This is a genomic window from Pseudovibrio sp. JE062 (assembly GCF_000156235.1).
In the GTDB taxonomy this organism is placed as follows: Bacteria; Pseudomonadota; Alphaproteobacteria; order Rhizobiales; family Stappiaceae; genus Pseudovibrio.
The window spans coordinates 195372-309498 of sequence record NZ_DS996807.1 but is presented as its reverse complement, the minus strand read 5'-3'; the positions used below and the strand labels follow the sequence as shown (position 1 = coordinate 309498).

111 protein-coding genes, 4 tRNA genes and 1 riboswitch (2 of these 116 only partly in view) are annotated in these 114127 nt (G+C 52.6%); of the genes, 60 read left to right on the top strand and 55 right to left on the bottom strand.

All coding sequences use genetic code 11. From position 1 onward, the window contains the following. Positions 1-89 carry the end of a Rha family transcriptional regulator gene (locus tag PJE062_RS27070; RefSeq protein WP_083793230.1) on the top strand. Its footprint begins 256 nt before the window's first position, so only the last 89 of its 345 coding nucleotides appear in the window; its start codon lies beyond the left edge, outside the window; its stop codon occupies positions 87-89. Here the strand turns inward: PJE062_RS27070 and PJE062_RS09000 are convergent. From PJE062_RS09000 to PJE062_RS08970, 7 genes are all read right to left on the bottom strand, one after another. After that, positions 49-789, bottom strand: coding sequence for a M48 family metallopeptidase (locus PJE062_RS09000; RefSeq protein ID WP_008548348.1), 741 nt, complete (start codon positions 787-789; stop codon positions 49-51). The genes PJE062_RS27070 and PJE062_RS09000 overlap by 41 nt on opposite strands. Next, positions 776-4072 carry a type I restriction endonuclease subunit R gene (locus PJE062_RS08995; RefSeq protein ID WP_008548708.1) on the bottom strand — a complete coding sequence of 1099 codons (3297 nt, stop codon included), beginning with the start codon at positions 4070-4072 and terminating at the stop codon, positions 776-778. Before PJE062_RS08995 ends, PJE062_RS09000 begins: the two co-directional genes overlap by 14 nt. Positions 4073-4600: 528 nt before the next feature. After that, complete coding sequence (locus tag PJE062_RS26340) at positions 4601-4831, bottom strand: hypothetical protein (RefSeq protein WP_008548624.1); 231 nt, start codon at positions 4829-4831, stop codon at positions 4601-4603. A gap of 130 nt (positions 4832-4961) precedes the next feature. Further along, positions 4962-6164 carry a restriction endonuclease subunit S gene (locus PJE062_RS08985; RefSeq protein WP_008548357.1) on the bottom strand — a complete coding sequence of 401 codons (1203 nt, stop codon included), beginning with the start codon at positions 6162-6164 and terminating at the stop codon, positions 4962-4964. Continuing rightward, the gene (locus tag PJE062_RS08980; protein WP_008548241.1) at positions 6154-7668 is read right to left on the bottom strand and encodes a type I restriction-modification system subunit M; all 1515 of its coding nucleotides are present in this window, start codon (positions 7666-7668) and stop codon (positions 6154-6156) included. The genes PJE062_RS08985 and PJE062_RS08980 overlap by 11 nt, the downstream gene beginning before the upstream one ends. A 292-nt stretch (positions 7669-7960) precedes the next feature. Then, a tRNA-Ser gene (locus PJE062_RS08975) sits at positions 7961-8050 on the bottom strand. Between the two features lie 165 nt (positions 8051-8215). Continuing rightward, complete coding sequence (locus PJE062_RS08970; RefSeq protein ID WP_208982223.1) at positions 8216-10210, bottom strand: methyl-accepting chemotaxis protein; 1995 nt, start codon at positions 10208-10210, stop codon at positions 8216-8218. A gap of 584 nt (positions 10211-10794) precedes the next feature. Here PJE062_RS08970 and rplU point away from each other — a divergent pair. The 12 genes from rplU (at position 10795) to PJE062_RS08910 (ending at position 17858) form a co-directional block, all read left to right on the top strand. Continuing rightward, the gene (rplU, locus tag PJE062_RS08965) at positions 10795-11370 is read left to right on the top strand and encodes a 50S ribosomal protein L21 (RefSeq protein WP_008548464.1); all 576 of its coding nucleotides are present in this window, start codon (positions 10795-10797) and stop codon (positions 11368-11370) included. Positions 11371-11415: 45 nt separating this feature from the next. Beyond that, positions 11416-11685, top strand: a complete 270-nt coding sequence (gene rpmA / locus PJE062_RS08960) for a 50S ribosomal protein L27 (protein WP_008548714.1) — start codon at positions 11416-11418, stop codon at positions 11683-11685. Positions 11686-11847: 162 nt separating this feature from the next. Continuing rightward, entirely contained in the window at positions 11848-12453 is a 606-nt protein-coding gene (locus tag PJE062_RS08955; RefSeq protein ID WP_008548384.1) for a GNAT family N-acetyltransferase, read from the top strand. 229 nt (positions 12454-12682) lie between these two features. Further along, complete coding sequence (locus PJE062_RS08950; RefSeq protein ID WP_083793229.1) at positions 12683-13273, top strand: GNAT family N-acetyltransferase; 591 nt, start codon at positions 12683-12685, stop codon at positions 13271-13273. Beyond that, positions 13270-13836, top strand: a complete 567-nt coding sequence (locus tag PJE062_RS08945; RefSeq protein ID WP_008548497.1) for a GNAT family N-acetyltransferase — start codon at positions 13270-13272, stop codon at positions 13834-13836. The genes PJE062_RS08950 and PJE062_RS08945 overlap by 4 nt, the downstream gene beginning before the upstream one ends. Further along, the gene (locus PJE062_RS08940) at positions 13833-14399 is read left to right on the top strand and encodes a GNAT family N-acetyltransferase (RefSeq protein WP_008548606.1); all 567 of its coding nucleotides are present in this window, start codon (positions 13833-13835) and stop codon (positions 14397-14399) included. Before PJE062_RS08945 ends, PJE062_RS08940 begins: the two co-directional genes overlap by 4 nt. After that, a complete protein-coding gene (locus PJE062_RS08935) occupies positions 14396-14956 on the top strand; it encodes a GNAT family N-acetyltransferase (protein ID WP_008548779.1) in 561 nt (186 codons plus the stop codon). The genes PJE062_RS08940 and PJE062_RS08935 overlap by 4 nt, the downstream gene beginning before the upstream one ends. Position 14957: 1 nt before the next feature. Beyond that, on the top strand, positions 14958-15506 hold the full coding sequence (locus PJE062_RS08930; RefSeq protein ID WP_008548239.1) for a GNAT family N-acetyltransferase: 549 nt from the start codon (positions 14958-14960) through the stop codon (positions 15504-15506). 5 nt (positions 15507-15511) lie between these two features. Next, on the top strand, positions 15512-16099 hold the full coding sequence (locus PJE062_RS08925; protein WP_083793228.1) for a GNAT family N-acetyltransferase: 588 nt from the start codon (positions 15512-15514) through the stop codon (positions 16097-16099). Further along, complete coding sequence (locus tag PJE062_RS08920) at positions 16096-16674, top strand: GNAT family N-acetyltransferase (RefSeq protein WP_008548211.1); 579 nt, start codon at positions 16096-16098, stop codon at positions 16672-16674. The genes PJE062_RS08925 and PJE062_RS08920 overlap by 4 nt, the downstream gene beginning before the upstream one ends. 9 nt (positions 16675-16683) lie before the next feature. Next, positions 16684-17229 (top strand): GNAT family N-acetyltransferase, encoded by a 546-nt coding sequence (locus tag PJE062_RS08915; protein ID WP_008548355.1) that lies wholly within the window; start codon positions 16684-16686, stop codon positions 17227-17229. A gap of 80 nt (positions 17230-17309) precedes the next feature. Then, positions 17310-17858: a GNAT family N-acetyltransferase gene (locus tag PJE062_RS08910; RefSeq protein ID WP_008548318.1), complete on the top strand. Its 549-nt coding sequence runs from the start codon at positions 17310-17312 to the stop codon at positions 17856-17858. A gap of 87 nt (positions 17859-17945) precedes the next feature. Here the strand turns inward: PJE062_RS08910 and PJE062_RS25770 are convergent, their stop codons facing one another. Both PJE062_RS25770 and PJE062_RS08900 read right to left on the bottom strand, forming a co-directional pair. Further along, on the bottom strand, positions 17946-18551 hold the full coding sequence (locus PJE062_RS25770; RefSeq protein ID WP_008548657.1) for an outer membrane protein: 606 nt from the start codon (positions 18549-18551) through the stop codon (positions 17946-17948). A gap of 346 nt (positions 18552-18897) precedes the next feature. Then, a complete protein-coding gene (locus PJE062_RS08900; RefSeq protein WP_008548532.1) occupies positions 18898-19104 on the bottom strand; it encodes a cold-shock protein in 207 nt (68 codons plus the stop codon). An 867-nt stretch (positions 19105-19971) separates the two neighbouring features. Between PJE062_RS08900 and PJE062_RS08895 the strand changes: the two genes are divergently transcribed. The 12 genes from PJE062_RS08895 (at position 19972) to PJE062_RS08840 (ending at position 32704) form a co-directional block, all read left to right on the top strand. Beyond that, positions 19972-20517 carry a GNAT family N-acetyltransferase gene (locus PJE062_RS08895; RefSeq protein WP_008548525.1) on the top strand — a complete coding sequence of 182 codons (546 nt, stop codon included), beginning with the start codon at positions 19972-19974 and terminating at the stop codon, positions 20515-20517. A gap of 245 nt (positions 20518-20762) precedes the next feature. Beyond that, positions 20763-21809 carry a GTPase ObgE gene (gene obgE, locus PJE062_RS08890; protein WP_008548573.1) on the top strand — a complete coding sequence of 349 codons (1047 nt, stop codon included), beginning with the start codon at positions 20763-20765 and terminating at the stop codon, positions 21807-21809. Beyond that, positions 21809-22939 (top strand): glutamate 5-kinase, encoded by a 1131-nt coding sequence (gene proB / locus PJE062_RS08885; RefSeq protein ID WP_008548494.1) that lies wholly within the window; start codon positions 21809-21811, stop codon positions 22937-22939. The genes obgE and proB overlap by 1 nt, the downstream gene beginning before the upstream one ends. 46 nt (positions 22940-22985) lie before the next feature. Then, positions 22986-24287 carry a glutamate-5-semialdehyde dehydrogenase gene (locus PJE062_RS08880; protein WP_371256249.1) on the top strand — a complete coding sequence of 434 codons (1302 nt, stop codon included), beginning with the start codon at positions 22986-22988 and terminating at the stop codon, positions 24285-24287. After that, entirely contained in the window at positions 24284-24949 is a 666-nt protein-coding gene (locus PJE062_RS08875) for a nicotinate-nucleotide adenylyltransferase (RefSeq protein WP_157039105.1), read from the top strand. Before PJE062_RS08880 ends, PJE062_RS08875 begins: the two co-directional genes overlap by 4 nt. Positions 24950-25100: 151 nt before the next feature. Then, a complete protein-coding gene (gene rsfS / locus PJE062_RS08870) occupies positions 25101-25508 on the top strand; it encodes a ribosome silencing factor (protein ID WP_014283579.1) in 408 nt (135 codons plus the stop codon). 155 nt (positions 25509-25663) lie between these two features. Continuing rightward, the gene (rlmH, locus tag PJE062_RS08865; protein ID WP_008548248.1) at positions 25664-26146 is read left to right on the top strand and encodes a 23S rRNA (pseudouridine(1915)-N(3))-methyltransferase RlmH; all 483 of its coding nucleotides are present in this window, start codon (positions 25664-25666) and stop codon (positions 26144-26146) included. Between the two features lie 177 nt (positions 26147-26323). Next, entirely contained in the window at positions 26324-27505 is a 1182-nt protein-coding gene (locus PJE062_RS08860; RefSeq protein ID WP_008548655.1) for a hypothetical protein, read from the top strand. A gap of 388 nt (positions 27506-27893) precedes the next feature. Then, positions 27894-29270 (top strand): murein hydrolase activator EnvC, encoded by a 1377-nt coding sequence (locus PJE062_RS08855; RefSeq protein WP_208608928.1) that lies wholly within the window; start codon positions 27894-27896, stop codon positions 29268-29270. Then, a complete protein-coding gene (locus PJE062_RS08850) occupies positions 29267-30601 on the top strand; it encodes a S41 family peptidase (RefSeq protein ID WP_008548245.1) in 1335 nt (444 codons plus the stop codon). The genes PJE062_RS08855 and PJE062_RS08850 overlap by 4 nt, the downstream gene beginning before the upstream one ends. Before the next feature lie 175 nt (positions 30602-30776). Further along, positions 30777-32000 carry a divergent polysaccharide deacetylase family protein gene (locus PJE062_RS08845; RefSeq protein WP_208608927.1) on the top strand — a complete coding sequence of 408 codons (1224 nt, stop codon included), beginning with the start codon at positions 30777-30779 and terminating at the stop codon, positions 31998-32000. A 203-nt stretch (positions 32001-32203) separates the two neighbouring features. Then, the gene (locus PJE062_RS08840) at positions 32204-32704 is read left to right on the top strand and encodes an RNA pyrophosphohydrolase (RefSeq protein ID WP_008548419.1); all 501 of its coding nucleotides are present in this window, start codon (positions 32204-32206) and stop codon (positions 32702-32704) included. A 33-nt stretch (positions 32705-32737) separates the two neighbouring features. Here the strand turns inward: PJE062_RS08840 and PJE062_RS08835 are convergent, their stop codons facing one another. Next, a complete protein-coding gene (locus tag PJE062_RS08835; protein WP_008548721.1) occupies positions 32738-33055 on the bottom strand; it encodes a DUF1992 domain-containing protein in 318 nt (105 codons plus the stop codon). A 116-nt stretch (positions 33056-33171) separates the two neighbouring features. On the opposite strand from PJE062_RS08835, the gene PJE062_RS08830 reads away from it, so the two are divergent. The 3 genes from PJE062_RS08830 to PJE062_RS08820 all read left to right on the top strand — a co-directional run bounded on the left by PJE062_RS08830 (position 33172) and on the right by PJE062_RS08820 (position 35347). Continuing rightward, entirely contained in the window at positions 33172-33624 is a 453-nt protein-coding gene (locus PJE062_RS08830; protein ID WP_008548303.1) for a MarR family winged helix-turn-helix transcriptional regulator, read from the top strand. 51 nt (positions 33625-33675) lie between these two features. Continuing rightward, the gene (gene hisC, locus PJE062_RS08825) at positions 33676-34731 is read left to right on the top strand and encodes a histidinol-phosphate transaminase (RefSeq protein WP_037036406.1); all 1056 of its coding nucleotides are present in this window, start codon (positions 33676-33678) and stop codon (positions 34729-34731) included. 133 nt (positions 34732-34864) lie between these two features. Continuing rightward, positions 34865-35347: a helix-turn-helix domain-containing protein gene (locus PJE062_RS08820; protein ID WP_008548495.1), complete on the top strand. Its 483-nt coding sequence runs from the start codon at positions 34865-34867 to the stop codon at positions 35345-35347. A 9-nt stretch (positions 35348-35356) separates the two neighbouring features. Here PJE062_RS08820 and PJE062_RS08815 read toward each other — a convergent pair whose 3' ends face one another. Then, the gene (locus tag PJE062_RS08815) at positions 35357-36046 is read right to left on the bottom strand and encodes a TetR/AcrR family transcriptional regulator (protein WP_008548417.1); all 690 of its coding nucleotides are present in this window, start codon (positions 36044-36046) and stop codon (positions 35357-35359) included. A 118-nt stretch (positions 36047-36164) separates the two neighbouring features. On the opposite strand from PJE062_RS08815, the gene PJE062_RS08810 reads away from it, so the two are divergent. Further along, complete coding sequence (locus PJE062_RS08810) at positions 36165-37079, top strand: oxidoreductase (RefSeq protein ID WP_037036405.1); 915 nt, start codon at positions 36165-36167, stop codon at positions 37077-37079. Positions 37080-37091: 12 nt separating this feature from the next. On the opposite strand, the gene queG is transcribed toward PJE062_RS08810, so the two are convergent. Beyond that, the gene (gene queG / locus PJE062_RS08805) at positions 37092-38228 is read right to left on the bottom strand and encodes a tRNA epoxyqueuosine(34) reductase QueG (RefSeq protein WP_037036500.1); all 1137 of its coding nucleotides are present in this window, start codon (positions 38226-38228) and stop codon (positions 37092-37094) included. A gap of 20 nt (positions 38229-38248) precedes the next feature. Beyond that, on the bottom strand, positions 38249-38941 hold the full coding sequence (locus PJE062_RS08800; RefSeq protein WP_037036498.1) for a glutathione S-transferase family protein: 693 nt from the start codon (positions 38939-38941) through the stop codon (positions 38249-38251). A 149-nt stretch (positions 38942-39090) separates the two neighbouring features. Between PJE062_RS08800 and PJE062_RS08795 the strand changes: the two genes are divergently transcribed. Further along, positions 39091-39900 (top strand): undecaprenyl-diphosphate phosphatase, encoded by an 810-nt coding sequence (locus PJE062_RS08795; RefSeq protein WP_008548371.1) that lies wholly within the window; start codon positions 39091-39093, stop codon positions 39898-39900. Between the two features lie 52 nt (positions 39901-39952). Here the strand turns inward: PJE062_RS08795 and PJE062_RS08790 are convergent, their stop codons facing one another. Continuing rightward, entirely contained in the window at positions 39953-41191 is a 1239-nt protein-coding gene (locus tag PJE062_RS08790; protein WP_008548663.1) for a hypothetical protein, read from the bottom strand. A gap of 192 nt (positions 41192-41383) precedes the next feature. Continuing rightward, positions 41384-42370 (bottom strand): complex I NDUFA9 subunit family protein, encoded by a 987-nt coding sequence (locus tag PJE062_RS08785; RefSeq protein ID WP_008548412.1) that lies wholly within the window; start codon positions 42368-42370, stop codon positions 41384-41386. Positions 42371-42603: 233 nt separating this feature from the next. Between PJE062_RS08785 and PJE062_RS08780 the strand changes: the two genes are divergently transcribed. The 8 genes from PJE062_RS08780 to ptsN all read left to right on the top strand — a co-directional run bounded on the left by PJE062_RS08780 (position 42604) and on the right by ptsN (position 48687). After that, positions 42604-42690: transfer RNA gene (locus PJE062_RS08780), tRNA-Leu, on the top strand. 115 nt (positions 42691-42805) lie between these two features. After that, complete coding sequence (locus PJE062_RS08775) at positions 42806-43426, top strand: ribonuclease D (protein WP_008548393.1); 621 nt, start codon at positions 42806-42808, stop codon at positions 43424-43426. 254 nt (positions 43427-43680) lie between these two features. Then, positions 43681-44343, top strand: coding sequence for an LPS export ABC transporter periplasmic protein LptC (gene lptC, locus PJE062_RS08770; RefSeq protein ID WP_128647333.1), 663 nt, complete (start codon positions 43681-43683; stop codon positions 44341-44343). Positions 44344-44399: 56 nt separating this feature from the next. Next, positions 44400-44909, top strand: coding sequence for a lipopolysaccharide transport periplasmic protein LptA (gene lptA / locus PJE062_RS08765; protein ID WP_008548216.1), 510 nt, complete (start codon positions 44400-44402; stop codon positions 44907-44909). A 69-nt stretch (positions 44910-44978) separates the two neighbouring features. Next, a complete protein-coding gene (gene lptB, locus PJE062_RS08760) occupies positions 44979-45722 on the top strand; it encodes an LPS export ABC transporter ATP-binding protein (RefSeq protein ID WP_235861774.1) in 744 nt (247 codons plus the stop codon). Positions 45723-45796: 74 nt separating this feature from the next. After that, entirely contained in the window at positions 45797-47335 is a 1539-nt protein-coding gene (gene rpoN, locus PJE062_RS08755; RefSeq protein ID WP_008548593.1) for an RNA polymerase factor sigma-54, read from the top strand. Positions 47336-47553: 218 nt separating this feature from the next. Continuing rightward, positions 47554-48144 carry a ribosome hibernation-promoting factor, HPF/YfiA family gene (gene hpf / locus PJE062_RS08750; RefSeq protein ID WP_083416869.1) on the top strand — a complete coding sequence of 197 codons (591 nt, stop codon included), beginning with the start codon at positions 47554-47556 and terminating at the stop codon, positions 48142-48144. Positions 48145-48219: 75 nt separating this feature from the next. After that, positions 48220-48687 carry a PTS IIA-like nitrogen regulatory protein PtsN gene (gene ptsN, locus PJE062_RS08745; protein WP_008548629.1) on the top strand — a complete coding sequence of 156 codons (468 nt, stop codon included), beginning with the start codon at positions 48220-48222 and terminating at the stop codon, positions 48685-48687. Positions 48688-48856: 169 nt separating this feature from the next. Here ptsN and PJE062_RS08740 read toward each other — a convergent pair whose 3' ends face one another. Then, positions 48857-49117 carry a DUF1150 domain-containing protein gene (locus tag PJE062_RS08740; RefSeq protein ID WP_008548441.1) on the bottom strand — a complete coding sequence of 87 codons (261 nt, stop codon included), beginning with the start codon at positions 49115-49117 and terminating at the stop codon, positions 48857-48859. A 168-nt stretch (positions 49118-49285) separates the two neighbouring features. Beyond that, entirely contained in the window at positions 49286-49714 is a 429-nt protein-coding gene (locus PJE062_RS08735) for an Hsp20 family protein (protein ID WP_008548831.1), read from the bottom strand. A 335-nt stretch (positions 49715-50049) separates the two neighbouring features. Here PJE062_RS08735 and PJE062_RS08730 point away from each other — a divergent pair, with 335 nt between their 5' ends. Then, positions 50050-50616, top strand: a complete 567-nt coding sequence (locus tag PJE062_RS08730) for an MAPEG family protein (RefSeq protein ID WP_008548339.1) — start codon at positions 50050-50052, stop codon at positions 50614-50616. Positions 50617-50707: 91 nt separating this feature from the next. On the opposite strand, the gene hutX is transcribed toward PJE062_RS08730, so the two are convergent. The 11 genes from hutX to PJE062_RS08675 all read right to left on the bottom strand — a co-directional run bounded on the left by hutX (position 50708) and on the right by PJE062_RS08675 (position 60697). After that, positions 50708-51202, bottom strand: coding sequence for a heme utilization cystosolic carrier protein HutX (hutX, locus tag PJE062_RS08725; protein ID WP_008548800.1), 495 nt, complete (start codon positions 51200-51202; stop codon positions 50708-50710). A gap of 20 nt (positions 51203-51222) precedes the next feature. Next, a complete protein-coding gene (hutW, locus tag PJE062_RS08720) occupies positions 51223-52572 on the bottom strand; it encodes a heme anaerobic degradation radical SAM methyltransferase ChuW/HutW (RefSeq protein WP_008548718.1) in 1350 nt (449 codons plus the stop codon). Between the two features lie 199 nt (positions 52573-52771). After that, entirely contained in the window at positions 52772-53875 is a 1104-nt protein-coding gene (locus tag PJE062_RS08715) for a sn-glycerol-3-phosphate import ATP-binding protein UgpC (RefSeq protein WP_008548509.1), read from the bottom strand. 2 nt (positions 53876-53877) lie between these two features. Continuing rightward, positions 53878-54720, bottom strand: a complete 843-nt coding sequence (gene ugpE / locus PJE062_RS08710; protein ID WP_008548277.1) for a sn-glycerol-3-phosphate ABC transporter permease UgpE — start codon at positions 54718-54720, stop codon at positions 53878-53880. A gap of 10 nt (positions 54721-54730) precedes the next feature. Next, positions 54731-55612, bottom strand: coding sequence for an ABC transporter permease subunit (locus PJE062_RS08705; RefSeq protein ID WP_037036400.1), 882 nt, complete (start codon positions 55610-55612; stop codon positions 54731-54733). Positions 55613-55790: 178 nt separating this feature from the next. After that, complete coding sequence (locus tag PJE062_RS08700) at positions 55791-57098, bottom strand: extracellular solute-binding protein (RefSeq protein ID WP_008548196.1); 1308 nt, start codon at positions 57096-57098, stop codon at positions 55791-55793. A gap of 685 nt (positions 57099-57783) precedes the next feature. Further along, entirely contained in the window at positions 57784-58272 is a 489-nt protein-coding gene (locus PJE062_RS08695) for a fasciclin domain-containing protein (RefSeq protein ID WP_008548399.1), read from the bottom strand. 120 nt (positions 58273-58392) lie between these two features. Further along, positions 58393-59808 carry a deoxyribodipyrimidine photo-lyase gene (locus tag PJE062_RS08690; protein ID WP_008548796.1) on the bottom strand — a complete coding sequence of 472 codons (1416 nt, stop codon included), beginning with the start codon at positions 59806-59808 and terminating at the stop codon, positions 58393-58395. A 165-nt stretch (positions 59809-59973) separates the two neighbouring features. Further along, positions 59974-60049, bottom strand: a tRNA-Ala gene (locus tag PJE062_RS08685). Between the two features lie 65 nt (positions 60050-60114). Further along, positions 60115-60190 (bottom strand) — tRNA-Ala (locus tag PJE062_RS08680). Positions 60191-60319: 129 nt separating this feature from the next. Continuing rightward, entirely contained in the window at positions 60320-60697 is a 378-nt protein-coding gene (locus PJE062_RS08675; RefSeq protein ID WP_014283551.1) for a TIGR02300 family protein, read from the bottom strand. Positions 60698-60902: 205 nt separating this feature from the next. Here PJE062_RS08675 and aroA point away from each other — a divergent pair, with 205 nt between their 5' ends. From aroA to rpsA, 3 genes are all read left to right on the top strand, one after another. After that, a complete protein-coding gene (gene aroA, locus PJE062_RS08670; protein ID WP_037036494.1) occupies positions 60903-62258 on the top strand; it encodes a 3-phosphoshikimate 1-carboxyvinyltransferase in 1356 nt (451 codons plus the stop codon). Next, positions 62255-62890: a (d)CMP kinase gene (gene cmk, locus PJE062_RS08665; RefSeq protein ID WP_008548337.1), complete on the top strand. Its 636-nt coding sequence runs from the start codon at positions 62255-62257 to the stop codon at positions 62888-62890. The genes aroA and cmk overlap by 4 nt, the downstream gene beginning before the upstream one ends. A gap of 195 nt (positions 62891-63085) precedes the next feature. After that, entirely contained in the window at positions 63086-64780 is a 1695-nt protein-coding gene (gene rpsA, locus PJE062_RS08660) for a 30S ribosomal protein S1 (protein ID WP_008548461.1), read from the top strand. Positions 64781-64916: 136 nt separating this feature from the next. On the opposite strand, the gene PJE062_RS08655 is transcribed toward rpsA, so the two are convergent. Together PJE062_RS08655 and PJE062_RS08650 are read right to left on the bottom strand one after the other, a co-directional pair. Beyond that, positions 64917-65282, bottom strand: a complete 366-nt coding sequence (locus PJE062_RS08655; protein ID WP_037036492.1) for a hypothetical protein — start codon at positions 65280-65282, stop codon at positions 64917-64919. A gap of 94 nt (positions 65283-65376) precedes the next feature. Next, positions 65377-66579, bottom strand: a complete 1203-nt coding sequence (locus PJE062_RS08650) for a GNAT family N-acetyltransferase (protein WP_208982222.1) — start codon at positions 66577-66579, stop codon at positions 65377-65379. 342 nt (positions 66580-66921) lie between these two features. Here PJE062_RS08650 and PJE062_RS08645 point away from each other — a divergent pair, with 342 nt between their 5' ends. From PJE062_RS08645 to PJE062_RS08620, 6 genes are all read left to right on the top strand, one after another. Further along, positions 66922-67626, top strand: a complete 705-nt coding sequence (locus tag PJE062_RS08645; RefSeq protein WP_008548813.1) for an SDR family oxidoreductase — start codon at positions 66922-66924, stop codon at positions 67624-67626. Between the two features lie 869 nt (positions 67627-68495). Beyond that, the gene (locus PJE062_RS08640; protein ID WP_008548209.1) at positions 68496-68807 is read left to right on the top strand and encodes a chorismate mutase family protein; all 312 of its coding nucleotides are present in this window, start codon (positions 68496-68498) and stop codon (positions 68805-68807) included. 222 nt (positions 68808-69029) lie between these two features. Then, the gene (sppA, locus tag PJE062_RS08635) at positions 69030-70037 is read left to right on the top strand and encodes a signal peptide peptidase SppA (protein ID WP_037036398.1); all 1008 of its coding nucleotides are present in this window, start codon (positions 69030-69032) and stop codon (positions 70035-70037) included. Beyond that, positions 70030-70329 (top strand): integration host factor subunit beta, encoded by a 300-nt coding sequence (locus tag PJE062_RS08630; protein WP_008548293.1) that lies wholly within the window; start codon positions 70030-70032, stop codon positions 70327-70329. The genes sppA and PJE062_RS08630 overlap by 8 nt, the downstream gene beginning before the upstream one ends. Positions 70330-70344: 15 nt before the next feature. Then, positions 70345-70695, top strand: coding sequence for a lipopolysaccharide assembly protein LapA domain-containing protein (locus PJE062_RS08625; RefSeq protein WP_208608922.1), 351 nt, complete (start codon positions 70345-70347; stop codon positions 70693-70695). A 44-nt stretch (positions 70696-70739) separates the two neighbouring features. Further along, complete coding sequence (locus PJE062_RS08620) at positions 70740-71702, top strand: ornithine cyclodeaminase family protein (RefSeq protein WP_008548785.1); 963 nt, start codon at positions 70740-70742, stop codon at positions 71700-71702. 21 nt (positions 71703-71723) lie between these two features. Here the strand turns inward: PJE062_RS08620 and PJE062_RS08615 are convergent, their stop codons facing one another. Then, on the bottom strand, positions 71724-72362 hold the full coding sequence (locus tag PJE062_RS08615; protein WP_008548234.1) for a trimeric intracellular cation channel family protein: 639 nt from the start codon (positions 72360-72362) through the stop codon (positions 71724-71726). 153 nt (positions 72363-72515) lie between these two features. Further along, entirely contained in the window at positions 72516-73103 is a 588-nt protein-coding gene (locus PJE062_RS08610) for a TetR/AcrR family transcriptional regulator (protein ID WP_008548808.1), read from the bottom strand. 158 nt (positions 73104-73261) lie between these two features. Here PJE062_RS08610 and PJE062_RS08605 point away from each other — a divergent pair, with 158 nt between their 5' ends. Beyond that, positions 73262-74206, top strand: a complete 945-nt coding sequence (locus PJE062_RS08605) for an alpha/beta hydrolase (RefSeq protein WP_008548343.1) — start codon at positions 73262-73264, stop codon at positions 74204-74206. Between the two features lie 94 nt (positions 74207-74300). Here PJE062_RS08605 and grpE read toward each other — a convergent pair whose 3' ends face one another. The 6 genes from grpE to PJE062_RS08575 form a co-directional block, all read right to left on the bottom strand. Further along, positions 74301-74945, bottom strand: a complete 645-nt coding sequence (gene grpE / locus PJE062_RS08600; RefSeq protein ID WP_037036490.1) for a nucleotide exchange factor GrpE — start codon at positions 74943-74945, stop codon at positions 74301-74303. 198 nt (positions 74946-75143) lie between these two features. After that, positions 75144-75464, bottom strand: coding sequence for a thioredoxin (trxA, locus tag PJE062_RS08595; protein ID WP_008548703.1), 321 nt, complete (start codon positions 75462-75464; stop codon positions 75144-75146). A 113-nt stretch (positions 75465-75577) separates the two neighbouring features. Then, positions 75578-79048, bottom strand: coding sequence for a double-strand break repair helicase AddA (addA, locus tag PJE062_RS08590; protein WP_008548572.1), 3471 nt, complete (start codon positions 79046-79048; stop codon positions 75578-75580). Beyond that, on the bottom strand, positions 79048-82170 hold the full coding sequence (addB, locus tag PJE062_RS08585; protein WP_008548197.1) for a double-strand break repair protein AddB: 3123 nt from the start codon (positions 82168-82170) through the stop codon (positions 79048-79050). The genes addA and addB overlap by 1 nt, the downstream gene beginning before the upstream one ends. Before the next feature lie 150 nt (positions 82171-82320). Beyond that, positions 82321-82767, bottom strand: a complete 447-nt coding sequence (locus PJE062_RS08580; protein WP_008548687.1) for a GNAT family N-acetyltransferase — start codon at positions 82765-82767, stop codon at positions 82321-82323. A gap of 74 nt (positions 82768-82841) precedes the next feature. After that, a complete protein-coding gene (locus PJE062_RS08575; RefSeq protein WP_008548722.1) occupies positions 82842-83378 on the bottom strand; it encodes a winged helix-turn-helix transcriptional regulator in 537 nt (178 codons plus the stop codon). A gap of 40 nt (positions 83379-83418) precedes the next feature. On the opposite strand from PJE062_RS08575, the gene PJE062_RS08570 reads away from it, so the two are divergent. After that, on the top strand, positions 83419-83796 hold the full coding sequence (locus tag PJE062_RS08570) for a VOC family protein (RefSeq protein WP_193384385.1): 378 nt from the start codon (positions 83419-83421) through the stop codon (positions 83794-83796). A gap of 213 nt (positions 83797-84009) precedes the next feature. On the opposite strand, the gene PJE062_RS08565 is transcribed toward PJE062_RS08570, so the two are convergent. From PJE062_RS08565 to PJE062_RS08520, 10 genes are all read right to left on the bottom strand, one after another. Then, positions 84010-84744 carry a nucleotidyltransferase family protein gene (locus PJE062_RS08565; protein WP_008548331.1) on the bottom strand — a complete coding sequence of 245 codons (735 nt, stop codon included), beginning with the start codon at positions 84742-84744 and terminating at the stop codon, positions 84010-84012. 31 nt (positions 84745-84775) lie between these two features. Then, positions 84776-86287, bottom strand: a complete 1512-nt coding sequence (locus tag PJE062_RS08560; protein ID WP_008548342.1) for a bifunctional tRNA (adenosine(37)-N6)-threonylcarbamoyltransferase complex ATPase subunit type 1 TsaE/phosphotransferase — start codon at positions 86285-86287, stop codon at positions 84776-84778. 250 nt (positions 86288-86537) lie between these two features. Continuing rightward, a complete protein-coding gene (locus PJE062_RS08555) occupies positions 86538-89054 on the bottom strand; it encodes a PAS domain-containing sensor histidine kinase (protein WP_208982221.1) in 2517 nt (838 codons plus the stop codon). A gap of 317 nt (positions 89055-89371) precedes the next feature. Further along, on the bottom strand, positions 89372-90772 hold the full coding sequence (gene ahcY, locus PJE062_RS08550; RefSeq protein WP_037036486.1) for an adenosylhomocysteinase: 1401 nt from the start codon (positions 90770-90772) through the stop codon (positions 89372-89374). A 177-nt stretch (positions 90773-90949) separates the two neighbouring features. After that, complete coding sequence (locus PJE062_RS08545) at positions 90950-91402, bottom strand: NUDIX hydrolase (RefSeq protein WP_008548228.1); 453 nt, start codon at positions 91400-91402, stop codon at positions 90950-90952. Positions 91403-91427: 25 nt separating this feature from the next. Then, positions 91428-91712: an HPr family phosphocarrier protein gene (locus PJE062_RS08540; RefSeq protein ID WP_014283527.1), complete on the bottom strand. Its 285-nt coding sequence runs from the start codon at positions 91710-91712 to the stop codon at positions 91428-91430. Between the two features lie 6 nt (positions 91713-91718). Further along, entirely contained in the window at positions 91719-92123 is a 405-nt protein-coding gene (locus PJE062_RS08535; RefSeq protein WP_008548522.1) for a PTS sugar transporter subunit IIA, read from the bottom strand. 108 nt (positions 92124-92231) lie between these two features. Continuing rightward, the gene (locus PJE062_RS08530) at positions 92232-92726 is read right to left on the bottom strand and encodes an HPr kinase/phosphorylase (protein WP_008548390.1); all 495 of its coding nucleotides are present in this window, start codon (positions 92724-92726) and stop codon (positions 92232-92234) included. Then, the gene (locus PJE062_RS08525) at positions 92723-94552 is read right to left on the bottom strand and encodes a sensor histidine kinase (protein ID WP_008548424.1); all 1830 of its coding nucleotides are present in this window, start codon (positions 94550-94552) and stop codon (positions 92723-92725) included. Before PJE062_RS08525 ends, PJE062_RS08530 begins: the two co-directional genes overlap by 4 nt. Before the next feature lie 82 nt (positions 94553-94634). Then, a complete protein-coding gene (locus PJE062_RS08520) occupies positions 94635-95333 on the bottom strand; it encodes a response regulator transcription factor (protein ID WP_037036395.1) in 699 nt (232 codons plus the stop codon). 424 nt (positions 95334-95757) lie between these two features. On the opposite strand from PJE062_RS08520, the gene PJE062_RS08515 reads away from it, so the two are divergent. From PJE062_RS08515 to PJE062_RS08500, 4 genes are all read left to right on the top strand, one after another. Then, on the top strand, positions 95758-97368 hold the full coding sequence (locus PJE062_RS08515) for a phosphoenolpyruvate carboxykinase (protein WP_037036393.1): 1611 nt from the start codon (positions 95758-95760) through the stop codon (positions 97366-97368). 196 nt (positions 97369-97564) lie between these two features. Next, positions 97565-98623 (top strand): XdhC family protein, encoded by a 1059-nt coding sequence (locus tag PJE062_RS08510; protein ID WP_008548246.1) that lies wholly within the window; start codon positions 97565-97567, stop codon positions 98621-98623. Position 98624: 1 nt separating this feature from the next. Continuing rightward, positions 98625-100253, top strand: a complete 1629-nt coding sequence (locus PJE062_RS08505; protein ID WP_008548551.1) for an NTP transferase domain-containing protein — start codon at positions 98625-98627, stop codon at positions 100251-100253. Between the two features lie 381 nt (positions 100254-100634). Further along, on the top strand, positions 100635-100850 hold the full coding sequence (locus PJE062_RS08500; protein ID WP_014283520.1) for a hypothetical protein: 216 nt from the start codon (positions 100635-100637) through the stop codon (positions 100848-100850). Positions 100851-100987: 137 nt separating this feature from the next. Here the strand turns inward: PJE062_RS08500 and PJE062_RS08495 are convergent, their stop codons facing one another. The 6 genes from PJE062_RS08495 to PJE062_RS08470 all read right to left on the bottom strand — a co-directional run bounded on the left by PJE062_RS08495 (position 100988) and on the right by PJE062_RS08470 (position 108329). After that, positions 100988-101395: a F0F1 ATP synthase subunit epsilon gene (locus tag PJE062_RS08495; RefSeq protein ID WP_008548358.1), complete on the bottom strand. Its 408-nt coding sequence runs from the start codon at positions 101393-101395 to the stop codon at positions 100988-100990. A gap of 81 nt (positions 101396-101476) precedes the next feature. After that, entirely contained in the window at positions 101477-102901 is a 1425-nt protein-coding gene (gene atpD / locus PJE062_RS08490; protein WP_014283519.1) for a F0F1 ATP synthase subunit beta, read from the bottom strand. A gap of 25 nt (positions 102902-102926) precedes the next feature. Beyond that, positions 102927-103814: a F0F1 ATP synthase subunit gamma gene (locus PJE062_RS08485; RefSeq protein WP_008548310.1), complete on the bottom strand. Its 888-nt coding sequence runs from the start codon at positions 103812-103814 to the stop codon at positions 102927-102929. A gap of 33 nt (positions 103815-103847) precedes the next feature. Beyond that, complete coding sequence (atpA, locus tag PJE062_RS08480) at positions 103848-105377, bottom strand: F0F1 ATP synthase subunit alpha (RefSeq protein WP_008548515.1); 1530 nt, start codon at positions 105375-105377, stop codon at positions 103848-103850. After that, positions 105377-105937 (bottom strand): F0F1 ATP synthase subunit delta, encoded by a 561-nt coding sequence (locus tag PJE062_RS08475; protein WP_008548376.1) that lies wholly within the window; start codon positions 105935-105937, stop codon positions 105377-105379. The genes atpA and PJE062_RS08475 overlap by 1 nt, the downstream gene beginning before the upstream one ends. 214 nt (positions 105938-106151) lie before the next feature. Then, complete coding sequence (locus PJE062_RS08470) at positions 106152-108329, bottom strand: primosomal protein N' (RefSeq protein WP_037036388.1); 2178 nt, start codon at positions 108327-108329, stop codon at positions 106152-106154. A 238-nt stretch (positions 108330-108567) separates the two neighbouring features. Between PJE062_RS08470 and fsa the strand changes: the two genes are divergently transcribed. Both fsa and PJE062_RS08460 read left to right on the top strand, forming a co-directional pair. After that, a complete protein-coding gene (fsa, locus tag PJE062_RS08465; protein WP_008548819.1) occupies positions 108568-109221 on the top strand; it encodes a fructose-6-phosphate aldolase in 654 nt (217 codons plus the stop codon). Between the two features lie 118 nt (positions 109222-109339). Continuing rightward, a complete protein-coding gene (locus tag PJE062_RS08460; RefSeq protein ID WP_208982220.1) occupies positions 109340-109828 on the top strand; it encodes a DUF523 domain-containing protein in 489 nt (162 codons plus the stop codon). A 49-nt stretch (positions 109829-109877) separates the two neighbouring features. Here the strand turns inward: PJE062_RS08460 and PJE062_RS08455 are convergent, their stop codons facing one another. Then, complete coding sequence (locus PJE062_RS08455; protein WP_037036387.1) at positions 109878-110432, bottom strand: transglutaminase domain-containing protein; 555 nt, start codon at positions 110430-110432, stop codon at positions 109878-109880. A gap of 288 nt (positions 110433-110720) precedes the next feature. On the opposite strand from PJE062_RS08455, the gene PJE062_RS08450 reads away from it, so the two are divergent. The 4 genes from PJE062_RS08450 to thiM all read left to right on the top strand — a co-directional run. Further along, the gene (locus PJE062_RS08450; RefSeq protein WP_008548485.1) at positions 110721-111455 is read left to right on the top strand and encodes an endonuclease; all 735 of its coding nucleotides are present in this window, start codon (positions 110721-110723) and stop codon (positions 111453-111455) included. A gap of 90 nt (positions 111456-111545) precedes the next feature. Then, positions 111546-112631 carry a phospholipase D-like domain-containing protein gene (locus PJE062_RS08445; RefSeq protein WP_008548429.1) on the top strand — a complete coding sequence of 362 codons (1086 nt, stop codon included), beginning with the start codon at positions 111546-111548 and terminating at the stop codon, positions 112629-112631. Between the two features lie 81 nt (positions 112632-112712). Further along, positions 112713-113672, top strand: coding sequence for a tyrosine recombinase XerC (locus tag PJE062_RS08440; RefSeq protein ID WP_008548504.1), 960 nt, complete (start codon positions 112713-112715; stop codon positions 113670-113672). A 59-nt stretch (positions 113673-113731) separates the two neighbouring features. Next, positions 113732-113832, top strand: a riboswitch (TPP riboswitch). Positions 113833-113907: 75 nt separating this feature from the next. Continuing rightward, positions 113908-114127: the start of a hydroxyethylthiazole kinase gene (gene thiM / locus PJE062_RS08435; RefSeq protein WP_008548321.1), read on the top strand. It continues 593 nt past the right edge of the window; 220 of the gene's 813 nt are visible here — the first part of the coding sequence; the start codon lies at positions 113908-113910; its stop codon lies off the right edge, out of view.

Sequence of the window (114127 nt, the reverse complement as noted above, 5' to 3'; positions counted from 1 at the left end):
TGCCCCTCAGGCACGCCATTGTGACGCGTTTGTCAGAACATAAACCTATCACTCATTCAGCAGCAGTTCCGCCATATCGTCTAACTTAAGCTTGGTCGCCTTCCAATTTGGATCGTATCGATCCAGCAACGCATAGAATGCAGGACTGTGATTGTGCTCTTTGTGGTGACATAGCTCATGAAGAAGCACATAGTCGATGCAATCCCGAGGAGCTTTCACAAGGAAAGGGTTAAGCTGAACAGTACCATCCACTGAACATCCCCCCCATCGCTTCTCAGTATCCATAAAATAAAATTGCGGACGCTGGGCAATCCAAGGCAGACGTTCCCCAATAACTTCCAGCCTTTTACCAAGGTACGTCTGAGCACGAACCTTGTACCACCCCCGGAGGCGACCTCTGATCACCTGAGGGTCCGTGTTTTCTGACCTCACTTCAATATAGCCACCGCGCAGTTTCACGCTACGGTCCGCTTTCGGCACTTCGAGCACCTTAAGTTTGTATCTGCGCCCAAGATAGAACACAGCCTCACCGCTCACATAGTTGCGCTCCAGAACGTGCTCTTGGCGTCGCAGAGAGTCTTTTACATGTTCGTAGACCCATCGCCCCCGCCGCTTAACAGCAGCTTCTATTGAGGCCTGAGAAGCTTCTGGTGGAGCTTCAACAATCACCTTGCCATCTGGTTCAACATGGATCGCTACTTTCCGCTTCTTCCCCTTCGATGCCTGCACCGAATAGGGAATGCGCTCAGCCCCATATACAAGAACATTCTGGGCATCATCGGAAGTCATCGCGGCTAACGCCTTTCCGGGTTTTGTCGATGATCTTATCTATGAGGGTATTCGCCATTTCCAGTCCGCCATACTGCTTGAAGAAATGGGGCAGCAGCTTTTGCTTTATTTGCTGATAGATCGCTTCCTGTGACAAGGTGTTAGCAGCAACGGCCTCATTCACGACAGTGTCTATGTGCATTGCTTCATTGATGAAGTGATCTTCACCATGATCCTCCAGCCCATGGTCTGCGACAGCAATCCTGAAGATACCGTAGTAGGCACGTTGATGCTTGTTGCTTCTGATAGCCTCAGGAGTGTCCGGTGTAGCACCTTGGTTAACTGTATCCTCCAGATCTTTGAATAGATCATATTGTAGATGCGGGTGCTCAAAGCTTGCTTTCGCTTCTTCGATGGCTTTACGCAGCAGTTCGGAGAAGACAGCCTGAGCATACGGATCATCGTCTAGGTCTTCTTCAATGGTTTTGCGGAGCCTGCTGGAGATCGTATCAGCCTCGTTCTGTGCTCTCTCGTCAGTCCAGTCTTTGGGGTCGTCGCCATCCTCAGGAACTTCACCCATCTTATTGACGTCGAGAATACCTTCAGGGTCATGAACTTTGACACCTGTAACTTCCCGATCCACCAGATCCCGAATTTGCTTTTCGTAGGCTGAATAGTCCACGGTCTCCTGAGCATCCAATCGGGCTTGCGCTCGGATCTCGGTGAAGAACTTCAAATCCTTCTTGTAGTTGTCGACCTTAGCATCTGGAAATGCTGGGTCTTTGAAGAACCAAGAGGTTGAAAGGGCCACCTTTAAGCACATCCCAAAACTGGTGAGTGCTTCATAAAAGTCGTCGCGGATTTTCTGGGACTGGTCATAGGAAACACCAACCTCATCTGCCACCATGCGAGGGACAAGCACTTGACGGAAAGCCTCACGGTCGTGCTTGTTTTTTACATCAGAGAAGATCGCCCAGAGCTTTCTATGCAAATCTGGCAGACGCTTATACTCCACATCAACGCGGCTGTATGTTCCCTCTAAATCCTCAGGGTCATATCCTTGAACAGTCTTGGCTTCCAGCTCCTGATAGTCCTGCAAAGAGGTATCCAGCTCTTTCAGAATGCCACGATAGTCCACCAGATAGCCGAACTGTTTGTCCTCATGCAGACGATTCACACGGGCGATAGCCTGAAGTAGGTTGTGCTCCTTGATGTTCTTGTCGATATAAAGCACCGCGTTTTTAGGCTCATCAAAGCCTGTCAGCAGCTTGTCGACAACGATGAGCACATGCGGAGCGCCTTCTGTCCCGAAGTCCTCAATCACACTATTTTCGTAGGCCTCTGCATCCGCTCCCACGTTTTCCTTCCACCAACGCTGTACTTCCGGCGCGTTGGCGGCATTAGTATCTTCATGGCCTTCTCGCGTGTCTGGAGGCGAGATAACAATGGCTGAGGTGACTTTTCCGATCCTGTCCAGTTCTCGCTTGTAACGGATCGCAGAGAGCTTACTGTCCGTGGCAAGCTGTGCCTTAAGCCCCAGATCCTTGAAGTTATCGGAGAAGTGTTTGGAAAGGTCGCGTGCAATGAGAGCGATGCGGCGCTCAGAACCATAAACCAAGCCCTTGCTGGAGTTCTTGCGCTTGAAGTCAGCCTTCTGGGCGTCTGTCATGCCATCGGTGATATCATCGAACTGGTTATCGACAGCGGCATCATTGATGTCCACCTCAGGGCGCCGTTCTTCATAAAGCAGAGGCGTGACCGTACCATCTTCAACAGCCCGCTGCATGGTATAAGCGTGAAGGATTTTGCCGAACTTGTTGCGGGTCTTGTCTTCTTTGAGCAGCGGAGTGCCTGTGAAAGCAATATAGGCTGCATTGGGTAGCGCCAGACGCATGCGCTCGTGGTTCTCACCGCCCTGACTGCGGTGGCCTTCATCCACTAGCACGATCAGGTCTTCGCTCTCGTTCTTGCATTCCGGCAGTTTGGCGGCGGAGTTGAACTTTTGCAGCAGGGTGAACATGATACGCTCATCGCCCTTACCGATCTTCAGCGCCAGTTCCTTACCAGATCCGGCACGCGCACGGGCACCGTCTTTTTTGGCGGCGACGGCAGACCCGAAAGCCCCACCAGACAGGAAGGTTGCGGAGAGTTGCTTTTCCAGATCCGTCCTGTCGGTGATGACGATAACACGGCAGTTGGCGGTCTCAGGGTTCAGCAGCAGGGCGCGGCACAACAGCACCATGGTGTAGGACTTGCCGGAGCCTGTGGTGTGCCAGATGACGCCGCCCTCTCGCCCTCCCTCAGGCTTCCTATCCCCAACGGTTTCCAGCATGGCTTTAACGCCGAAGACTTGCTGGTATCTGGCAGCGATCTTTCCGGCTTTTTTGTCAAACAGAATGAAGTAGCGCAGGAAGTCCAGTAGTCGCTCTGGCTGAAGCAGCCCCATTAGGAGCCTGTCCTGCTCTGTGACACTCACGTCCTGCGACCACAGCTTGGTGAAGTGGTCTCTTGCTTTTGCGTCTGCATCCTTCAGGAGCGATCTGCAAGCATCTTCAGGCAGCTTCAGGTTCTTAACGCGATGGATTTGCTCATCGCTGATTTTGTCCTCTCGCCACGCACTCCAGAATTTCAGTGGTGTGTTTGTGGTGCCGTAGCGCCCAGCGGTGTCGGCAATGGACAGCAGGAGCTGGGCGTAAGCATAGAGGGACAAAATACCGTCTTGTTGTTGGTTGCGCAGGTGCTGACTGATGCCCTCCTCAACCATCTTATCGTCTTTGGAGCCAACAGGGCGCTTAGCTTCAATCACAGCAACGGGAATGCCATTGAGGAAGCCGACGATATCAGGGCGATAGGTCTGGCTACTCCCTTCTCGCTCTACGCTCATCTCGGTGGCGACTTCAAACGTGTTTGCTGCCACATTCTCCCAGTTTACCAGTGGAACCGTGAGGCTGAGTTTTTTACCCTCACGCACTTCGCTGACCGTGACGCCGTAAAGCAGATGCTTGTAGAGCGTCTCGTTTGCAGCAAGCAGGCCCTCGTTGATGCCGAGGTTCTTCAGTGCTTTAAGAACCTGAGCCTTAGCGCTGGCACTCAGAGCATATCCCTCTGCCGTTCGATAAGCCTCCAGATGCTTTGCAATTGTATCTTCCAGCAGAACAGCACGAAGCAAACCACGACGGCGCGTACACACCTCGGGGCTGATATAGGTCCAGCCCATATTCATCATCAGCGCAAGCGCCGGGATCTTGGAGGACGCATCTTCACGGGTGTCCGGGCGGGAAGAAAGCGGCGGCATCTGGTTCATGTTGGTCCCAAATCAGGCAAATCAATTGCTTGAGTTGTAACATGAAATAAGCACACGCACAGCTTTGATGACCTGCGCGTTTGTATGCAGACACAAAAACTTATCCCCGCCGCGTACAAGCTGCCGCATACTAAGTACATGTTCACGCATTCGGGCAGCTGGCGGACCGACCGTCAGTGCGGCGTGGGCAGGGCGGGGCTACCGGATGAAGTAACGCATCATCTGGCAGGTCCGTGGAGGTTCCCCTTTCGCCAACAGTGTTGAGGGATAGCGGATGTCCGGTCAAACCAAAGGGCGCCAGCACTGAGAACTGAGGCTTTCCAACAGTCTTAGCTCTTCCAAGTGTCTTTTGGACCTTGGCTTTAGCCTCCTGCAAAAACGCCCGGGCAAGGCACCAGCCAATGCCGAAGAAACATTTTTTAACAAGTAGCGCAGGTATTGCCTGTGCCCTTGCCCATCCCGTTCTTCGGGAGATCATAATCACCACACTGCTTGGCAAGCCACGCGGTGCTCTTGTCGCTTGCGCTGCTATTGCAGCATCACCGCATTCACCAGGAGAACCAGAGACGAAGGGGCAAGGTGCTCTGGGTCTCTGATCAAGTCAGGGATGACGGCAGAGAGGGAGATGCGGTGATCGCTAAGCACAGCAAAGAGGGAGGCACGGTTATCGCTAAGTGTAACGTTAAGATGCTGAGGCGATGGGGCAAGGTGTTCACCTGCCACACCGCTGCCATGGCGGGGCAGATTTGCCGTCTCCACCGCCGTCATCCCGGAAAAGCGCAGCGCATATCCGGGACCCAGAGCGAAACACTCCCGGACAAAACGACTGCCCCGCACGCATGAAAAGGACCAGAGACTGCCAACAGGACCCACTCACACAGTCAAAGGCTCAAGCCGCCTCTTCCACCTTCACCCGCTTCTTGCCCGTCAACAACTGCTGCATGAGGGCACGTTTTTCGGTGCGGAGGTGGTTTAGTTTTGCTTTGCAGTTATGCACTTGTTGATCAGAGATCTCTAGAATGGCGCCGATTGCCTTCTGCTCTTCAAAACAGGGCAGTAATACAGGTATGCTCTCACACACTTTTTTATTTAACTTCGGCTGAGCCGAGCCGGAGTTATACTTTCGATAATCAAGACTCTCGAGGAACTCGCACACAAAAGCATGTGAGACTTCAGATTTTGGGCGCAAAACGTGTGCATGATTATTTACCCATGATTTGCCTTCGATCCGAAACACATGAGGAAGATTGCGAGATAGAATATTTTCGCCGTCTTCTCCTAGAAGCAACAATGGCTCATCAAATATGAATGCATCTACCCAATCAATGATTCCGGTTGCACCGTAATAGGGGTTTTGTCCTTGCATCGTCGCGCGATCAGCAGCCTTTATAGGCTTTCGCATCCCATCAAGGAACTCGCACACATCCCCTAGCTTCACGGTCTTCCACTCACTGTCCTCGAAGCCCTTGAGGCGGTGGGTGCCGGCGAGTAGGTGTTGCATGAGGGCGCGTTTTTGGGCTTCAGCGTTCTTAAGTTGCTTCTCGGCAACCTCAATGGCCCGATCCCACGTCCCCAGTATCTCCGCGATCTTCTTTTGCTCTGGGAGGGGGGGGAGGCTGAACTTGTATTGGAACAGTTCGGCAAGAGTAATGGAGACTTGATTGGCATTCCCTCTCACCAGAGTGGAGATGTAATAGATAAATCGCTTGTCTTTGAGGACTGCAAACAAGTGCTCTCTATTAATATCACGTGAAATCGGGTCAAGCCGAACCAGGTTTTGGTTCAACAATGCACCTTTTACGCCTTCAGGGACGCGAACGACCTTACCGACCATTGAGTCAAGGAGATGAGGCCTAGAACCTACGGTAGATAATAAGACATCGCCTGTGTCTAACGCATAGGTCTCAAGATCTTTTGCAACTTCGTGTGGGACACAAACCACTCGTTCATTACCAATGCCGTCCCTAGTGGTATCTGAAATGCGAATGATCCTACGGCCAGCTTGGTCATAGTCCTTTGAGTCAAAGGCATAGCCTTTTCTATGAATTACAATTTCACCAAGCCTTGTCTCCGTCCACCCCTCAGGAACCATAACCCAGCTCCTTCAGGTAGGCGTCCATTTTGGCTTCCAGCTCGGTCATCTCTGCCTTCAGCTGTTCGCGCTCGGCACGCACGGCCATGAGGTCGATCTCTTCTTCTTCCTCAAAGGTGTCCACATAACGCGGGATGTTGAGGTTGAAGTCGTTTTCCTTCACCTCGTCCAGCCCTGCCACATAGGCGTATTTCTCTGCAGTCTGCCGTGCCGTGTAGGTCTTGACGATCTTGGCGATATGGGTCTCGTTGAGCTGGTTCTGGTTGGTGCCCTCCACGTATTCGCGGGAGGCATCAATAAACAGCACAGAGTTATCCCCCTTGCCCTTTTTGAAGATTAGAATAGCTGCTGGAATACCGGTGCCGAAGAACAGTTTTTCCGGCAGGCCAATGACAGCGTCCAGCAGGTTTTCTTCAATCAGAGCCTTGCGGATTTTGCCTTCGCTGGAGCCACGGAACAGCACACCATGGGGCACAACCACCGCCATGCGGCCCGTGTCATCCTTCAATGTCTCCACCATGTGGGAGATAAAGGCATAATCGCCCTTGGTTTTTGGGGGCAAACCTCGGCTGAAGCGACCGAAGGCGTCTTTTTCGGCCTGTTCTATGCCCCATTTATCGAGGCTGAACGGCGGATTGGCGACCACCACGTCAAACTTGCGCAGGGCATCCTCACGAGTGCGGAGCTTGGGGTTGCGGATGGTATCGCCCCATTCAATCTGGTGATTGGTCTCGCCGTGCAGGAACATGTTCATCTTGGCAAGCGCCCAGGTGGAGCCAATGGCCTCCTGACCAAACAGGGCGTAGGTCTTTTTGCCGGTCCTCGCGCTGATCTGGCGTCCGCACTTCATCAGCAGGGAGCCGGAGCCACAGGTGGGATCACAAATCTCATCGCCCTCTTGCGGGGTGACCAGCTCCGCCATCAACTCGGAGACCTCCGCTGGGGTATAAAACTCTCCGGCCTTTTTGCCAGCGGTCGCCGCAAAACGGGAGATCAGGTATTCATAGGCCCCGCCAATAACGTCCAGATTGCCCACACGGCTTGGGCGCAGGTTCATCTCATCCCTGGCAAAGTCCTCCAGCACATGGCGCAGAATGTCATTCTTCTGCTGCTCATCTCCCAGGTTGTTGGAGTTGAACGAGATACCCTGGAACACATCGCGCAGCTTGGCACCGTTGGCCTCTTCAATGGCAGTGAGCGCCACATCAATGCGCTCGCCGTTGCCGGGTTGATGACGCTTGTCATAAAGGGAACCGAAGCTTGCTCCTTCCGGCAGCACAAAGACCTCGTTCTTCATCATCTCCGCAATCAGCTCAGGCTCGTTGCCATATTGCTGTTTGAACCCATCATAATGATCCTGCCAGACATCCGAGATGTACTTGAGGAACAACATGGTCAGGACGTAGTCCTTGTAAATGGATGGATCGACCACACCACGGAAGGTGTCACAAGCACCCCAAGCGGCCTTGTTGATCTGATCTTGCGAAACACGCGCAACTGACATGGAGATTTCCTGAATATGAATGGGCTGGCGGGAGTGTAAGACCGCAGCGCCCTCGCAGAAAGAGCGAATTGCCGTAGAGCACAGAGTTTTCATGAGATGCCAACAAGCACACTTAGGATCAATGAAGAGCCTAAGTTTTCATTCTGGCGATGACGTTCCAGAGGAAGCAGTGCGCCCTTTGAGAGTGCGTCACTTAACTCATACACAGCTTTTGCAGTGGGGGATCAATTGGGGGATCAGCAATCACACCAATCAAAATAACTCATAAAAATCAGATAGTTAATAAACACAATGGCGGAGAGTGAGGGATTCGAACCCTCGGAACACTTGCGTGCTCAACGGTTTTCGAGACCGCCCCGTTCGACCACTCCGGCAACTCTCCCGCTTGATCCTCGTTTGAGGATTGCCGGACCTTATAAAGAAGCTTTCCCTTGGGCAAGCCCTGCGGCCTCTATGCCGCAGATAACTCACAGTTGACCTCGCCCACACAATAAAAAACGCAGTGAGCGAGCCCACTGCGTTGAAATAATTGTAAATTTTAAGAGGCTTAGGCAGCCTGAACATCCTCAAGGAAGGCTTTGATCGAGCGGTTGAACTGATCAGCCTCTTCAGAGATGCTGTCTGCCTGATTGTTGATGTCCTCTGCCGTCTTGGTGGAGTTTTCAATGGTATTGGCAACCTCAATCATTTCAGACTCGCCAATGCGGGATTGATCAGAGGCGTCTGTGACTGAGCGGGCAATTTCACCCACGGTTACAGATTGCTGTTCCACGGCTGCGGCTACGGCAGAAGAGCTGGTGGACAGCTTTTCCATCATGCTGGTTACCTTTTCAATGGAACCAACCGCATCTGTAGAAACCTGCTGAATTGCATGGATCTGTTGAGAGATTTCCTCAGTCGCTGTGGTGGTCTGGTTGGCCAGATGCTTCACCTCAGATGCTACAACTGCGAAGCCTTTGCCCATCTCACCTGCACGAGCCGCTTCAATGGTCGCGTTGAGCGCAAGGAGGTTGGTCTGGTCGGCAATGTCCTTAATGAGGTTGACGACCTGGCCAATGCGAGATGCGGACTCTGCGAGTTCCTGAATTGTCTTGGAGGTGTTGATGACAAGACTGCCAACTTCATCCGCAACGTCTTTGGAATTTACAGCTTCGGAAGCCACTTCCTTAATGGAGAGAGACATTTCCTCACTGGCGGATGCCACCGTTGCAACAGAGGAAGAGGCGTGGCTGACGGCTTCTCCAGCCTTACCAGCTTTGTCGGAGACGCTTTCTACGGTGACGTTCAATGCAAATGAAGCTTCGTGCAGTGACTGGATTGCTGAGTTGAAACCGTCGCCCGCGGCTGTTGCTGCTCGTTCAAACTCACGCACCAGCATGGCCACTTTTTGCTCACGCTCCTGACGACGGTTGTTGTCTTCATCCCGCTCATCGTTGAGCTGATTGCGCTCAATGGCATTGGCACGGAACACTTCGAGGATCTTTGCCATCTTGGCAAACTCATCGCGGCCATTGGTGCCTTCGATATCGATTGAGACATCACCCTTTGCCAGTACGCTCATGGCCTGATGCAGATTAGCCAGCGGACGAGAGATGCGCCACGCGATGTAACCAGCGATCATCAGACCGATGACGCCCATTGCGCCGGCCTGCAACAAAAAGCGCTGCATGCTGGCAGCTGAAGCTTCATGGTGCAGCGCTGTTGCTTCTTGCTCTCCCGCAACACCGAAATCATTGAGCTGCTGCGCTGCAGGGATCATCTCATCCAGCTGTTCCAGCGCGAAGACCATTTCCTCCTGAATGTCCGCATTCAGGGTTTCGATTTCGTCCAGTGTTTCCGTGTAAGTGGCCCAGAGTTCATTGACCTTGGCAGATGTTTCTTCTGGCATCTTCGCGGTTTGGATAACCATGCCAAACTGCTCAATACGGCTCTTGAAAGTGCTCTTTTCAATTTCGTAGCCATCAACGCCAATGGTCCATTCCATGGCCTGAAGGTCTTTCAGTAAGCCTGCAACACGGTGTGTATCTTTGCTGACGTTCAACTGACGGCGTGCCTTGTTGATTTCCAGCTGCATTGTGGAGCTTGCACCCTGGAGGACTGAAATGAGGCCTCCGTCAGAGTTGGTGCCACGCTCCAACGTCGCTTCTACAACGGCGCCGAATGTCTCAGAGAACCCGTAGGCATAGCCTTCCAGATTGTCGTAGAGCTCATCTTCGATGCCCGAAACGTTCAGCTCGCGTGTTTCTTCAACCAATACAACAACGCGCTCGCGGGCCTCTGCAGCAATATCAGCGGCCTCTGCTTTTGGGTGGAGCAAAAACTCTCCCCCAATTGCGCGCATACGATCAACTGCAGCACTGATCGCCTGAGCGTTTTGCATCAGCTGATTGTAGGTCTGCGTGTTTTTCTGAAACTCATCATTTTGACTATTCATTTGGGAGAGGGAAAACAGTGCCCCACCCAGCACAAGTATCGGCAGTAATCCAAGGGCCGTAACTCTCGTTACGACGGAATATATCCAGGCGAACTTTGGAATGCGCATTTTATGCCCCCCGCACGTATGCGGTTTAATTCATTGGATGATAATGATCGCGAGATTGTCACAGTCATTCCATATTGAGCGCCCAATCCTCCCCTAGCACTTGTATGGAACATGCACAAATCGCGTTGCCCTATTGTTGGCTGGCGAAGGTTTATCGATCCTTAAACCAATCGTAGAATGGGCGTTTAAACGCAGCGGAATAGGTATTTGGGCGTAACAATTAGATCGTAGGTATAAATCTGTTTGCGCAACCATAGCGCGAATCACTCCGGCACCGGAGCGTTCTTTGAAAGTTGATCTTATGTAACATAGATCTCACCACTCGTATTTCTAATATTTTTGGCGAGATTCTGCGTTGACATTCCAGAATGCCTGCGTATATTCCAGCAGCTCAATAAATTGCGGGTAATCCCGCTTTTCCGCGCTGTCCGAGGCAAGACATCGAAATCGCCTTCTGGTTTTTCCAGAGTTTGCGGTCGATCTCCCCACAGAGGGACGTTCCCAGAGCAATTAGGGAAACGGTCGAACAAGTTCGCAGATACCTGCGACGCCGAAGGGTGCGCTTAGATAAGAAGGACATGCGCATGTTCGCAGTCATCAAAACAGGCGGTAAACAGTACACTGTTGCTGCTGACGATCTCCTGAAGATCGAAAAAGTTTCTGCTGAAGCTGGTGAAACAGTAACTTTCGACGAAGTTCTCATGGTTGGTTCCGATGCTGAAACCACCATCGGTGCACCAACCGTTGAAGGCGCATCTGTTGTAGCTGAAGTTGTTGAGCAGGGTCGTGATCGTAAGATCATCATCTTCAAAAAGCGTCGTCGTCAGAACTCCCGTCGTCGCAACGGTCACCGTCAGGCATTCACTACCGTGAAGATCACTGACATCCTGACCGGTGGCGCGAAGCCAGCTAAAAAAGCTGCGGCTCCTAAGAAAGCTGCTGCTGCACCAGCTGCTGAAGGTTCCGACGATCTGAAGAAGTTGCAGGGTCTTGGCCCAGCAATCGAGAAAAAGCTGAATGCAGCAGGTGTTTCCACCTTCGCACAGATCGCAGCTTTCTCCGCTGAAGATATCGCCCGCGTTGAAGAAGAAGCTGGTCTGAAAGGCCGTTTTGAACGCGATAACTGGGTTGAACAGGCTAAGGAACTCGCAGCGAAGTAATTCGCGCAGTTGCTATCCTAGAGATTAAACGAGGAGTACTTCGTTATGGCTCATAAAAAAGCTGGCGGTTCATCCCGCAACGGTCGCGATTCAGCTGGTCGCCGCCTTGGCATCAAAAAATACGGTGGCGAAGCTGTCGTACCTGGCAACATCATTGCACGTCAGCGTGGCACTAAGTGGCACCCAGGCGCAGGTGTAGGCATGGGTAAAGACCATACTATCTTTGCGACCGTAGAAGGCAAAGTTGCGTTCGAAGAAAAACGCAACGGCCGAACATTTATTAATGTGATGCCAGTGGCGCTCGCCGCTGAGTAACGCTGACGTGGAAATCCAAATCGTCGGCGTCTCATCAAGACCCCGGCGGATTTAGGAAAATCCGGTCAAGATCAAAAAGATCAAGATTAAGGGGTAGATGGGACACCGTCTTCCCCTTTTTCTTTGCCCTGTGGGACGGGCAGCAAGACCGGAGTAGAAACCATGGTAGTTGAATACGAAGAGATCCCAGAAGAAAGCAGTTGCTTTGCGGCCGGGTCGCCGCAGGACACCGCGCGTCTCGTCATCGACCGAGCGCGCAAGGATGATTTGGCTGACATCCTGTTTTTGGCCAACAACCGTCGGATCGCTGAGAAACTGACGAACATGCCGCATCCATTCACGTACGAAGACGCTAAAGCGCTCGTAAAGCGGTGTGACCTTCAGTTACCGTCTCAAGCGACATTCGCGATCCGCATGAAGAACACTGGCCGCTTTATTGGCGCTATCGGTTTCAATCCGCTTGCCGAAGACTTTGGTGCTGTGCACCTGGGTTATTGGGTAGGCGAGCCATTCTGGAACCAGGGATATGCGACAGAAGCAGTTCAGTCTGTTATCGAATTCGCGTTTGCCAACGGTGTTAAGGAGCTCTCCGCTTCTTGCCGTGTGAGCAACCCTGCCTCGCACCGCGTGCTGACCAAGTGCGGCTTTAAGCAGGATGGAACAACAAAGCTGCATTCTCTCGGCGCTATGGCCGTGGTGGATGCCACACGCTTTACACTGACCCGCACCCAATGGATCGCGAATACGCGATGGGGATCTGCTGGTTAAGTGATGCCAGATCAGCAGGTTGCAGCGAAAGCAACCTGCTTCCGGCAGCGTGATTGTTGTTTGCCTGTAACGGCATACCTTCAACCACACAAACCAGCGATCCTTCTGATCCTGATGCATTCGTCATGTCTGCATTCCAGGTCATCGGGGGCTGTTGCGTTTTACCTTCACTTATCCATTTCAAATAACAACCAGAGAAATATGCGTTTGATTTACAAGGCCTTTTACGATGCTCACCACAACTTTAGATACTCAAAGGCTGCAGCTGCGCCCATTCCAATCTGACGATCTCGCCCGATTTTGGGAGGTCGGTCACTCTGATTATGAAATTGCACGTTGGCTTACCGGGTTAACGTGGCCTCCAATTATGATAGAGGCTGAAGCCTTTATCGAAAAGGCCAGTGCAGCAAATCCAAAAACGGACTCGTTTCCGTTTGCCATCGAGTTTGACGGCCAACTCGTTGGCGGTGTTGAAATTGAAAAGCCCGGTGATCTCAAGGAGTTCCCGGAGCTGCCAACCATTGGGTACTGGCTTTCTCAGAAAGCTCAGGGGCAAGGCTTTATGGTTGAAGCATGTGTTGCCGCGCTCCACTGGGGCTTTTCGCGCGAGGCATGTGATGTGTTTGCTGCTCGTGTGTTTGCGCCGAACTACTCCTCTCAGAAAGTATTGAAAAAGCTAGGCTTTGAGCCAGCTGGTGTTTGCCTTCGCTACTCTAAACCTCTGCAACAAGACGTTGAGAATATCATCATGCACCTGCCGCGGGATCGGTTTGAGGCATTGCATGGTGATGCGCATGTGATGATGGGAGCTGCGCTATGACCACTTTTCCTCGCTTAAGAACAACCAGCCTGACACTGCGGGAGTGGAGAGAGACGGATGCGCCACGTGCGCTGAAACTCTTTCAAAATCATAGCATTACGCACATGCTAACCTCAAAACCACATCCCTTTACCAAGGCGGATGCGGAGGCTTTTCTACAGACAGCAATCCCCGGTGATCTGAACGAGGCTGTGAACTGGGCCGTTGAACTTCAGGGAGAAGTGATCGGCGGCGTTGGTGCCCGGCCTTTGCATGACACACCTGGCATCGGATGGTGGCTGGCTGAGGAGCACTGGCAAAAAGGCATTATGTTTGAGGCTGTTAGCGAAGCCTTGCGCTACCTTCTTCTTGAACGCGAACTCCCCAAGATCGTTGCGGATGCATTCAGCGATAACATCGGTTCGCAAGCGCTGATGCGTAAGCTTGGCTTTGTTCATACCGGGCAAGGAATAGGGAGCAGCGTGGCGCGTCTTGCGGGAGATTATCCTACAGAAGAGTTCGCCATATCCCCGCTGGACTTCATTGCAGCACAACAGCTCAGAGTGCAGGAGGCAGCACAATGACCACTTTCCCTCGTTTGAGAACAGCAAGCCTGACACTTCGGGAATGGAGAGAGACGGATGCGCCTCGCATTCTGGAACTGCTGCAAAATCAGAACATTACACGCATGCTGGCATCGCAGCCCCACCCTTTCACAAAGGCAGATGCTGAGGTGTTTCTGCAGAGGTTTATGCCCGATGATTTAGGCCATGCTGTGAACTGGGCTGTTGAACTTCAAGGTGAAGTGGTTGGTGGAGTGGGTGTTGGCTATCTTCAAAGAACACCAGATCTTGCATTTTGGCTTGCTGAAGAAAAGTGGAAGAAAGGCGTTATGTATGAAGCAGTTAGTGCAGCGCTCAATTATCTTTTACTGGAACGCGAAGTCCCTTCCATTTGCGCAGATGCTTTCAGCGACAATGCTGGCTCACAGGCCCTGCTGAGGAAGCTTGGTTTTGTTCATACAGGGCGAAATGAGGGACGTAGCCGCGCCCGTCTTGCCGGGAATTATCCTACAGAAGAGTTCCGCATATCCCCTAGAGATTTCATCGCAGCACAACAGCTCAGAGTGCAGGAGGCAGCACAATGACCTTCCCTGAACTACAGACCAACCGGTTGATTTTGAGAGCACTTCAGCCAGACGATTTTCCTCGGCTGCGGTTTCTGTTCTCTGACTATGACGTAGCACGGATGACTGCCAGTTTTCCGCATCCGATCACGGATGAGTGGGCACATGAGTTTATCTCTCGTAGCCATTCTTTTGATCTGAAGACGGATGTGGTTTGGGCGATTGACAATGGTACCGGCTTCATTGGGTCCATTGGTGCGCACCGGATTGGAGAATCCGCGTCGTTGGGCTACGCGCTTGGAAAATACTACTGGCGGCGGGGCTACATGAGTGAAGCGGTGCAAGCCGTTGTAAACTATCTGCAAAATGAGCGTAACGTCGAGAACGTTGATGCTTGCGTTTTTTTGGAGAATCCTGCGTCATTTCGCGTTCTTTTGAAAAATGGCTTCGTTCCGACCTCCGTTTGCACGCACTCCTGCGTCTCCAGAGGAACTGATGAGGTGGAGACACAAAACTTCGAACTCAATCTGGGTCAGGCGGTGGAACAACCACAACTTGCTGTGGCGGGGATAAGATAAAGTGGTTTTTCCAGAGCTGAAAACAGACCGTCTCCGATTGCGCATGATCGATGACGGTGATCTCGATCGCCTTGTTCAACTGGCAAACTCCTACGCGATTGCGAGCATGCTTTCGGGCATGCCGCATCCGTTTACGGAGGAAACCGGCAGGTTCTATATCAGTCGTGGCAGGACCAATGATCCTGCCAGTGTGGTGTTGTGGGCGATTGATGATGGAACCGGCTTGGTTGGCTGTATCTGGGCAAAGTTTGAGGATGGCACTGGCTGGACAGGTTACTGGATGGGTGAGCCCTATTGGGGCCGTGGCTACATGAGTGAAGCTCTCCGTACGGTTTTACGTTTTGGGTTTGAACACCGCGCTGTGACACGCTTTGAAGCTGGTGTCTTTGCTGACAATCCTGCCTCTTCTCACTTGCTGGATAAAATGGGCTTCAACAAAGTGGGAGAAGAATCTATCCCCTCCAAAGGACGTGGTGATACGATGGTTCCTCATATCCGGCTTGCCTTGCCCCTCGCCGATTTCGTGGATCTTACAGAAGCAGAAAGCTGATCGTCATGAAGACCCAAAACACCTTCCCAGTTCTCCGCAGCGACCGACTTGTGCTGAGGGAGATGCGGGAAACCGATTTGGAACTACTGACTGAGTATCTGGGTGATTATGATGTGGCGAAGATGCTTTGCAGTCCGCCGCATCCCTTCTCCCTTGAGGATGGGCAGCAGTATCTTTTGCAAGCGCTGAGCGGTGATCTGAATGACGAGATCCATTGGGCGATTGAGCATGAAGGGCAGTTCTGCGGGTATTTTAAAGCAAACTACCTGAACAGCTATCCTGGTATCGGTTATTGGCTCGGAAAGCCACATTGGGGCAAAGGCTTCATGAGCGAGGCAATACGTTTGGTGCTGACTTATCTATTCCAGCACCGAGGCCTTCAAACACTGCAAACCGGGGCGTTTTGCTGCAATCCTGCTTCTTTGCGAGTGCTGCAGAAAGCTGGTTTCACTATCAAAAAGCTGCGCACTAACACTTGCAATGCACGGGGTGATGAAGAGCTGGAGGAAGCATTTCTTATGATTTCATCTGAGCAGTTCAGCGCAGCAATTGATGTCGATTTGCCTTTTGAAGATAAAGGGTTGTTGCAATGAGCCCACGAGACACCACCCTTTCAACCTTCCCAGTGCTCCGCAGCAACCGACTTGTGTTGCGGGAGATGCGGGCAGGAGATCTTGAGAGGCTCTGTGCTTATTTAGGGGACTTTGAGGTCTCTAAAACACTGAGCAGTCAGCCGCATCCGTTTTCGGAAGAGGATGGGCGGGATTACATTGCGCAGGCGCTTGCGAACAACACAGCTGAGAATGTGACGTGGGCCATTGAGCTTGATGGGCAGTTTTGTGGTGGGTTTAAAGCCAAGGAACTGCAAGGGGCTGCGAGTGTTGGATATTGGCTTGGGCGAGAGCATTGGGGCAAAGGCCTGATGAGTGAAGCCTTGCAGGCTGTTCTTGCTTATCTTTTTGAAGAGCGAGAGCTTCATGTGGTGCGCACCGGTGTTTTCAAAGAGAACCCGGCCTCTTTACGCGTGCTGACCAAATACGGCTTCAAAATCACCGGCGAGGCCAAACATGTTTGCCGTGCGCGCGACAATGCAGAGCTGAATGAGATCCAACTTCAGATAACCCGCAATAACTTTCTTCGCCTGACCAGCACAGACGCGAGCACATGAGTATTTAAGATGTTTCCTGAACTTAAAACAGACAGGCTGACACTGCGCCAGTTCAAGCACACAGATCTGGAGCCGCTTTGTACGCACATCAACAATTTTGCAGTCGTGAAAACACTTTCTGAAGTGCTCTATCCTTACTCAAAAGAGGATGGAGAATGGTGGATCAACTTTTGCCGTACCACTCCGCTCTCTGAAAAGATTGCCTGGGTTATTGAGGGGCCTGCGGGCTTTTCCGGTGCGATCACGCTGATGAAACTGCAAGGCGGTAAACCTATTCTGGGGTACTGGCTTGCGGAGCATCTGTGGGGCAAAGGCTATATGAGTGAGGCTGCTAAAGCTGTCACGGCATATGGCTTTGAAACGCTCGGCTTGCCGACGATCTATACCTCCGCGCTTGAAGAAAACCCTGCCAGCTTGCGTGTTCTGAACAAGCTGGGTTTTCGCGAAGTCGGTAGAGGCTTTTCGACACCGCGATCTCGCGAAGGCGAAACACTGCCGAATATTTCTCTCAGTTTGACAAAAGAACAGTGGGCTGAACGGCTTACAATTGCCTGAGAGCATCAGCAGCCAACGAAATTCCCGAGCGTTTAAGGCCAAATGGTGAGCGCTCCTAAATACAAGAAATTGGATAGAAAATGTTTCCTGAACTCAACACCAGTCGCCTCACCCTTCGCCAGTTTCGGCAGGATGATCTGGAGCCGATTTGTGAGAACATCAATAACTTTGAAGTCAGCAAAATGCTGAATGTGGTTCCTTACCCTTACACCAAGGCAGATGGCGAATGGTGGCTCAACCACATCAGCGAGACGCCTCTGAATAAAGAGACCAACTGGGTTATTGAATCTGAGCACGGATTTGCAGGTGTTATCGGCATTCGAATTGCGGAAGATGGCTACCCACGCATCGGTTATTGGCTTGGCCAACCGTTCTGGGGCAAAGGCTACATGAGCGAAGCAACCGAGGCCGTGGTCGACTACTGCTTTGAAACGCTTGGGGCGACCAAGGTTACCTCCGGCGCCTTTGAGGAAAATGATGGCTCACTGAACGTGCTGGCCAAAAACGGCTTCCAGACCGTCGGCACCCAACCCGATAAAAGCCGAGCCCGTGGTGAGGAAGACATCACCCTGATCAACGTAGAACTCACCCGCGACCTATGGGAAGCCATGCGAGCTGTGGCTGTTTGACTCCACCTTAAATCAACACAGGCCCTCACAACTTCTGGAGGGCCTGAATTCTCTTGAGCTTTGTGAAAGGAGACATCTAGCAATCAGCTAGAAGTTATAAGCTACACCAAGCGTAACAAGATCCTGCCTTCCTTCAATATGAAACGCATTAAACCCTTGGAACTTATACTTTTCTTTGCTCATTTCCATATGTTTGTAATCGAGGCGAGCAGAAACATTTTCGGTAATCATAGCTTCCAAACCAGCTCCGACTACTAGACCGATATGCGTATTTTCAGACTTTTGCCCATCAGCAAATCGCTTTACTTCGTACTCAGCCAAACCAACACCCGCAGATAAATAAGGTAGGAACATTCCTGCATCGTAGCCAAGACGTACCGTAGCCGATGTATTCCACTTGGAACGAGAACGGCTAACACCGCTATCACTCACTGATGTGTAGTTGGTTGCATTCAAATCAGCTTCGACGCCAACAACAATTCGATCAAAAGAATGGTTGTATCCTCCAAAAGCTCCAACAACTCCAGAATCTAGAGTTCCTTTACTGCCAAGGGTATCTTTGCCTGTAAGCTGGCCAAAACCACCTTTCAAGCCCAAATAGAACCCGTCCCATTTTCCAACGCTTGACATATCGTCAGCAAATGCCACACACGGGAAACTAATCATGGATACGGCAATCAAATACTTAAACATTAGCGAATCTCTGAACAACAACTAGGACTGACATTTATTAAAATGTACTTATATATTATTTATATCGTCAATATATCTAATTATTTGTTCACTAATGCTTTTTGCTAGCTACGCCTCTCGGGGTGCGATAACACGGCACTAGAAAATCTCGCAAGTACTTTAAGACGGTTCGCATTTGAAAAGAGACATCTGCACAGACTCAGTTTTGCATTCACGCGCCACAGAAAATCTGTAAGTAATTTTCATAGTCGCACATAATAACAATGCGAGCTGTGACTACTTAAGACCCAAACAAAAAAAGAGAGCGTATTGCTACGCTCTCTTTTTAGAAACTGTGTCGCTCGAATTATACGGTTTCGAGGTTTACAGCGCTCTGGCGGCCGTCGCGGCCTGTTTCCAGTTCAAAAGTCACTTCCTGGCCGTCTGCCAGAGTGGAAAGACCGGAGCGCTCTACAGCTGAGATGTGAACGAATACGTCTTTGCTTCCATCTTCAGGTGCGATGAAACCGAAACCTTTGGTGGTGTTGAACCATTTCACGGTGCCTTTAGCCATCGTGATATCTCCTGTTGGATATGCTGTTGCGACATGCAAGCAGCTTTAGCGTCAGGGCAAAATCGAGTGCACTGACGCCATAAGGAGACAGGGAGTCGATAGTCTTAACGTACAGAGGGCATTCCATATATTTACCCTCAAGTAAAGCCCGGCATTTCATAAAGAGCGAAGCTCACGCATTTTTCATACGCACAATGTGGGTGTGCTGAACTCTTTCCTAAGATTTTCTTTGGGGTTTTCACTAAGGTCTTGATCTTCACACACAAGGCTTGTAGGCGGTTTCTCTTCTTTGAGAGATGCAGGGATGCGCATCGGCATACTCAAATAATCCTCACCTAGTGAAAAAATTTCCAAAAACACGTTCTAAGTGCTTGCAATCGGGTTCTGTCCGAGATACTGACCGCCCCCAAGCTTTTAAAGTTCCTCTCGGATTTTGAAATCTCCAAGATACTGTTACCTGGCCGGTTTCCTTCAGTTTGAAGCGAGACGCAGGTGTTGATCACCTTCAGTTTTCTGCTGGTTCTTTGTTGAACAGGGAGATTGAAGATGGGTCTTGCTCTTTCTGTACTGGCTGGCGCGACAGTTTATGCGTTCCGCGACTTTCAGCAGATGGCAGGATAAGGGTCTTGAGCAAGGTTGCGGCAACAGCCTTTTGCTCCCTCGTCCATCTGATTGATCATCCACCAGTTTTTTGGCTGCGTATCGCACTCAGAGATTTGAAATTCAGGAACTTAAAGCGTGGTTTGGATAGCACCGGCACGTTGCAGGCATGTGGACTGACGGGCTTGACGCTATCTTCGTGTACTTGAGTTAAGAGCGCCAGCAAAAATAAGCCAAGCGCTCCAAGAAGAATAAGAAGAGTTTGTCATGTTCCCGGAGTTGCAATCCGAGCGCTTGATCCTACGCGATTTTCGCGAGGGTGATTTTGATATTCATAACGAGTTTCTGAACGATTTCGACGTGAGCAAGATGCTGACTGTGGTTCCGCATCCTTACACCAAGGATGATGGCGATTGGTGGTTTGACCACTGCCGCACCACGCCGCATAGCGAAGAAATCAACTGGGTCATCGACAACGGTGAAGGTCTGGTCGGCGTGATCGGCATTCGCAATGTTTCGACAGTACCTCACCTCGGTTACTGGTTGGCGAAGTCTCACTGGGGCAAAGGCTATGCCAGTGAAGCAACCAATCTGGTTTGTGATTATGTGTTCAACCAGCTGAAAGCAGGTGCAATGAACACCGGTCTGTTCACCATCAACCCGAAATCTCTGAATGTGCTTCAGAAGAACGGGTTTGAGGTTACCGGAGAGACCAAAGAAAAGAACCGCGCACGCGGCGACATCGAAATGGATTATACGACGGTCACACTGACCCGGGACAGATGGGCATCCATGCAGGCGATTGCAGCCTAAAACCCTCCCATCTCAGCTTATCTTCATTTCGAAAGGCTCGTGAATTGATGTTCGCGAGCCTTTTGGCTGTTTCAGCGCGCGCTTTTAAACATCCAGCGTATTCTTGTCCGAACACCGCAAGGCACTTTTCAGGGGTACGCAGAGCAACAAATTTAGCCAGATTTGCTGTTCCACCCTTGGCGGGAGCGCAATAGGGCTTTATGACGTCCTCCAAAGAACGTCACAGGTGGACGAAAGAGAATAAAATGAAATTCCTCGATCAGGCAAAGATCTTTGTAAAGTCTGGCGATGGTGGCGCGGGTAGCGTCAGCTTCCGCCGAGAGAAATATGTTGCCGAAGGTGGTCCCGACGGTGGTGATGGTGGCCGTGGTGGTGATGTGTGGGTTGAGTGCGTTGAAGGCCTCAACACGCTGATCGACTATCGCTATGCGCAGCACTACAAAGCGAAAATCGGCATGCACGGCATGGGCCGCAACAGAACCGGCGCTAAAGGCGACGATGTTGTGCTGCGCGTGCCAGTGGGCACCCAAATTCTGGAAGAAGACAACGAAACCGTTGTTGCTGATCTGACCGAAAAAGGTCAGCGCCTACTGCTGATGCGCGGCGGTAACGGTGGCTTTGGTAACGCACACTTCAAAACCTCTACCAACCAGGCACCGCGTCACGCGAACCCTGGTCAGGAAGGCGAAGAGAAGTGGATCTGGCTGCGTCTTAAGCTGATTGCGGATGCTGGCCTTGTTGGTCTGCCGAACGCAGGTAAGTCTACCTTCCTTTCTGCTGTATCTGCGGCCCGTCCGAAGATTGCGGATTATCCGTTCACCACTCTGCATCCAAACCTTGGTGTTTGTGAGCTGGATGGTCGTGGCTTTGTGCTGGCTGACATTCCGGGCCTTATCCGTGGCGCACACGAAGGGCATGGTCTGGGTGACCGCTTCCTTGGTCACGTAGAGCGTACTCGCGTGCTGCTGCATCTGGTGGATGGTTCTGGTGAAGAAGATCCGGGCGATGCATACCGCACCATTCGTGGTGAGCTGGAAGCTTATGGCCATGGCCTGGACGAGAAGCCTGAAATTGTTTGCCTTTCCAAAGCAGATGCGCTGACTGATGAGCTGCGTGAGGAGCGCTTTAAGTCACTGGAAGAGGCTTGCGGGCAGAAACCATTGATTATTTCTTCGGCCAGTGGTGAGAACATCGACACTGCTCAGCGAATGATCATTCGTGCCATTGACAAGGATAAGCAAGAAGAGGCTAATTCCGTTCCTTCTGATGGAATCGAGGAGTGGCGCCCATAATGGCCCGAAGTCTGAGCGACTATAAGCGCATCACCGTGAAAATCGGCTCTGCCCTACTGGTAGAAAATGGCCGGTTGAAGCGGGAGTGGCTGGAATCTCTGGCGGATGATCTGCAGGCTCTTTCCGAAGCTGGGAAAGAAGTTCTGGTGGTCTCCTCCGGTTCTATTGCTCTTGGTCGTGGTGTGCTTGGTTTGCCCGCTGGCCCCTTGAAGCTGGAGCAGGCTCAGGCCGCCGCTTCTGTGGGCCAGATTGCACTTGCTCAGGCTTACTCTGAAATTCTCGGCGCGCGTGGTCTGACGGCTGGTCAGATTCTGCTGACCCTTGGCGACACAGAAGAGCGTCGCCGTTATCTCAACGCGCGTGAGACAATCAGCACCCTGCTCAAGATGGGTGCTGTGCCGATCATCAACGAGAACGACAGCGTCGCGACCTCCGAAATCCGCTATGGCGACAATGATCGCCTGGGCGCCCGTGTGGCGACCATGGCAAGTGCGGACCTGCTGGTGCTACTTTCTGACGTGGACGGGCTTTATACCGCTGCTCCACAGACTGATCCGAATGCGATCTTCCTGCCTGAGGTTCCTCAAGTTACGCAAGAGATTGAGGCAATGGCTGGTGCACCTGGCTCCGCATTCTCATCCGGCGGCATGAAGACCAAGATCGACGCAGCCAAGATTGCGCAGAGCGCTGGCACCACAATGATCATTGCCAGCGGCAAGACGCTGAACCCGCTGGATGCGATTGAGAACGGCGCACGGGCCACATGGTTCCCTGCCCCATCATCTCCATCCCGCGCTCGCAAAACGTGGATCAGCGGCCATTTAAAGCCGCATGGCACTATCCAGCTGGATGCAGGTGCACTGAAGGCCGTAAAGGCTGGCAAGAGCTTGTTGCCCGCTGGTGTGACCAAGGTAGACGGCACTTTCACCCGTGGTGATGCAGTACGCATTGTTGATGCGGACGGCCATGATGTGGGACGCGGTCTTGTTGCCTATGATTATGGTGAGGCCTCTCTCATCATCGGGCGCAACAGCAAGGAAATTGAAGCCATTGTTGGCTACCCGGGACGCGCCGAGATGATCCATACGGACGACCTTGTGCTCTCTACATCTGATTTGGACAATTCATAGAAACTGTTTAGGTTGAGCAAGTTCAACCAGTGATGACTTAAGGGTTTTGCAGATGCTGAATACTTCTGAAGTGGCAAATGCGGACAACACCGATGTTCGCGACCTGATGGCAACCATTGGCAAGAAAGCACGCGCTGCTGCACGTGTTCTTGCAATTGCCCCCACAAGCCAGAAGAACAAAGGCCTGGAAGCGATGGCTGCTGCCGTTCGCACTGCAACCCCGGACATTCTAAAAGCGAATGCTGTCGATCTGGAGAGCATGAAGGCCAACGGTCAGCTGGCTTCTTTCATTGATCGCGGCACTCTGAATGAAGAACGCATTGAGGCTATCGCCTGCGCACTGGAAGACATTGCAAAACTGGACGATCCTGTTGGTTCCACCATTGCTGAGTGGAAGCGTCCGAATGGTCTGGACATTTCCCGCGTGCGCACGCCACTTGGTGTGATAGGCGTGATTTATGAAAGCCGCCCAAACGTGACAGCAGATGCTGGTGCCCTGTGCCTGAAGGCTGGCAATGCGGTTGTACTGCGTGGCGGTTCTGACACCATCAACTCCAATCTTGCGATCTACAAAGCCTTGCAGACTGGCCTCGCTGATGCTGGATTGCCAGTTGATGCAATCCAGATTGTTCCGGTTAAAGACCGTGCAGCTGTTGGTGAGATGCTGAAGGGTCTGGATGGAAATCTGGACGTGATCATTCCACGTGGTGGCAAAAGCCTTGTTGCCCGCGTTCAGGATGAAGCCCGCGTGCCAGTGTTTGCGCACCTTGAGGGTCTGGTTCACATCTTCATCGACAAGAAGGCCGATCTGGACAAGGCGATCGACATTGTCGTCAATTCCAAGATGCGCCGGACAGGTATCTGCGGTGCTGCTGAGACCCTTCTCGTTGATGAAGCTGTCGCAGCAACCATTCTGCCGCCAATTCTAGCGGCGCTTCAGGAGAAGCGCTGTCAGATCCGCGGTGATGAAGAAGTCATGATGCTTTGTCCCACCACTTCTGAGGCGACAGAGGACGACTGGTCAACTGAATATCTGGACGCAATCATCTCCGTGAAGATTGTTGGTGGCCTGGAAGAAGCGATTGAGCATATCGGTACTTACGGTTCCAATCACACAGATTGCATCATCACTGAAGATCAGATCGCAGCCCGCAAATTCTTTGCTCAGGTGGACTCAGCGATTGTTCTTCACAATGCATCCACACAGTTTGCTGATGGCGGTGAGTTTGGCATGGGTGCTGAAATTGGCATCGCAACAGGCCGCATGCATGCGCGTGGTCCGGTTGGCGTCGAGCAGCTGACCAGCTTCAAATACGTTGTTCGAGGGAACGGCCAAACACGTCCATGACGAACACCAAACCGCACGCGATGGAAAACCAAGGTAAGCTGGGGAACGTGCAGCCGGACTGGATGCGCCTTCCCTATGCGGCTGATGGAAATCGCATTGGTTTGTTTGGGGGATCGTTCAATCCCCCGCATCCCGGCCACTTGCTTGTGGCGGAAACTGCTCTGCGGCGCTTGAAGCTGCATCAGGTCTGGTGGCTGGTTACTCCGGGCAATCCGCTCAAATCTCATCGTGATTTAGCACCCTTGGAAGAGCGCGTTGCTGCGGTTAAAGACCTTGCGCGGCACCCACAGATGAAGGTGACCGCCTTTGAAAAAGTGCTGGGCACCTCCTACACCGCAAGCACAGTTCAGCAGCTGCAGGTGCGGCGACCGCATCTCAAGTTTGTCTGGTTGATGGGTGCTGACAATCTCTCCAATTTTCACCATTGGCAAAACTGGCAGAGCATTATAGAAGGGGTGCCGGTGGCAATTGTTGACCGGCCCAAAGCGACCCTTTCGTCGCTTTCCGCTCAAGTTTGCCAACGGTATGCCTTTGCTCAACTAAAAGAAAAAAGTGCAGACCAACTGCCTGAGTGCAAAGCCCCGTGCTGGACCATTTTACGCGGTCCGCTGGACGAAACCTCTTCCACTCTACTGAGGAATAGAGGACACACCCCAGGGTAACTTTGCGCTTTTTGCGGAAACTAGTGTCTTGAAAATGCCATAGGGACCTGAGTATTCTTCTTGACTGAAGGCTTGAGTTTGTGCATTTCAAGCTTTCTCTAACAGCAGACTACTGCTTTCTCTAACCATGGCGAGGGCTCTTAAGCTGACCATGACAACTCAACATGAAGGGACGGACACCATCGCTCCTCTTCAATCGCACGATCCCACCAAAGATGGGGATGTGCTTGCACTGATCCTCAACAGTCTGGAAGATTCCAAGGCTGAGGACATCGTATCACTCGATCTTGCTGGCAAGTCTGCATTGGCTGATCACATGGTTGTGGCTTCTGGCCGCTCTCACCGCCATGTGGGCGCTGTTGCTGACCACTTGCTCCGTGATCTGAAAAATGCTGGCTACGGTAACGCTCGCGTAGAGGGTATGCCGCATTGTGACTGGGTGCTCATCGATATCGGTGATGCAATCATTCACATTTTCCGCCCAGAAGTCCGCAGTTTCTACAATGTAGAAAAGATGTGGTCTGCGGATAGCTCTGCACCAACGCAGTTCATCGGATAGTATCAGTGCTTCTTTGAAGCACTGAGTATTGCAGTATCCAGTTTCTCTGCCCTTTCAGGGAATGAGGGAGTCTGGACAATTGCCGCTGATGCAGGTGTTGAACCATCTGCATAAGATCTTCTTGCGGGCAACTCTGAACTAAACCCGGAGACTTTATGAAAGTCACGATTGCCTGCGTTGGCAAAATGAAAGCTGGCGCGGAAAAGGACATGTACGAACGCTATCTGGACCGGGCTCGCAAAGCTGGCCGTTCCGTTGGCATCACCTCCGTGTCCGTGGTTGAATTTTCAGAGAGCCGGGCTTCCCGCACGCAAGACAGAAAAGACGAAGAGGCGCAACTTCTGCTCAATGCGCTTCCTTCCGGCGCGATCCTTATCGCACTGGATGAGCACGGCAAGGCACTTTCCAGTGAGGCCTTTGCCAAAAAGGTTGGCGGCTGGGCTGATCAAGGCATTTCTGATGTGGTTCTCGCCATTGGCGGTGCAGACGGGCACGGACAGGCGCTGCTGCAACGTGCTGACCTGAAGCTGGCCCTCGGCTCCATGACATGGCCCCACCAGCTGGTCCGCATCATGTGCGGCGAGCAAATCTACCGCGCCATCACAATTTTAACTGGACATCCCTACCACCGCGCCTGATTGGCGTGGAGCGCTTCAAATAGGCTGATAAGCAGCTTTGAGGCTTGCAATAGTGTCACAGTTTTTTTCTTAGTGCCTCAATCTCCATGTGCCTGACAGGATTTTTCTACCGAGTGTGACGAAGCACAGTTAGAAGTGAGCAACTTAAAACTCGCTTATAGATTTAAAGACTTCTCTATGTTGACTTACCTGACTGACTGCGTGGTGCAGCTGGATAAATTCGGCCTGAAACGTATCTTTCCAAAACATAAAAAACATAGAGAAGAAGATTTCAAAGACAAATTTGATGCTTCGACCTTGTTTTATGATGTTTTCCGCTCCTTTGATGGCGCCCATATCATTCTCATTGGTCCGAAACCTTTAGGATATGAAGCAGAACTTGCGAAAGCGTCATTTGCAATCGGGTCCCAGAAGCTAAAGGCCAAGCATCGTAAGTTAAAGCAAATTCACGAGATCTGGATCCGAGTTTCTCCAGATCAAGCAATCGATAAGATCGACATGACGCTGAATGGCGTTCAGATTCAGCTCAATGTAAGTCCGAGCGCATGCGAACGTTTCAAAGGCAAACACGCACTTTCGACTTTATGTAAGGATACCCCTGTTCCATGGATTTTGGATTGGGTGCGGTTTAATGTTGTAAACCATGGGGTAAATGCTCTGGTTCTCTTTGAGAACAGCGAAAGTCCAAAGCGTGCGCAAGACATTCACGATGCACTGGAGCAATCAGACCTCGACATCGAATTTGAGGTGGTTCATGCACCATTCAAGTATGGGCCGCCAAAGATGCGTGAAATCAAGTTCCTGCAGCGCTCCATTCTCCAGTTGCTACGCTGGAAGTATGTTCAAACAACTGAAGCACTGCTGTTCTGTGACGTTGATGAGTTTGTTGTCTGCGAGAAAGGTGCATCTGTATTCTCCGGTTTGAAAGATAGTTTTCTGGGCTACTTTCTCATTCCGGGTATCTGGGTTGAGCCAGTTACCAATGCTGACCTAAGTAAGCTTAAGTCTCTCGACGAGCGGCGGCACCATATGTTTCAGCACACAACCAATCCACCAGCTGTAACGCATCGCAAATGGGTGGCAGTTCCTTCGCGCATTCCAAAAAACATCCAGTTCAAAGCTCATGGTGTCCGGCCTGAGCCGAAGCATGCTGCGTGGCTGCATCCCTTCTTTACCCGCATGAAGCCATTTTTGCGCAGTGCAACGCTCTGTCACTTCAATGCCATCAGCACAAGCTGGAAAACAGATCGGGATGAGATCAAGCAAGTAGACACAAGCGAACACATTGTTCACGAAGAGCTTCAGAATGCGTGTGAAGCAGCTTTTTCTCATAAAATCAGAGAAACTGAGCTCTCATAGCTGTTGAACAACACTGCCAAATCTGTAACTGCCTTGTTTCTTCCTCTTTTGGCTTCTTCACTGCAACGCGTTCGATAGATGTGCCTGAACATTACAAATCAGGCGCAGATATTGATGTTTTTACTGGAAGTCGCTAAGCCTGCAACGTGGTTGACACTTCCTTAACGCTGTGTGGAGCATTATCCTCGGCGTTAACTTTGAGGCCGTGTGCCTGTTTTTCTACAGGATTGGTCTGCGTCGACGTTTAGAGCAAGCTGCGTACGCGCTTCATGCTCTAACACTTTGTTAAAGCGTATTCTTGCCCGAAAACCGGGACCACTTTTCGGGAATACGCCATAGTATTGAAGAAAGTCAGCGTTTTGCTCGGCGTTGCACTTTGGGAGTTCAGTTGTTGCGTTTTAGGGGAAATCTGCTCCTCCAATTGCTGACAAGCTTTGCCTTGTTTTTTGTGGCTGCCTTTGCGTTGCCGCTGCAAAGTACTGCGCAAAAACTGACGAACGTCTCCTTTAAAATTGAGAAGGATGCGATTGATCCTGAAGATCCGGCTGCTGAGGCATTGCGTCAGAAGCAGGCACGGGAGAAAGAGCTTCGTGATCTGAATCAGAATATCTCGCTTTCCAAAGAGAAGCGGGAGGAAATTCAGCGGTCTATTCGTGCGCTGGAGCGCGACGGTGAGAGCCTGAGCGGTGAGCTCATCCGCACTGGTGAGCGCATGAAGAAGCTGGAAAATCAGCTAGAAGCTACCGAAGCCCGACTGGGTCGCCACAGAAAAAATGAACAATCTGTACGTGCGTCATTGAATGAACGTAAAGATGTTTTAGCTGAAGTTTTAAGTGCTTTGCAAAGGATCGGGCATCGCCCGCCGCCAGCCATGGTCGTGCGTCCTCAGGATGCTCTTGGCGCGGTACGCAGTGCGATCCTGCTGAACTCAATCATGCCGGAAGTGCGGATTGAAGCGGAAGCACTGGCAAGTGATCTTGCTGAATTGTCTCGGCTTCGAGCAAAAATTGAAGCAGAGCGGAACAGGGTTCGAAGTGGTGCAATACAGATGGCGGAGGAGCGCCATCGTGTTGAATTGCTTTTAGAAAAGAAGAAGGCAGCACGGCAGGAAAGCCTTGCAGCGCTGGAAGCCGAGAAGGCTCGCGCCAGGGAACTTGCCGAAAAGGCAACCTCTTTGAAAGAGTTGCTTGCTAACCTTGAGCGAGAAGTGGAAAGCAGCCGCCGGGCAGCAGAAGCAGCGCGGCTTGCGGACATTGAGCGGCAGAACCGGATTGCCTCCGGGGATCCGTTTGCTGATCCGAGCCGGCTGAAACCGGCTGTTGCTTTTTCGGAAACCCTTGGGCTGTTGCCTGATCCGGTTTCCGGCACGCTCCTGCAAGACTTTGGGGTCGCAGATGGATTTGGTAACGTAACCACTGGCCAATCCATTGCGACACGCCCGAATGCCCAGGTCACCTCCCCCACTGATGGTTGGGTGGTGTATGCAGGGGATTTCCGCTCATACGGGCAGATGGTAATTGTTAATGCAGGCGGCGGATACCATGTGCTTTTGTCCGGTCTGGACAACGTCATGGTGGAGTTAGGGCAGTTTATTCTAGCTGGAGAGCCAATCGCTAAAATGGGAGAAACGCGCCTTGCGAGCGCTAATAACCTTAATTTTAGTTTGGACCAGCCGGTTTTATATGTAGAATTCAGGAAAGACGGCACTGCAATCGACCCCAACCCATGGTGGTCACGCGCCGAAAACGAAAAGGTTCGCGGATGATACGGAAAGCATCGCTTTTGCTGGTTGGCGTGGTCATGGGGGCTACGGCGGTCGTAACATACTCTCAGGCCCCATTCAGATTTACTGAACCAGCTTCAGCTGCGTCTGCTGATACGTACAATCAGCTTAATCTGTTTGGCGATGTGTTTGAGCGTGTACGCTCTGATTATGTTGAGGAGCCAGCAGACTCCAAACTGATCGAAACCGCCATCAACGGCATGCTCACAAGCCTTGATCCGCATTCCAGCTATCTGCCACCAAAGAGCTTCCGCGATATGCAGGTGCAGACCCGCGGTGAGTTTGGCGGGCTTGGCATTGAAGTGACCATGGAAGACGGCCTCGTGAAGGTTGTCGCTCCAATTGATGACACTCCGGCATTTAAAGCTGGCGTTCAGGCAGGTGATCTGATTACCCATCTTGATGGGGAACAGGTTATGGGCCTTACCTTGAACGAAGCTGTCGAGAAGATGCGCGGGCTGGTTAATACAGACATTACCATCACCGTTCGTCGTGAAGGCCTGAATGAGCCGACCGATATTACAATCACCCGTGATGTGATCCGCATTCGCTCTGTTCGCTGGAACAATGAGGAAGACATCGGTTACATCCGTATCACCCAGTTCAACGAACAGACCTTTGACGGTCTGGAAACCGCTGTTGATGAGCTGACCGCTGAAATCGGCGAGGACAACCTGAAGGGCTTTGTGCTGGATCTGCGCAACAACCCGGGTGGTCTGCTGGATCAGGCGATTGCTGTTTCTGACGCGTTCCTGAACCGTGGTGAAATCGTTTCTACCCGTGGCCGTAATGCTGAAGAAACCCAGCGCTACAACGCTCGCAATGGTGACCTGACTGACGGTGCACCTGTGATCGTTCTGGTGAACGGCGGTTCTGCTTCGGCGTCCGAGATTGTGGCTGGTGCGCTGCAGGATCATCGCCGCGCGACTATTCTGGGTACCCGTTCCTTCGGTAAGGGTTCTGTTCAGACCATTATCCCACTGGGTGCAAATGGCGCTATCCGCCTGACAACTGCACGCTACTACACGCCTTCCGGCAACTCTATTCAGGCAAAGGGTATCCGCCCTGACATCGTCTCCTTGCAGGAACTGCCAGACGAGCTGAAGGGCCGTGCAGAAACCAAAGGCGAAGCTGGTCTTCGTGGTCACCTTCAGGCTGAAGAAGGCGATGAAGGTTCCGGTAGCCAGGCTTACGTGCCGCAGGACAAAGACAAAGACGTGCAGCTGAACCTGGCGAAAGCCCTGCTCCGCGGTGAGAAGACTGATGCAGCCTTCCCACCAAGTGCAGACAGTGCAGCAAACACATCTAAATGATTTAGGACCCCGAGCAGTTCATTTGGGTTGCTCGGGGCCTAACTGTTTGTTTTCAGGCATATGACGCTCCGAAAACCGGTAGCTACATTTCAGGGATATGCTATAAAGTGATATTGTACGCCGCGCTGAACCTTCGTTTGGCGCGGCGGAATTTTATGACAGGGTGGGGGCACCAATGGTTAGGAGCGATTTGACAGCTCCGCTTGGAATGAACAAGCGTCGGAGCATCGGGCGATTGCCGCTCGGCCTGATTGGCGTCGCCATCATGACTGTCATTTTCACCACCGGCTTCATCTGGATTGGCATTGTTGATGACCCCAATGGCGGCGAGCCAATGGCAACCATTGAGCTTTCCAGTGCACTTGATGGCGTTGCTCCAAGCGATATTGAAATTGTCGACCTTCCTGATGGCTCTCAGCTGGATCTGATTGAAGCGGAACAGTTTGACGCCAATGGTGTTGGCCCTGACGGCAGCTACCGCCCTTCCCGCCAGCTTGGATCTGCACTAAAAGATCAGGCCAGTGGCCCGACATCGCTTGTCGATCTGGCACGCCGTGTTGATTATGAGGGGCTGGATGGCGGTTTCTCCAGCGAGTCGCTTTCTACCGAACCGATTGAACAGCTTCTTGAGCCGAATAAGTTCGGGTCACTTCCAAAGATCTCCCCCGAAGGGGTTCGCCCGCTGGATGCTTATGCCCGGCGGCCTAATCCGGCGACGCTAACGCAGGCGCGGATTGCTATTCTGATCAACGGTATCGGTCTCAATTCCGATATGACAATCAAGGCCATTGAGGATCTTCCTGCTGACATTTCGCTGGGGCTCTCTCCGTATGGGGACGACGTTAACAGCTGGATGGAATCTGCACGCCTTTCCGGCCATGAAGTGCTGCTTCAGGCACCGATGGAGCCCTTTGATTATCCAGATAATGATGCCGGACCACAGAGCCTGCTGACCAATCTGGACCAGAAGCAGAATGATGAGCGCCTTTCCTGGGTTCTAGGGCAGACCAGCAACTATGTTGGGCTTGTGAACTTCATGGGCGATCGCTTCACCTCGAATGAGACCCGCATGAGCGAGTTTTTGAGCAAGGTGCGAGACCGTGGCCTCATGTATGTTGACGATGGCTCCTCCCCTCGTTCCAAAGCTGGCCAAGTGGCTGGAACGCAGAAAGTGCCGTTTGTGCAGGCTGATCTGGTGCTGGACCAGAACCTGAGCGCTGAAGCCATTGGCACGCAGCTGCTGGAATTGGAAACCATTGCACGCCAGCGCGGCATTGCTGTTGCAACTGCAACGGCCTTTCCAGTGACATTGAATGCTTTGGAAGCGTGGTCTCAACGGCTGGAAGAGCGTGGGCTTTCTCTCGTTCCAGTTAGCTCTGCCATCAATTCAACACGTTAAATCTGCAGCGTTGTTGCTCCCTCAAACACAGCTTTGAGGGAGTACCATACAGCAAACCAGGATCACTTTTCGGGGATACACCATCGAGCAGGCTGCGCTGAGGCCTGAACGTGGTTTATGCTCATTCCTCATCTACCGCCTCTCTTTGCTTGCACTGTTTGCATATGGAGACGGCCCAAAGATATTCGTATATTGGACCGGACATGACTGATTACAGCTCTCTTCCTTTTCGCCCTTGCGTTGGCATCATGCTTATCAACCGGGATGGGCTTGTCTGGGCCGGCAAACGCTACGGCGATAAGCAGCCTATTCCTGAAGAGTATGCCTGGCAGATGCCGCAGGGTGGGTTGGATAAGGGAGAAGACCCTTTAGAGGCTGCCAAACGCGAGCTTTTTGAAGAGACTTCCGTCAAGTCCATTAGCCTGCTGGCGGAAGCGCCTGACTGGTTCTCCTATGACTTTCCCGATGAGATTCAGCGCAAGGTGCGCAAGGCGAAATATCGCGGCCAGACCCAGCGCTGGTTTGCTTTCCGCTTTGATGGTGATGACAGTGAGATCAACATTCTCACACCTCCAGATGGCCATGCGCAGGAGTTTTGTGAATGGCGCTGGGAGAAGGCAGAGAACCTGCCGGGACTGGTGATCCCCTTCAAGCATCAGGTTTATGTTGATGTTGTTGAGGCGTTTTCTGAGTTTACGGCTTAACACGGGTTTTAACAGTCACGGTCGTAGCCGCGATCAGGTGAAGAACCGTCTTCTGGCTTCTTGCTCAATGGCATGGCGGAGTTGCAAGTCTGCAAGCTTCGCCATTTCTTTTTTCCAGTCCGGCGTGCCTTCAGCTTCCTGAACCACCTTACGCTGAATGTCGATTTCCTTCTTCAGCTCAATCTCTTTCGGAACAGCGCCAGCGTCTGCCATGATCCGCATGCCGGCTGCCGTGTCATAGGCCCCCGGTGCACGGGCTGGAAGTGGTTTGCCTTCCCCTTCCAGATTGCTCATCTGCCCTTCAGCTTGTGCTTTCAGGATCTGGCGCTCAGCAAGACTTTTAAAACTCATCGTTCTCACCCTATTTTTCTGTCGGGCTGACTGAAAAAGTGTAGGTTAGGCCTAAATGACGACCCTTAACTTGTCAATACAATTGACAAATGTAGATATTAAGCAAGATAAATCATATGCTTAAAAAGCCAGAATCAAAGACTGAACTGCTCTATGCGGGCATTCAGATGACCCGACCGTTATTGCGAACGATCAGCATGCGTGTAGAAGCAGATCTGGAAGGCACGGATCTTACACTCGGACAACGGGCTGTGATGGAAGCAGCTTTGGTGCTTGAACAGGCAACGGCGCCTGAACTGACCGACTTTCTGCAGTTGAAACGGCAGTTTGTGGCCAAGATGCTCAAAGAATTGCTGGACAAGAAGATGGTGGAGCAGCTGAGCAACCCTCGGCACAAACGCTCCGTGTTTTATCGCCTGACACCTGATGGCAAAACGCTGATCAAAAAAGTTCGCACCGCTGAGATGAACAAGGTAGAAGAGTTCGCGCAGTCATTTTCTGACGAAGAAGTTGAGACTTACTACCGTATGCAATGCGTGCTGAATGACGCATTGGCTAAACGGTCATAGGTTCGCTTTTTAGCGATTGCCGTTGTTTTTGACATGGGATTGGATTGAGAAATGAGCAGGTTTTGGAGCCCTATTGTCCACGAGTTGGAGCCTTACACACCGGGTGAACAGCCAAAGCATCAATCCTTTATCAAGCTGAATACCAATGAGAACCCGTGGGGGCCTTCTCCACGTGCGCTGGAAGCAATCAAGGATGCTTCGGGAGATGCCCTGCGGCTCTATCCAGATCCTATTGCTTCTGATCTTCGGGCTAGCGTTGCTTCTACCTTCCAGCTGAGTCCGGACCACATCTTCGCAGGTAATGGCAGTGATGAGGTGCTGGCGCATGCGTTCAATGCCTTCTTCTGCGGCAAAGATCCGGTGCTGTTTCCTGAGATCACCTATGCGTTCTACCCAACCTACTGCAAGCTCTATTCTATTGAGCACCGGATGGTGGCGCTGACAGATGATTTCCGCATCAACCTTGATGAACTTCGGGGGCCTTGTGGTGGTGTTATCATTGCCAACCCCAATGCACCGACTGGCATTGCAATGCCGCTTGAGGATATTGAGCGCATTCTGAAAGCCAACCCCGATGTGGTGGTTCTGGTTGACGAGGCTTATGTCGACTTTGGTGCTGAGAGTGCCGTTGCACTGGTACCGAAATACGACAACTTGCTGGTGGTGCAGACCTTTTCTAAATCCCGTAGTCTCGCCGGGATGCGTGTTGGCTTTGCCGTTGGGCAGCCGCATCTGATTGAAGGGCTGAACCGGGTCAAAGACAGTTTCAACTCCTACCCGCTTGGGCGCCTCTCTTTGGTTGGTGCCTTAGCTGCTTGGGACGATACAGCCTGGTTTGAGAAAACACGCAATCAGATTGTGGCGGATCGAGAACGCCTTACTGAGAGAATGCAGGGACTTGGGTTTACGGTACTACCCTCCTCCACCAACTTCATCTTTGCCTCTCATGAGAGTGTTCCTGCAGAGCAACTGTTGGCTGGGCTTCGGGATAAAGGCATTCTGGTTCGGCATTTCAAGAAAGAGCGCATCCGCAACTGGCTGCGTATTTCCATCGGGACCACTGAAGAGTGCGATGCTTTGCTAAACATGCTAGAGGCGCTACTCTGACTGAAGTTCCGGCATTTATCCGGTTGATTGGCTAGCCTGTCATGGCGATGTCGTGCCGGTGTCGGCTTGCTGTCGTGGTGTTTTATTTAAGAAACTTCCAGAGTGCTTCCTATTGAAAAACAGGAATTTGTCCGTGATTGTCAGAAAACTACGCATTGAAAAAGGGCTTTCTCAAGAGCAGCTCGCGCATATGGCTGGGATCAGCACACGCACATTGCAGCGCATTGAACGTGGTGCGAATGCCAGCCCTGAAACTCTGAAATGCATTGCCTCTGCTCTGGACACGGATTTTGGTGATCTCAGGAAGGACCAGGATATGCCCTCAGGAACACACGGGATTTTGCCGCAACTCTCTCAAAAGGAGCAGGAGGCCATGGAGTATGTGCGGGATATCCGCTCGTTCTATATGCACCTGATCCAGTATGCCGTCATGATTTCAGCTTTGGCGGTGCTGAACCTTTTCACCTCGCCGGGGTATCTCTGGTTTCTCTGGGTTGCCGCGGGCTGGGGCATTGGTGTCGTCGGCCACGGCCTGAGCGTGTTTGAGATATTCAATCCGTTTGGCGATGACTGGGAGAAACGCCAGATCGAAAAGCGGATGGGCAGGCGGTACTAACTGCCGCTGCTATTTCAGCTCAGGCACCCAGTTCTGCTCTTTTGCCAGAACACCCAGCAGGCAGAGCTCAATTGAGCCTGCCAAACTGTCCTCGAAGTTCACCTTCAGATGGCTGAGGTCGGGATGCTCCAGAGCTGCCAGCGTGTTTTTTCTTTCCGCCTTCATCGGCCAAAGCCCAGCAACCACCGTGAATACGAACTGAACGGCTGTAAGAGCGCCAGCTTCACTTAGCTTGGGTAGCACAGTGCCCAGTATGTCTGCCATTTTTCGGTGACGGCGCAGGAACTCCTGTTTAGCCTCAACAATGCGTTCGGTTGAAAGGTTATGTTCCAAAATAGGTGAGAGCTGACTGACCAAAAGGCAAAGGCGCGGATGATCGCAACAGACCTTTGCCCAGATGCCTGCGATGGTCTTCAGATCTACTTCGCCGTTCAGTGTGCCCAATGCTTTCTGGAGGCTTGCGAGCATGTGGTCAGCATCTTCCAGCAGTAGAGCGACTAAGATCTGCTCCCGGCTTTCGTAGTATCGGTAGAGGCTGGACTTTGCGAGGCCAACTTCGCGCGCGACAGCGGAAAGGCTCGTATTTTCAATACCTTCCCTATCCATCAATGTTCGTGTGGCGGTCAGGATCATCTTTTCACGCTCCGCAAAATGTTCTGCGGTTCTCGCACGCTGATAAGCTTTTGTTTTTTCACTCATATTTCTTCTCGCCTTTCCACGCACCACATAAACGACCATCAGTCGGTTATTGACTCTCCAGAAACCTGCAAATAAACTACCGTCGTTCTGTTATTTTGACAATCTCAGGAGAGATGCTTTGCAACAGCAGCCAAATAATAAAAACAGTCAAGACCTTGCAGGAAAAACGGCTGTGGTTACAGGCGGAAACATCGGCCTTGGTTTTCAATCCACGCTGGAACTGGCCCAGCGTGGCGCGCACGTGGTGATTGCCTGCCGAACCGTCGAGAAGGGTGAAGCCGCGATGGCACGTATGCGTCAACAGGTTAACTCTGCATCGCTGGAGGTACTCCCGCTGGATCTGACTGACCGCGACAGCATTCACCGGTTTGCTCTGAGCTTTACGGCAAAGCATCAGCGTCTGGATATTCTTCTCAACAATGCTGGTGTGGTGAACCTGAAGGAGCTGGCACGCACCAAAGAAGGTTGGGAAATGCATATGGCAACCAACCATCTGGGGCATTTTCTTTTGACCGGACTGCTGTTTGAAACACTGGTGGCAACGCCAGATGCTCGAGTGGTGACGGTTTCCAGTGGCGCTTACAAAGCTGCAAAGATGAACTTTGACGACTTGCACTGGGAAAAGCGCCCATATGCCCGCGTCGGCAGCTATGCTGAGAGTAAGCTTGCAAACCTGCTGTTTATGTTCGCCTTGCAGCGCAGGTTTGATGATGCTGGCTCTTCCGCTAAGTCCATGTCAGCCCATCCCGGCCTTGCGGCGACGGAGCGGCAGCAGTCTATCGGCATTGGTGGCTGGCTGTCTCGCGCGATGGCACGACCGGTCGAGTTTGGTGCCCGCCCACAGATGATGGCAGCGACAGATACAAGCCTGCCGGCCTGCTCCTTCCTGGGGCCACGCTTTGGCATTTGGGGCAATCCAAGCCCGATCAAACTTTCCGGGTTGGCAGTTGATGAGGGCGTTCAAGAGAAGCTTTGGGCTATTTCTGAAGAGCTGACTGGCTTTCAGTATCCGCAGGCAGAAAAAGCTGCCTGATTTGCGGGCACCTTAAGATGAGGTGCCCTGCTCCCATTCTGTGCGTACCGTTTCGCTCTGCTCATTTTTGAACATTGCTAACTTGTGTTTTTCGAAGTCAGCTTCAGAGACGAGCTGAGCCAAAGCCCAAACGGTGGTTGCGCGGACGGTTTCGTCTTCATCTTGCAAGTGTTCCAGCACACGAGGAATGAGTTTTTCTTCTGCACTGTTGCCTGCTGCGATGAGGCAGTTGCGGATGAAGCGGTTGCGGCCGATGCGTTTGACCGGTGAACCTGAGAAGAACTTGCGGAAGGTTGGATCATCCATTTGCAACAGATCTGCAAGGGCTGGTTCCATCAGATCTTCCCGTGCCTGCAGCTTGGCTTCGCTGGCAGATTGGGCGAACTTGTTCCATGGGCACACGGAGAGGCAATCATCGCAGCCATAGATGCGATTTCCCATTGGCTTGCGGAACTCAAGCGGGATTGGCCCATGATGCTCAATGGTCAGGTAGGAGATACAGCGGTTTGCATCCACTTGATAGGGTGCGGGAAACGCGTTGGTCGGGCAGACTGTAAGGCAGCGTTTGCAGTTTCCACAGTGATCAACTTCCGGCTCATCCAGTGGCAGGTCCAGTGTAGAGAAGATTGCAGCAAGAAAGAACCAAGACCCCAGCTCTCGGGACACGAGGTTGGAGTGTTTGCCCTGCCAACCAAGCCCAGCGGAATATGCCAATGGCTTTTCCATAACCGGCGCGGTGTCAACAAACACCTTTACATCTCCGCCACCTTTAGACACCAGCAGACTGGCAAGTTCCTTCATCTTACCTTTCATGATGTCGTGGTAATCGCGATTGCGGGCATAGACGGAAATGTGCGCCTTATCTGGCTTTTCGCGCATCTCCATTGGGTCAATATCCGGCCCATAGTTCATGGCCAGCATGATGACAGATCGTGCTTCCGGCCAGAGTTCAAGCGGGCTGGAACGTCGAAGTTCGGTTTCCGGCATCCACTCCATGGTGGCGTGATAGCCTTGCTCGATGAAGTGGTGCAGGCGTTCCGGTGCCAGCGGGATTGCATCTGCTGTGGTGATGCGGATGTCATCAAAGCCGATTGCACGCGCGCGTTTGATCAGATCTGCCTTAACGCGCGCAGCCTGTTTTTCCGTCAGCTGTGTGTCTGAGTGAGGTTTTAGAAGTCGAGATCCGCGTAGGTCTTCGCCGCTGGCATGCCGAGCATTTTGTCCGTCAGAATTGGGCGGAAGCTCGGACGAGATTTCATCCGCGCGTACCAGCTCTTCACGTTTTCGTCCTCGGACCATGGAACTTCACCAAGATAGTCTGCACAGGAGAGAAGACTTGCCGCGGCCAGATCAGCGAATGTGAGCCGATCACCAGCCAGCCACTTTCGTGTGGCAGCAAGGTATCCGATGTAGCGCATGTGGTTCAGCATATTGGCACGAGCGACCCGAAGGATGCTTGAGTCTGGCTGTCCGCCACCCTGGCTATCCGGCATCTCCTGTTTGTAAATGCGTTCTTGCACGATGTAGCCAATAACCTCAGAGAGGAATTTTTGCAAAAACCAAGAGACGAGACGACGAGTTTCTGCACGTGCTTCGGGATGATCTGGGAGCAAACGGTTGTTGGGGATCGCATAGCCGCGAGTTTCGTCCAAGTATTCCATGATAACGGTGGCTCCGCACACAGCAGGGCCATCATTTTCCTTCAGAACGGGAAGTGTGCCCGCTGGGTTCATCATAAGGAAGTCATGGCGGCGTGCCCAAGGGTACTCCGTCTGGGTTTCAAACGGGGTTCCATATTCTCCGAGCGCCAAGCGAACGAAGCGCGATTCAGGAGAGAAAGGATGATGATAGAGCTTGAGCATTGTTCTGATTTATGAGCAAACCTGTAACCAAAAGGTTGCTATAGGAATGTAATTTGTCTCAAAAGAGTCTTGAGACCGTAAACCATACGAAAACACGGGGACAACCTCACCAATGACATCTGGGGAAAATTCGTGGAGACAACTGTTTAATGACAACTGATAGTATCGTCGGCGCTCTCGTGCTCGGCATCATTGAAGGCCTGACTGAATTTATTCCAGTTTCCTCAACGGGCCACCTGCTGCTAATCGGGCATTTCATCGGGTTTAAGAGTGAGGGTCGCGCCTTTGAGGTGATGATCCAGCTTGGAGCTATTGCCGCGATCCTGAGTGTCTACTTCACACGGCTCACCAGAATTGCAGTCGCACTTCCCACAAGTGCAAAAGCGCGGCATTTCACGATTGGCGTTTTGCTTGCCTTCCTGCCTGCAGCAGCGATTGGCGCACTGGCCTATGATTTTATCAAGGCTGTGTTGTTTGAAACCCCAGCCCTCGTTTGTGTCACGCTCATCTTTGGCGGCATCATAATGCTGCTGGTTGATAAAATGCCTTTGCAGGCACGCTACACCAACGTGGAAGACTATCCGCTATCGCTTTACATCAAGATCGGCTTTGCCCAGTGCATGGCGATGATCCCGGGTGTTTCCCGCAGCGGGGCAACAATCGTTGCTTCTTTGCTGATGGGAACAGACAAGCGATCCGCGGCGGAGTTCTCATTCTTCCTCGCCATGCCAACCATGGTTGGAGCGTTTGTTTTTGACTTCCTGAAGAACAAAGATGCTTTGGGGCAGGATGACTGGACCCTGATCATCATCGGGCTGGTGTCTTCCTTCATTGCAGGCTTCTTTGTAGTGCGCAGCTTGCTGGATTACGTCTCCAAGCACGGCTTTGCTCTGTTTGGCTGGTGGCGCATTATTGTTGGCGGGCTTGGACTGCTGGGTCTCATCCTGACACAGAGCTAATCAACCTAAAGCACAGATTACCTTTGAAGCGTCGCAGTCATGCGGCGCTTTTTTACTTTAGGTCAGAGGCTGGGGTGTGCTTGAAGCTGAATCCCTGATCAAGCCACCCTTGGAACCGGTTCTGCGTATCAGGATCACTTAATTCATAATGCGTCACCAAGCCAACCTTAGGCACATCCTGACCTTTGGCCAGTAACGCCATATCCAAGGTTTGGCAGTTTGCATGATAAATTTCTAATGTGTTTTTGTCAGTTTTTTGCAGATACGCGGTATGTGAAATTTGACCTGTTGCATCATCAACGAAGTTAAGAATGCCAGATTCCTCTATCTTGGAATGATCAAACTTCTTTTCTACCGTTTCCGCAGTTACTCCCATAAGCTCCTGAAAACCTGACGGATAACCATTGACTCTTTTTTGATTAATCAGGCTCTGGCGCATGAACTCGGGAAGATTTCCTTCAACAACACCGACTTTCATCGCGGCATTGTAGCAAACTTGCGGTTGCCAACTCTCTTTCTTCTTTTGATAGTCGGCTACCAGCCCTCCCTGAAGCTTTTCATCGCCCATCCGTTTGCTTTCAGGTTTGCTGGCTTCAGCTGAATCCAACCAATCCATTTCCTTGCGAAGTTTTTGAACACTCTTGGTAATGGATTTGAGGCCTTTGATTACATCGTCGATGTTGCGCGCCTGAATGCTCGCTTCAGCCTGGTTCAGCTCCTTGTCAACATCCTCACAAGCGGATGTGTACTTGCTGAGTTTCTTCGCGTTGGCTTTGCTGAAATACGCACGCTTCACAAACTCTGCTTTACGGGCAGTATGTTCTTTGTGTTCTTCCCGCAGACCCCTAACTTCATCTGAGAGCTCTGTAAGCGTTCTTTCGGCATCGTTGATCAGGCCGGCATGCTCCGACGTGCACTTTTGCAAAGCAGAAACAGTTGAACCAACGGCCTGCTCATTCTTTTCATGGATCGCTGCGAGGGCTGCCTTGAGTGCGGATTGTGTGGCCTTCTCAATTTTTTTGAAGCTTGAGCTAAGAGCCTTGTAGTTTCTCAGAATGTCACTTTTGGCATTGAGCTCTGAAATAGATTGCTCAAGATGGGTGAAGTCCGCGGGCGTTCCAGCTGATGCAGCTCCATTCTCTGCCCCCTCCTCGCCATCTGCACTGATGTGAAGGAGCTTGAACATATCATCTGCCCATTGGTGCTCTTCTTTGGTCAAATCGGTCAGCGGCATGGTCTCATTCCAGTCTTGAAGGCTCAGCTTCCACGGGGACGCCTCATTATCGAGCATTATGCGTTACTCTGATGAAGGCAGGCGGGCTTTTAAAACTGGTGGTGAACATATGCTTATGCAAAGCAAGTGAGCTTAGATCAAACTTGAACGAGCCTTCAGAGCAGGCCTTTTGTATCGGGTCGCTTAGGTGCTGTAGATACAAAAAACCCCGCCAGAAGCGGGGCTTTATCTCTCAAAAACGCGAAGAGTTTATGACTTCGCGGCGTTTTGGGAATCGTACTGTCCGCGCGGGCGGAACTTATCGAGGTAAGTTGGCAAGATTGCTTCCATTGAATGCGGCTCGATGCCCAGACCTTCGAATGTCCGCTTTTCAGCTTGTGCTTCCTTGCTCACCACGTTATCGCTCTTGAGCAGGTTTACCTGATCAACAGTCAGCATTGGCTTAGGTAGCATCTGCAGGAACTTAGCCTGAATGCGAGCCATCAAGAATGGTAGGGAAACCAGCATGCGCTTGCGGAGGATGACATTCATCATCAGCTGCAAACATTCTTTGAAGGTCGCAACCTGAGGTCCGCCGAGCTCGTAGATTTTGCCGGTTTCAACCTTGTTTTCAGCAGCGTTTGCAATCGCAAGCGCAACATCACCAACATAGACTGGCTGGAACTTGGTGTGACCACCACCGATAAGCGGTAGAGCCGGGAAGAGCTGAGCCATGCTTCCGAAACGGTTGAAGAAATCATCTTCAGGACCGAACACGATGGATGGGCGGAAGATCACTGCATTTGGCATTGCTTCCAGAACAGCTTTTTCACCAGCAGCTTTGGTTTTTGCGTAAACAGCTGGGCTGTTTTCGTCTGCGCCAATTGCAGATACATGCACAAATGTGTCGATGCCCTGCTCTTTACAGACTTCAGCAACAACACCCGGGCCTTTTGCCTGCACGCTATCAAACTTCTGGGCGCCAGTTTCGTAAAGAATACCCACAAGGTTGATGACTGCACATGCGCCTTCCACAGCGCGCTCTACAGATTTTTTGTTTCGCACGCTTGCTGCCACAGGCATGATTTGGCCCACAGCCCCCAACGGCTGCAAATGCTCTGCAAGTTCAGGACGACGCACAGCTGCGCGGATGCTGTATCCACGTTCTGCTAAGATCCTGATGACGTGACGACCAATAAATCCTGACCCGCCGAAAACGGTTATAAGTTTCCCGTTAAGCGCTTGCGCCATTTTCATCCACCTTTGCCAAATTTTTGCAGGTACGCGTATTAGTGCGCATAACCCTCAAAAAAGCTATAATTCATGGGACGTTAATACGCCCAAGGTTTGGGGTTGTGAAGGCGCTCTGTGGAGAAATTAAAACTCTTTGCAAATGTGTGATTGACAATCCCCGTCCAGATCACTAGAACCCCTCCTCACAGAGCGGCGCTGCCAAGCAGCAACCCTCTGAAAGAAAAAGATGAATATGTGCCCAGATGGCGGAATTGGTAGACGCGCTAGCTTCAGGTGCTAGTGCCCGCATGGGCGTGGAGGTTCGAGTCCTCTTCTGGGCACCATCTTTTCTTCACAAAGCTCTCCCTAAAAATTGCAGAGTAACTTGACCGGTTGGTGTAGACGCGACAAAACACGTCTCATATACCAAACCGCGCGTATACTTCTTCGAGAGCAACAATGACAATCAGATATCACAAAAACGATCTTCCGGACCTTTCCAACTACTCTTCTGCTGATGCAGTCGCGGTGGACACTGAAACTTTAGGTCTGAACCCACACCGTGATCGGTTGTGTGTTGTGCAGCTTTCTTCTGGTGATGGTTCTGCTGATGTTGTGCAGATTGAACGCGGCCAGCTGGCTGCACCTAACCTGCAAGCGCTGTTTGAAGACGCAAGCAAGCCAAAGATTTTTCACTTTGCCCGCTTTGATGTTGCCATATTGAAAGAGTATCTGGACATCTCCGTTTCGCCGGTCTGGTGCACCAAAATTGCGTCCAAGCTTGTGCGTACCTACACGGATCGTCACGGACTTAAAGATATTTGCCGCGAATTGATTGGTGTTGACCTTTCCAAACAACAGCAAAGCTCTGATTGGGCAGCTGAAAAACTGACAGATGCACAGCTTGCCTATGCTGCATCAGATGTTCTTCATCTTCATAAGCTTAAAGAGCGTCTTGAATTTATGCTTGAGCGCGAAGAGCGTACCGAGATTGCACAGAAGTGCTTCGATTTTCTGCCGACACGTGCGCAGCTTGACCTTGCAGGATGGCCTGAAACTGACATTTTCGCACATTCTTAAGCGAAAACTCGAGTTTTCTACCAGTATTTGCGGTTTATTGTGCTTCAACATTTGTAATTTGTTGAAGCACCCCCATTTAGGCAGCTAGTGTGTGCTTACCGCTTCCTTTTCAGGTTTTACCTGAAAATTTGCGTATCAACTGAAGCGGTTTGTGCCTTTAAGATACTGGTTACTCACTGTGAGACAGACCGGAAAATGGCAACCGGATTGCGATCCCCCATGTGTATCGCTTCCAGAATGTTCCAGGACTACGAATGACAACAATGGAGAACATGCCAAAAGAGTTTGCGAGTGAAGCGCAAACACGGCTGGAGAAAGCGCGTAAAGCTGCGCGTCGACATTCCATTCTTGTTCGTTTGCTCCGGTTTGCACTTCCAGCCGGCGGATTGCTGATCGCTGCCGGCGTGATTGCCATGGTCGTTTTCCAGAATATTCTTGCCGGACTGAGCATCGGGGATATCAGCCTGACCACTGAAGGGCTTGTGATGTCCAACCCGCACCTGTCGGGTAACGATGGTGATCGTTCATACAACGTTCAGGCAGACCGGGCTATTCAGCGCATTACGAACCCGCAAGTGATTGATTTGGAGAATATTGTGGCTGAAATCACAATAGCTCCCGGGGAAACTGTTAGTATCACCTCCCGAAACGGGACGTTCGATACAGAGATGGAAACCCTGAATCTGACCAACGGGATCACAGTCGCATACAGCAAAGGTTATTCCGCAGAATTTGAGTATCTCGATATCGATATGAAGACAGGTACAATCCAGACCAACGATACAGTTGATGTCACATCTGAAGGTGGCTATATCGATGCTGGATCTATGGAATTTGATCAGAAAAACAATGTTTTGAATTTTCGCCGGGGCGTAAAGATGAAGCTTCTGCCCTGGGCACTGGAGAACGGTCAATGATTAACCGGATGAGGATATTCTCTCTATCTTGTATTATGGCACTCGGGCTGGCTGGAATGGCCCATGCGCAAACGTTCTCCGATTCATTTGCAGGTTTCGGTTCTGACAATAAAGAACCTATAGAGATTGAAGCTACTAACCTTCAGGTTCGTGACAAAGACAAAAGCGCTATCTTCAGCGGCAATGTTGTCGTCACCCAGGGTGAAGCGAAGCTGGAAGCTCAGCGTTTGATCGTGTTTTACAGCGGCTCCATGGCCAATGGCAACGCAGACGGACAGCCTGTTCAGCAGTCGATCTCCCGCCTTGAAGCTAAAGGCGACGTGCTTGTTTCCTCCAAGGATCAGGTTGCCACTGGTGATGACGCCAGCTTTGACATGGAAAAGCAGATCGTTGTGATGACCGGTAAGCGCGTGACCCTGAGCCAGGGACCAAACGTGATTGTTGGCAAACGCCTTGTGATCAATCTGGAAACCGGCAAAGCAAATCTGGATTCCAGTGGAACCGGCGGCAACACCGGTCGTGTGCGGATGCTTTTGCAGCCAAACAGCCTTGAAAATAAGAACTAAAGCAAATAGGCCACGCCCTTGAGTGCACACCCAATTGATCCTCAGATCCCAACGCATCAGCCAGAAGGCATCAAATATGCTGATCCTTCCGAAGCGGTGCTGGAAGTTGATGGCATCGGCAAAAGTTATGGACGTCGTCAGGTTGTAAAACACGTTAGCTTGAATGTGCGTCGCGGCGAAGCTGTTGGACTGCTGGGACCAAACGGTGCTGGTAAGACCACCTGCTTTTACATGATCACTGGCCTTATCCGCCCGGATCACGGTGCTATTCGTCTCGATAACTTCGATATGACACAGCTGCCGATGTATCGTCGTGCACGATTGGGCGTTGGCTACCTTCCTCAGGAAGCTTCCATTTTCCGCGGCCTGTCCGTTGAAGACAACATTCGTGCCGTGCTGGAAGTGGTGGAGCCGAACAAGAAGCGCCGCGAAGAGGATCTGGATTCTCTGCTGACTGAGTTTGGTGTTACGCACCTGCGCAAATCACCAAGTATCGCGCTCAGTGGTGGTGAACGTCGCCGCGTGGAGATTGCGCGTGCGCTTGCATCTCGTCCATCCTTTATGCTGCTTGATGAGCCATTTGCGGGTATTGACCCGATTGCTGTGGGCGACATCCAGCAGCTTGTGCGCCACCTGACACAACGTGGCATTGGTGTCCTCATTACAGACCATAACGTGCGTGAAACGCTTGGCCTGATTGACCGCGCTTACATTATCGCGGCGGGTGAAGTTCTGACGGAAGGCAAACCGCATCAGATCGTTGCAGATCCGGATGTAAGGCGTTTGTATCTCGGGGAACAGTTCACTCTTTGATTTCCAACCTATGCCGAATTGCGTAGAAGAGTGTTGCAAGTTAGCTTGCGGCACTTGGAGGATGAAATAACTCTATGGCAATCGGTCCAAAATTAGAATTCAGACAAAGCCAACAGCTTGTCATGACGCCGCAACTGATGCAGGCGATCAAGCTGTTGCAGCTGTCGAATGTGGACCTGATTGCACATATCAATAGTGAGTTGGAAAGTAACCCGTTTTTGGAACGGGATGACAGCCCGGATGGAGCTGGTCCAACTACAGAAACCTCCGCTCCTGACAACTCTTCTGATAACGAGAGTGGTTCTGCTGAGATGCAGGAAGGTGATTGGCTCAACAATGAGCTTGAGACAACACCTGAAGCCATTTCAAGCAGTCTGGACTCTGAGCTCTCCAATGTCTTTCCTGATGACAATGGCGAGAGCCAGTCCGTTGACCCTGTTCAGCAGAAGGCCGACAACTGGCAGGCGCCTAGTCACAATGCTTCTTCAGGCGCTTCTGACTATAATCTGGAAGCCTTTGTAGCTGCAGAAGTTTCACTCAGTGAACACCTGCAGGAGCAGTTGGGTTTTGCTGTTTCCAATCCTACTGACATTCTGATCGCGCAACAGCTTATCGATTGCCTTGATGAGAGCGGATATCTGCGCATTGATGCAGAAGAGATGTCTGCGCGCCTGGGTGTGACTGAGCAAGATCTGGAACGGGTTATTCTTGCACTGCAGGGTCTTGATCCTGTTGGTGTATTCGCACGTGACCTTTCTGAGTGCCTGAAACTACAACTCAAAGAGAAAGACCGCTATGATCCTGCCATGCAGGCTCTGGTCGAGAACATCGAGTTGCTGGCACTGCATGATCTGACGAAGCTGAGGCGGATTTGTAAGGTTGATGATGAAGACCTCAAGGACATGATCCTTGAGATTAAAGAACTCAATCCAAAACCCGGCGCAGCATTCAACACTGAAGTTGCACAGCCGATTGTTCCTGATGCGTTTGTTCGCCCGGCTTCTGATGGCGGCTGGACTGTTGAGCTTAACACTGAGAGCTTGCCGAAGGTACTGGTGAACCAGAGCTATTACTCCGAGATCTCCCAGAGCTCCAAGAAGGATAAGGAGCTGGCATACTTCACGGATAGCCTGCAGACCGCGAACTGGCTTGTGAAGAGCCTGGATCAGCGTGCACGGACAATCCTGAAGGTCTCTTCGGAAATTGTGCGGCAGCAGGATGGTTTTCTCACTTATGGTGTACAACATCTGCGTCCGATGAACCTGCGTGTGGTCGCAGACGCCATTGGTATGCATGAATCCACTGTGAGCCGTGTGACCTCCAACAAATACATCGCAACACCGCGCGGAATTTTTGAGCTTAAGTACTTCTTTTCTGCCGCAATTGCGTCTTCTGAAGGCGGTGAATCGCACTCAGCGGAATCAGTACGCTACCGGATAAAGCAGCTGATTGATGCCGAAGATCCCAAGAAGATTCTCTCAGATGACGCTCTTGTGAAAATTCTGAAAGATGACGGTGTGGATATAGCGCGACGAACTGTAGCTAAGTATCGGGAAGCATTAAGGATTCCCAGCTCTGTGCAGCGGCGCAGAGAAAAGAAAAGCCTCACCTAAACCACTGATATTTCTCATAGTTTCAAAGAGAGATAATAGGGTCCGTATCGGTTAATAACCTCTATAGGATGTTTTTCTGTTCTCATAGATTTTTCTAAGAACTCGAAAACAGTAGCACTTTAAACTTAGCTGGTCCAAACTACATGTGTTGAAGGGTTCTTTGCTCTTTAGCTGAAGAACCTGTCAGCGATTAAGTCGACACAACATAAGAGGTTCCCATGACAATTAGAATTTCGGGGAGGAACGTGGACATTGGTGATGCAACCAGAACTCACGTTGAAGACCGGATTTCCGATGCACTGGATAAATATTTCCCAGGCGCATATACGGGTCATGTGACAATCGCGCGCGAAGGCTCTGGCTTCCGTTCCGAATGCACAGTCCACCTCAGTACAGGTGTGGTGCTTCAGGTTTCGGGTGATAGCCAGGATCCACGCCAAAGTTTCGACAAAGCAGCCGAACGCATTGAGAAAAGGCTAAGGCGCTATAACAGAAAGTTAAACGACCACCACACAAATGGTCTCCCTGCAGAGTGGGAAACGTACGGTGCAACATCGTATGTTCTTGCTGATCCTGAGCAGGAAGAAGAGGTACCCGCCGACTACAGCCCACTTGTGGTTGCAGAAACCGAAGCGAAGGTGAAAACACTGACTGTTGGTATGGCAGTTATGGAGCTAGATTTAAGTGAAGCTCCCGTTGTAGTGTTCCGCAACGCTGGTAATGGTGAGGTAAATGTCGTATTCCGTCGTCACGATGGAAACGTTGGCTGGATTGATCCAAATCTTTCCAACGGGGCTGCCCCTAACTAATAATCATGGTCATCGTGACCCTGTACAAAGCCGGTGTTAACCGGCTTTGTATTTTGCATGAACACGGATCAAGGAATGGATCTGAACGAACTTCTTCGTCCTGAAGCTGTCATTGCCAATCTTAAGGCAAACAGCAAGAAACAAGCCCTGCAGGAACTTGCAGAACGGGCCTCTGAGATTTGCGGAGAAACTGAGCGCGATATCTTTGATACGCTGCTCCAACGCGAACGTCTCGGCTCTACAGGTGTCGGAAACGGCATTGCAATTCCGCATGGAAAAATCGTGAACCTAGACGGGTTGCACGGTTTGTTTGCGCGACTGGACAAACCGATCGAGTTCGACAGCTTGGATGACCAGCCTGTTGATCTGATCTTTGTATTGCTGGCACCGGAAGGCGCTGGAGCGGACCATCTGAAAGCTCTGGCACGTGTTGCACGACTTCTGAGAGATGCTGATGTTGCGAGCAAACTGCGCGCGACCACAGATGCTGCTGCAATTTACTCTATTCTGACCCACCCACAGGCTTCGCCAAGCGCAGCTTGAGGCCGGTCAGCTCATAAAAACAGAAAAGCCTGAATCGGACGCATTCCAATCCAGGCTTTTTCTTTGCCTAATTCACTGGTTTTGAAGAGTATTTCTATGCGCTGCAGCAGCTTTTCTGCGCGTATGCCTCTTCTTTTAACCTCACCCTTCGATGAGTGCAGGAATAGGGTTAGTGGACGCTCAGAGCTTCCAGATCATTCTCGATCGCGTTTGCAATTGCAGCATTGCGAGTGTCTGTCAGAACCAGCGGTGTTCCATCTGCAGCGAGCAATGCCCATGCTGGCAAATCAGCATCCTGCAACTCAGCATCTGGGAACATCTTCTTGAGATCATTTGGAGAAACGCGCCTTACATAAGCGACTTCACCAGCTCCAAGTTCTTCAAAATTTTCGTACGGGTCGTCGGCCAGCACAGAAGGGGCGCGTGTCATCGCCTTCTCCTTGGAAGTTATCAGAGCATGTCACGGTCTTTTGCAATCACGTGTCAGGCTCTAAGTCTTTATTTTATCACGCATCTTTACCCGAAAGCTGAGAGGCCAGATTTCAGCGATACGCTTCAATATTCAGATCAGCGCGAAGGTAGGAATGTTCCTTTAACCTCAGTCCCCCGCCGAGATTTCAATTCGGCGAACGATGCGCTCTGGCTCTGGACGAGCAAGATCAATAGACAACAGACCATCACGCAGGTCTGCCCCCAAAATCTCAATGCCTTCAGCCAAAACAAAAGCGCGTTGGAACTGACGTGCAGCTATACCCCTGTGAAGGTATTGGCGAGTTTTGTCTTCTTGTTGGCGGCCACGGATTACCAGCTGGCTTTCCTCAACAGAAACATCCAGTTGGTCACGTGTGAAACCCGCTACGGCGAGCGTAATGCGGATGACTTCACCTTTTTCGTCGGTGGCAGCTAAGCGTTCGATATTGTAGGGCGGATAGCCATCGTTGGCTGCTTTGCTCACCCTATCCAATACACGCTCGATATCGTCGAAACCCAACATAAATGGGCTCGAAAACGCAGATACTCGCGTCATAATCCAAGTCCTTCTTCAAAGCGACCCAGCTCCAGACCCTCAATAGGCATCCGGTGTGAGGGCATCTCGCCCTCGGTCTTTCCTCTGGAATATGGCGGTTAGCGGCGAAGGTTTCAAGTTAACTTAATGATACTCAATTAATTCTCTCGGGTACTGACAAGTTTTGCAGACCTCAAAACAAGCAGGGGTGGTAAACCCACAGAATTTTCAACAGTCCGCCATTGCAGCCCAGCCTATCACCACGTGTTGGGAATGACAGGTTTACGGTTTCCCTCAAAAATCGTAGCCTTTGCCCTGGGGTAACTTTCAAGGAATGCGCTAGGGGGAGCGGCACTATGGACATTGCTGAGGTGAATAACTCGCGGGCAACGTTGATGGTGAAAGCCTATCCCTTTGCTTTGGTCGGTTTCAGTTTGCTCATCAATCTACTCGTTTTTGGCGTTGAGCCGCTTGTCATTGCGCTGCCCTCCCCTGAAGTCGTTGATGCAGTGATCATTGCTGCGGTGCTGCTGCTCGGTAACCACAGTTGGCTAATGACCGTGACCGAACTTACGCGGGCTAAGCATGATCTGGCCGCTACACCTGAAGAGTGGGAGGAGAAAGGTGGGCGTCCTCAATCTATTGCTCAGGAAGCTCGTGATGCGTTGGAGCGGCGGCACAATGCGCATCGGAACACGACCGAGAACTCCATCTACTTTGTGCTTCTGGCTGCTGTTGTCGCAATGGTTTCACCGGTTGCACTGATGGCTCAAGTCTGGATTGTCGGTTTCGCAGTTTCACGCCTTGGCTACACCTACAGCTATCTTTCAGCACAAACCGGATTGCGCGGCCTGTTCATGAGCCTGAGTTTGCTGTGCTTGTATGGAATGGCGAGTTATCTGATTGTCGCAATGTTTGTGTAAACAGAAAAGCCGGAGCGATGCCCCGGCTTCTGCTTTTCATAGGCTCACAGTGAGAGAGGTCGTGGACCTATGACTTGGATGTCTCGCAGGTTCACCAGCTCGCGAGTTCATCGAATTTTTCAAGCTGATCTTCTTTGATCTGGCCTTCCTCATCACGGCCAAGGAAGATCTTCAGGTAGCAATCGCCATCCGCATTCAGGAAGTTGATGGAAACTGCCAGCTTGGAGAAGAATGGGCGCTTCAGGAACAGGATAGAATGGCAGGCATCAGCTTTGATGTGACCAGAGAAGCCACCTTCTGTCTGCTTGAGGTTATAGAAACCACGCGCGTAAGAACCTTCCGGGAATGGACCTTTCACCTCGAAGATCATGTCGCCTGTGTTTGCGATGCTGGTGACGTTGCCCCATGATGGGATCGCTTTGATAACTTCATCAAAACGCTCACCAGAATGCTCACGCCACATTTCTTCCGGCAGGCAACGGATTGTGTCAGCCATTGAGAGACCATGCTCCTTGGCAATGCTCTCCAGAATGCCAGCTGGGTTTTCTGCAAGTTTCTCTTTCAGCTCTGTGATTTGTGCGGTCATGCTGTCTCTTCTTGATGGTTTCAGGTTACTGGCTGCAAGCTGGCGGAATGCAGCTTAAAGGCAGCCTTGAGATAAGTGAGAAGGGTCTGGTGCCAGAAACGGCCTGCCGTTGTGAGCGAGATGATCTCTTCACCCGCAATCAAGCCCGTTCTGCGCCAATTGCTCAACAGTGGGTCGATTGAGCTTCGGAATCCGTTTGCTTTGGGATCTGCACGCTCCAGACGGGCAAGGTCGAGGCGCATCTCTTCAATGCCGGCTGCCAGGAAATTGAGGGGAGAAGACAATGGGTCAGTTCTGTGCAACCGCGACAGAGGCTTCTCCCCATCCTCCAGGCACCTCATGTAGTCCACGATTCCTCCATGGATGCCGTAGGAATAACCATTGATGTTTCCGCCTGCCCCAGACCCAAAGGCCAGACAGTCCGCGCCGGACTTAATCAGCGTGTTGTAAAGATTACGCTCGCGGGTTTGTCGACCCCAGTGACTGGAAGAGATCTGTTTCCAGCCGTACTGACGCATGTACTCCAATCCCTCGCCATACATGCCTCCTTGTTGCGGAAGAGGCGCTGCTGGGTCGCAGGAGCCTTTTGCGATGGCTTTTGAGAGAAGACTGCCGGGAAACACGGCGAGCGTGTAAAGATCGACGCCATCGAGCTCCAGATCCACAACGGTTTTAAGGTCCTGCCGCCAGACCTCTTCGCTTTGATAGGGCAAGCCCAATATCAGGTCACAAACGACAGCAGCGCGATTTCTATCTCTAAGCCCTTCGAAGAAGCGAATGGCTTCTTCACCGGTTGCTTTGCGCCCCTGCCGCTTACGGACTTTGGTGTTGAAGGACTGAACCCCAGTAGAAAAACGGTTCGCACCAGCATCCAGACAGGCATCAATCTTTTCATCATCGAAATGGAAGATGCGGCCTTCGACAGTGATCTCGCAATCGGCTGAGAGCGGATAAAGCTCGCGGATGCGGCGGATGACGCGGGCAAGGTCATTTGCGTGAAGCGCTGTTGGAGTTCCTCCGCCAAAATAGACTGCGTTGATTGGTGCACTTTGGGAAGTAGGGGAAGACGCTTCCAGCTCCAACTCTTTGATCAGCGCGTCAGCATAAGGAGCGGAGTGCTCTTCCTGCCACTTGTTGCGATAGAAGCCGCAAAACAGACAATGATTGGCGCAGAACGGAACATGCAAGTACATGACCGCCATGCCAGAGCGACTGGATCGCTGGATTTCTTGCCAGACTTGCTGGTGAGCATCTTCAGCAACGGCTTCTCCAGCAGATCCGGGCATATGTGCGCCCCGTCGCTGGAAAGCGTAACGGAGGGGATCATCTGTTTCCTGAGCGAAGAATTGCTCCAGCGCTGCTGCTTGCATCGGTCAACCTAGTTTTGAATTCGTGGTTGGCTTGCTGTGCGCTGGCTAAATATGAGTATTTACATCAAGTTTAGATCTTGGGAAGGGTTGATTGCGTAGCTGCGATAAAATGGCACAGCTTTTGGACTGCATCCGTGCACGGTTCCAACAAAAAAGGCCCGGCAATGCCGGGCCTTCTAAAGCTTTGTCAGAGCAGGCTTTAAGCTGCTTCGAGTGCGCCCTGCACTTCAATACGCTTGCCGGTTTTGGTGTCAAACGTATGTAGTTTCTCAGGCTTTGCAGTCACTTTCAGGATCTGGCCTGGTTCGAAGTGCAGTTTGCCAGGCGCGCGCACAACAACGTCTACGCTGCCTTCACCAATGGTGCCGTGAACATAACTCTCAGCACCTACAGGCTCTACGACATTTACGGTCAGAGCGGTGTGAAGGCCGGTGTCGAACTTCTCACTGAGCTCTTCGATCACCAGATCTTCCGGACGTACGCCGAGGATCAGATCAGACAGATCGGTGTTCAGCTTCACGTCAACTGTTGCGCCGTTGTCGAGTTTCCAGTCGCTGCCCTGTTTGGTCAGTGGCAGCAGGTTCATTGCTGGAGAACCGATGAAGGTTGCAACGAAGGTGGATGCTGGCTTCTCGTAGACATCGATCGGAGAACCGATCTGCTCTACTACACCACCACTGAGAACGACCAGGCGATCTGCCAGTGTCATTGCTTCCAGCTGATCGTGGGTCACGTAAAGGCTGGTGGTACCCAGTTCTTTCTGAAGCTTCTTGATCTCCATGCGCATCTGCACACGCAGTTTTGCATCAAGGTTGGACAGAGGCTCATCGAACAGAAACGCGGCAGGTTCGCGAACGATGGCACGACCCATTGCAACACGCTGGCGCTGACCACCGGACAGCTGACGTGGCTTACGGTCGAGGAAGTCGCCGATCTCAAGGATCTCAGCGGCTTTGCGAACGCGCTTTTCAATCTCATCCTTAGGGATGTTGCGGTTCTTCAGGCCGTACGCGAGGTTGTTGTAAACACTCATGTGCGGGTAGAGCGCGTAGTTCTGGAACACCATTGCGATGTCACGGTCTGCTGGCTCTACGTTGTTTACAAGGCGGTCGCCGATGAACAGCTCACCGTCGGTGATGGTTTCGAGACCAGCTACCATGCGCAGCAGAGTGGACTTACCGCAACCAGAAGGGCCGACGAGAACAATGAACTCACCATCCTGAATGTCGATGGAGATGCCTTTAACCGCTTCTACGTTGCCCGCGTAGATCTTGCGAAGGGTGTTAAGTTTAATGCCTGCCATTTTTATTTCTCGCTTTCCACGAGCCCTTTTACAAACCAAGACTGGAAGATCACCACGATGAGAACCGGTGGAAGCATTGCGAGAACTGCAAGCGCCATTGCCTGGTTCGTATCCGGGATCTGAGCACCAATCCACACCTGAAGAATCTGCTTCATACCACGCACCAGCGTGAAGAGGCTTTCATCTGTGGTGATGAGTGTTGGCCAGAGGTATTGGTTCCAACCGAAAACAAACATGATGATGAAGATTGCAGCAATCATGGTTTTGGAGAGTGGAACAAGAATGTCGATGAAGAACTTCAGCGGTCCTGCACCATCGATACGCGCTGCTTCAACCAGTTCATCCGGTACGGACTTGAAGAACTGACGGAAGTAGAAAGTGCCTGTTGCAGACGCAATCAGCGGTACGATCAAGCCGGTGTAGGTGTTCGCCATGCCCAGTCCCTGCACGATCTCGTAGGATGGCAGAATACGCACTTCCAGAGGAAGCAGGAGCGTGGAGAAGATGATCCAGAAGAAGAACGTTCCAAGCGGGAAGCGGAAGTACACAATTGCATAAGCCGCCAGCATGGAAATTACGATCTTACCAATGGCGAAGCCAAGGCCGAGGATCAAAGAGTTCCACAGCATGGTCAGGCCGGTCACGGACTTGGTGAAACCACCAGCTTCAGTCAGAACCTGCTTATAGGTGTCTGTGAAGTGACCACCCGGGGTCAACTGCAAACCATGCTTGTAAATGGACACCGCATCATGACTGGAGGTCATGAGAGCGTAAACAACTGGCACCAGCATAAAGAGAGCGCCGAGGACGAGGATCGTATGATCCCAAAACTGTGAGCGTTTCATTGATCCCTCCTTAACTGTAGTGCACGCGACGTTCGATCATACGGAACTGGAAGACCGTGAGAGCGAACACGAGGATCATAAGGATCACAGACTGTGCTGAAGACCCACCAAGGTCGTTTCCGCGGAAGCCATCGAGGAACACCTTGTAAACGAGAGTTACAGGGTTGTTGCCTGGCTCACCTTTAAGCACCAGATCGATAATACCGAAGGTATCGAAGAGCGCGTAAGTGATGTTGATGATCAGCAGGAAGAAGCTGGTTGGAGCCAGCAGTGGGAACGTTACAGTCCAGAAACGACGGGAGGAAGATTTACAATCGACCGCAGCTGCTTCCTGAACGGATTTCGGAACACTCTGGAGACCAGAGAGGAAGAAGATGAAGTTGATCGGAATTTGCTTCCAAACCGCGATCACGGTCATAGCAAATGCAGTATCAAAGTAGTTCACACCGATCTGCATGTTCCAGCCGAGGGCATGCGCCAGATCGTTGAGTGGACCAATGTGCTGGTCAAACAGCATAACGCCTACGAGGCCTGCGACGGGAGGGGCGATCGCATAAACCCACATCAGCAAAGTGCGGTAAGTGGAGGCACCTTTGATGACGTTATCGGCTTTTACTGCCAGCAGAAGAGCGATGCTGAGAGAAAAGAAAGTGACTGCAGCGGAGAAGATGAGCGTGAACCAGGCAGTTCTGCCGTATTCACTCGCAGTGACAACATCTGTGAAGTTATCCAGGCCAACAAATGTCGAGCCGAAACCAAACGGGTCTTCAAGGTAGAAAGACGCTCTGATTGCTTCTGCCGCTGGCCACAGAAAGAAGACGCCAACAATCAGCAGCTGCGGGAGCAGCAGCATGTAAGGCATCAATGGATGTGAGAATTGAACTCGTTTCATGGACTGGCCTAGTCGCTGTTTTCGTTGTGGTGGCCGGTTGCCTAGCAAGCCTGACCGCTTGTTTTAAAAATGCTGCTCGAACAAACTGCCGTCCGGGAACATTTTATTTCTAAAACAACCTGAGACCGGAGGCACTTGATAGCGTCTCCGGCCCTAGCGAAAATCTAAGTGCTAAGTCTTAGTTAGCGGTCTTAGCAAAACGAGCCAGAAGCTTGTTTGCTTCGTCTTCGATGGTCTGGAACGCGTCGTCTACAGACTTTTCACCGGAGAAGATTTTGCCGTATTCACGGTTCATTACGTCACGCACCTGAACGTAGAAGCCCATGCGGTAACCTTTGGTGTTGTCGCCACCTGGAAGTGTCAGCTGCTTAATTCCAACTTCAGCTGCTGGAAGACGGTCGTAGTGGCCATCTTTCTTCGCAAGGTCGTATGCAGCGTTGGTGATTGGCACATAACCAGTTTCTTTGTGCCAGTAGTACTGCATCTCAGAGGAAGTCAGGAAGGAGTAGAAGTTTGCAACACAGTCGTTTTCGCCTTTTGGCTTGCCAGCCATTGCGAAGAGCGCTGCACCACCGATGAAGGTGTTGGTACCGGTTTCGTTAACAGAAGCCCAGTAAGGCAGGTTGGTTGCGGAGAATTTGAAGTCTGTGGACTTCATCAGACCACCGAAGGAACCTGAGGAACCGAGCCACATTGCAGCGGAACCGTCCTGGAATACCTTCTGGTTGTCACCCCAGCCAGTGCCGTAGTAGCCGAACAGCTCAGCATCAAGCCAGCCTTTAACCTTTGTGAAGTGCATTTTGATCGCATCGTTGTTTACGAGGATCTTGGTGCCTTTCGCGCCGTCGTAACCGTTGTTGTTGGTTGCGAATGGAAGGTTGTGGCGGGACATGAAGTTTTCGGTGAAGATCCATGGCAGGTGGGACTGTGCCAGAGGAACATAACCAGCTGCTTTTAGCTTAGGAGCGATTGCTTCGAACTCTTCCCAAGTCTTAGGAGCTTCAACGCCTGCTTTCGCCAGTGCTTCTACGTTGTAGTAGAGGATTGGAGTAGAGGAGTTGAACGGCATGCCGATCATTTTGCCAGCTGCGTCTGCATAGAAGTAGCGTACGCCAGCAATGTAGTCTTCGATGTTGAACTCAACACCTGCATCTTTCAGAAGGTCTTCAGCTGGAACAACTGCGCCCTTTGCACCGATGATGGTAGCGGAACCTGCATCAAATACCTGCAAGATGTTTGGCTGTTCGCCAGCGCGGAATGCTGCGATACCTGCGGTCAAGGTTTCTTCGTAGTTACCTTTGTAAACCGGGGTCAGGTTACAGACATCCTGAGATGCATTGTATTTGGTGGAGATTTCGTTGACAACTTCACCCAGACGGCCGCCCATTGCGTGCCACCAGTTGATTTCTGTCGCAGCGAAAGACGCTGTTGAAGACATTGCGAGTGCTGCAAAGGTTGCTACACCAGCTGCTTTACGAAGAGTCATTTTTGTTGCCCCCCAGTGGGAAAGTTGAAAAAATCTAACATGCGAAGCGGAGTGAACACCTAATCCATCGCCTTGGCGATCCATCCCCTACGCCTCATCTGCGATATCACTTAGGTGTTTCACACTAGGATGACAGTTTCTTGAAGTTTCGATGAATTGCAATTGGATCTTCGTTTTTTTTCATAATTATCATGAGATTGTCATGTTTCGGAAAAACGAAACCCACCTAAGCAGACTGTTTTTTATGCCAAATTTTCGACCTTTCAGCATGGTTGAAGTGTCTAAAATTGGAAGTTTTGTTTCGGAAAAATTCGATACGAAATAATACGAACATTGAGATTTACAGAAAGATTTGGCGGCTAATCACTTGATATATCGGGGAAATACCTAGGCGGCGAACAAATTCAAATTTTGCACCTTGCACGTTTATGCCGATGAGCTGTCTTAATGCTTGCGCGCGCAAATTTTCGAAGACAAAACAGGCCTAAACTTATCCACAGGCGCACTGTGTGCAACTCTCGAAATACAACTTCTAATGCAAAAACTTGCATTCATGAGCAGGTGAAATGCATTCATTTCAATCAAATAGAGTCATCCGACTCCGTTTTATGACAGCTCAAAGGGCGTAGAAAGGATGCTCCACGCCCTCTGGCAGAAACTCAAAATGAGTTATGTCACTTCCCGTTTAGTTTGAGGGCAGCAACACTTTATCGACGACATGAATAATCCCGTTGTCAGCTGGAATGTCCGCGCTGATGACGTTTGCATTATCTACAGTCACGCCAGACGTGTTTTTCGAAACGGAGAGTGTCTTATCTCCTGATCCCTTAATCGTCTTCACGTGAATGGTCCGGCCTGGCAGATCAGTGGACGCCAATTTGCGTGGGAGCACGTGGTAGCTAAGTACTGCAACGAGTTGATCTTTGTTCTCTGGCTTCAGAAGCATTTCAACCGTTCCGTCCGGAAGCTCCGCAAAGGCTTCATCAGTCGGAGCGAACACGGTGAGGTTCTCACCATTGGCCAGTGCCCCATCCAAGCCCGCAGCCTGAGCGGCGGCAATAAGGGTGTTAAACTGCCCTGCCCCTTGAGCTACTTCTACAATAGTTCCTGCATTTGCATTTACTGAACCAGCAAGAACCAGTGAACTTACAAGTGAAATCATAGATAAACGCATAGAAGCCTCCACTCCCCAGAGATGTAACGAGGGAATTACATAAGGATTGACTGCGACAAGCTGCCGCGCACAAAGCCTTATACTGATCAGGTCTGAAGGCAGATCACCTGACTGCGAATTTTATTTTATCTCCTCAAAGGCACGTAGCGCTTCATCTCGAGATTTCTTGAGATCCACGATTGGAAGCGGGTAGTTTTCTCCGAGTGTGACACCAGCGCCCTTCAGAACGTCCTTAGGAGCTTCCCAAGGCTTGAAGAGATACTTATCCGGCAGATCCTTTAGCTCAGGCAGGAACCGGCGTGTGTAATCGCCATGAGCATCAAACTTTTCGCCCTGCAGGATTGGATTGAAGATGCGGAAGTAAGGAGCCGCATCTGCACCACATCCGGCGATCCATTGCCAACTGGCGCTGTTGTTGGCGAGGTCAGCATCGACCAGACAATCCCAAAACCACTCTTCTCCCAATCGCCAGTCCAGCAACAGGTTTTTGACGAGAAACGATCCAACAATCATACGCAGGCGATTGTGCATGTAACCGGTCTGCCAGAGTTCTCGCATACCGGCATCTACAATTGGAACGCCTGTTTGTCCCTTCTGCCACGCGAGAAGGCGCTGATCATCTGAGAGCCATGGGAAGTTATCGAACTTTTCGTTCAGATTACTCTTTGGAAGACTCGGGTTGTTAAATAGTAGAGAATAGGAGAACTCACGCCAGCCCAACTCACTCCGGAAATGGTCGATGTCTCGTGTTTCTTCATGTGAGCCTAATACCCACCAGATTTGGTTGGGAGAGATCTCACCAAAGTGCAAATGAGGCGACAGGCGAGAGGTATGGGTCAGAGCTGGAAAGTTTCGGCCATCTTTATAATCGGAAAGCCCATCTTCAAAAAATGCATAGAGGCGGTTTTGGGCAGCTTTTTCGCCATGCTCCCAGTGACTGCTCACTTGAGCTGACCACGGCCGATCCTCAAGCAAGTTGAGCTCATCTATTGAGAGAGCCCCTTCTGTATTCAAAGGATGAATGCGCAATTGGTCAGGAACAGGCAAGGGCTTTCTGGGTTCCTCCGCCTGAAGGCAGCCTTTGCGATAGAAGGGAGTGAACACCTTATAAGGGCTGCCGTCCGGTTTACCTACTTGCCAGGGTTCCCAGAGGAGTGAGCCGTTGAAGCTCTTGGCTGTTATGCCATTTTCTTCAAGATCGGTTTTCAGCTGAGCATCGTGCTCTACACGCCATGGCTCATAGCATCGGTTCCAGAAAACACCCGCAGCACCGGTCTCCTGAATGAGCGAGTTGATGATTACGGCCGGGTCACCGCGCCTTATCAACAGTTGCCCTTTCAAGCTTTCATTGAGAGCTTTTAAAGAATAGTACAGCCAGTTTTTGGTCGCGCCACCGAATTCTCGAGCACCGTACTCTTTATCATTCAGAATATAGAGAGGGATAACCTCACCAGCCTCACAGGCCGCAGACAGCGCAGGGTTGTCACTCAGGCGAAGATCCTGACGGAACCAATGGATTACGATGGATGCTGACATCGACGACCTCTGCACAAAAGAAACAGTTGCGGCAGATGTATAGCAATTTTCTTGCGTATCAATGGCTGTAGAGCTTCAATTCTCTCATAGCATGAGCTGCTGGAGGCGAAGCTTCTGAAATCGATAATTTTGGGAGAAGACAGCTGTTTCTAGCTAAAGGGTAATTGGTGGAGCCTAGGGGGATCGAACCCCTGACCTCTTCGCTGCCAGCGAAGCGCTCTCCCAGCTGAGCTAAGGCCCCATCTTTATCAGACAAATGGCATGTCTGATTTGGGAAGAAGATAGCCATTTCTTGCAAAATGGTTTTGGTGGAGCCTAGGGGGATCGAACCCCTGACCTCTTCGCTGCCAGCGAAGCGCTCTCCCAGCTGAGCTAAGGCCCCGTTCTTCTTCTAAGCACCGATACTTCAATGAAGTTTTTGTGCTGATGGAGGCGGAACATAGATGGGCCGCCTCCACATTTCAAGAGAATACTCTCATAACAGCCTGCGGTTTCACAGGCTGTGGAAATTTTAGCTTTCGTCGTCGTCGCGGCTCACAACGATGCCCGGAACGGAAGAGTCTTCGTCGTCTTCATCATCTAGGAATACGTCGGAGTCATCGCCACCGATGTCATCGCTGATGCCATCTTCGTCCAGATCAGGAATATCTTCACCAGCTGCTTCTGCATCAGCTTCTTCCAGAGATACCAATTCTGCATCGTCCTTTACCAATGCGTCCTCAGCTTCTTCTTTCTGAACAGCTTTTACAGCTTTTGCAGTCTTCGCTGTCATGCCCAGATCAAACATATCGCCACACTTAGGGCAGATGATTGGGTCACGGTTCAAATCATAGTATTTAGCGCCACACGCCGCGCACAGGCGCTTGGTTCCGAGTTCCGGTCTTGCCACGGTTCTCACCTTTGTTTGTATCTCGTTGACGGCCCCCTTAGCCTCAGGTTGGCCATCATGTCAAAGATAAATCTTAGAAATCTACCCGAAGTCGTACATTCACTGCCGAAATTTCGCAATAGTTCAATGCGCCCTAGGGTGACTGTCTTTTTCTTCCGTGCTAGGAGGAACTAGTTTTTTCAGTCTCGCAACCCCGGAAATGAACATGTCCCATAATTCGTCACCGCAAATTGTGACCGCTCACAGTGGCTCTCCGCTTAACGGCCAGATCAAAGTTCCAGGTGACAAGTCTATCTCCCACCGTTCCCTCATGTTTGGTGCATTGGCACTCGGCAAAACCACCATCTCTGGCCTACTCGAATCAGAAGATGTGATTGGTACTGCAAACGCAATGAATGCAGTAGGTGCCAAGTGTGTTCGCCAGGAAGATGGTACGTGGACGGTTGATGGCGTTGGACTGGGTAGCCTGTTGGAGCCGGAAGCTCCAATCGACTTCGGAAATGCGGGTACTGGTGTACGTTTGGCAATGGGCATCTTTGCGAGCCATCCTATTGCCGTCACCATGACTGGTGATGCCTCCCTGTCCGGACGCCCAATGGGCCGCGTCCTTAACCCACTGCGCGAGATGGGTGTTCAGGTTGTGGCACGTAATGGCGATCGCCTGCCAGCGTCTATCCGCGGCAGCGACAATCCTATTCCGATCACGTATCGTGTGCCAATGGCCTCTGCGCAAGTTAAGTCTGCTGTGCTGCTGGCAGGCTTGAACACTGCCGGCACCACAACCGTTATTGAGCCTGTGGCAACTCGTGACCACACCGAGAAGATGCTCGTTGGTTTTGGTGCAGAGCTGAACGTTGAGATCAACGAAAGCGGTGAGCGCGTGATCACCCTGCAGGGTCAGCCAAAGCTGCAGCCGCAGGACATCACTGTTCCTGGTGATCCATCCTCAGCTGCCTTCCCGATTGTTGCAGCACTGATCACACCAGGTTCTGATGTGACCGTTGAAGGCGTGCTTTTAAACGAGCATCGTATTGGACTTATTACTAGTCTGCTTGAAATGGGCGCTGATATTACCATCTCGAATGAACGGGAAAGTGGTGGAGAGAAGATTGGCGACATTCGCGCCAAGTATTCGAAACTGAAGGGTATTACGGTTCCAGCGGGCCGTGCACCTTCCATGATCGACGAATATCCAATTCTGTCTGTTGCCGCTGCCTTTGCTCAGGGTGAGACCGTTATGCTCGGTCTTGAAGAGCTGCGCGTGAAGGAGTCAGATCGTCTGGCTGCTGTTGCACGTGGACTGGAAGCAAACGGTATTCCGTGCGTTGAAAAACAGGACAGTCTGACTGTTACTGGTGGTGCTAACAATATTGGCGGTGGTACTGTTGCTACACATCTGGATCACCGGATCGCAATGAGCTTCCTTATTCTGGGGCTCGCTGCTCACAAGCCGGTTCAAGTTGATGATGCAGCACCAATCGCAACAAGCTTCCCAACCTTCCTCTCCATGTTTGGCGAGCTGGGTGGCAAGCTTGAAAATAAGAATGAGGAAGCTGCATGATTATTGCTCTGGATGGACCAGCGGCATCTGGCAAGGGAACACTCGCACGCCAGCTCGCTGAGCATTTTGGACTTCGCCATCTGGATACCGGTTTGACGTATCGTGCTGTTGCCGCTGCGCTGCTTGCGCGCGGCCTGCCACTTGGTGATGAAGCTGTAGCCATCTCCGTTGCTCAGAACCTTGATCTGGGCAATCTGGACCGCAACCAGCTCTCCGCTCATGAGATTGGAGAAGCGGCGTCTCGCATTGCTGTTCTTTCTGGTCTGCGTGAGGAACTGGTGCGCCTTCAGCGTGCGTTTGCTGAGCAGGAACCAGGCGCTGTTCTGGATGGCCGTGACATCGGCACTGTTGTGTGCCCGGATGCGACTGCAAAACTGTTTGTAACAGCCTCTCCGGCTGCGCGTGCAAAGCGTCGGACGGACGAGCTGAATGGCAAGGGAATTCCAGCAGATTTTAATGAAATCCTAGTGGATCTGGAGCGCCGCGACGAGCGTGACAGCACCCGCAAAGACAGCCCATTAAAACCCGCTGAAAATGCACACTTGCTTGATACGACAGAAATGGATATAGACTCCGCATTTCGTGCGGCTGTGGATATCGTCGAACGCGCCCGGAAAACGGCTGTTTCATAACAGCCATCGGAGCTCGCGTTTGTCGTTTCTAGCGACTGTCATGATACCGAATTTGGACAAGTGCGACCGCTTTCGCCGGCCCACTTACTTGTAAGTGGTTGTTTTTCAACGCGAGTTGAGAACCGGAAGCTCTTGTCCTTTAGTGTTAACACAAACCCGCCGGCGAGCGCCATTCTTATGGCACCAGGAGATTTCATGGAAAATCAGAACTTTGCTGCTGAAGACTTTGCAGCTCTGTTGGAAGAATCTTTTGCGACTTCCGACCTTTACGAAGGCACCGTTGTAAAAGGCACCGTTGTTGCTATCGAAAAAGACCTCGCAGTTATCGACGTAGGTCTGAAGGTTGAAGGTCGCGTTCCTCTGAAGGAATTCGGCGCTAAAGGCCGTGACGGCGAAATGTCCGTTGGTGACGAAGTAGAAGTTTACCTTGAGCGCGTTGAAAACGCGATGGGTGAAGCTGTTCTGTCCCGCGACAAAGCACGCCGCGAAGAAAGCTGGGTTCGCCTGGAAGTTGCTTTCGAAGCTGGCGAAAAAGTTACTGGTCAGATCTTCAACCAGGTCAAAGGTGGCTTCACCGTCGATCTGGATGGCGCAGTAGCATTCCTGCCACGCTCTCAGGTAGACATCCGTCCAGTACGCGACGTTACTCCTCTGATGCACACTCCACAGCCTTTCCAGATCCTGAAAATGGACAAGCGCCGTGGCAACATCGTTGTATCTCGCCGTACCGTTCTGGAAGAAACACGCGCAGAACAGCGTTCTGAACTCGTTCAGAGCCTGGAAGAAGGTCAGACCGTTGAGGGTGTTGTTAAGAACATCACCGACTACGGTGCATTCGTTGACCTGGGCGGCATCGACGGCCTCCTGCACGTTACCGACATTGCATGGCGTCGTATCAACCACCCAAGCGAAGTACTGACCATCGGTCAGACCGTGAAGGTGCAGATCGTTCGTGTGAACCAGGAAACACACCGCATCAGCCTCGGCATGAAGCAGCTGGAAACCGATCCATGGGATGGCATCGAAGCCAAATACCCACTGGACGCGAAGTTCTCCGGTCGTGTTACCAACATCACCGACTACGGTGCATTCGTAGAACTGGAGCCAGGCATCGAAGGCCTGATCCACGTCTCCGAAATGTCCTGGACCAAGAAGAACGTACACCCAGGCAAGATCGTTTCTACTTCTCAGGAAGTTGAAGTGGTTATTCTGGAAGTTGACGCTTCTAAGCGCCGTATCTCCCTGGGCCTCAAGCAGACTCTGCAGAACCCATGGGAAGCATTCGCTCAGCAGTACCCAATTAACGCAACCGTTGAAGGTGAAGTTAAGAACAAGACCGAATTCGGTCTGTTCATCGGTCTCGAAGGCGATGTTGACGGCATGGTTCACCTGTCCGATCTGGACTGGAACCGTCCGGGCGAGCAGGTCATCGAAGAGTACAAGAAGGGCGACGTTGTTAAAGCAGTCGTTCTCGACGTTGACGTTGAGAAAGAGCGCATCTCTCTCGGCATCAAGCAGCTCGACGCTGATCCGTTCGAATCCGCTGGCGACGTTCGCAAGGGCGCAATCGTTAAGTGTGAAGTGACTGAAATCAAAGACGGTGGTCTCGACGTTAAACTCGTAGACGGCGACCTCTCTGCATTCATCCGTCGCGCTGACCTGTCCCGTGAACGCGGTGAGCAGGATCCAACACGCTTTAACGTTGGCGACGTAATCGAAGCTCGCGTTACTCAGTTCGACAAGAAGACCCGCCGCGTTGGTGTATCCATCAAGGCACTGGAAATTGCTGAAGAAAAAGAAGCAGTTGCACAGTACGGTTCTTCCGACGCTTCCTCTTCTCTCGGCGACATCCTCGCTGCAGCTATGAAGAAGCAGTCCGACGACGAATAAGATCTAGCAATAGATTTTACGAAGAAGCCCGTTCATTTGAGCGGGCTTTTTTGTTGCGCTGATAAATGCGTTCGTTTGCGTTACTTCGTGTTTTTTTGCGCGCTTATGTCAGAGAAGCACCCTAAATCTGCTCAGATTACGGGAGCGGTGCATATTTCGGCTTCGCTGCCTGTTTGGCGCGAATGGCCTCCACCTTAGTCCAGATTTCTTCCAGCTCCACTTCACCGCAATCGTGCATGTCGATGTGATGGGCGAGGCAGAGGGCGGCGAGTGTTACCATGACACCACCGGCTTCCTGTTTGAGCTCTCCAGCTTCCCGATTGAAGACGAAGTCGACAAGCTGATGTGCTTCGCTGGCGGTACAACCTGCGGACTGGACCAGTTCGAGAGCCTCTTCCAGAAAGCGATGGTTGCGTTCTGTCTTATCCGTGGCAATTTCCTTGCCGAAGCACTCCAATAGCCATGGGGCTACTCGTTCCTGAAAGCTTTCAGTCTTGCTCACGTTCAAATCTCCAGCCTGCGAGGATAATCCGGCTTTGCAATATCACAGGTCTAGGGAAATTGAGAGTAGAGACCAGCGACGGATCCCGGCAGCGTTAGCCGATGATTTTCTTGACGGTGCTCATCAGAAGGGCTCTTGGGCCTTTTGGCAGGGCGAGGACGATGCGTTTTGCCAGTGGGCGCAGGTTCTTGAGCCAGAGGCTGGCGTAGAGCTGGCCTTTGAAGGAGAGCGGACTGACGGCATCGAAGACGCTGGCGACTTCTGAGGTCCATGTCATCTTGTAGCGGGAGGCTGGCTTAAGGAAGTCGATCTTATCAATCCCAAGCGCAAAGCAGGCCTCGATGACATCCATCTGGTGGAGTTTGCCGGGGCTGGATTGCTCGTAGTCCGGATTCCAGTCTGCCATGTAGGCGGAGTAGCAGCCTTCGAACAGGAAGCCCCATTCGGTTGAGATTGGGAGATCACCGTGTTTCAGCTCGAATGCGATGAGTTCGCAGCCTTTTGCCGAGCCTTTGCTCAACGACAGCAGGAGTTGCTGCAGGCCATCACCTTCCAGAGCACGGGAAGCGTATCCCATGGCTTCCACCCAGTTCTCACGCCCTTTCAGAGTGCGCAGAACCATGGTCTCCAGCTCCGGGTCTTCCTGACGGATCACGCGGTGCGTCAGGCCTGCTGATTTGTGCAGGCGGTTGCGCTGGTTGCGGATGGTTTTGCGGGATCGGGCGGAGATGGACTTGAGATAGTCCTCAAAGCTGTCCCAGTGGTTCAGCTCCAGCCATGGCGCGCCGTCTGTTTCGCCAACTTCAGTAAACTGAGCGCTGGCAAAATCATAGAGAGCGCCGCCTTCTCTGATCTGGCGCAGGTGGATGATATCCGCTCCGGCCTTTTGCAGATGTGGCTTCAGAATGTTGAGCACTTCAGCTGGTTTGTAGCCGGGCTCCAGCAGCATCTCGGAGTACTGTTGGAAGGGTTCTCCCAGGCCTGTCAGCGCTTTCAGGGACTTTTGCTTTTCAATGCGCAGCGGCAAAACCGCGATCAGGTTTTGCTGATCATAGACCGCGAAGATCTTGGCGGATTGAACCACTGAAGGATTTTCAAGCATCGCCATGGTCCAGGCATAGCTTTGGAAGACCGGGTTGCCTTTGGCCGATTGCTCCAGTTTGCGCCAGTGCTGCTGGATGTCAGCGACTTCAACAGGAGACTGCAGAACGCGCACCGATGGGTTCTGGAGTGCTTTTGTTGCTGAGCTTTGCTTTACAGCAGCAAGCTCTTCCGATGTGACAACATCTGCCTGCAACAAATTTCTCCCTTACCGATGCTTTAAACGACTTAACTTAAGCAGTTTGCGTAGCTTCATCCGAAAACCCGTGTCCTGTTTTCGGCGATAGGCTCTAAATCACTGAATCTCACGGCACGTGCCTGTACTCGCGATTTTTATACATAGTTATTTTCAACCAGTTAAAAGTAGAAGTATTTTATTGAAATCAGAGCAATTGAGTTCCTCACGTTTCCGTTAGGAACGCAAATGACAGAATTACTATGCCCTCCGCCCGGTTTCTCTCAGGGTGATGACAAATCGTCACTTGATTTCTTGCACCGCAGAAAATGGAATGGTCCTGAATAATTTCAGGAGGGTTTCATGAGTGATTTGAAAGTCGCGCTTGTTGTTGCTGGTGGCAGTGGCATGGGTGCAGCAGCTGCACGCAAGCTGGCAGAGGACGGATACAAGGTTGCTATCCTCTCCTCCTCAGGCAAAGGCGAGAAGCTGGCTGAAGAGCTGGGCGGTGTTGGCGTGACCGGCTCCAACCTTGAAACAGTTGACCTGCAGCGCCTTGTTGATGCAGCTATGGAAAAATGGGGCCGCATCGATACTGTTGTGAGCAGTGCTGGCCATGGCCCAAAAGGACCGATCCTTGAGCTGACAGATGAAGACTGGGCCAGAGGCATGGACTTCTATCTGATGAACGTTGTCCGCATCACCCGCCTTGTAACGCCAATCATGGAAGCGCAGGGCAAAGGCAGCTTTGTCAACATTTCCACCTATGCGCTGTTTGAGCCTGAAGAACTGTTTCCTACCTCTGGCGTGTTCAGAGCGGGCCTTGCCGCCTTCACGAAGCTGTTTGCGGACAAGTATGCGGCTTCAAACATCCGCATGAACAACGTGCTGCCAGGCTTCATTGATAGTTTGCCAGAGAAAGAAGAGCGCCGGAATCGCATTCCAATGGGTCGCTATGGCACCTCTCAGGAAGTGGCTGATCTGATTTCTTTCCTTGCCGGAGACACCTCCAGCTACATGACAGGGCAAAATATCCGCATTGATGGCGGTATTACGCGTTCAATCTAGGTTGGATAATTTTGTCAGGGCTGGCTTCGCATTTTGCGGAGACTGACTTTGCGATGATTAAGCAAGAAGGTCTTAAAGTAGCGAGACCTAAAAGGGGCGGAAACGCCCCTTTTTTAATGCGACAACGCATTCCCCTAAGGTAAGAATAAAGCAAATTCTGTGATCTACAGCATTTACATGCCTTCAATTTTAATTAATGTAAATATGAATTCACTTTAATCAAAATAAATATAATAGATAAGCAATAGTAAATTGATGAGTATTTTTAGTATCAACTTTTAATTTGCTATATACCACCTAAGATCGAGTCATATTTCGAAATTTTCTATTTCTGATTTCTATTTATCTTCAAGTAACGTCTGTATATTACTTTACGCAGCGAGCAAGAGAGTATCCCATTCTCTCAAACTCTACTGTGCTGTTTGTCTTGGAACACGAGCGAGACCAATAACAATAATAAGGTCCGTTCTGGTTCAGGACTTCGGAATGCCCTCGCGGTCCGCCCGAAACCGCAGGGCTAACTGGAAACCCGTTTTACGCCGTCCTTGCAGCAATCGGCTTTGGGTTTCCAACAGCGCGCGATGAACTATGCCCCTAGTTCTCGCGTCAAGAATTAAGATCACTGAACCTGTCGGTTTTCAGAGCAACCGATGAAACAGTGGCCCAAAAAAGACGAAAAGTCCAACTGGCCCCATGGCCGATAAGATCCCGTTCCGTTCTCAGCTCCCCCCCACCTCCTGATGAACGGAACGGATTTTTTATGCGATAATCATATGCCGGTTGCGACCCGGCAATTATTTCGGGTATGACATTTCAAAAGGTGGCATTTCCCAGCCGCTTCATTTAATTCGATAGGCAGCAAAAAACTAATGAAAACCTCTGCTCGTGAATGTCAGAACATGGCTCAGATCCGCGCTGAAATTGATCGCCTGGATTCAGAGCTTATCACCCTGTTTGCAGAGCGCTGGACGTACATTACCCGCGCTGCGGAAATCAAAAAACCGATTGGCCTTGCTGCCCGCATTGAAAGCCGCGTTGAAGAGGTGGCCAGTAATGTGAAGGCGCATGCCCGCGAAGCCGGCCTGAACGAAAAAACCTACGAGACGATGTGGCGGCACCTGATGGAAAGTGCGATTGCGCACGAAGAAGACCTGATGGAAGCAGAGGAAAACGTAAAATAACATAGTATCGCCATTTTCTCTGGCATCTTAGTCGATTAGCATTGCAACCAGAAATTTCGGAGATTTGACAGGCTGTGTCCCCCAAATTAACCGTTTGGCAGTGACAAAGCCTAATTTATGGTCGTGTTTTTACCGCCTGCAGAGAAAGAACACTTGGCTTATTCAAAAGCTTAGGTATTGTTTCCCTATAGTCGCTTAATTGAGTTTGACCGGGAAGACCCCATGAGTCTAGACAGTGACGTTCTTATTGATCGTAGGCGCCTGAGACGTAAAGTTTCATTCTGGCGTGTCGTTAGTTTTTTAGCACTGGCAGCATTGCTGTTGTGGGGTGGCGCCGAGGCAACCGGCCTTGGAGAGCTCGCCCGATCCGAAAAACATATTGCTCGCATCGAAATCAGCGGACCGATCACCTATGATCGCCGCCAGCTGGAAATGCTTGAAGCAATTGCCAAGGATGACACCGTGCAGGGCGTCATCGTTTCCATTAATTCCCCAGGTGGCACTACATCCGGCGGTGAAGCGCTGTATAACGCGCTGCGCAAGATTGCTGAGAAGAAGCCTGTGACAGCGTCCATCACGACGCTTGGCGCTTCCGCTGCTTATCTTTCTGCTATCGCCAGTGACCACCTTGTTGCTCAATACACCTCTTTGACCGGCTCAATTGGTGTTCTCTTCCAATACGGTAACGCGAAGGGCCTGCTCGACAAGATTGGTGTTGAGATGGATGCGATCAAAAGCGCGCCATTGAAAGCTGAACCAAACTTTTATGAGCCAGCTACACCTGAAGTGAAGGAAGCCTTGCAAGACATCATCGACGATACCTATATGTGGTTCGTTGGGCTGGTTGCAGAACGCAGAGGCCTTTCCCAGGAGCGTGCACTTCAGCTTGCCAATGGTCAGGTTTACACCGGGCATCAGGCAAAAGGACTGGAGCTGATCGATGAGATTGGTGGCGAACAGGCTGCGCATCAGTGGCTTATTGAGAAAAAAGGGCTTTCCAGTGATTTGAAAATTATCGACTGGAAACCAGAATCAGACGAACGGACACTCCCGTTCCCTGCAAATTTATTAGGCTTTTTGGGTAGTGAGAACCAGAATTTGATACACTCACTTCTCAAAACAGCAAAAAGTGTCGTAGATTCAAGCCTACCGCTTGACGGTCTCGTGTCTGTTTGGCAGGCTCCGGATGCGGCAACAGTCTCAGCACTTGGGGGGGCAAAGCATGATTAAATCGGAATTAGTTCAGACTATCGCGGAGCGTAATCCGCATCTCTATCAGCGTGATGTAGAGAATATCGTAAACGCCATTCTTGATGAAGTTACCGAAGCGCTGATGCGCGGTGACCGCGTTGAGCTGCGTGGCTTTGGTGCGTTCTCCGTGAAGAACCGCCCTGCACGCGTGGGACGCAACCCAAGAACTGGCCAGAAAGTTGAAGTTGGCGAAAAGTTCGTTCCGTTCTTCAAAACCGGCAAAGAAATGCGCGAACGGCTGAACGACGGCACGGATCACGGCGAAGACTGATCCTGGAGTAATAAATTGGCTCGTTTCCTTCGGAACCTGCTGCTTATCCCTATAGCAGCTCTACTTGTTGTACTCGCGGTTGCGAACCGGCATTCCACGCTGATTTCGCTTAACCCCTTTAATCCAGAGGATCCGATGTTGACCTTCAACATCCCGGTTTTCTGGTTACTGTTTGGCGCTGTTGGACTGGGCGTGGTGCTCGGCGGTGTGGCGACCTGGATGCGACAAGGCCGTTTCCGCAAGGAAGCTCGCGTACAGCGGCGGGAAGCGAACCAGCTTAAACATGAAGCGGATTCACTGCGTAAGGTGGCACAGGGTGACATTGCACCTGGCCTGCCATCACCAGACCATAAAAAGGCAGCCTAACCGCTTTATTACTCTGCCCTGAACGCTGAAAACGGGGATTGCGAATGCGGATCATCACTGCTCAGGAAATTGAGGAGGTGATGAACTTTCGTGATCTTCTTGAAACGCTGAGACGTGCTTTTCGTGTTGGTGCGGTGGCCCCTTCCCCGCTCACACAAAGAATTGCACGTCCTACCGGCCTCGACGACGGCTCTCTCACCATTTCTTCCGCATGGCATGACTTTGCAGCTCAGGACACCATTGAGCGCGGGTTTATTGGAACGCGGATCGAAAGCTCGCTTCCGGGCGCTCAGGAACATCAATCCCCCAGTGTTGCAGGTGTTTACCTCTTGCAGTCCGGCAAGACCGGGACACCGCTTGCGTTGCTTGATGGCAAAGCGCTGGTGAACTGGCGTACGGCGGCCACATCGGCGCTGGCTTCCTCCTACCTCTCTCGTGAAGATTCCTCCCGTCTGCTGATGGTGGGGGCTGGTAGCCTTGCGCCGTATCTGATCGAAGCGCATGCCTCTGTGCGGCCTATCAAGGAGGTTCTGGTGTGGAACCGGAGTCCTGCCGGGGCTCAGCAGTTGGTGGATGCCATGCAGGGTCAAGCCTTTACGATTTCAGCCACAACAGATCTGGGAGGGGCTGTTCGCGGGGCAGATATCGTTTGCTGCGCCACGAGTACGCATAGGCCGCTCATCAAAGGCGAATGGCTTCAGGAGGGCACGCATCTGGATCTGGTGGGCTCGACGCATGCGGATCAGCGGGAGTGCGATAATGAGGTGATCTCGCAGGCGCGGCTGTTCCTGGACAGCTATGACACGACGCCGACGACTGCTGGAGAGCTGAAGGAGCCGCTGGCGGATGGGGTGTTGAACCTGCAGGACATTGCCTCTGATCTGGCAGAGCTGTGTCAGGGAGACCGGGCGGGTCGTCGCTTTTACGAGCAGATCACGCTGTTCAAGTCCACGGGCACCGCACTGGCTGATCTGGCCGCTGCGGGGCACGTTTATCTACGCGTTTAATCCGGATTTTCTGACGCGAGCTTAGTCGAGATCCTCAAGATCTTTCTTTCTTGGCGGTGCATAGCTCGGCAGGTGCCAGTCTCTCGCGATCGCACCACCGCGTAGTATCATCGCAACAGCAAAGCCAAGAGCAGCTGCAAGATTGCTGCCTCCTGTTACCATCAGCACTGCGGTGTACGTGGTCGCACCTGCCAGAGCTGCTGCGAGGTAGATCTCTCTTTGCAGGAGGGCGGATGGTTGGCCGGCGATGATATCTCGCAGAATTCCGCCAAATGTGGCGCTCGCAACCCCCATGAGAACAGCGATAGCAGCCGTATCACCCAGTGAGATTGCCTTCGCAGCGCCCATCACGGAGTAAGCGGCAACACCAACTGCATCGAGCCAACGCAACGGGCGGCCCCATGCTTCAACTCTATGAGCGAAGAACCACATGCCGATGGAGACGATGAGGCAGACATAGAGGTAGCTTTCGTCTTCGATCCAGAATACTGGCACATCCAGAAGCGTATCGCGCAGGGTTCCACCACCGATGCCCGTTAAGGAGCAGAAGAACAGAAACGCGATAAAATCCTGACGCAGACGTGCAGCGACCAGTCCGCCCGTCACGGCGAACACGGCCACGCCCAAAAAGTCCAGATACTGCCAGATCTCAGAATGCATCTACGTCATGCCCGCAAATTCGTTGGTTTCAAGATTGGTGGTTTTAGTCAGCCATCTTAAAAAAGCAACCGGAGAACTACACTACTTCATTTGTTGGATTTAAATAGCCCGAGATCCTGTGAAGGTTTTGGGGACAGCGCCGAGAACTTCAGATCAGCCCTGCGTTTCTTGCAGAGCTTCCGGCAGCATCAGGCCCTCCAGCGTCTCCTTGATCAGCTTCTCCATAGCCTGCTTTTCATCCTTCTCTTCAGGAGAGAGGTGCATTACGCGCATCATGGCATCAAGGCCGAACAGGAAAGCGATGACGAGGATTGAGCGGAGTTTCGCGTCGTCACCTTTGATGCTGTCGCTAAGTTCATCGACCACCTTATCGCCCAGAGCTTCGCGTATCATGGGGGCCACGGTTTCATTGCCCATGGACCGCAGGATCGCCTGTGTCGGATCCAGCGTCATCGGACCATCGAGGTTCTTGGTGGTCATGTAGTGCGCGATGCGGGCGGGGATGTTTTCCATATCGCCGATCATCAGCGGCGCCATGGTCATGCCTGGCAGCACGGCTTCGCGGAACAAGTTTTCCTTGGAACCGAAGTAGCGCGTCACCAAAGCGATGTTGGCTTCAGCGAGGTCTGCGATCTCTCTCGTTCCGGCGCCGTCATAGCCCTTTTGCGAGAACTTGGCACCCGCCGCTTGCAGGATGCGGTCTTTGGTTTGCGCTGCATCTCGTTGTTTATTCTGGGACATTCAGGTCGCTCCGGCCACTGTAAGCCACTGCTTACATTTATTCTTGACTCTAAAGTAATCCATCGCTTACTTTTCTGTCAATAATGTAAGCGTGCGCTTACTAAACCTAAATACGTCCCGACAGGTCGTTATGAACCACGAAAGAATGGAGAGACCAGATGATCACGATTGACCAGAGCGCGTTTAAACCCGGCAAGAACTCAATCAGCTTCACAACAAAGGGCTACCGGATTTCTGCTGACCTTTACCTGCCAGAAGGTTTTGAGACCTCCCCTTGCCCTCCTATCATCTTTGCCCGCCCGGCAACACAGGTGAAGGAACAGGCCAGCGTTGTCTACGGTGAGAAGATGTCTGCCCGTGGCTATGCTCTGCTGGCCGTGGATCACATTGGCTTTGGCGAGAGTGAAGGTGAGATCCGCAATTACGAGAACACTGAGAACATCATTGCTGTGCTGACGGACGGCATCACCGTGTTGCGTCATCTGGATTGCATTGATGAAAACCGGATTTACGGCATGGGGCTTTGCATGGGCGGCGCCTACATCACCCGCCTTGCCTTCCTTGATAAGCGTCTGAAAGCCATCGCCACCATGTCCGCCTACTTTGACTGTGCGACAGCCTTTGCGCAGATGATGGATGAGGAAACACGCGGCCAAGCGATCCTTGGAGCAAATCTGGCGATGGAAAAATACCTGCAGACTGGAGAGGTGGATCGATATCCCGTCCTTGGCGCCATGAAACCGGGTGAGATTCCAGAGGGTACACCTCGTTATTACGCTGATGCCGTTGATTATTACATGACATCCCGCGGCGCGCTGGAGCATGCACCAAACTATTCCAACATGCTGCCAGCCTTCCAGCTGCCAATCGACCCGGCGCTGAACCATTCCCCTTATGGAGACCAGCTGACCTTGCCGAAGCTGTTCATCCGCGGATCAGACGCAGCCATCACCGGCCCACTGACTGATCTGTTCTACCCGAATGCAGCTGAGCCTAAAGAGCTGATGGTGGTGGAAGGTGCGGAGCACTTCGACCTTTACGACATCGACCAATACGTCGATCAGGTCATCGACCGCGTTGACACCTTCTTCAAGGCCAACTGAGCCATCACCCGCACAACAAAAAACGGAGGCCGATTGTCGACCTCCGTTTTGGAATTCTTTTGAGAAGCCCTCATTTGTGTGAGGGCTTTCTTTTTTAGGCTTCTTTGTCGATTGTGGAGCCTGGCTCTGCTGCTTTGTCGGCAACTGGAGCTACTTTTGGGCCGCCTTTGGAAACGCCGACCATTGCCGGGCGCAGGACGCGCTCGCCGATGACGTAGCCAGCCTGAACAACCTGAACAACGGTGTTGTTTGGAACTTCAGTGTTTGGCACTTCAAACATCGCCTGATGGAAGTGTGGGTTGAACTTTTCACCTTCTGGAGACAGACGCTTCACGCCGTGCTTTTCCAGGTGGTTGAGCATTTCGCGCTCTACCAACTCAACGCCTTCAACCAGCGCCTTCAGGTTATCGTCGTTCTCACGCGCATCATCAGGCAGTGCTTCGATTGCACGGCCAAGGTTGTCGTTTACAACCAGCATGTCGCGAGCAAAGCTTGCCACTGCGTATGCTTTTGCGTCTTTGACTTCTTTTTCAGTCCGGCGGCGCAGGTTTTCCATTTCCGCCATGGTGCGCAGAGCGCGGTCTTTCAGGGCAGCGTTTTCAGCCTGCAGTGCTTCGATTGGATCTACTTCCACAGCAGCTTCTGCCTGCTCAGCGCCATTGGCACTCGCAGCTTCCTCAACCACAGCTTCCGGATTCATCTGCTCTTCTGCCTGCGGAGTTTTGTCTTGATCGCTCATCGTCATCCCGTCTTTCAAACTTGCTCTTATTCACCGAAGAGCAAAGCAGGGCTGCCAACAGGCGCCCGTGCCAAAACTTTATTCGGTCCTTATTTAGTCACTGTTTGCCAAAAACAAAAGACCTCCGGCCACTTCCGTGACCGGAGATCCTCAGAATGCCCGATTTTACTCAGCATTTCGTTGCAGATACCCTCAAAATTATGAGTACTGCTTGATCCAATCAGCAATTTTGCCCTTTGGCTGTGCACCAACGAGGGTCGCAGCAGGCTGACCATCCTTGAAAAGGATCATGGTTGGGATTGAACGAACGCCGTAGTTCATTGCGCTCTGCTGGTTGCTGTCGATGTCCAGCTTAGCAATCTTAACCTGACCAGCCATTTCCTCGGAGATTTCTTCCAGAGAAGGCGCAATCATCTTACAAGGACCGCACCAAGTCGCCCAGAAGTCTACGAGAACAGGGGTAGAGCTCTGGAGTACTTCAGCTTCGAAGTTACCGTCTTCAACATTCACAGTGGCCATTTTTGCCTCTTTTCATAATCCAGTTTGAGTCGCCCCCAACTGAGCAAACTCTGTTGCCCTGAAAGTAAGAACGCAAGTGCCGAGCGTCAAGCGAACGAATTCTCAACATTCGGCTAGAATTTAAAAGATTTCATCAGTTCCACTGGTATTTCTATCAGCCGGGGACCTGACGTATAGAGGAGCAGTGCTCTTATTCTCTTATCCGGATAAAGCTCAGAAAGCAGTTTTCTGTAAACAGCCAGCTGCGCAACATACGTTTCGGAGACGTCCTGCACGCTTCTTGGCACATAGGCATTTGTCTTGAAGTCGAGAATGATCACTTCTTCGTCATTGACCAGCAGTCGGTCAATCAGACCGAAGATCTCGACTGGTTTGCCGTCCTCTCCGGTGAGCATGCCCTGAATAGGAACTTCGGCTCTGCCGTTGGCACTGAACAACTCAGCGAACTCAGGTGCACCCAGCGTGCCCAGCACATCATCCAGCAGACGTTCCCGTTTATCCTCAAAGCGCTCCGGCAGAGAACTGGCGAGGAACCGTTCCGTAGAGACTATGCGCTGGTCTTCCGGCAGGTCCGGCAGGAACTCGAGCAAGCGGTGGACGATGCGACCGCGGACCAGAGGCCAGTCTTCCGGCTGGCGGGCGGCTTCCAGAGCATCTTTCGGGTCTTGCTGCTCGATGCTTTCCTTTGCTTCCATCTCCTCAAAAGCGGCAGATGGCTTCAGGCGGCGGATACGTTCCGGGGCGCTGACGTTTTTGGAAATCCAGTCGGGCATCGCTGCCTGTTGCTGGCTTTCTGCCTTTTCGGACTGCGGCAGGACCGGTTCTGGCTTTTCGATGCCGCCCTTGGTCCAGATCCATGCGGACACTTCACCATTGGCATCTGTTTGCTCGCGCGCTTCCTCAATCAGACCATTGCGGGTAAGTGTGTACCAGCATTCATCGTGAGGGCCGCGCTTGGGTGACCAACCACAGACAACGAGACGATCTTTTGCGCGGGTGAGTGCCACATAAAGAAGGCGGCGGTATTCTTCCTTCTGTTCATCCGCCAGCAGCTCCAGCGCTTCCTCATGCCAGGCTGTGCGCTGTGCTTTGTTGGGCAGCCAGACGAGAGCGGGTGCTGCTTCCGTATCCCCTGCCCGCTGCTTTTCAACCATGACCGGCGCGTGCAGACTGGAGACGGGCGCGTTACAGCCATCAGCGAGGATAACGTAAGGCGCTTCCAGACCTTTGGAGCCGTGGACTGTCATGATGCGGACCATGCCCTTTGCGGCGTTCAGCTCTCGCTTGATCTCGGTCGGCGCTTCCGCCAGCCATGCGAGGAAGCCTTCCATGCCCGGCGTGCCGCTCTTCTCATAGGTGAGCGTCAATGAAAGGAACTCATCAAGCACGTCATCGACTTCTGTGCCGAGGCGTTCACGGAACTTCTGGCGATAGCCGTCTGTGCCCATGATTTTGGCGTAGAACTCGAACGGCGGCACGAAGTCGGCGCGGTCACGCCAGACTTCCAGCTGCTTGCGGACGGTCTGCCACTTCTCGCTGTTCTCTGATTTTCTCAGCAGCTCGTGCCAGAGGGTGCCCGGCCTTGGAACACCCGGTGTTTCATGGGCGATCTCGAAGAGGTCGTCATCCAGCAGGCCGAACAGCGGGCTTTTGAGAACGCAGGCGAGAGACAGGTCATCTTCCGGCAGCAGGATGAAGCGGCCCAGCGCGACGAGGTCTTTGACGGCGATGTGGTCTGTCAGGACAAGACGGTCAGAGCCAGCGGCAGGTACATCCAGGCGTTTGAGTTCGCGGTTGAGTGCCTCCACAAACGGGCCTCGCTTGCGGACGAGGACGAGAACATCTCCCGGCCCAGCGATGTTGCGCTCATCCCAGTCCTTGATCTGCTCGGCAATACGGGTGGCGAGGCGCAGCATGGGGTTGCCGGTGCCGATGGCGTCAATCGGCTGTGTCCAGTCGTCTGGTTCCAGCGTTTCAACGGCTTCTTCCAGTGGCCAGATTTCGACGCGGCCCGGATCGTTGTGGCGGATGGCTTCGTGCACCGGAGCGACGTTGTCCTGAGACAGGCCTTTGTAGGTTTCCGGCGTGTCGAAGACCTTATCGACCGCGCCTAGCACATCCGGTGTGGAGCGGAAGGAGAGGTTGAGCTCGATGCCCTCGAAGTTCTTCTGTGCTTCTTCAGCACGGCGGGCAAAGAACTTGCGCATTTCGGCGAAATAGGCTGGGACGGCGCCCTGGAAGGAGTAGATGGACTGCTTCTCGTCGCCTACCGCGAAGATGGTGCGTACTTTCTCTCGTGCGCCATCACCCGCGAAGAATTCTTCTGCCAGTGCGCGGATCACCTCCCACTGGCGGGGGCTGGTGTCCTGCGCTTCATCCACGAGGATGTGGTCGAGGCCTTGGTCCAGCTTGTACTGCACCCATTGAGCAGCTTCTGCACGGGACAGGAGCTGCGCAGATTTCACCACCAAGTCCTCAAAGTCGAGGTAACCGCGACGGAGTTTTTCCGTCTCGTAGTAGCGCAAAACCGCATCTGAGAGGATGAGGATCGCTTTGGTGCCGGATACCGTTATGACGGCGTTCTGGTGTTGCAAAGCTTCCAGCACACGCAGTTGCTCAGCGAACAAACGCTCGACAACTTCTGGGAAGGCGGTTTGCACCTTCTTGGTGGCGAGGGATTTGCGAGGGCCGAGGGTGCCTGTGAGGAAGATCTTCAGCCATGCAATGCGCCAGGCTTCGTCGCTTTTGAGCGTGATTGCCTGATCCAGAGCATTGGCGCGGTCCTGATCTGTCTTGGAGCCGACGCGTAAGGCTTCTGCAAACGCTTTTACTTCGTCGTCAGTGAGAGAACATTTCCGTCGCAACGCAGATGCAAAGTCAGATATATCATCCTCCGGCATGACGGAGAAATCAGCGTATAGCGCGGAAACAGCGCTCTCCAGGTCCCCATAAGGAGCAACCCAGCGGTAGAACGCATCGCGGCGGCTGATCAGCTCTGAGAGGGCTTTCTCAACACCTGAATCCGGTAATAGCTCGATTAGCTGGGACAGGGCTGACCCGATATCGGACTCCGGCTCAATCTCGGCACGGTGCAGGATGCTGGCGCGGGCTTCATTGAGCAGCTCTTCAGCCAAGCGGTCATCGAGCACGGAGAAGTGGCCTGCCACGTTGGCTTCCAGCGGGAACTGGTGGAGCAGTGCTTCACAGAACGCGTGGATGGTCTGGATCTTCAGACCGCCCGGCGTTTCCAGCGCTTTTGCAAAGAGGCGGCGGGCGTTTGCCAGTTGCTTGGGCGAGGTTGGTCGGCCTTCGATATCCTCGATCTCGGCAGCCAGTTCGGCATCGCTCAGCTGTGTCCACTTGGCGAGGGAATCGAACACGCGGGTTGCCATCTCTGCAGCTGCTGCCTTGGTGAAGGTGAGGCAGAGGATGCGGGATGGGTCGGTGCCGGACAGCAGCAGGCGAACCACGCGGCGGGCGAGCACGAAGGTTTTGCCAGAGCCTGCGTTGGCGCTCACCCATGCTGAGTTTTCAGGGTGTGCTGCGCGTTGCTGGCTATCAAGGGTTTTTGCTGGGATATCCATTATGCGTCCTCCCCGTCTTCTCCGAGGGACCATTCCTGCACGCGAGCGAGATGATCATAGGAGGCGGCCCATTCCCTCTCCTTCAGCACACGCGCTCTGGAGAGATAGCCTTTGCGCGGGTTCTCATAGGCGGCGACGAGCTGTTCCAGACGTTTCCATGCTTCTTCTGAGAGCTCTTCGGCTGTGCTTTCCTTTGGCACGCGGCTTTCCAGCTTCACGGCATCGCTACCGCCTTTAAGCTGGATGTAGAGCATGTCGGAGATGGGCATGTCGTGGGGCAGATCCTCAAAGCCTTTACGGCGGATCATGGCGACTTCCAACGGCAACTGCGGTGAGAGCAGCGCTTCCACTTGTTTGGCGGAGGGTGGCTGGCCGGTTTTGTAATCCACGACGCGCAGGGTGTTGTCTTTCATCTGGTCGATACGGTCTGCACGGCCTGTGAGGGTGAAGTTGCGTTCCGGGCGTGGCATTTCCACTTTGCCGTACTCTTCAAGGAAGCGGTCATAAATCTTGGGTGCCACTTCACCTTCATAAGCGACAAACTCTTCCGCGATACGCTCAAAGCGCGGCCACCACAGGGCGCGGATGGCCGGGAAGGCGTCGAGTGGGCGGAACAGGCGGCCTCCCTCGGTCAGCAGGGCGCGGACGGCTTTTTCATCAAACGGGCCATCCCAATCCTCAAGGAAGTTGGCCAGCGCATCGTGGATGATGTTGCCTTTGTCGGCAGCTCCCGGCTCCCCGCCAATCGGGTCCACCTCATCCAGTTTCAGCACGTGCCTGGCGTAGATGAGGTATGGATCGCGGATCAGGTTTTCGATGGCTGTTACAGAGAGCTGCACCGGACGGGCTTCTACCGGTGGCTTTGGTTCCGGGCGTTTGGCTGGGCGCACTGGTGTTTCAGAGCGGTCCAGCACGTGGGCCATTTCCGTGTAGCGTTTGCCTTTGGCGCGCATCTGTTGCTCAACGCTTTGGCCTGCCAGCGTGACAATACGCTGGAGCCAGCGGGAGGCCACGGTTGGGGAGCCATCTACACGCTCAGAGCGGGAAAGCACCACTTCAGGCGCACCAAGGTTCCAGAGGAAATCGTGGGCGGAGGTACCAATTTTGCGTTCTGGCGGATCGAGACCGATCTGCCCCTTCATCGGGCGGTTGAGCCATGGATCGTTACGGGTGCGCTGTGGCCATGTGCCTTCATTCAAGCCGCCCAGCACAACGAGATCGTAACGCTGCAGGCGGGCTTCCATGGGGCCGAGCAGGTGGATACGCGGATCAGCTGGTGTACGAGAGCGAACGGCGCCGCCGGTGATGAGGGCACCAAACACACCGGGCCATTCATTGGCAGGCACGCAAAGGCCTGCGGCGTCAGCTTCCAGTAACGACGTCAGAGTTTCGGCAAGCGCCTTACCATTTTCGCCACTGAACAGCTCTTCGGTGGAGCCGTTTTCATCAGCCCCGAGGAGCAGGACGGCATCCACATGAGTTTTGATGATGTCTTCGACCGGGATCTCATTTGGATTTTGCAGCAGGGCTTCCAATGGGCCGAGCGCTTGCTCTAGACGGTCCAGCAGGGTGTTGATGGCGTCCCAGTCTTCCTCCACCAGCTTGCGCCAACGGGCAACAGGTCTGTCGGCTTTCTCCATAGCCTGATCGTGGGCTGCTTCCACGGCTTCGCGCAGACCGCTCAGGCCCGGCCTTGGATGTGGGCCACGCAGGACGCCGCGTTCCAGTGCACGGGCAGCGGAGCGGACTTCTTTGGCTTTCATGCCGAGGAAGGCGAGCGGGTGTTTAAGCAGGGCCAGCAGGTTGACCGGATCAAGCCCCTGCAAAGCCAGCTTTGCCGTGAGGATCGCAAGCACCATGGGCGGTGTTTGTTCCAGCGGGCGACCTGCGGTGTCATCTACAATGATGCCCCAACGAGTCAGCTCGGATGCCACGCGGCGGGCCAGTGTTCTGTCTGGTGAGATCAGTGCCGTTGTTTTGCCTGCTTCCACCGCTTCGCGCAGCAGCAGGGCGATGGAGAGGGCTTCTTCCGCCTCGTTGCGCGCTGTGATCAGCTGCGTCCCTGCAAAGGCGGTTTCACGGTGTTCTGCCAGTTCTGAAGTGAAGAAGTTCTGCCACTCTTCGGTCGTTTCAGCCGGGCGGAGCGCTTCGTTGACGATCTCGCAGCGCAGACGTAGGGCTTCGCTTTCCGGCGCACCGAGCTGAGTAACGTCTTCCCGCTTTACGCCCAGCGCCAGCAGCAACTGGCGGAGGCTGTATTGCGGATGCCCCGGCACGCGTTGTGGCTCCGACGGGCTGCCAAGTGCCTCCCAGCTTTCTGCATCCATACCCCTATCGAGCGCTGGCAGCACCAGTGCACCGTTTTCAAGGCTGAGCACGGCTTTCATCAGCTCGGCAGTGGCCGGGAAGGAACCGGTTGCCCCTGCTACGATCACCGGACCGCGTGGCGGGGTGGTGCGCAAGCGAGCGGCTTCTGCTCGGATGAGAGCTGAGCGGCGCTCCTTCGGGTCCATCATGCCGATGGCTTTCAGGTGCTCGGGCCACAGATCGGTGACGATCTTCAGGAATTCCAGCGTGATCTTCCAGTATTCGGCATGATCTTCCGGAACGAGGCTACCCAGTTCTGCCCAACTGGCTTCTTCTGTCTGCACCTCATCCATCAGTGTCAGCAGATTACCTGCAAGCCATGCGGCATCCGCGGAGGACGCTGGCACACGGGCGGGGTCATCTTCTTTGAGCTGCAGGATCTGGCGGCGGAGCTGGCCCTTCCATGCCCAGACAAGACGGGTCATGGCCAGTTTGCGCTCCATGGTGGACATGGCAGGCGGCAGTGCCTCACCATCTCCGTGGCCTTTCAGGATGTGCTCTTCCTCATCCACGTCGCCAAGCGGCAGGATTTTGGGCAGCAACGCAGCTTTAGCACCCAAAGCTTTGCGCAGGACATCCGGCAGGGTTCTGGCGGCACGGCGGGTGGGCACATAGATGGTGACATCGGCCAGCGCCAGCGGATCATCATCCGCCTGAAAACCCGGGATCAGCTGGCCTGAAAGCAACGCTTCCACAGTAGCCTGCAGAAATGGCGTGGATGGAGAAACGCTGAAAATGTTTGGGGTGGCCGCCACCGGAGCCTCCTGAAAAGAACCGAATGCTCCTTTTTAATAGAGTTTTTCGCGGAGCACACAGCAAAAAGCGTGGTGAGTTTTTATATCCCCGCGAGATTGGTGATGAACCTGACTGCTTTTGTTTTTCACGGTGCATCCGCACGCATCATCTCAAAGCTGATCTTCCTGAACCAGTGGCTCCAATGCTTTGCTCAGAACTGAGTTGCCTTCTTTTGTTTCGAGAAGCTCCCAGGAACAGCCGGTGTAAAGGGCTGCATATTCCGTATAAACAAACAGCTTGGTTATGTTCTTCAAAGCAGCTGCCTTTTCGGCTGCTCTTATCAGTTTTGAAGCAACGCCTTGCCCCCGGTGTTCTGGAGCAACCAGCAACGCATTGATCCAGATAGAGTTCGTCGAGCTCTGAGGTTCTGGGGCTATTGTAAACGCCAGTCCACCGATAAGCTTCCCCTCCTCGCTTATAGACAGCAAGGGGGCTGGAGCTTCAAGACCGTTCTGCCCGGGGTCAACCGAGTCCATCTCCCCCCATTCCTGAGCAAACCAACCGCACAGCTGAGACAGAAAATGGGGTGCATCATCGGAACTCAGGATCAAGGTCATTTATGTCTCCGATGAGGGTCATGGTGCGTGGCGGACAGCAAAAAGCACGGTGTGATTTTATATCTCTGCCGCGCTTACACCCGCAAATCAATTGCTCTGTTGATTTGGATGCCCGTGTTGGCGGCGCAGTAGGTGGGGAATGGGACGCGTTGGGTTGTGTTGATGTCCCGCCTGATCCACTCCCTCTCTTCCAGCCTGACCAGTGAAGCTGACAATGCGCGGTCTGTGATCGTTGCCAGATCTGATCGGATTGATGAGAAGCGTTGCGGTGTGGCTGTCAGGGCCAGAATTGGCACTGTCCAGCTTTTGCGCAGCAGGGAGAACTCATTGTCATTGGGGACGGCGTTCACGATCCTGCTGGCAATTTCAGCGGCGCGAACACCTTTTGGCGTCAGGCGAAATTCCGGGCGCAACGGGTGGCCATGGCCGGGGTTTCGCTCCAACAGGCCGAGTTCCACAAGATGCTCAAGACTTGCAGCGAACGATGTACGGCTCGCCCCTGACGCAGCCAGCAGCGGAGCCTGCCTGCCGGGAACACCAGCGTGCAAGTGAGCCAGAATATTTAGAGACCAAGCCCGAGATGTGAGCTTGACAAGCGCCTTAATGTCCATAAAGTATAGTTACTTTATTTTTTACTGAAAGGGAAGTTTCATGTCGCTTGTTTCTTTGGAAAATACGATCACATTGTCAATCTCTGTGCGTGACCGCCACGCGAGCGCGGAGTGGTACAGCTCCATGCTTGGTTTTGAGTTGAAGCACCACATTGACGAAGCTGGCTGGAGCGAAATGCATACCAAAACCCCTGGCGTTACACTGGGTCTGGGCGAGCAGACCGAGCCGAAGCCGGGCAACACTGTGCCAGTGTTTGGCGTTGCTGATATTGAAAGCGCACGCGGAGCCATGGAAGGTGCTGGCGTGAAGTTCGATGGCCCTACTGAGACTATCGAAGGCATGGTCAGCATTGCGACCTTCTACGATCCAGACGGAAACGCGATGATGTTGGCGCAGGATCTGACAGTCTTTGCCTGATAACGAAGGATACTGCCCGTTTCGCGGTGTCCTATCGTTTTTAATGCATGCGCTGTGGTTTGGATGACTGAGCCGCAGCGTTTCGCGTGCCCGTATCGTGGACGCGTCGCATCCTCACTGCACAGCAGGCCATGCGGTGTGTTTTGCGCTTCAGTTTTTGGGAAGTGAGCTGAGGCGGCCCGCGTGGAGTTGCGGGCCTATCCTGTAGTGAGGTTAGTTGGCGCTGTTTGCGATTGCGCGTTCAGCGTCGTCCAGGCCTTGAGGCGTTCCAACGTGCAACCAGAGGCCATCGCCTTCAACACCAAAGAGGCGACCACTCTCAATTGCCTTATCGAACAGCACATTGAGAGAGAATGGGCCTTCCGGCGTATTTTTGAAGAGGCGCGGATGGATCATGGCAGTGCCTGAGTAGATGAACGGTGCTACGGAACGCTCATCGCGGCGTTCCAATCTGCCTTCGTTGTCCATCAGGAAGTCGCCTTTGCCGTCATAGCCAACAGCATTCACTGTTGGAGCAAGCAGCATCAGCATATCCATGTTTTCGTCATCCCAGGTCTCTACCAGCAGGTCGAGATTTGGCTTAACGCCTTCCAGCCAGAAGCTGTCGGAGTTTTTGAGGATGAACGGATCCGTTCCGAGCATTGGCAGGGCTTTTTTGATGCCGCCGCCAGTGTCCAGTAGCTCATCGCGCTCGTCAGAGATCTTGACGTCCAGCCCTTCGAACTTGCGGGCGTGGCTTTCGACCAGATCTGCCAGGTAGTGCACGTTGACAACGCATGTTTCGAGGCCAGCTTCCTTCAAACGGGATGCTGCGCGCGCAAACATCGACTTACCGTCCACCTCGATGAGGGGTTTGGGTGTGGTCGCCGTCAGGGGCCGCATGCGTTTGCCCAGCCCTGCGGACAAAACCATAGCCGCTTTAGGATGGAAGGAGATATCTTTAGGCATCGAGTTGTCTCTGTCGTTTTGTTCTCTTGTATCAGCTGTCACTCTGCCTCGTCTCATTTGACGAGAGTATGACGTTGAACATTGGTTTGAGGCTTACTTCCCCTAATTGTGCAAAGCACTGCCGCACGTAATTGCGGATGCGAGGAAGCATCTCCATGTATTTAGGTTTTCCGAGCTGCTTATCAAGACGTACAAAAGCCCCGAGGATTTTGGCATTGCGCTGCAAGGCCAACACAGCAACAGCATTCCGAAACGCCATTTCATCAAAAATGGGTTTATTCTTTCTTGCCAAGTCGCAATATCGTTGTAGCAAATGCTCCTGAAGGTCCTCCGGCATATCAACGCGGGCGTCGTATACGAGAGAAGCAACGTCGTAGGCAGCGGGGCCTACCATTGCATCTTGGTAGTCAATTAAACCTAGCTTATTGAGCCCGGCTTCTTCTGGCAACCACATGATATTCGGGCTGTGGTAATCCCGCAGAAGCATTGTTGGCTCACTTTGGAGGACAGGCTCGAGTAGTTCCTTCCATGCTTCCACGTAGTCTTTGCTTTCCTGCTCCGTTGCCGGTATGCCGTTGGCGTAGGGCAGATACCATTGCAGATAGAGGTCTGCTTCGGTGATTAGCACTTCAAAGTCGCAGGGCTTCAGCTGATGGGTTTTGCCGTCAGCGTGCAGTTCGGTGTTCCAATCACAGCTGTGTAGGCGTGCGATGTCGTCAATGGCCAGCTCGTAGCGTTCTTTTACGGCTTCACCGTTTTCGGTGATGATCTGGTCGCCAAAGTCTTCCAGCAGTGCCAGACCATTTTCCGGATCAGCTGCCAGACGCTTTGGAACGCGAAACCCTTGCTCGGCCAAGGCGTTGCCAATGGCGAAGAATGCGGTCACATCCTTGGCGCGGTGCACGGTTTCACCGTATGTCTTGCCGGAGGGCAGAAGCGGCTCTGACCCAGTTGGCGGACTATCCATAAAGACGACTGTCTCACCTTCTTTGTGAAGGCGAAAATAGGTGCGCATTGAGGCATCGCCCTGTACATGCTCGCGCTCTGCATCGATCCAGCCTGCATCTTTCAGCAGGGCACGGCGGGCGGCGAGACGATCAAGACGGTTCTGCCAGCTTTCTGAGTTGGCTGTGAGGGTGATTTCGCGGGTATCTGGCTCAGCGCCTTCGATCAGCTTCAGGTCCAGCGCTTCCGGCCAGTAGGATGGATCTCCCATCTCCGGCCATTCAATCAGCGCGACACCGGTTTCCAGATATTCATCGAGGCCCAGCTCTTCCAGCTCTTCCGGCTCTTCAATGCGGTAGAGATCAAAATGCGCGACAGGCATTCTGGTGAGGTCGTAGGTTTGGACCAGCGTGAAGGTTGGGCTTGGGACTTCCAGATGAGGATCAGCTGCCAGATGGCGCAGGAGCGCCCTGCTGAGCGTGGATTTGCCGGTGCCCAGATCTCCAGAAAGAGCGAGCACGTCTCCCTCTTTCAGCAGTTCAGCCAGATCCGCAGCAAAAAGCTCAGTCGCTCTCTGGTCTTCGAGAAGTACCTTCATTCAGTTCGCCTCACGAGCAGCTGCAGCAATCACATTCACGCAGGCTGCTCTCACCCTTTATCTTTACGCATGCACCTGAGTGAGCTTTAGCGCCGACCTCTCAAGATTACGTAGTCATCTGATAGAATGCACTGCGCCCTTCTGCAAAGGCGTGACGCATCCGGAATTCTTCAAGAGTAAGCACTTGCCAAAACCAGCAAGGGAACTCAAGCCCCAGAGGCCTTTATCTTTCTGAAAACTGAAGGATGAGTTATTCCGCCGCTTCCAGCGAATGGATGTGCGGCTCCAGCGGGAAGGTGCAATCCACTGTGGTGCCCTGCCCTTCCTCAGAGGTGATATCAACTGTACCACCGTGCAGCTCTACGAAGCTCTTCACGATGGACAGGCCGAGGCCTACACCCTGACGGTTTCCGCCTGCTCCGCGGCCCACAAAGCGGGAGAAGACCTGCTCCAGCATCTCCTGAGGGATGCCTGCGCCGTGGTCTTTGATGCGGAAGCGGATTTCGTTCTCTTCACGCTGACAGCTGATGTCGACCAGACCGCCTTTGTCGGAGTAACGGATTGCGTTGGAGAGCAGGTTGAACAAGACCTGACGGAGACGGCGTTCATCTGCTTTGAGGATGCCAATGTCATCCGGCATGTGTGTGCGCAGAGTGATGTCAGACTCGACCAGACGATCTTTTAGGCCTTCGACCGCCTCAGACACGGTCTGCGCCACATCCACCTCGGAGATCTCCAGTTCCATGATACCTGCATCAACGGTCGCCAGATCAAGGATATCGTTGATGATGTGCAGCAGTGCGGAAGACGACGACAGGATGTAGTCGGTGTATTCTTCCTGCTTTGGAGACAGATCGCCGAACTTGGCATCACCCAGCAACTGTGCAAAGCCAATGATTGTGGTCAGAGGAGAGCGCAGCTCGTAGGACACGTGCTGAATGAACGCGTTCTTGAGTTGGTCAGCTTCCTGCAGCGCATCGTTGGTTGCATGCAGGGCGCGCTCTACGTTGACCGTATCAGTGACGTTCACGAAAGTGAGCAGAGTGCCGCCATCTGGTAGCGGGACGGTGACGTAGTCGATGACCGATCCGTCAATGCGTTCCATCCGGCCTGAGACGCTGGTGCGGTTGTCGGACAGGCCTGTCACACCGCGCGCAAGCTCCTGCCAACGATCGGAATCGCCCATCAGCTCTCTGCAGTTGTCCAGCAGGTCATTGACGTGAGGAGCGCCTTCCAAAAACTCCTGAGAGAGGCCCCAAATCTCAGCAAAGGCTGGGTTGGAGAGGCGCATGCGTCCGTTGGAGCCGAACACGGCGACAGCTTCGGTCAAGTGGTCAAGCGTTTCACGCTGGACACGGGTGAGCGCGTTGAAGCGGCTTTCCAGATCAAGCTGCTCGGTGACGTTCTCGTAGAAGTACGTCACACCACCTTGCGGATGCGGGCTGGCGATCACGCGGAGGGTCCGGCCATCCGGCAGGTGCCACCAGAAAGCCTGTGCATCCAAGGCCTGGTAGCATTCCAGATGTTTGGTTCTCCAACCGCGATAGTCAGCCTGCTCTGGCAGTTTGCGAGCTGCGCGAAGGGCGTCGAGCAGCTCGCCTTCTTCCGGCTTGGTCTCCAGGAAGCTCTGATCGATATCCCAGAGGGACCGATAGGCTGCGTTGTAGAACTGGAGACGATGATCAGCGCCAAACACGGCCACAGGTGTTTGAAGCTGATCGAGCGTACGCGTATGGGACTCAAGTGTGCGGCGAAGCTGGCCCTGTACGCGTTCAAGCTCGGAAATATCCTGAGCAAGGCCGGCATTGCCGTGCTCAGAGTTTACGTCGGTCAACTCAAAGACGCGCCGCTCGCCCGCTGCCACAACTGGCATTGGTGAGTGATAGACACCATCAGTCTGGCGCATCATATTGAGTTTGTTGCGACCTTTTGCTTCCAACAGCTCAATCTGGTCATCAACCACTGTGCGGGTGCTTTCAGCCTCGACGGCATCCACATAAGCGGTGTTGACCCAGACAAGCTGGCCATGATGATCGCGCTGCCATGCAGGCCCCGGCAGTGCGTCCAACAGGCTGTGAAGCGAGGAGATCTGTTCGCGCAGCTCTTTGTTCTGCTCCGAAAGGCGCGCGCTAAGCTGGCGATCTCCTGTGAGGTCACGCAGGCGAAGGACTGCCAATCCACCAGCTGTGTGACCGGATGCTTCCAGATAAACCCCATCTATGGTTGTTAAGGTTAACCGGAAGACTTCGCCGTGGCCGCGCAAATGCTCGAGAAAAGCGCGCAGGGCCTCAGCAGATTTGACATCAAGCCAGGTTTCGAACTCAACCAGTTGCGAAAGACCGCCTGAGAGTTCCAGATTTTCTGGCAGATGTCCGGCAACGCCGGGATGTTTGGCCTCACCATCCCAGACCAGTAGCAGGCTATCTTCGGTCTCCAGCAAGCTTTCAAGGCGATCGATGCGCGCCATTGCGTCGGCTCTGTCCTGGCGAAGTTGCAGAATGGACAATGAGTCATTTCTGCGAATGCGAACGAGCACAACGGAGGCTGCGACAGCGTACAAGGCGATACCGGCCGTTGCCGCGACCCAGACAACCTTGAAGGCGTCAACCGAACTACCTGAAAGAGCTGGCAGAATATCCATAGCCTGAGAAAAACCAGCGGCACCCAGAAGAGCAAACACAGCAACGCCCAGCAGGTTCAGCACGAGCCTAAACCTTCTCCGCCACTGCACGCTAACACGCGCGTGTTTATGCCAGGATGCTGGCATGTTGTGCCCCTTTCTTCGCCGCCTCAAATTCATGACACACGCCGCATTGGTGTCACGAATCGCGAACAAGTCGCTCAACTGCCTAACTTAACGACTGATTCGACAATCAATGTAACCTGATTGAATTTTCGGAAGAAGAGGATCTTTACAAAAAGTAAACAAATTCTGTGGGCGAAATAATCATCCACTACAATTTATAGTAAGCCCAGCAAGCGCACCCCCAATATATTGAAAGTGAGCTCACTGGGCCTAGTAGAATTCATGGAGTTGTTAACGCTAAGTCCCTTAGCGTTAACAGCAAATGCGGACTGCCTGAATCAGTACTTGTAGTGCTCTGCCTTGAATGGGCCAGTTTTGTCGATGCCAAGGTAGTTGGCCTGATCATCGGTCAGCTCAGACAGGGTTGCACCGAGTTTCTTAAGGTGCAGGCGCGCAACCTTCTCATCCAGATGCTTCGGCAGAACGTAAACTTCGTTCTTGTAGTCTTCGCCTTTGGTGTGCAGCTCAATCTGCGCCAGAACCTGGTTGGTGAAGCTTGCGGACATCACGAAGGATGGGTGACCAGTCGCATTGCCCAGGTTTACCAGACGGCCTTCGGAGAGAAGGATCAGACGTTTGCCATCCGGATACTCGATCATGTCGACCTGAGGCTTCACATTGCGCCACTTGAAGTTACGCAGTGCAGCAACCTGAATCTCGTTGTCGAAGTGGCCGATGTTACAGACGATCGCCATGTCCTTCATGTCGCGCATGTGGTCAGCGGTGATGACGTCTTTGTTGCCGGTGGTGGTTACAAAGATGTCACCTTCGCCAATGGCCTGCTCCATGGTTTTGACTTCAAAGCCATCCATTGCAGCCTGCAGAGCGCAGATTGGGTCGATCTCAGTGACAATCACGCGGGCACCTGCGCCAGACAGAGACTGAGCAGAGCCTTTACCAACGTCGCCGTAGCCAGCAACCACAGCCACTTTACCAGCCATCATCACATCGGTACCGCGGCGGATGCCGTCTACCAGTGATTCACGGCAGCCATAGCGGTTGTCGAATTTGGACTTGGTGACGGAGTCGTTCACGTTGATTGCAGGGAATGGCAGATCGCCCTTCTTCTGCATTTCATAAAGACGCAGAACACCTGTGGTGGTTTCTTCAGAAACACCCTGAATGTTGCCCTTAACTTTGGAGTAGAAACCCGGATCTTTTTCGAGGCGGCGCTTGATCGCTGCGAAGAGCGCGGTTTCTTCTTCATTCGACGGGTTGTCGAGAACAGATGGGTCTTTCTCAGCTTTTGCTCCGAGAAGAATCATCAGAGTTGCGTCGCCGCCGTCATCGAGGATGAGGTTTGCGGTTTCACCATTACCCCAGTCGAAGATCTTGTCGGCATAAGACCAGTATTCGTCGAGGGTTTCGCCTTTTTCAGCGAAGACAGGAATACCAGCAGCAGCGATTGCAGCAGCGGCCTGATCTTGCGTGGAGAAGATGTTACAAGACGCCCAGCGGACTTCCGCACCCAGTGCAACGAGGGTTTCAATCAGAACCGCTGTCTGAATGGTCATGTGCAGGGAGCCAGCGATGCGTGCGCCTTTGAGGGGCTTGCTTGCACCAAACTCCTCGCGGCAAGCCATCAGGCCTGGCATCTCGGTTTCGGCAATTTCAATTTCAGTACGACCCCACTCTGCAAGTGAGATGTCTTTGACGTAGTAATCTTTAGACGCAGTCATTAAATCTTCCTGAATGCCCGGGCCCATAGTCCCCTCCCGCATGGTTGATGAGCGCTCGCAAAATGAGCGATCACTGCACGCAGTTATACATCACAGAGGAAGTAGAAAGCAATAAAGATATAAAGGTTTCTTTATATCCGACTAAAATACAAGCATCCTGCAGATGAGCAGATCAGCTCAGACCTTCTCTGGAAGATAAGGCTCTAGAATTTCGAGGATATTTTCAGGAAATACAGTCAGAGAGGTGGTTTCCAGCTCTTCGCGCGTCCACCAGCGATGGCTTCTCATCACCTGTGTTTCCAACTCAGTATGATTGGAATAGTCGATTTTGGAGTGGGGTACTGTGACGAGGAAGAAATGCTCTTCGGCATCGACAGTTTCACCGGATGGTGTCTGGAAGATGGCTCTTCCGATGTGAATCTTCTCAGTGACGGGCTCGGTGATTCCGGTCTCTTCCAGAAGTTCACGGCGGGCGGCTTCTTCAAAGCTCTCGCCCGGTTCAATGCCACCGCCAACGGTGGCCCAGTAATCCTGCCCTTTGAGAGGGCCTTTATCGAACTTGAAATTGAAGAGCAAAATTCGGTTTTGAGGATCAACTACCAACAGACGTGCGGCTGGACGTTTTTTCATCGGACCCTCGAAACGCTCGAATTGCTTAGTCTCTCTCGCCGAAGCCGTCTTCTACTAGATGCGTGATCGCGGAGAGGGCTTCTTCTTTCTGATTGCCGGTAACGACAACGTGGATGGAGCATCCCGGGCTGGCTGCAAGCATCATCAGGCCCATGATGGAGGTTCCACCTACTGTCTGTCCGTCTTTGGAGACTTTAACATCGGCATCAAAAGTCTCAACCAGCTTGACCAGCTTGGCTGAGGCGCGCGCGTGCAAACCACGGGTGTTCACGATGGTCAGGTCGCGAGCTAGCACTGTGCATTCATCCATATTTTCTTAGCCTTGCCCGGACAGAACCTGCGAAGCTACGGAGATGTACTTCTGTCCTGCGCTGCGGGCTTCTTCTACCGCTTCGGCAAGCGATTTCTCGTTGCGAACGCTTGCCAGTTTTATGAGCATCGGCAGGTTTACACCAGCTACGACCTCTACGCTACCACCATCCATTACAGAGATAGCGAGATTAGAAGGTGTACCGCCAAACATGTCGGTAAGAAGGACGACGCCAGAGCCATCGTTGACAGCCTCTACTGAACGCAGGATATCCTGACGACGTTGTTCCATATCGTCATCGGGGCCGATGCAGATGGTTGCTACCCGGTCCTGTGGACCTACAACATGCTCAAGAGCCGATTTGAACTCTTCTGCCAACCGACCATGGGTGACAAGAACTAGACCAATCATATATTTCCCGCGAACTAACAGAGTGTCTACTCTATGGTTATTCCAATCCTACTTTGTTGAAGGACACGCTGCAGTGCAAGAAAAATCAGCATGCTCATACACAGAGGGCTAATAGTTGTGCACTGGATTAGTAAAAATAAGTGCATTTGCGAGCCGAAGAGCCGCTAAATGATCTTCCTTCGGTACTTGCTGTCGAATTAATTTGACTGAGCAAAGTTCACAGGTTAGCGCCTGCTCCTCCGGCAACCTGTCGATTTCCTCTCGGGCTTCCAGATCCAAAACCATATGGATTACTGCCGTATCAAGATAGGGAACCTCGACAATGCCGAAACCACGCAGCTCGGCCTTTCCCTTAATTGAATTTGGGCAAGAGCCTATTAAGCGACCATTTTTCTCAGCAATATAGACGCGATCATCTGCAACCAAGGCTGCAAAGCTGCCTTTCAGGTGGGCACGCTGTATCAATTCCAGCGCCAAAGCGGACTTGCCGGTTGCTGAGGGGCCACGGATCAGAATGCCTTTCGTGCCAACCACCAGACAGGTGGCGTGTATCGCCTGACCTTCTGCTGCCTGTACACTTTGCTTCTGATCCAGTGTGGTCATGAGGTTGTTTTCGCCCTCAGCTTGATTACGAAGCGGGCGCCTAGAACTTTCTGCTCCTGCCCAGCTTCCTCAGAGGTTCGGTTCATCACCGAGATCTCACCTCTGTGAGCTTCGATGATCTGGCGGCAAATTGAAAGCCCCAGACCGGAATTATTGCCGAAGCCTTCGTTTTCAGGCCTATCCGTATAGAAGCGCTCAAACACGCGTTCGCGGAGCTCTTCCTTGATGCCTGGGCCGCAATCCTCAACCCAGATGATGATCTGGTTGCTCTTGCGCTTGGCCGTGATCGTGACCGGCGTACCTTCTGGCGCGAAGGAACGGGCATTGTCGATCAGATTATTGATGACCTGGCCGAGGCGCTGATCATTGCCGTGGATCTGGAACTTGTTCTCTGGCTTAGCAGGATCAAACTTCAGGTCCACATGGGCAACTTCATCACATGCCCGTTCGTTGGCAATGGAGACAACGGCATTCAGCAAGGTTGCAATGTCGACATCATGAGATTCTGCACGGGACATCTCGGCATCGATGCGTGAGGCCTCGGAGATATCGGTAATGAGGCGGTCCAGTCGCTTCACGTCATGCTGGATGACGTCCAACAAGCGTTCGCGGGATTGTTCTGTTTTCGCCAGCGGCAGTGTTTCAACTGCACTTCGGAGCGAGGTAAGCGGGTTCTTCAGCTCATGGGCAACGTCTGCTGCGAAGCTTTCGATGGCGTCCATACGGCCATACAGAGCCTTAGTCATGTTTCGCAGTGCACGCGCCAGATGGCCGATCTCGTCGTAGCGATCTTCGAATTCCGGGATCTCTTCACGCGTGTTGATGGCGGACTGCACCTTCTGCGCGGCTTCTGACAGACGGCGAACCGGGCCAGCAATGGTGCCTGCGAGCAGAACGGAGAGGATCATCACCACAACGGCGGCGACGATAAAGATCTTCAGGATCGCGTTGCGCTCTGCGGCGACGATGTCGTCAATGTCTCCGCCCTGCGTCGACAGGAGGAGCGCGCCTAGAACACCGCGGAAGCGCTGAATTGGCACAGCAACGGCGACAACCATCTCACCTTTGGCGCCGACGCGCACCACGGAAGCTGGAGAACCAGCCAGTGCAGCTTCTACTTCAGGGTACTCGCGGCCTTCGGTGCGGCCTACTTCTTTATAAGGCGGGTACTCGCCACGACGGATCCAGAGCTTCAGCTCCTCCCACATCTTCTGGAAGAAGGGATCGGTGCTTTCGTCCGGTGGTGGCAGATCGAAGCGGAAAATCTGATTTTGGGCGTGGAGCTGGCGTGAATCCAGCATCAACATGCCTTCAGGATCGTAGATCCGCGCTCGTGTCTTTGTGGGCGAGATCAGTCGCCTGAGGATTGGGCCTACGATCTCAGGATTGATTGGAAAGTCGAGGCTTCCGAGCGTCGAGCGGGCACTGGTTGATTCTCCGGCTTCCAGACGCAGCAGCTGCTCCGGGTCGACCATGAGAGAATCACCGTCACTTGTCGTTGAAGCCGCAATGGCGCCTGCAATGATCTCACCCTGAACCAACAGTGACTGAACGCGTGCATCAATCAGTCCGGCCTGAAACTGGTTCAGATACAGAATGGAGATCACCATCGCCAGAAGACCGACGAGGTTGAGCACCAGAATACGGCGTGTCAAAGAAGAAAAGACATAGGTGCCAGCAAGCGAGATCCAGCGCGTGAAGACGCGTTGGCGCACTTGCCTGCGTCCCAACCATCGGAACGCACCTGTGTGTTGCGGATCAAGAGTTTCAGAAGCTTCTGCAGCTTCGATGTCTTCCCGCTCTTGTTCTTCTTTTTTGTCCGACATTCGCTCTTATCGAATTCTCAGGAACGCTTGCTCTTGAGCTTTTTCCAACTCTGAGACAGCCCGACCAACGGGCCGCGTGCGATTAGTTTTCGCGGAAGCGATAACCTACACCGTAGAGTGTTTCGATCATATCAAAGTCATCATCAACCACTTTGAACTTCTTGCGAAGACGCTTGATATGGCTGTCGATGGTGCGATCGTCAACATAGACCTGATCGTCATAGGCCGCATCCATGAGGGCATTACGGCTTTTCACAACGCCCGGACGCTGAGCAAGAGCAAAGAGAATCAGAAACTCGGTTACAGTCAGAGTGACTGGCTTGGCGAGCCATGTGCAGGTGTGGCGTTCTTTATCCATCACCAGATTGCCACGCTCCAGCAGCTTGGAGGTTTCGGTGGCAGCACTTGCAGCATCGCGAGGCGCAGCACGACGCAGCACAGCCTTTACACGCTCAACCAACAGGCGTTGAGAGAATGGCTTACGGATGAAGTCGTCAGCGCCCATTTTGAGGCCAAACAACTCATCGATCTCGTCGTCTTTGGACGTCAGGAAGATCACTGGCAGATCGGACATCTGGCGGAAACGGCGCAGCAGCTCCATTCCATCCATACGTGGCATTTTGATATCAAAAATGGCAAGGTCCGGCGGATCAGCCTGGAGCCCTTCCAGTGCTACTGTTCCATCCGTATAGGTTTGGACCCGATATCCTTCGGCTTCCAACGCAATCGAGACGGATGTCAAAATGTTACGGTCATCATCGACCAGAGCAATCGTTGGCATATCAGAGACCTTATTCCTCTCTTGCACGCTTCGCTACATTGTTTGGATTTGAGATTAACTTGCGCGATCCCTAATCCTGAAATGCGGCAAAACGCTGTTATAGCAAGGTATTTGGAAAATTTCCTTATTTAGCGCCACTTTTGACAAAGTTTCGCCTGCCAAGTGCCACGTGTTCTTCATGAAGTGTATCGTTAAACGCTTAAAAGTGAAAACCAAGTTTGCCGCGAGTTTATTTTTATAAGCAAAATAAATCTATGCCAGCAAAAGGTCTTATTTCAATCGGTTTAATAGAAAAACGCAGGATTTCTGGTCTTGCTTTTCTAAGTATGACTGCCCCATCCAAGGGGCGTTATCGCTAAATTCACTGGCGCGATGCCATTGAATGACGCAAGGTAAATTGTGAGCCGATTAAGGACTACTGAACATGAAAGAGTTCGGACTACGGAATTCCGCGTTTGGGTGTGACACCTTCGGACTGAAGGGCCTCAAGAGTGTGTATTGGAACCTGACCGAAGCTGAACTTTATGAGCATGCTATCAGGAATGGTGAAGCACAGATCGCCGCGGGCGGCGCACTTTGTGCAGAAACAGGTACTCACACAGGACGCTCTCCTAAAGACAAGTTTGTTGTTCGTGACGCCAAGACCGAAGATACGATCTGGTGGGACAACAGCGGTGCAATGACCACCGAGCACTTCGACGTGCTTTTGAACGACATGCTGGCCCATGCTGAAGGCATGGAGCTGTATGTTCAGGACCTTTATGGAGGCGCTGACCCTGCGCATCAGCTGAACGTTCGCGTTTATAACGAGCTGGCTTGGCACAACCACTTTATCCGCAACATGCTCCTTCGCCCGTCCCGCGAAGACCTGAAGAGCTTTGAAGCAGAGATGACCATCATCGATCTGCCAAGCTTCAAGGCTGATCCAGAGCGTCATGGTTGCCGGAGTGAAACGGTTATTGCCTGTGATCTGACCAACAAGATCGTTCTGATCGCTGGCACCGCTTATGCTGGTGAAATGAAGAAGTCCGTCTTCTCCATGCTGAACTACATGTTGCCAGAGGATGGTGTGATGCCGATGCATTGCTCCGCGAACGTTGGCGATAACGATGATGCAGCTGTCTTCTTCGGCCTTTCCGGCACTGGTAAGACCACGCTTTCCGCTGATCCGTCCCGTACGCTGATCGGTGATGATGAGCATGGCTGGGGGCCGGATGGCATCTTCAACTTTGAAGGTGGCTGCTACGCGAAGACCATTCGTCTTTCTGCAGAAGCTGAACCAGAGATTTTTGCGACCACGCAGCGCTTCGGCACCATTCTTGAGAATGTTGTACTGGATGAAGCTCGTGTTCCTGACTTTGATGATGGCTCCAAGACTGAAAACACCCGCTGCTCTTACCCAATTCACTTCATTCCAAACGCGAGTGAGACTGGCCGCGCAGCGCATCCTAAAAACATCATCATGCTGACGGCTGATGCGTTTGGTGTTCTGCCTCCAATTGCGAAGCTTTCCGGTGCGCAGGCGATGTACCACTTCCTTTCCGGTTACACGGCGAAGGTTGCTGGCACTGAGCGTGGTGTGACTGAACCGCAGGCGACATTCTCCACCTGCTTCGGTGCGCCGTTCATGCCGCGTCATCCATCAGAATATGGTGCTCTGCTGAAGGACCTGATCCGTGAGCACGATGTTGACTGCTGGCTTGTAAACACCGGCTGGACTGGCGGTGCGTATGGTGTTGGCCACCGTATGCCAATCAAAGAGACCCGTGCACTGCTTCGCGCTGCATTGGACGGCTCTTTGAACGCTGCCCAGTTCCGTAAGGACGAAAACTTCGGCTTTATGGTTCCTGTTGCTGTCCCAGGTGTTGATACCAGCATTCTGGATCCACGGAGCACCTGGAGCAATCCATCCGAGTATGACGTACAGGCTGCAAAGCTGGTCGACATGTTCGCTGCGAACTTCCAGATCTTCCAGGATCACGTTGATGATCTGGTTCTGAATGCGGGTCCAATTACCAAGATTGCTGCTGAGTAATCGGCATCAATCCCCCGAAGGAGCGCTGGAGCGAAAGTTCCGGCGCTTTTTTTGTTTTAATGAACACTGTTCTGTTGTTGCATCCCCTTGAAGAAGCAGGCTAGGCTCCTCATTCTATTTAGGCGTATTCTCTAGGGACGTCAGTTTGCCCGTTCCCGGAATGCGTCGAGAGACCCTAATTATTCGCGAGCCTGCCATGTCTGTTGCTACCCTGCCTCAAGAACTAGCCCAAAATCTCGATGTCCTTGGTGTTGCTGAACGCTGGCAGGATGAAGGTCGCCTGTTGGTTCTCGCCACGGTTATTGAAACCTGGGGCTCTGCACCGCGTCCGGTGGGCAGTCATCTCATCATCGATGGCAATGGTGAGTTTGAAGGCTCGGTTTCAGGTGGCTGTGTGGAAGGTGCTGTGGTGGCTGAGGCCATGGAAGTGCTGGAAGACGGCAAAGCGCGCAAGATTGAGTTTGGCGTTGCCGATGAGACAGCGTGGCGTGTAGGGCTTTCCTGTGGTGGTAAGATCGGTGTTTATCTGCAGCCGCTGACCTCTGAAGCTGATCATGGTCATATCCGTCTGCTAAACGCCTCTAAAGCGCAGCGCCAGCCTGTTGCGCTGCTAACCAATCTGGAAACCGGATTGTCCTCTGTGATGCTCTACGGAGATGATGCAGAGGATTCTGCGCTGGCGGATGCTTTTGAAAGTGGTGTTCGCAGTGGCAAGTCCGGTCAGGTTCAGTCGGCAGCCGGTGAAGAGTACTTCCTGAGCATGCAGGTGCCAGCGACGCGTATTGTGGTTGTTGGCGCAGTTCATATAACGCAAGCGCTGGTTCCGATTGCACAGACTGCCGGATTTGACATCACCATCGTTGATCCACGCACTGCTTTCGCCTCGGAAGAGCGGTTCCCGCATGTGCCGTTGCTGGCTGAGTGGCCGGAAGAGGTGATGGATCAGTTGAAGCTGGATCCTTTCACGGCAGTGGCTGCTGTTACCCACGACCCGAAGATTGATGATTTGCCGCTGATGGAAGCGCTCAAAGCAGGCTGCTTCTATGTAGGCGCTCTTGGGAGCCGGAAGACCCATGCAAAGCGGTGTGAGCGTTTTCTGGCGGCTGGCCTGAGTGAAGATGACCTTGCCCGCATCAAGGCGCCGATTGGGCTTGATATTGGCGCGGCGAACCCTGCCGAGATTGCAGTCGCTGTGCTGGCAGAGATTATCGTGACCTTGCACGGCACCAAAGCAGAGCAGAAGAAGGCGGGCTGACGTGAAATTTGGAAGCAGAGCAGCCGAAGAGAGCATTGAGTGCTACCTCGCCCACTCCATCAAACATAATGGCCTTTCCTTCTCCAAGGGGCATCAGCTGACTGTGGAAGACGTCAACCAGCTGATTGCTGCTGGGTTTGCTGACGTAACCGTTGCTCAAGTAGAGGACACGGACCTGCATGAGGATGAGGCGGCGGCGCTGCTGGCCAATCATGCCTGCGGGGATTCTGTGTCTGCTTCTACCCCGTTTACCGGGCGTGCGAATCTTTACGCCACACACAGCGGTGTTTTGCAGGTTGACGCGGAGAAGGTGACGGAAGCCAACTTGATTGATCCTGCCATCACCTTTGCTTGCCTGCCGCCTTTCACGGAAGTTCGTGAAGGACGGATGCTGGCGACGGCGAAGATCATTCCGCTGGCGGTGGATCAGCAGCTGGCACAAGAGGCGGCGGAGAAGATCTCTGCTGCGATTTCAATCGCTGCGTATTCTCCGAAGTCGGTTGCCGTAATTTCAACGACGCTGCCGCATCTGAAAGAGACGACGATCACGAAGAGCCTGCGTGTGTTGCAGGAGCGGCTGGACATTGCAGACAGCACAATCTCTGCTGATCTTCGTGTGCCTCATGATGAGGCGGCTTTGATCAACGTGTTGAACACGGAGCAGGTTCGGGATGCGGATCTGGTGGTTGTGTTTGGTGCTTCCGCTGTGGTGGATCAGGGAGATGTTATCCCGGCGGCTATTCAGGCAGCTGGGGGAGAGCTGGTTCATTTCGGGATGCCGGTTGATCCGGGCAATCTGCTTGTGCTTGGCGACCTTGACGGCACGCCGGTGATTGGTGCGCCGGGGTGTGCACGTAGTCCGCAGGAGAACGGCTTTGACTGGATCCTGCAGCGTTTGCTGGCTGATATCAGCGTCACACGCCGAGACATCATGTCTATGGGTGTGGGTGGGCTTCTGAAAGAGATCCATAGCCGCCCGCAGCCGAGAGACCATCCCCTCTCTGAAGATCCGGATAAAACTGTTTGCAGCGGTGTGTTGCTTGCAGCGGGTAATTCTTCTCGCATGGGACAGCACAACAAGCTGCTGGCTCTGATTGATGGGAAGCCGGTGGTGAGGCATGTTGCTGAGCACGCGCTTGCCAGTGACTTGAGTGAGTTGATTGTGGTGACCGGTGCGATGGCCTCCAAGGTGGAAGAAGCACTTTCCGGTCTCCCAATCCGATTCCGCCATAACGCTGACTTCGATGAGGGCATTTCATCCTCCATCAAAAAGGGCGTTGAAGGCGTGGCTGAGCAGTCGAATTCTGCGCTCATCCTGCTTGGTGACATGCCGTTTATTTCGACAGAGGACATCAACACGCTGCTTAAGAGCCGAAGTGTGACGCAGGATCAGCTGATTGGTGTTTCGACAACACGGGGAAAGCGTGGCAATCCGGTGCTGTGGGATCGGGCCTTCTTTGAGGATTTGCTTTGCTTGCGCGGGGACATTGGCGGCAAGCCTATCATCCAGCAGAACCCATCAGTGGTTTACACCGTAGAAGTTGGCGAAGCAGCGCGGCGTGATTTGGATGACCCGGAGGCACTTCACAGTGCGGGTGGCATACTAGGCAAACACTCCGAAAAGCCATAATTCGCCACAATTGATGAATCAATTTGGCGCAGAAACCACAATGTTTCCGTAGAACTCTCGCGGTGGTTAATATTGGTGCATACACATGACAATTGCTATCTGATTGTTTTACTTGCAAATTTCAAAATCAGAAAAATTTTCTATCCAGATTTTCTTGTGTAAGCATTTTTACACAGCTAAAAATATCTGGCTATTTGGAAAGGGGAGAGATAATCTTTTTCCCGTCCGGTAAATTTGTCTGCTTTTAATGCAGCAAAAGAAAATTCCGGTGATCCCATAATCAAAAATGGTTCCATTGATCCAACGGCGAGCATGGCTTTCACGCTCCTCCCGCGTGCATGCAGGCTTTGATCTATGGCTCCAAAGAACAAGGGTAGGTAGATGAAAGCACCAGTTATGCCGAAAGCGGGCCAGTGCAAGTGGACTGAAGGCGACAGCGGAAGTTACACTTTCCCATGCACCAACCGCGCTGAGAATGGCTCCTACTGCGAGTATCATCGCACGATTGTTTATGAAACACCTGAGCAGCGTAAAGCACGTGCTGAGGAAATGCGCGCAGCTAATGCGGCAGCTAATAAAAAGCGGATCGCAGCCTAATCAACTGGGCTGTGTACCCCTTCCCTGCGCCCTTATGCATTTTGCTATAAATCGCAGGCCCTGTTTAATCTGCACTGCAGATACAAAAAAGCCTCGGCACTGCCGAGGCTTTTGTTTTTCTTGGCATCGAAATGCAATCAGGAAGCTTTGAGGGCTGCCTGCAGCTCCTGCAGCTGGGAAAGTACCAGCCGTGCAGCCTGACGTGCATCTTCGTCCTTTGCATCAGCTACATCTTCACTCGCATCTTGAATCTGCTGTGCGATGTAACCTGCATCAAGATCGGCCATCGGGATCGCCTGTTCCGCCAGAACAGTCATGCCAGACGCGGAAACGTCAGCAAAACCACCCCGCACGAAGTAATCGTGCTTGGAACCATCTTCGCTGAGCGCTTTAACAACACCCGGACGCATGGTTGACAAGAACGGCGAGTGACCAGCGCCAACACCAAACTCACCTTCAGAACCAGGTACAGTTACATCGGTAACCTTAGCTGAGAGCAGAAGGCGCTCTGGTGATACTAGCTCAAACTGAAATGCTTCAGCCATTTAGCTCATCCTCTATCCGTTTCTAAGAGTGACGCAGGTTATGCGCCACCCAAAGAAGTCACCGGTTCAAAAGAACCGAGATTAAGCAGCGTCCTCAGCCAGTTTCGCAGCTTTCTCGATTGCCTCATCCATAGAGCCAACCATGTAGAATGCAGCTTCTGGCAGGTGGTCGTATTCACCAGCAACGAGGCCTTTAAAGCCTTTGATGGTGTCTTCGAGCGCAACCAGTTTACCTGGGGAACCAGTGAAGACCTCAGCAACAAAGAACGGCTGGGACATGAAGCGCTCGATCTTACGTGCGCGCGCAACAACCAGCTTATCTTCTTCAGAAAGTTCATCCATGCCAAGGATGGCGATGATGTCCTGAAGTGACTTGTAGCGCTGAAGTGTTTCCTGAACAGCTGTCGCAACTTCGTAGTGCTCGTCACCGATAATGCGCGGGTCAAGCATACGAGAGGAAGAGTCCAGTGGATCCACAGCAGGGTAGATGCCTTTTTCAGCGATCGCACGGTTAAGAACCGTTGTCGCGTCCAAGTGAGCAAATGTGGAAGCAGGTGCAGGGTCAGTCAAGTCATCCGCAGGAACGTAAACGGCCTGTACGGAAGTGATAGAACCCTTGGAAGTGGTCGTAATACGCTCCTGCATGCCGCCCATGTCGGTAGCAAGTGTAGGCTGATAGCCCACAGCAGAAGGAATACGGCCGAGAAGTGCGGACACCTCAGCACCAGCCTGGGTAAAGCGGAAGATGTTGTCCACGAAGAACAGAACGTCCTGGCCTTTATCACGGAAATCTTCCGCGATGGTCAGACCAGTCAGAGCAACACGTGCACGTGCTCCTGGAGGTTCGTTCATCTGACCGTAAACAAGAGCAGCTTTAGAACCTTCGCCGCCTTTTTCCTTGTTAACGCCGGACTCGATCATTTCCCAGTAAAGGTCGTTACCTTCACGAGTACGCTCACCAACACCAGCGAATACAGAGTAACCGCCGTGTGCTTTAGCAACGTTGTTGATCAATTCCATGATGAGAACTGTTTTACCAACGCCCGCACCACCGAACAGGCCGATCTTACCACCCTTCGCATAAGGAGCGATAAGGTCAACAACCTTAATACCGGTTGGAAGGATCTCAGCTTCTGTAGACTGCTCTACGAAAGCAGGAGCTTCCTGGTGGATGCCGCGCTTGGCATCATGTTCAATTGGACCAGCTTCATCAACAGGCTCACCAATCACGTTCATGATGCGGCCCAGAGTGCCGTCACCAACTGGAACTGCGATAGGTTCGCCAGTGTCACGTACTTCCTGACCGCGGACGAGACCTTCGGAAGCGTCCATGCAGATTGTACGTACTGTGTTTTCGCCCAGATGCTGAGCAACTTCGAGAACCAGACGGTTACCGCCGTTGTCAGTTTCCAGAGCGTTCAGAATTGCAGGGAGTTCACCATCGAAGTGAACGTCGACAACAGCGCCGATTACCTGCGTGATCTGTCCGACTTTCGTGTCAGCCATCACTTAAATCCTCGTCTCAACTCGGTCAGAGCGCTTCCGCGCCCGCAATAATTTCAATCAGTTCCGTCGTGATCTGTGCCTGACGCTGACGGTTGTACGTCGTTGTCAGTTTGTCGATCATCTCGCCGGCGTTGCGCGTTGCGTTGTCCATTGCGGCCATACGCGCGCCCTGCTCGGAGGCACCGTTTTCAAGGATTGCGCTGAAGATCTGAATACCGATGTTGCGTGGCAAGAGAGTCTCAAGGATCTCCTGTTCACCCGGCTCGTATTCGTACAGTGCATCCTCAGAGGAACCGTTATCAGCATCACCAGCAGAGTCGAACTGTGCCGGAATAAGCTGTTTTGCGGTCGGAACCTGACTGATTACCGATTGGAATTGCGCGTAGAACAGTGTGCAGACATCGAATTTTTCGTCATAGAACATTTCCATAACGAGGTCAGCGATGTGCTTGACGTCACCGTACTCGATCGATTTCAGACCGCGCAGTTCGATATTCTCTACAATGTGCTGGTTGTAACCACGCTTCAGGGCGTCGTAGCCCTTCTTACCAACGGTGACGATCTTGACCGTCTTACCTTCAGCAAGGAGTTTATCAGCATGTTCACGTGCCAGACGTGCGATTGACGAGTTGAAACCACCGCAGAGGCCACGCTCTGCTGTGCAGACGAGGAGCAGATGTGTCTGATCCTGTCCGGTACCCGTCATCAGCTTCGGCGCATCATCTCGACCTTCGAACCCAGCTGCAAGATTGCCAAGTACTGTCGCCATGCGTTCAGCATAGGGACGACCGGCTTCTGCAGCATCCTGGGCACGACGCAGTTTCGCCGCGGCCACCATTTTCATGGCCTTGGTGATTTTCTGCGTCGCTTTGACCGAAGCGATGCGGTTTTTTAGGTCCTTGAGGCTCGCCATGGGCGCTCTCGTTCCTTATCCCGTTGCTTCGAATTAACCGAGGGTCTTGACGTAAGCGTCCAGTGCAGCTTTCAGCTTGTCAGTCAAATCGGCGTCGAGTGCCTTCTTCTCCCAGATAGTGGAAAGAAGGTCAGCATGTTCTGCACGCAGGAAGCGCAGCAGGCCAGCTTCAAATTCGCGGACGTCGCTTACTGGACGGTCGTCCAGGTAGCCGTTCACACCTGCGAAGATAACTGCAACCTGTTCTTCCGTCTTAAGCGGGGAGAACTGAGGCTGTTTCAGCAGTTCGGTCAGGCGTGCACCACGGTTCAGAAGCTTCTGAGTGGTTGCATCCAGATCAGAACCGAACTGCGCGAACGCAGCCATTTCACGGTACTGAGCCAGCTCACCCTTAATCGGGCCAGCAACCTGCTTCATAGCTTTAACCTGAGCGGAAGAGCCCACGCGAGAAACTGAGAGACCCACGTTAACCGCAGGACGGATGCCCTGGAAGAACAGGTCAGTTTCAAGGAAGATCTGACCGTCGGTGATGGAGATCACGTTGGTCGGAATGTACGCGGACACGTCGTTTGCCTGAGTTTCGATCACTGGCAGCGCGGTCAGAGAACCGAGGCCGTGGTCTTCGTTCAGCTTCGCAGAACGCTCGAGCAGACGGGAGTGCAGGTAGAACACGTCACCTGGGTACGCTTCACGTCCTGGTGGACGACGGAGCAGCAGGGACATCTGACGGTAAGCAACAGCCTGTTTGGACAGGTCATCGTAACCGATCACAGCGTGCATGGAGTTGTCGCGGAAGTACTCACCCATTGTGGTACCTGCGAACGGCGCCAGATACTGCAGAGGTGCAGGATCGGATGCAGTTGCAGCAACAACGATGGAGTATTCCAGAGCACCAGCGTCTTCCAGAGCTTTAACGAACTGAGCAACAGTTGAGCGCTTCTGGCCAACTGCAACGTAGATGCAGTACAGCTTGTCGTGCTCGTTGTCAGATGCGTGCAAAGGCTTCTGGTTCAGGAAGGTGTCGAGGATGATTGCGGTTTTACCGGTCTGACGGTCACCAATCACCAATTCGCGCTGACCACGTCCGATCGGGATCAAAGCGTCAATCGCTTTCAGACCCGTGGACATTGGCTCGTGAACGGACTTACGAGGCAGAATGCCTGGTGCCTTCACGTCAACGCGGCGACGTTCAGTAGCTTCGATCGGACCTTTGCCGTCGATTGGGTTACCGAGTGGATCGACAACGCGACCCAGCAGACCCTTACCTACTGGAACTTCCACAATAGCGCCGGTACGTTTTACCGTGTCGCCTTCTTTAATGTCACGGTCGTTACCGAAGATAACAACACCGACATTGTCAGTTTCAAGGTTCAATGCCATTCCCCGGATACCACCTGGGAATTCAACCATTTCACCTGCCTGGACGTTGTCCAGACCGTAAACGCGGGCAATGCCGTCGCCTACGGACAGAACTTGACCAACTTCAGTCACTTCAGCTTCTTGGCCGAAGTTCTTGATCTGGTCCTTGAGGATAGCGGAAATTTCCGCGGCCCGAATATCCATCAGCCGACCTCTTTCATCGCGAACTTAAGAGAGTTAAGCTTGGTACGCAGTGACGTATCAATCATCCGGCTGCCGATCTTCACGATCAGACCACCTAGAATGGATGAGTCCACCTTCACTACAATCTTCACGTTCTTGCCCGTAGAAGCGTTGAGTGCTTCTTGGAGAGCAGCGACATGCTCAGCAGTCAGTTCCGTTGCAGAGGTTACTTGAGCAGTAACTTCTCCACGTTTTGCAGCGAGCTGCGCACGGAAAGCCTGGATCATGCCTGGAACGGCGAAGAGGCGCCTGTTTTGGGCAACCAACTTCACAAAATTTGCGGTCAGGCCAGAAATTCCGGCCTTTTCCAAAATAGCAGAGATCGCCTTTGTTTGGGCGTCTGCACTAAAAACGGGGCTCTTGATAAGACGATCAAGATCAGCACTCTCGTTTAAGAGTGCCTCAAACTGGTCGAGACCCTTCTCCACCTCTGCCGTCGCACCCTGCTCCTCAGCAAGGTCCAACAGCGCAGAAGCATAACGCAAGGCCACGCCTGAAATGAGAGATACGTTGTCAGTCACTGGATCCGTGCTCTCCCGCGCATTCAAGATTCTGGCGGCTGGCTCGCCGGAAATCCAAATCCTTGATAAGTCGCGTCTAATTCAATTTGAATGGCACAATCTGAGATAACTGTGCCGATAAAGCCGCGCTTCGCATAGCACACGCGTGACCGCCTTGCAACATGGCGTAGGTATTCCAACGCATACATTGAGGTGCCAAACTTTCTGCGCAGCACTACATGAAACTTTGGGGGTCAACATCAACCTGCACTCTGATACCGCCGGTTGGCTTGGGTGCAACAGACAACCAGTTTCTCAGAAAGCCTTGTAAATCAACACTCCGGGGCGCGATTGCCAACAAACGGAAGCGATATCTGCCCCTCACAAGAGCCATTGCAGCCTCTGCCGGACCGAGGATTTGGACGCCTTCTGAACTAGGACTATTTACTGCAAGAGATTTAGAAAATTTTTCGGTGAGCGATCTGTCAGGCCCCGAAATAATCAAAGCAGCGAGTCTGCCGAACGGGGGCAAGCCAGCGTTTTCACGCGACTCGATTTCCGCAGCGTAAAATTCCTCGGGATTTCCTGAGAGAAGTGCCTTAATTACGGGCTGATCAGGGTTGTAAGTCTGAAGCAAACCGCGACCTTTTCCGTGTATTCGGCCTGCACGTCCTGTCACCTGCGCAAGAAGTTGGAAAGTGCGCTCTGCTGCTCTTGGATCGCCATTTGCGAGGCCCAAATCAGCATCAACGACCCCTACAAGGGTCATTAGTGGAAAGTTATGCCCTTTTGCGACCAATTGGGTGCCGATAACAATGTCGACTTCCCCCTCTTCAACCAGCTTCATTTCGCGATTTATGCGCTCTGTGCCGCCCGGTAAGTCAGAGGAGAGAACGAGCACCCGCGCTTCGGGAAATAACGCTGAGACATCTTCAGCAATTCGCTCCACTCCAGGACCGCATGCAACGAGTGAATCGGAGTTGCTACATTCGGGACATTTATCCGGAATAGGCTGTGAATAGCCGCAGTGATGGCATACAAGCTTGCCCTTAAAGCGGTGCTCTACAAGCCAAGCTGAGCAGTTTTCACAATGGAACCGATGGCCGCAGGTTCTGCACAGGGTCAGTGGGGCATAACCCCTACGGTTCAGAAACAGCAGAACCTGATTACCATTGGTCAGCGTTTGCTGGATTTCGTTGACCAATGCGGGAGCCAGCCACTTGCCTCGTTCGGGTCCATCACAGCGCATATCGATGCCTTTAATGGTCGGCATTTCCGCACCGGAAGCACGCTCTGGGAGCACGATTTTCGTGTATCTGCCCAGTTTCGCATTTACCTGACTTTCCACAGATGGTGTTGCACTGGCAAGCACCACAGGAAAACCAGAGATATGCCCTCTAACAACGGCCATATCCCTAGCGTTGTAGGGAACGCGGTCGTCTTGCTTGTAGGCTGTATCATGCTCCTCATCCACGACGAGCAAACCTAGCCTGTGAAAAGGAAGGAAAAGTGCTGAGCGCGCGCCGACAACGACCTTCACTTCGCCGTTTGCGACTCCGCGCCATGTTCTTGCGCGTCGTTTTGGGGGCACCTGGGAGTGCCATTCGGCGGGTCTGACGCCAAATCGGTCTTCAAATCGATTCAGAAATTGGGTCGTGAGCGCGATTTCCGGAATGAGGATCAGCGCCTGCTCATTATTTTTGAGAGTCTCGGCGACGGCTTCGAAGTAGACTTCGGTTTTCCCCGATCCTGTCACCCCATCAATAAGAAAGGCCTTGAACCCTTTGCCGATGGCTTTGCACAACTGATTCGCGGCGCCTTGCTGAAGATCTGTCAGCTTTCGGCCCGGCAAAGTTGGGTCAGGATCCGGCAATGGCGGCGTTGCAGGCAGCATGGCTTCTTCCAGAACGCCCTGCTTTTTGAGCCCATCGATCACCGAGGAGCTCACGCCAGCCGCACCAGCCAGTCCGGGACGGGTCCACGCCATGCCGTTTTCGACCAGTTCCATCACCTTGGAACGGGCCGGTGTCATACGGTCTGGCTGCATACCGTCGATATATCGAACACCGGAGAGCAGCGGTTCCGGTTCCAGAGCTTCTTCGGAGCGCAGCACCATGCGCAACACCATGCCGGGTGCGCCCAGCGTCCAGGCAGCAACCCAGTCGATGTATTTCCTAAGATCTTCAGCAATTGGGGGCGTGTCGTAGACATGCAGGATGCTTTTCAGCTTCTTGGGATTAACCTTTGTATCCGGTTCGCCATCCCAAACCGCGCCAATCACTTCACGCGGGCCAAGAGGCACTCGCACGATGGAACCGGGGCGTACATCCATATCTGCCGGCACTTTATAGGAATAAGCACCTGCGACTGCGACGGGGACCAGTACAGGGACTATCACCTCAGGCTCGCACATCTGGCTGGTGCCGAAAAACTCGTGTTGCTGACTCACGAAACTCTATTCCTTGTTGAGCATCTGCGGGTTTTAAGGCGCATTCTTATCCGAAAACGAAAGAGCGTGTTTTCTGAATACGCTTTAGCGGGTTTTACTCTTGTTGTTTCTATGCACTCTGGGCTAAACACATACCGGAATTCACCCCCTAGGCCTCCGATACCCTACGAGAGGCTGCTATGAAATCAGGAGCCTTTCTGGCATGAAATTCTTCGTTGATACAGCTGACACCAACGAAATTAAAGAGCTGGCTGCAACCGGTCTTCTCGATGGTGTTACCACTAACCCATCTCTTATCATGAAATCCGGTCGTCCAATGAAAGAAGTCATCGCAGAAATCTGCGAGCTTGTGGATGGTCCTGTTTCTGCTGAAGTTGTTGCAACAGACGCAGAAGGCATGCTGAAAGAAGCTGAAGAGCTGATCGCGATTGCAGACAACATCTGCATCAAGCTGCCTCTGACCCTGGAAGGCCTGAAGGCTTGCCGCGTGCTGGCGAACAAAGGTGTTCAGACCAACGTGACCCTGTGCTTCTCTGCAAACCAGGCTCTTCTGGCTGCAAAAGCTGGCGCAACCTTCATTTCTCCATTCATCGGCCGTCTGGACGACATCAATGTTGAAGGTCTGGACCTGATCGCTGAAATCCGTCAGATCTACGACAACTACGGCTTTGGCACTGAAATTCTTGCAGCTTCCATCCGTACTGCAAACCACGTGAAAGACTGTGCGCTGATCGGCGCTGACGTTGCAACCATTCCACCAGCGACCCTAAAGGGCCTCGTGAAGCACCCACTGACAGACAAAGGCCTGGAAGCTTTCATGAAAGACTGGGCTGCAACCGGCCAGAGCATCGTTTAAGCTCTTTATTCGTCGCACATAGCGATGATAAAAAGCGCAGGCCTTCCGGTCTGCGCTTTTTTTGTTTTATCGTGCAGACAAATCAGCCAAACCCATCAAAATTCAAGCTTACGATAATATGTCCGAGAAGATCCTGATAAGCGCCTGTTTGCTGGGTGAACCAGTTCGCTACAATGGTAGTGGCTTATTTCTGGAAAGTACCCTGCTCTCTGAGTGGAAGACTGCTGGCATTCTTGTGCCGCTGTGTCCTGAAGTCGCCGGGGGCTTTCAAACTCCACGACCTCCAGCCGAGATAAAAGCAGGCCAACAGGGCATCGATGTGCTTGAAGGCAACGGCAGCATTTATGAAAACACCGGGCGGGATGTCACCGAGCAGTTTCGGCTCGGAGCTGACTTAGCTGTAAAGACCGCCCTTGAAGCAGGTTGCCGTTTTGCATTGCTGACAGATGGCAGTCCATCCTGCGGGAGCTCATTTATCTATAGTGGCCACCACGATGGGAAAACACGTTCCGGGATCGGTGTTGTAACTGCTGCTTTGCGCCATCATGGTGTCGAGGTGTTTGCTCAGCATCAGATCCATGAGTTGGCCGAGCAGTTGCGCCGCTAAACGTTCGGCGAAGGATTTAAGAGCGCGGATGCCTCACTCTTTTCCCGCTTTACGATGCATGTATTGCAATCCATTCCGTCACAAGCCGGAAGTACTTTGCGCGTAAATCACGCTGGTCTTGAGGCAGGCTCGAGACAAGATCTGCTTTCAAATCAATTATGTTCTCCGTAGCCGGGTATTCACGCTCAGCAACTGATGCAAGCGCGGTATGATTTGAGCCACTCCAATCGTGGTTCACCTTGAAACCGAAGTTCGCAAGTTCATCATGCCAGGTAGCATCCAGATTGAGCCATTTCCCCTGCTCTAACACCCGCACATAGTGGTGAAAGTCCGGCACGCGCTCACGAGTAGCGATTGCTTTGAGCTCTTTCGGAAAACTTCCATGAATAGGTGTGCTCTCGTTGAAGTAGGTGAACATCGTGATGATCTCGGCCTGATATCCAGCTTCACGGAGAAAGTCTCTCAGCAGAATATGCTTCCCCGAGCAGGAACCAACGTTGCTTGTATAAACAGCCTCTGGATCTCGGTTGCCAGTTGAACCGTATGGGATGTTGCGCACGTGGTGATAAATCTGCGGAAGAGACCCTAAGCTATTCTCCCACATAATTTTCTGCAGAAATTCTTTGTATTTCCTCACTTAGCTGTCATTGCTCCCTATTAAAAATAAGAAGCAGCTAGTATTTCCCGAAAAGCCTCACAAGCAAAGCCTTAGGCTCTGTATTTTCGCTAAGCACTGTTTCCCTCCCCTTCATCACCCTCGGCAAGGTTCACACCCATTCATTCGGTCAAAGTGGAACGGCACAAACCAGTATCCACCGCGTCAAACAGTGTTGGCAGGAGTTTCTTAACGCTCCCGCGCCAGCTTCTGATGGTGATCTCGAAAGACCTCTTCATGCGTAAACTCATCGTACTCTTCGCTGCCCTGCTGTCTTGCTTCTGGGCTGCTTCAGCTTTTGCTGCACCACCAACCAGTTTCTCTCAGGCCAAGCGCTTGTTGGAAAAGCATATTTATCCATCAGAAGAGTATCGTGAGACCTTCTATTGCGGTTGCTCCTATAATGGAGAGAAGCAAGTTGATGCAGACAGCTGCGGGTATGAGCCTCGTAAGAATGCCAAGCGCGGTAAGCGGATTGAGTGGGAGCACATCGTTCCTGCCTCTCGCTTTGGCAAAACGCGCGCTTGTTGGACAGAGGGTGATCCGGCCTGCACCACCAAGAAGGGCAAGGCTTACAAGGGTCGTCGATGCTGTTCCAAGGTGGATGAAGAGTTCAAACGCATGGAAGCCGACCTGCACAATCTGGTCCCAGCGGTTGGCGAGTTGAATGGTGATCGCTCCAACTTCCGCCTCGCTGTGATTGAAGGGGAAGATCGGACTTACGGCGCCTGTGATTTTGAGATTGACCGGGAACGAAAAGTTGCCGAGCCAATGGCTGAGACACGCGGGGATATCGCACGGATCTACCTCTACATGCAGGAGACCTATGGCATGCCGTTGACAGAGACAGAGGTGAAGATGTTCAACCAGTGGATGGCTGAGGATCCAGTCTCAGAAGAAGAGCAATTGCGAGATGCGCGTATTTTGGAAATTCAGGGCAACACCAACCCGCTTATCTCGGTAGGTTTCTAACCCGCCATCAATTTCACTTCCTACCGTCATAATTGTGTACCGACACATCATCTACCCTAGGGTAAGATGTTATGACGCTGGGAGGGTACAATGGCAGTTCAAACCGAGAATCTGAAATTCCTCGTTGGTCCGAAAACAGTCCTCGATCATTTGCCGGATAATCCGCTGGATGATCTGGAGGGCGAGATTATTGCGTTTATCGATGCTGCAGTGCGAAGTCTCGACATAGCAATTCAAGAAATAGACAATAAACGCATAACCAACGCAATAATTAACGCAAAACGGCGCGGCGTGCGGGTGCGAGTGGTATCCGAGGCGGATTATCTAAGCGTGGATGAGCCTGCGGATGACCCGCATACCAGTGACCCTCGTGTTGAGAACGAGGTGAACCGCCAGCTTCATGCGGCGCTACTGCGTTCCAAAGTGTGGGTACGGACGGATTTTAACCCACGGATATTCCATCAGAAATTCATCATTCGTGACGGCAATGCTGTTCTGACCGGCTCCACAAACTTCACGGAGACCGGCACGCATCGCAATCTGAACCATCTTCTTATCATCAAGGATGAGAAGGTCGCTGACATCTTTGAGCGGGAATTCAGGGAGATTAAACGCGGAAGATTTGGCCGCTACAGCGTGGATGAGAATGAGTCCGAAAACACACCGAAAGAGGTGGTGGTTGACGACATCCGCGTGAAAGTTTGCTTTGCGCCGGACCATGCGCCGGAGATGGAAGTCACGAAACAGATGACGAAAGCTAAGGAACGGGTGGACTTTGCGATCTTCACCTTCTCCAAAAGCTCCGGCATTGATGATGCCATGTTGCTGCTGATGGAAGCAGGAAGACAGGTGCGCGGTGCTCTTGACGCCCGGCAAGGCGGGCAGGATTGGGCCGCGACGCAGCCTCTTGCAGAAGCTGGCGCTGATCTGCACTTCGTTCGCGGATCGAGCCGGATTGGCAAGCTGCATCATAAGCTTATGGTGATTGACGATAGCATCATGATTGTTGGCAGTTTCAACTACACTGGCCCTGCGAACCGGTTTAATGACGAGAATATCGTTGTTCTGGGGGATTCCGTTGCCCCAACGGAGAACCAGAAACGGTTTGCGATGGCGGCACGGCAGGAGATTGACCGGATCATCAGCGACCACGGGGAACCAATCGTGATCGACTAAATCTGCTCAGCCATTTCGTAAAGGCGTGAATGTTTATCTTTTGGTAACCATTCAGCCAGATTTGGCGCTTACACTTGGCGAATGGCAAATTCCCTGGATAGCGGCGAAGACTTACTCATCATCTGCAAACCAGATGTTACCGCAGCGATTGAAGACTGGATTGATCATCTTGGCTCCGAACGGCGACTGGCTGAGCGGACACTGGAAGCGTATGAGCGCGACACGCGTCAGTTCCTGCGTTTCATGACCAGCTATGAGGGTGAGCCAGTTGCTCTGCGGCATCTGGAGTCGTTGAAACCAAAAGACTTTCGCGGCTTTCTGGCAACGCGTCGGAAAGACGGCGCGCAGACGCGGACGCTTGCTCGCGGTCTGGCTGGTATTCGCTCGTTCCTCTCGTTTCTGGAGGAGCGCGGCGAGGTGAATGCGGCCGGTGCTGCAGCGGTGCGTACGCCGAGACTTCCCCGCAGCTTACCCAAGCCTATCCCCGTTGAGGAGGCCAAAGCTATCGTCAGCAGCGATCTGGCTTTCGAGGATACTCCCTGGGTTGAAGCGCGCAATGCTGCGGTGTTTACTCTCCTGTACGGCTGCGGACTTCGCATCTCTGAAGCGTTGTCTCTGACACCGGCGACGGCACCGAAAGAAGGCGATAAGTCTTTGAAAGTGCGCGGTAAAGGTAATAAGGAACGGCTTGTTCCGGTTTTGCCTGTGGTCGTTGAAGCTATTGAAGCTTACAAAGATCAATGCCCCTATGACCTTTCAGCGAACTCGCCCCTCTTCCGCGGTGTTCGCGGTGGAGCGCTCAACGCTCGCATGATTCAGCTGGCCATGCAAAAAATCCGCAGTGCACTTGGGCTTCCGGATACGGCTACTCCCCATGCATTGCGCCATTCCTTTGCGACGCATTTGCTGTCTGAAGGCGGGGATTTGCGGAGCATTCAGGAGCTTTTGGGCCACGCAAGCCTTTCTACCACGCAGATTTATACGGAAGTGAACAGTGCACAGCTGTTGGATGCCTACGACAAAGCACATCCGCGCCGTTGATAGGTTGTCCCCCTCCTCCACATCGCCTTGATCTCCTCCGGCAGACCCCTTAGGTTCAGAGCTGTGAAACGGGGTGCCCGGCACTTGTGTCGTGGCTGAGATCATACTCGATGAACCTGATCTGGATAATTCCAGCGAAGGGAGCACTCACACCGTGTTGGGGGACAGTTTCTTCTGGCAATATGCCAAGGCCCTGACACCAGCTCTCTTTCGCACAACAAGACCGAGGATAAAAATGGGTCGTGTCGAAAGCGCTTGCGCAACTCTTTCCGCAATTCGTGAAAACAGTCCACTCGTCCATAACATGACGAACATCGTGGTGGCGAACACCACTGCCAACGCCCTGCTGGCGATTGGTGCTTCTCCTGCCATGGTAGATGGACCAGAGGAAGCCCCTGAACTTGCAAGTGTTGCAGGGGCATTAGTGGTCAACGTAGGCACCGTTACTCCTGCGC

What these genes read in the sequence shown, in the direction of transcription:
- hutX (WP_008548800.1), bottom strand. Translation starts at nt 51,202, where the DNA reads ATGACCGCACAAATCACAGAGCTGAAAGAGAAACTTGCAGAAAACCCA.
- PJE062_RS08850 (WP_008548245.1), top strand. Translation starts at nt 29,267, where the DNA reads ATGATACGGAAAGCATCGCTTTTGCTGGTTGGCGTGGTCATGGGGGCT.
- PJE062_RS08520 (WP_037036395.1), bottom strand. Translation starts at nt 95,333, where the DNA reads ATGCCAACGATTGCTCTGGTCGATGATGACCGTAACATTTTGACATCC.
- PJE062_RS08440 (WP_008548504.1), top strand. Translation starts at nt 112,713, where the DNA reads ATGGCAAATTCCCTGGATAGCGGCGAAGACTTACTCATCATCTGCAAA.
- PJE062_RS08645 (WP_008548813.1), top strand. Translation starts at nt 66,922, where the DNA reads ATGAGTGATTTGAAAGTCGCGCTTGTTGTTGCTGGTGGCAGTGGCATG.
- rpmA (WP_008548714.1), top strand. Translation starts at nt 11,416, where the DNA reads ATGGCTCATAAAAAAGCTGGCGGTTCATCCCGCAACGGTCGCGATTCA.
- PJE062_RS08530 (WP_008548390.1), bottom strand. Translation starts at nt 92,726, where the DNA reads ATGACCACACTGGATCAGAAGCAAAGTGTACAGGCAGCAGAAGGTCAG.
- PJE062_RS08545 (WP_008548228.1), bottom strand. Translation starts at nt 91,402, where the DNA reads ATGAAAAAACGTCCAGCCGCACGTCTGTTGGTAGTTGATCCTCAAAAC.
- hutW (WP_008548718.1), bottom strand. Translation starts at nt 52,572, where the DNA reads ATGCAAGCAGCAGCGCTGGAGCAATTCTTCGCTCAGGAAACAGATGAT.
- PJE062_RS08995 (WP_008548708.1), bottom strand. Translation starts at nt 4,072, where the DNA reads ATGAACCAGATGCCGCCGCTTTCTTCCCGCCCGGACACCCGTGAAGAT.
- PJE062_RS08605 (WP_008548343.1), top strand. Translation starts at nt 73,262, where the DNA reads ATGATCACGATTGACCAGAGCGCGTTTAAACCCGGCAAGAACTCAATC.
- PJE062_RS08900 (WP_008548532.1), bottom strand. Translation starts at nt 19,104, where the DNA reads ATGGCTAAAGGCACCGTGAAATGGTTCAACACCACCAAAGGTTTCGGT.
- PJE062_RS08830 (WP_008548303.1), top strand. Translation starts at nt 33,172, where the DNA reads ATGCTTAAAAAGCCAGAATCAAAGACTGAACTGCTCTATGCGGGCATT.
- PJE062_RS08525 (WP_008548424.1), bottom strand. Translation starts at nt 94,552, where the DNA reads ATGTCGGACAAAAAAGAAGAACAAGAGCGGGAAGACATCGAAGCTGCA.
- hpf (WP_083416869.1), top strand. Translation starts at nt 47,554, where the DNA reads ATGACAATTAGAATTTCGGGGAGGAACGTGGACATTGGTGATGCAACC.
- PJE062_RS08620 (WP_008548785.1), top strand. Translation starts at nt 70,740, where the DNA reads ATGCGGATCATCACTGCTCAGGAAATTGAGGAGGTGATGAACTTTCGT.
- PJE062_RS08610 (WP_008548808.1), bottom strand. Translation starts at nt 73,103, where the DNA reads ATGTCCCAGAATAAACAACGAGATGCAGCGCAAACCAAAGACCGCATC.
- PJE062_RS08460 (WP_208982220.1), top strand. Translation starts at nt 109,340, where the DNA reads ATGTCCGAGAAGATCCTGATAAGCGCCTGTTTGCTGGGTGAACCAGTT.
- proB (WP_008548494.1), top strand. Translation starts at nt 21,809, where the DNA reads ATGGCCCGAAGTCTGAGCGACTATAAGCGCATCACCGTGAAAATCGGC.
- PJE062_RS08560 (WP_008548342.1), bottom strand. Translation starts at nt 86,287, where the DNA reads ATGAAGGTACTTCTCGAAGACCAGAGAGCGACTGAGCTTTTTGCTGCG.
- PJE062_RS08500 (WP_014283520.1), top strand. Translation starts at nt 100,635, where the DNA reads ATGAAAGCACCAGTTATGCCGAAAGCGGGCCAGTGCAAGTGGACTGAA.
- rsfS (WP_014283579.1), top strand. Translation starts at nt 25,101, where the DNA reads ATGACAACTCAACATGAAGGGACGGACACCATCGCTCCTCTTCAATCG.
- PJE062_RS08455 (WP_037036387.1), bottom strand. Translation starts at nt 110,432, where the DNA reads ATGTGGGAGAATAGCTTAGGGTCTCTTCCGCAGATTTATCACCACGTG.
- PJE062_RS08835 (WP_008548721.1), bottom strand. Translation starts at nt 33,055, where the DNA reads ATGAGTTTTAAAAGTCTTGCTGAGCGCCAGATCCTGAAAGCACAAGCT.
- PJE062_RS08705 (WP_037036400.1), bottom strand. Translation starts at nt 55,612, where the DNA reads ATGAAACGAGTTCAATTCTCACATCCATTGATGCCTTACATGCTGCTG.
- PJE062_RS08910 (WP_008548318.1), top strand. Translation starts at nt 17,310, where the DNA reads ATGTTTCCTGAACTCAACACCAGTCGCCTCACCCTTCGCCAGTTTCGG.
- PJE062_RS08735 (WP_008548831.1), bottom strand. Translation starts at nt 49,714, where the DNA reads ATGACGCGAGTATCTGCGTTTTCGAGCCCATTTATGTTGGGTTTCGAC.
- PJE062_RS08615 (WP_008548234.1), bottom strand. Translation starts at nt 72,362, where the DNA reads ATGCATTCTGAGATCTGGCAGTATCTGGACTTTTTGGGCGTGGCCGTG.
- PJE062_RS08840 (WP_008548419.1), top strand. Translation starts at nt 32,204, where the DNA reads ATGACTGATTACAGCTCTCTTCCTTTTCGCCCTTGCGTTGGCATCATG.
- PJE062_RS08800 (WP_037036498.1), bottom strand. Translation starts at nt 38,941, where the DNA reads ATGCTCAAGCTCTATCATCATCCTTTCTCTCCTGAATCGCGCTTCGTT.
- cmk (WP_008548337.1), top strand. Translation starts at nt 62,255, where the DNA reads ATGATTATTGCTCTGGATGGACCAGCGGCATCTGGCAAGGGAACACTC.
- PJE062_RS08690 (WP_008548796.1), bottom strand. Translation starts at nt 59,808, where the DNA reads ATGTCAGCATCCATCGTAATCCATTGGTTCCGTCAGGATCTTCGCCTG.
- PJE062_RS08510 (WP_008548246.1), top strand. Translation starts at nt 97,565, where the DNA reads ATGTCTGTTGCTACCCTGCCTCAAGAACTAGCCCAAAATCTCGATGTC.
- sppA (WP_037036398.1), top strand. Translation starts at nt 69,030, where the DNA reads ATGAGTCTAGACAGTGACGTTCTTATTGATCGTAGGCGCCTGAGACGT.
- hisC (WP_037036406.1), top strand. Translation starts at nt 33,676, where the DNA reads ATGAGCAGGTTTTGGAGCCCTATTGTCCACGAGTTGGAGCCTTACACA.
- rpoN (WP_008548593.1), top strand. Translation starts at nt 45,797, where the DNA reads ATGGCAATCGGTCCAAAATTAGAATTCAGACAAAGCCAACAGCTTGTC.
- PJE062_RS08945 (WP_008548497.1), top strand. Translation starts at nt 13,270, where the DNA reads ATGACCACTTTTCCTCGCTTAAGAACAACCAGCCTGACACTGCGGGAG.
- rpsA (WP_008548461.1), top strand. Translation starts at nt 63,086, where the DNA reads ATGGAAAATCAGAACTTTGCTGCTGAAGACTTTGCAGCTCTGTTGGAA.
- PJE062_RS08485 (WP_008548310.1), bottom strand. Translation starts at nt 103,814, where the DNA reads ATGGCGAGCCTCAAGGACCTAAAAAACCGCATCGCTTCGGTCAAAGCG.
- atpD (WP_014283519.1), bottom strand. Translation starts at nt 102,901, where the DNA reads ATGGCTGACACGAAAGTCGGACAGATCACGCAGGTAATCGGCGCTGTT.
- rlmH (WP_008548248.1), top strand. Translation starts at nt 25,664, where the DNA reads ATGAAAGTCACGATTGCCTGCGTTGGCAAAATGAAAGCTGGCGCGGAA.
- PJE062_RS08515 (WP_037036393.1), top strand. Translation starts at nt 95,758, where the DNA reads ATGAAAGAGTTCGGACTACGGAATTCCGCGTTTGGGTGTGACACCTTC.
- atpA (WP_008548515.1), bottom strand. Translation starts at nt 105,377, where the DNA reads ATGGATATTCGGGCCGCGGAAATTTCCGCTATCCTCAAGGACCAGATC.
- addA (WP_008548572.1), bottom strand. Translation starts at nt 79,048, where the DNA reads ATGGATATCCCAGCAAAAACCCTTGATAGCCAGCAACGCGCAGCACAC.
- PJE062_RS25770 (WP_008548657.1), bottom strand. Translation starts at nt 18,551, where the DNA reads ATGTTTAAGTATTTGATTGCCGTATCCATGATTAGTTTCCCGTGTGTG.
- PJE062_RS08790 (WP_008548663.1), bottom strand. Translation starts at nt 41,191, where the DNA reads ATGCTCGATAATGAGGCGTCCCCGTGGAAGCTGAGCCTTCAAGACTGG.
- trxA (WP_008548703.1), bottom strand. Translation starts at nt 75,464, where the DNA reads ATGGCCACTGTGAATGTTGAAGACGGTAACTTCGAAGCTGAAGTACTC.
- PJE062_RS08580 (WP_008548687.1), bottom strand. Translation starts at nt 82,767, where the DNA reads ATGACCTTGATCCTGAGTTCCGATGATGCACCCCATTTTCTGTCTCAG.
- PJE062_RS08970 (WP_208982223.1), bottom strand. Translation starts at nt 10,210, where the DNA reads ATGCGCATTCCAAAGTTCGCCTGGATATATTCCGTCGTAACGAGAGTT.
- PJE062_RS08555 (WP_208982221.1), bottom strand. Translation starts at nt 89,054, where the DNA reads ATGCCAGCATCCTGGCATAAACACGCGCGTGTTAGCGTGCAGTGGCGG.
- ahcY (WP_037036486.1), bottom strand. Translation starts at nt 90,772, where the DNA reads ATGACTGCGTCTAAAGATTACTACGTCAAAGACATCTCACTTGCAGAG.
- PJE062_RS08700 (WP_008548196.1), bottom strand. Translation starts at nt 57,098, where the DNA reads ATGACTCTTCGTAAAGCAGCTGGTGTAGCAACCTTTGCAGCACTCGCA.
- obgE (WP_008548573.1), top strand. Translation starts at nt 20,763, where the DNA reads ATGAAATTCCTCGATCAGGCAAAGATCTTTGTAAAGTCTGGCGATGGT.
- PJE062_RS08925 (WP_083793228.1), top strand. Translation starts at nt 15,512, where the DNA reads ATGAAGACCCAAAACACCTTCCCAGTTCTCCGCAGCGACCGACTTGTG.
- PJE062_RS08570 (WP_193384385.1), top strand. Translation starts at nt 83,419, where the DNA reads ATGTCGCTTGTTTCTTTGGAAAATACGATCACATTGTCAATCTCTGTG.
- PJE062_RS08450 (WP_008548485.1), top strand. Translation starts at nt 110,721, where the DNA reads ATGCGTAAACTCATCGTACTCTTCGCTGCCCTGCTGTCTTGCTTCTGG.
- PJE062_RS08640 (WP_008548209.1), top strand. Translation starts at nt 68,496, where the DNA reads ATGAAAACCTCTGCTCGTGAATGTCAGAACATGGCTCAGATCCGCGCT.
- PJE062_RS08575 (WP_008548722.1), bottom strand. Translation starts at nt 83,378, where the DNA reads ATGGACATTAAGGCGCTTGTCAAGCTCACATCTCGGGCTTGGTCTCTA.
- PJE062_RS08535 (WP_008548522.1), bottom strand. Translation starts at nt 92,123, where the DNA reads ATGATTGGTCTAGTTCTTGTCACCCATGGTCGGTTGGCAGAAGAGTTC.
- PJE062_RS08470 (WP_037036388.1), bottom strand. Translation starts at nt 108,329, where the DNA reads ATGTGCGAGCCTGAGGTGATAGTCCCTGTACTGGTCCCCGTCGCAGTC.
- aroA (WP_037036494.1), top strand. Translation starts at nt 60,903, where the DNA reads ATGTCCCATAATTCGTCACCGCAAATTGTGACCGCTCACAGTGGCTCT.
- PJE062_RS08895 (WP_008548525.1), top strand. Translation starts at nt 19,972, where the DNA reads ATGTTCCCGGAGTTGCAATCCGAGCGCTTGATCCTACGCGATTTTCGC.
- PJE062_RS08940 (WP_008548606.1), top strand. Translation starts at nt 13,833, where the DNA reads ATGACCACTTTCCCTCGTTTGAGAACAGCAAGCCTGACACTTCGGGAA.
- PJE062_RS08495 (WP_008548358.1), bottom strand. Translation starts at nt 101,395, where the DNA reads ATGGCTGAAGCATTTCAGTTTGAGCTAGTATCACCAGAGCGCCTTCTG.
- ugpE (WP_008548277.1), bottom strand. Translation starts at nt 54,720, where the DNA reads ATGAAACGCTCACAGTTTTGGGATCATACGATCCTCGTCCTCGGCGCT.
- PJE062_RS08730 (WP_008548339.1), top strand. Translation starts at nt 50,050, where the DNA reads ATGGACATTGCTGAGGTGAATAACTCGCGGGCAACGTTGATGGTGAAA.
- PJE062_RS08715 (WP_008548509.1), bottom strand. Translation starts at nt 53,875, where the DNA reads ATGGCAGGCATTAAACTTAACACCCTTCGCAAGATCTACGCGGGCAAC.
- PJE062_RS08845 (WP_208608927.1), top strand. Translation starts at nt 30,777, where the DNA reads ATGGTTAGGAGCGATTTGACAGCTCCGCTTGGAATGAACAAGCGTCGG.
- PJE062_RS08980 (WP_008548241.1), bottom strand. Translation starts at nt 7,668, where the DNA reads ATGTCAGTTGCGCGTGTTTCGCAAGATCAGATCAACAAGGCCGCTTGG.
- PJE062_RS08540 (WP_014283527.1), bottom strand. Translation starts at nt 91,712, where the DNA reads ATGGATGAATGCACAGTGCTAGCTCGCGACCTGACCATCGTGAACACC.
- PJE062_RS08955 (WP_008548384.1), top strand. Translation starts at nt 11,848, where the DNA reads ATGGTAGTTGAATACGAAGAGATCCCAGAAGAAAGCAGTTGCTTTGCG.
- PJE062_RS08785 (WP_008548412.1), bottom strand. Translation starts at nt 42,370, where the DNA reads ATGAAAATGGCGCAAGCGCTTAACGGGAAACTTATAACCGTTTTCGGC.
- PJE062_RS08935 (WP_008548779.1), top strand. Translation starts at nt 14,396, where the DNA reads ATGACCTTCCCTGAACTACAGACCAACCGGTTGATTTTGAGAGCACTT.
- PJE062_RS08915 (WP_008548355.1), top strand. Translation starts at nt 16,684, where the DNA reads ATGTTTCCTGAACTTAAAACAGACAGGCTGACACTGCGCCAGTTCAAG.
- PJE062_RS08860 (WP_008548655.1), top strand. Translation starts at nt 26,324, where the DNA reads ATGTTGACTTACCTGACTGACTGCGTGGTGCAGCTGGATAAATTCGGC.
- PJE062_RS08695 (WP_008548399.1), bottom strand. Translation starts at nt 58,272, where the DNA reads ATGCGTTTATCTATGATTTCACTTGTAAGTTCACTGGTTCTTGCTGGT.
- lptC (WP_128647333.1), top strand. Translation starts at nt 43,681, where the DNA reads ATGACAACAATGGAGAACATGCCAAAAGAGTTTGCGAGTGAAGCGCAA.
- PJE062_RS08740 (WP_008548441.1), bottom strand. Translation starts at nt 49,117, where the DNA reads ATGACACGCGCCCCTTCTGTGCTGGCCGACGACCCGTACGAAAATTTT.
- PJE062_RS08445 (WP_008548429.1), top strand. Translation starts at nt 111,546, where the DNA reads ATGGCAGTTCAAACCGAGAATCTGAAATTCCTCGTTGGTCCGAAAACA.
- ptsN (WP_008548629.1), top strand. Translation starts at nt 48,220, where the DNA reads ATGGATCTGAACGAACTTCTTCGTCCTGAAGCTGTCATTGCCAATCTT.
- fsa (WP_008548819.1), top strand. Translation starts at nt 108,568, where the DNA reads ATGAAATTCTTCGTTGATACAGCTGACACCAACGAAATTAAAGAGCTG.
- lptA (WP_008548216.1), top strand. Translation starts at nt 44,400, where the DNA reads ATGGCCCATGCGCAAACGTTCTCCGATTCATTTGCAGGTTTCGGTTCT.
- PJE062_RS08920 (WP_008548211.1), top strand. Translation starts at nt 16,096, where the DNA reads ATGAGCCCACGAGACACCACCCTTTCAACCTTCCCAGTGCTCCGCAGC.
- PJE062_RS08795 (WP_008548371.1), top strand. Translation starts at nt 39,091, where the DNA reads ATGACAACTGATAGTATCGTCGGCGCTCTCGTGCTCGGCATCATTGAA.
- PJE062_RS08985 (WP_008548357.1), bottom strand. Translation starts at nt 6,164, where the DNA reads ATGGTTCCTGAGGGGTGGACGGAGACAAGGCTTGGTGAAATTGTAATT.
- PJE062_RS08565 (WP_008548331.1), bottom strand. Translation starts at nt 84,744, where the DNA reads ATGCCTAAAGATATCTCCTTCCATCCTAAAGCGGCTATGGTTTTGTCC.
- PJE062_RS08775 (WP_008548393.1), top strand. Translation starts at nt 42,806, where the DNA reads ATGACAATCAGATATCACAAAAACGATCTTCCGGACCTTTCCAACTAC.
- PJE062_RS08875 (WP_157039105.1), top strand. Translation starts at nt 24,284, where the DNA reads ATGACGAACACCAAACCGCACGCGATGGAAAACCAAGGTAAGCTGGGG.
- PJE062_RS08815 (WP_008548417.1), bottom strand. Translation starts at nt 36,046, where the DNA reads ATGAGTGAAAAAACAAAAGCTTATCAGCGTGCGAGAACCGCAGAACAT.
- PJE062_RS08950 (WP_083793229.1), top strand. Translation starts at nt 12,683, where the DNA reads ATGCTCACCACAACTTTAGATACTCAAAGGCTGCAGCTGCGCCCATTC.
- rplU (WP_008548464.1), top strand. Translation starts at nt 10,795, where the DNA reads ATGTTCGCAGTCATCAAAACAGGCGGTAAACAGTACACTGTTGCTGCT.
- grpE (WP_037036490.1), bottom strand. Translation starts at nt 74,945, where the DNA reads ATGAGCGATCAAGACAAAACTCCGCAGGCAGAAGAGCAGATGAATCCG.
- PJE062_RS09000 (WP_008548348.1), bottom strand. Translation starts at nt 789, where the DNA reads ATGACTTCCGATGATGCCCAGAATGTTCTTGTATATGGGGCTGAGCGC.
- PJE062_RS08630 (WP_008548293.1), top strand. Translation starts at nt 70,030, where the DNA reads ATGATTAAATCGGAATTAGTTCAGACTATCGCGGAGCGTAATCCGCAT.